The organism is Luteimonas sp. A537 (assembly GCF_054052065.1).
In genome coordinates this window covers 111,366-214,305 of record NZ_JBSVRH010000005.1, presented here as the reverse complement: position 1 = coordinate 214,305, position 102,940 = coordinate 111,366, and the positions used below count along the sequence as shown (strand labels likewise).

The window sequence follows — 102,940 nt, the reverse complement described above, 5'->3', positions numbered from 1 at the left end:
TTTGTCTCTGACTTCTTCCTGGTCATCTGTCTCACCTCGGGTTGCGATATTGAATCGCTTATCCGGGTGTCCGTGAAGCAGGGGCAGGATCAGACTTCTCGCTCAAGTCCCTACGTGCATGGGAAGCCGTCGAAGGATCAAGCCGAAAGTCCATTGAGTGGGTAATGAACCACTTGCACATCTCCGATATCCACTACAACGACAATGAACACCTCGTGGAAGACAAGGTGATCTTGCTCGGTGAAGCGCTGGAGGAGATCTATCGCGCCAAGCTCGCCTTGCAGTTTCCGAGCTCGCTCTGCAAGGTGGAGTTCTACCGGTCCGCTCCAGGCGGCAATATCGAAGACTATGAGATCTCTTTCTGGCAGTTGAAGCATGAACCGGTCAGCGCCTAACAATTCGTCCAGGCCGACGCCGCTTCGCGGCGCGGCTTAACTCAGGCGTTAGGCCTCGCACACACTTCACCGCAACTCGATTTCCACCACCGCAAGAGAAGGAGAACGACATGGCAGGTTGGTTCGAACTGGGTAAGAGCTCGGATGGGCAGTTCCGCTTCGTTCTGAAGGCTGGCAACGCTGAAACCATCCTCACCAGCGAGCTCTATAAGTCCCAAGACTCGGCGAAGAATGGCATTGCATCTGTGCAGTCAAACTCGGCCGACGCATCGCGGTACGAGAAGAAGGAATCGAGTAACGGAAAGTCCTACTTCACGCTTAAGGCTGCCAATCACCAAGTCATCGGAACCAGTCAAATGTATGCTTCGGCGGCTTCACGCGATACAGGCATTGCATCGGTTCAAGCCAGTGGACAAACGCCAACGATCAAGGGCGGCGCCTAACAATGCGTTCAAGCCGAACCCGCTTCGTTACGCGGCCCAGGCGGCAGGTAAAGCTTGCCACCTGGTCCACTCCACTGCGCGGGTCGGCTTAACTTAGCAACTGTCTTGAAGCGTGCCGCTCAAGCCAGTGCCAGGCCCTCGGCCCGAAGCTCGTCGCGGCGCTTGGCATTGATGATTCCGAGCAGCTTCCGCATGCACGCCACCAGAGCCACCTTGCCCAGCTTTCCGCGTGCTCGCAGCTGCTGGTAGTGCGCCTTCATCGTGGGATCCCAACGCACGGCCGAGAGCGTGGCCATGTAGAGCGCAACACGAACGGGGGCACGACCGCCACGGATAGGGCCTTCATCGTCTTCTCGATCGCGGCGAGCTCCCGGGCCAGGGCGGCAATGGTGCGCGCTGCAAGCTTGCGGACCGAAGCAGGCGCCATTGCCGCCTGCTGCCTCTGGGCTTGGAGCAGGACCACCACCTGGCCGCGGCGGCGCAGCCAATCGCGCAGCTCGCGCTGCCATGGCGGCGGCGCGACGTAGGGCCTGAGGCGGTCGGCGAACAGCCGGGCCATGAGCGCCAGCGGGCCATGAGCGCCAGGATACGGGCGTCGATGTCGTCGGTCTTGGCCAGCTCGCCAGTGGCGTTGGCGAAGGCGCGGGCCTGGCGAGGGTTGAACCGGGCAATCCACAGACCGGCATCGCAGCAGGCCTCGAGCAGTGGCTCCTCGTAGCCGCCGGTGGCTTCGACCACGATCCGCGTGGCCCCAGGTGCCCGCAGTCGCTTGACCAGCTTGGCGATGCCCGCCCGATTGTTGGCGAACCGAAGCACGCTCGGCTGCCCATCCACGGCCAGATCCAGGCTGGCCTTGCCCACATCGATCCCTCCTGCTGACATGTTCGTTCTCCGCTACAGTTGATTGGCCGAGAGCATCGCGCCCGAGGCCCACGCTTATCAGTTCGAGGGAAACCTCGATCAACTGTTCGGGCGCAGGGCGCGAGATCCGGCGTGCGGCCCCTGCTGAATTACGGTGGTCTGACACCGAGGCGTTATCGGGCGCGCACGTCGGGCTCTCGGCACCTACGGTAGGGGAAACTCAAGACATAAGGCGTTAGGCTTCTATCAACCCTTCAGGAGCGATGAATGATTCACGACAAATTCAGTGCTGCGCCCGATGTGCATTCTAAAGTCACCCGAGACATCCGCTGGCTTAAGGTTTATGCGGTCATAACAACGCTCGCGCTTGGAGTCGTAGCACTGACCGCCGGCAAGTCTCCGCATAGCCAGGCTGAGTTAACTGTCGAACGAATCAATGTCGTGGACCCTTCGGGTGTGTCCCGCCTGGTGATTTCCAATGCTGAGCGCTTCCCGCTACCTAAGCTAGGCGGGAAAGAATACCCGCGCGCTGTGCAACCCGCAGGCATCGTCCTTTATGACGCCAATGGCAACGAGGTAGGTGGTGTCGCGATTACCGATGCCAAAATGGGCAAAGTGTCAGCACTAGCGTTCGACTATCCAAACTACGATGCAATGGGAATGATTACCCGTGTAAGCCCCGATGGCAAAGAGGCCGTTGCCGGGATTCATATCAACTCCCGCCCGCCTGCGGATTTGGACGTTATCGAAGCTAGCAAGGTCGTTGAGCGTCGCATCGCAATCCACAACAAGAACGAAGATGCCGAAATTCTGCTAGCTGACCCACAGGGCCGCACTCGTATCCAACTGCGGGTGGACCATGACGGTCACGCCAGCATCGAAGTGCTCGATGAAGAAGGCAAGGTCACGTTCAGCACGTCCGGCGGCGCCTAACAATTCGTTCAAGCCGAACTTAACTCAGGCGTTAGGCCCTTCTGGAGATTCTTGTCGCCAACTCGAAGGCCACCTTTCCCGCTCGTTTCTATCCGCTGTTGTTCGTTACAGGCATTGCAAGCTTCCTCGTCCATGAACTCGCGCATTGGGCTACCGGCATCGCGCTCGGACACGAGATGATTGCAACGTTTAATCCGGTTTCACCGAAAGGTGCGGTGAGCCTTGCGGACCAGGTGCTTATCGTGGCTGCCGGTCCCATCCTTACCCTTACCCTAGCCCAAGGCTTAGGTGGGTTCTGGCTAGTAAAACAACGAGGCGCCCAGCTCGGCTTCGCGCTCCTATACATCGCATTTTGGCAAAGCCAAGATGTCATCTGATGATCCGTGCTTCTCTTACGTCCACGGGCTCATCATGCAAGAGCCAGCGTTCACCGACGTATCGGTCGAACGCGGGCCCTAACAATTCATTCAAGCCGACGCCGCTTGGCGGCGCGGCTTAGTTCAGGCGTTAAATCCAGCGGGCTTCCCAACTTCGAGCGCCCGCTGGAACTCCACTTGCCAATGGCTCAATAGGCTCCCTCGCTATATATAAGCTCATAGCTATGGCTGTAGATCTCTACGATGTTTCCGAATGGATCTTCCATATAGATCATGCGGTAGGGTTTCTTGCCCGGATAGTAGTAGCGCGGTTTCTCCATGCGCCGTTTGCCACCAGCGGCCACAATACGCTCGGCGAGCTCTTCAACATCTGGGTCTTGCACGCAGAAGTGGAAGACGCCAGTTTTCCAGTATTCAAAATTGTCTGCCGGGCTTGTTTGATTCTTGAACTGAAACAGCTCCACACCAATCCGGTCACCGGTGGATAGATGGGCGATTCGGAAGCTTCCCCACCCTGCTCCGAACACTTCCGTGCACATCTCTCCGATTGCGCTGTCGTCCTCTTCGATCTCAGTTGGTTCCATGATCAGATACCAGCCCATTACCTCTGTGTAGAACTGGACGGCCTGCTCAAGGTTTGGCACGGAAATGCCGATGTGTGAGAAATTTCTTGGGTAAACGTTGCTCATTGCGTGTCCTCCTCTCCTAACATTGAGAATAGGTTACCGAGCACCTACAATTATGTGAAATTATCACTTGCCATCAGGATGATCATTTTCCGTAATGATAAACACTACCTGGTTACGCAGCTTTTGTGCCCTCGTTGAAATTGGTCATTTCACCCGCACGGCCGAGCGCCTGCATATGACGCAGTCGGGGGTGAGTCAGCATGTGCGCAAGTTGGAAGAGCAACTCGGCACCGAGTTGCTCGTAAGGGAGGGCAAGAAATTCTCGCTCTCGGATGCAGGCGGAAGGCTGTACGCCGAAGCGCAGGACATTCTATTGGCATTGGCGAATCTCGAGCAAAAAGTCGGAGAAGACCCTCCTTATGAAGGAGTGGTTCGGGTGATGTCTCCGGGGAGCGTTGGGCTCAAGCTATACCCACATCTATTGGCGTTGCAGAGCAGGCACCCAAAACTCATTATCGATTATCGCTTTGCACCCAATTCCGACGTAGAGAGAGCAATCGCTGAATCCACCATGGATATCGGATTCATGACGTCGAAATCCGCCCTGCCGGACGTCAGTTGCACTCCTGTCGCGGAAGAGTCGCTATTGTTGGTGACGCCTTCGATGGTCGAAGACCCGGATTGGAAAACCTTGATGGCCCTGGGCTTTATTGACCACCCTGACGGAAGTCATCACGCCAACCTGTTGCTTGGCGCCAACTATCCGGAGTTCCAGCACAGCAACCTGTTTCCTAGAAGGGGATTCTCAAACCAGATCGGATTGATTTTGGAACCGGTCAGTATGGGGATGGGTTTTACAGTGCTACCGGCCTTTGCGGTTGAGGCGTTCAACAAGCCCGAGCAAATAAAAATTCATTGGCTTTCCAATCCGGCAAGTGAAACGCTATACCTTTGCTACCGGCGTCACAGGGCGCTGCAGAAGAGACTGAGAACCGTCATTGTGGAAGCCAGGCAATGGCTCTGAACTCGATCGAGGTTTAACAGATCATTTCAGCGGACAAGCCGTTGAGTTTGGCGTCAGACCCCACAGCGGGCGCGCCCTGGCTGCGGTGCCCTTAGTTCGGGCTACTCTTACATTTCGTTCTGCCCGCCACTCATGGAGAGTCTTACGTGCAAGTCAAACTGTTCTGGGTCCATGCACCTATGCGTGACAAGGGATTTGTAGCACGCGATAGTGCTGGTAACGGCATTGAGTTCGAGACAACCATCAATGCGTGGCTTGGACAAAATTCAAGCGTACACATCCAGCACATCCAGCAATCCGCATGCGGCGGTAGCTTTGGTCCTGCCCTTTGGCTTATTTCTGTCTGGTACACAATCGAAGCTCAGCTTGCAACGCCTGTCCCTGGAAGTGCCGACTGACAAGGGTTCTACGCCCCTGATGGCCGCATATGCCGCTTTCCATCTCGCAACCAGAAGCAAGGAACATCAGGCTTCCGGGCGAGACGGTGAGGCCCGATAAACACCCTCCCCGGCTGAGCCGTCGGGCGTCCATTACCTGGAGACATGCCGATGAACGGACTGGAGCTGAGATCACTGGCGACAAGCGACGGCCAGCTGCGCCTGAGCCTGGAAGACGTCACGACTGGCGCGCCCGGCGCGGACGAGCTGGTGGTGCGGGTGGAGGCTGCGCCCATCAATCCTTCCGACCTTGGCCTGCTGATCGGCCCCGCCGACATGGCGACCGCCAGGGCGGAAGGGACGCCGGAGCGGCCGGTGGTGGTCGCCGACATTCCGCGGGAGCGCCTGGGCGCGATCAAGGATCGACTGGACCGGTCGCTGGCAGTCGGCAACGAAGGCGCCGGCACCGTGGTCGAGGCCGGCGCCAACGTTCGCCACTTTTTGGGCCGCAAGGTCGGCATGCTCGGCGGCGGCATGTACGCGCAGCTGCGCAAGCTGCCTGCGCGCGACTGCATCCTGCTGCCGGAAGGCGCGGACGTGGCGGACGGCGCGTCGATGTTCGTCAACCCGCTGACCGCGCTGGGCTTCACCGAGACCATGAAGGCGGAGGGTCACCGCGCGATCGTGCACACCGCCGCGGCCTCCAACCTCGGCCAGATGCTCAACAGGATCTGCATCAAGGACGGCATCGGACTGGTCAACATCGTGCGCAGCCAGGCGCAGGCCGGGGTGCTGCGCGCGATCGGCGCGCGGCACATCGTCGACAGCACGTCGCCCGATTTCCAGGCGGAACTCACGCAGGCCATCCGCGACACCGGCGCCACCATCGCCTTCGACGCGATCGGCGGCGGCACGCTGGCCGGGCAGATCCTGCAGGCGATGGAAGCCGCGGCAGGTCGCAGCGACGATGCCGCGCCCGCGTACAGCCCCTACGGTTCGAACACACCCAAACAGGTCTACATCTACGGCAGCCTGGACACAGGGCCGACGGTGCTCAACCGCACGTTCGGCTTCACCTGGAACGTGGGTGGCTGGCTGCTGTTTCCGTTCCTGCAGAAGGCGGGGCGCGAGGTCGCGGCGCGGATGCGGCAGCGCGTGGCGGACGAGCTCACCACTACTTTCGCCAGCCGCTACACCCGCACCATCAGCCTGCGCGACGCGTTGCAGCTGGACATCCTTCGCGAGTACGAGCGCAAGGCGACGGGCGGGAAGTACCTGATCGACCCGTCGCGCTGAGCGCGCTCGACGCGGCCGGCCGGCATCGCTGCCAGCCGGCCGCCAGGCTCAGAATTTCAGCCCCACGCGTGCGTAGAAGAACCGCCCCGGCAGGTCGTAGGTGGCGGCGTCATAGCCGTTGAGCGAGCAGCTCAGGCAGATCGGCGGGTCCTCGCCGGTGAGGTTGTTGACGCCCAGGGTCACACGCAGGCCGCGCAACCAGGCTTCGCTGTTCCAGGACGCCTGCAGGTCGTGGTAGGTGGTCGCGTCCAGGTGGTTGATGTCGTTGGCGCTGTCGTCGCAGATGGCGAAGCCGTTGGCGCCGCCGCAGGATTCACGCAGGTCGTCGATGTGGCGCACGTTCCAGGCGATCGCCCACGGTCCCCTGCTCCACTGCGTCGACAGGTTGGCGGTCCAGTCGGGGATGGCGCTGTTGTTCACTTCGACGCCGGGCGCGCGCGGCTCGGCCTGCCCGGACTCGTTCACCAGTTCGTACTCGCCGACGAACGTCGCCTTGGCATCGAAGCGCAGCTGGCCCCATCCCCGCTCGGGCAGCAGCCAGCCCAGGCTCAGGTCCCAGCCGTCGGTGCGGATGGTGCCGAGGTTGTCGAGGATGTCGTCGAAGCGGACGATCTGGCCGCGGTCGCTGCGGTCGTAGGACGCGCACGAGAACGGATCGCTTTCGAACACGCAGCGGTTGAGGATGACCTGCGCGTCCGGCGCCTGGATGGCGTCCTCGATGGTGTGCTTGTAGAAAGTGAGGCCCAGGTCCATGCGCTCCGACCACGACGCGCCGGCCGCGAACGAGGGACTCCAGACCGCGCCCAGGTTCAGGCTGCGGCTGGTCTCGGGCTGCAGGTCGGCGTTGCCCGAAGTCACCACCGAGATCTGCGGATTGGTCTGCACGTAGTCGGCCGGCACGCCCTGTGCCACGCACTCGGGACGCACGGCGTTGGCGGCGCCGGAGCAGGGATCGACCAGGGTGGCGTCGAAGCGCGACAGCGTGCCGTACAGCTCGCCGATCGACGGCGCGCGGAAGCCCTGCGCGAACGAGCCGCGGAGCACGAACTCCTCCGCCAGCTGCCAACGCAGCCCCAGCTTGCCGGTGCTTTCGCCGCCGAAGGTGGAGTAGTCGGAGTAGCGGCCGGCGATGCTCATGTCGAGCGCGCTGCCGCGTTCGGCATTGGCCATCAGCGGCACGGCCAGTTCGAGGTAGACCTCGTTGACGTCGTAGTCGCCCGCGGTCGGGCCGGACGGCACGCCGTTGTATTCGCCGGCCACGGTGATCGGGTCGGGCTGGTAGCGGCCTTCGTACTTGCGGTACTCGTAGCCGGCGGCGAACCCCAGCGAACCGGCCGGGAGTTCGGCCAGCGCACCGGTGATGTTCGCCGAGGCCAGGGTGAGGCTGTTCTCGCTCTCGTCGCGCACCACCGGCTGGATGAAGCCGAGCATCTCCGGCGTGATCGTGCCCACGCCGCCGAACACGTTCAGCGGCACGCAGCCGGCGATCCCGGCACAGGCGGCGGGATCGCCCAGGGCCTCGTTGATGCGGCGCAGGTTGTAGCTGCCGAAGTTGGTCTGCTCGGCGCTGCTCTCGCTGCGCACCACGTTGATGTCCCAGTCCCAGGGGCGCTCGCGCACGCTGAAGCTGCCGTCCAGGCCGGCGGCCACGTACCAGGTCTCGACGTCCTGCTCGTAGCGCCGCGGCCCGCCCTCCACCGGGCGGCGGCCAAGCAGGAACAGGTTGGCGTCGTCGCCCACGGTGCTGAGGTCGAAGCCGAAGGGGTTGTAGGGATTGAGCGCCGAGATCACCAGGCTGCTTTCGCCCCAGTGGTTGTAGATGCCGGCGTCGGTGCCGAGGAAGAACGGCTCCGGCGCGGCCTGGTTGGCCGACTGGCGCTCGTTGTACAGCGCGCGCACGTAGCCGCCGACGTTGTCGTTGAAGGCGAATCGCACCTGGCCGAACACGGTCTTGCGCTCCGACGGTGTCAGCAGCATGTTGTAGGGCGCGAAGTTGAAGCGGTCGCCGGCGGCGAAACAGTGGAAGTCATCGCTGCGCGCGCAGTCCTCGCCGGGCGTGAAGCCGGGATCGGTGGCACCGGTGTTGGGGGTGATGTCGTGCACCAGGCCGGTGTTCGGATCCATGAAGACGAAGCGACCCTGCGGCGTGGCGGAGCTGCCGTTGGACAGGCCGGTGCCGGGCACCGGGATGCTGGCCGGGCCGTACTCCAGCGACGACACCTCTTCCTGCTTGAAGTACGACGCGCCGGCGAACCACTGCACGCGGTCGTTGCCGCCGCCGTAGCCCATATCGGCGCCCCAGGTGTCGCCACCAAGGTCGTCATACGTGCCGTAGTGCAGTTCGATGTCACCGCCCTGCACGTTCCTGCGGGTGATGATGTTGACCACGCCGGCGATGGCGTCGGAGCCGTAGATCGACGAGGCGCCGTCCTCCAGCACTTCGATGCGGTCGACCAGCGCCAGCGGGATGGTGTTGAGGTCGACCGCCGAGCCCACGCCGGAGCCGGACGATTCATTGACCCAGCGGATGCCGTCCACCAGCACCAGCACGCGCTTGGGGCCGAGGTGGCGCAGGTCGACCGTCGCCGCGCCGGCACCGACGCCGCCGCCATCGGGCGGGAAGCCGAAGTTGCCGCTGGAGTTGAACTTGGTGTTGAGCGCCGCACCGCTGGCGGTCAGGTTCTGGACGACATCGGCAACCGATTTGAAGCCGCTGCGGTCGATGTCCTCGCGGCTGAGCACCTGTACCGGGACATGGGTTTCCAGCGCGGACTGCTTGATGCGCGAACCGGTGACGGTGACCGTATCAAGGGTGGTGGCCTCGGGCGCATCCTGCGCGACAGCGGCGAAGGGCGAGGCAAAGGGCAGCGCAGCGCAGACGGCGACTGCGAGCAGGCGACGCGGGGGCATGGCCATGGAGCTCTCCTGGTGGCTGTACGCCGTCCCGTTGCCCCCGTGCCGTCGGCAGCCCAGTTGTAAACAAAATGTAAAACAGCGGCAAGCCCCGGGTTTACCCCAAGGGTGCCCGGCCCTGCAGGATCAGGCTCAGGCCGACCGCCACCAGGAACAGCGCGAACACCCGGCGCAGCGTCGGACCGCTGATGGCATGCGCCAGCCGCGTGCCCAAGGGCGCGGCCAGCACCGAGGTCAGGGCGACACCGATCGCGGCCGGCAGGTAGACGTAGCCGACCGCGCCTTCGGGCAGTCCGCCCGGCGGTGCGTTGAGCGCGTAGCCCAGCGCGCTTCCGATCGCGATGGCCACGCCACAGGCCGACGACGTGCCGACCGCGCGCACCGGGCGCACGCCGCGCCAGACCAGCAGCGGCACGGTCATGCTGCCACCACCGATGCCGACCACCGCCGACAGCGCGCCGATGCCGGTGCCGGCCGCGGTCATCGGCAGGCCGGTGGGCACGATGTCGCGGCCGCTGTCCGCGCGCGCGCCGCTGAAGGCCATCTGCGCGCCGGCAAGCAGGCAGTACCCGGCCACGATCCAGCGCAGCACGATGCCGTCCAGGCCCACCGCGACCTGGCTGCCGAGCACGCCGCCGACTGCCAGCCCCGGCATCATCCAGGCCACGGTCGGCCACAGCACGCTGCCGCGGCGGTGGTGCGACCACGCCGAGGACAGCGCGGTGAACACGATGCTGGCCATCGAACTCGCAAGCGCGGCGTGCATCGCGGTGTCCACCGGCACGCCCTGCAGCGGCAGCAGCCAGGCCAGCGCCGCCACCAGCACCAGGCCGCCGCCGATGCCGAGCAGGCCGGCCAGCACGCCGACCAGGATGCCGAGCAGCGGGAACATCCAGAACCCTTCGATCACGTCGACTCCTTCAACATGGGCGCCCCGCCCATTCGATATAGTCCCCGCATGCCGCAAGGAAAGTTCGCCATCCTACTGTCCGCGGCGTTCGCGCTGTCGGCCCCCATCGCAGCCAAGGCGCAGGCGCTGCCCGACGACGACCTTGCGCGGCGCGCGCTTGCCGCCGCCGAGATCGGCCAGCCGCTGCCGCCGCTGCGCGCCGATCATCCGCTGCAGGGGTGGATCGGCTACGCGCGGCTGCGCCGCGACCTCACCAACCTGACGCCGGCGCAGGCGCTTGATTTCCTGGATCGCCACCGCGGCCAGGCCGTGGCCGACACCTTCCGCGCGGCGTGGTTGGGCGAGCTGGCGCGGCGCAAGGCCTGGGGTCCGTTCCGCGCGGCGTGGGTGCCCGGCACCGGTTCGGCGGCGCTTGCGTGCAGCGAATTTGAAGCGCGGCTGCGAACCGGTGCAGCCGATGCCGCATGGACGGCCGAAGTGCAGCAGCTGTGGCGCCGTGCCGGGCGCTCGCAGCCCGATGCCTGCGACCCGGTGTTCGATGCCCTGGCCGAACGCGGCGGCATGGACGACGGCCTGCGCTGGGCGCGCATCGAGACGGCGATCGCCGAGGGTCAGCCTGGTGTGGTGCGCGCCGCCGCGCGCGGCCTGCCCGCTGACGCGCGCAAGCAGGCGGAGGCCTACGCGGCATACCTGGGCCACGCCGATGCCAGCGCAGTGTCCTGGTCGAAGAACGCGCGCAGTCGCCTGGCGGCTTCACACGGCCTCGCCACGCTGGCACGCTCCAACCCCGACGCCGCCGAGGCATTGCTGCCGCAGGTCGCGCAGGCGCTGCAGTTCACCGACGCCGACCGCAACCGCGTGCTGTACCAGGTCGCGCTGTGGACGGTGGCGTCCTACCACGACGGCGGCGCACGGCGCCTGGCGGCGGTGCCTGAAGCCGCCTATGACGAGCGTCTGCACGAATGGCGCGTGCGCGAAGCGATGGCGCGCTCCGACTGGCCGGCGGCGCTGGCCGCGATCAGGCGCATGGGCGACGCACAGCGCGGCGATTCACGCTGGACGTACTTCGCCGCGCGCCTGCACGAGCTCACCGGCGACCGCGCCGGCGCGCGGCCCCTGTACGCCGCCGCGGCGCGCGATCCCGACTTCCACGGTTTCCTTGCAGCGGACCGCATCGACCAGTCCTACGCGCTGTGCCCGATCGAGCACGGCGGCAGCGCGGCCGAGAAGGCCGCCGTCGCCGCCGATCCGGCGATGCAGCGTTCGATGGCGCTGTTCCGCATCAATCGCGCCGCATGGGCGACCCGGGAGTGGCGCGACGCGCTGTCGCGCTTCAGCGACCGGCAGCGACAGATGGCGGTGGAGATCGCACAGGCCAACGGCTGGTTCGACCGCGGCGTGTTCGGCCTGGTCAACGCCGGCGGCGAGCGCAAGCCCGACGAACTGCGGCTGTACACGCTGCGCTTCCCGTTGCACCACGACCTGCTGATCCGCGGCGAGAGCGCGCGCAACAACCTCGACCCTGCCTGGGTGGCCGCCGAGATCCGCGCCGAAAGCGTGTTCAACCCGCGCGCACGCTCACCGGCCAACGCCCGCGGGCTGATGCAGGTGCTGCCCGAGACCGGCGCCGGCGTAGCGCGTCGGCTCGGCATGCCGTGGGCGGGCGCGGAGTCCCTGTTCGACCCCGCCACCAACGTCCGCATCGGCACCGCCTACCTGCGCGAGATGAAGGACAAATACACCCTGCCCTACGTCGCCATCGCCGCCTACAACGCCGGCCCCACGCCGACCGCACGCTGGCAGGCCGACCGTCCAGGCATGGACGCCGACTTCTGGATCGAGACCATCACCTACAAGGAAACCCGCGACTACGTGGCGCGCGTGCTGGCCTTCAGCGTGATCTACGACTGGCGCCTGGGCGATCGCGCGGTGCCGGTCAGCGATCGCATGCACGGCCGCAGCGGCGCGGTGCGCAAAGCGTTCGCGTGTCCCGCGGCTGTTGTGGGAGCGGCGGCGGCTCCCACAACGGCTTCGGAAAGGTGAGCGGCGGCGTGGAGACGTTCCTTGTTGGCGGGGCGGTGCGGGACCGGCTGCTGGGACTGGCGGCGGGCGACCGGGATTTCGTGGTCGTCGGGAGCACGCCGGAGGCGATGCTCGAAGCGGGCTTCAGGCCGGTAGGCCGCGATTTCCCCGTATTCCTGCACCCCGACACCGGCGAAGAGCACGCCTTGGCGCGCACCGAGCGCAAGTCGGCGCGCGGGCATCGCGGCTTCGTGGTGGATGCGCATCCATCGGTGACGCTGGAGGAGGACCTCGGCCGCCGCGACTTCACCATCAACGCCATCGCCGAGCGCGAAGACGGCCGCCTGACCGATCCATACAACGGTGCGCACGATCTCGAGATCCGCGTGCTGCGCCACGTCGGCCCCGCCTTCGCCGAGGATCCGCTGCGCGTGCTGCGCGCGGCGCGGTTCATGGCGCGCTTCGCGTCGCTGGGCTTCAGCGTGGCCGACGAGACCCAGGCGCTGATGCGCGACATGGTCGCCGGCGGCGAGCTCGCCGAGCTGGTGCCCGAACGCGTCTGGCAGGAGCTGGTGCGCGCGCTGCGCTCGCCCAGGCCCTCGGCCTTCCTGCGCACCCTGCGCGATTGCGGCGCGCTGGCAGCGGTATTGCCCGAGGTCGATGCGCTCTACGGCGTTCCACAGCGCGCGGAGTACCACCCCGAAATCGACACCGGCGTGCACATCGAACTGGTGTGCGACATGGCCGCGCAGCTGGCACCGGGCGACGACGAGGTCGGCTTCGCGGCCCTGGTGCACGACCTCGGCAAGGCGCTGACGCCAGCCGACGAGCTGCCCAGGCACATCCAGCACGAGCAGCGCGGCGTGGCCCCCGTGCGCGCACTGTGCGAGCGGCTGCGGGTGCCGGCGGCGCACCGCGACCTGGGCGTGATCACCTGTCGCGAGCACCTCAACGTGCACCGCCTGGCTGAGCTGCGCGACCAGACCGTGCATGACCTGCTTGCGCGCTGCGACGGCTTCCGCAAGCCGGACCGCATCCGCCGCCTGGCCACGGCCTGCGAGGCCGACAAGCGCGGCCGCGCCGGCCTCGCCGATACGCCCTATCCGCAGGCGCGTGAACTGGTCTCGCTGCGTGACGCCGCCGCCGCGGTGACCGGCGCCGACATCGCCGACCGGGAACTTGAAGGCCCCGCCTTTGGCGCCGCGCTGCGCGAGGCGCGCATCGCTGCGATCGCAGCTGCGCGCACGCTGCGCAGGGGCGACGTCAGCCCCGGGCCCGGGACAGCAGGCGCGCCTCCAGCCTGAGCAGCAGGTCGCGCATCGGCGTCAACCGCGTCGCCAGGCCGGCGATCACGCCCAGGGTATTGGCCAGCGCGTCCCAGCGATCGGCCATGCGGGTTCCGGTCAGCGCACCCTGCCCGTGCTCCAGGCCGATGCCCAGCAGCACCAGCCCCAGGCCCGCGCCCAGCAGCGCCGGCCAGCGTGCGAACAGCTGCACCGCGCTTGCGGCCAGCGCGAAGTAGGCGATGAAGTGGTGCAGCTTGTCGCTGCCCGGCGCGTCCGGCAGGTCGGGCGCGGGCATCAGCGAAAACACCACCACCGCGGCGATCGCAAGGCACCACAGTGCACACCATGCCCACGGGTGGTGGAGCGGCTTGAGCGAGCGCCCCACCCGCGGCCGGTTCACAGGCGGAAGCTCAGGTCACCGGCAAGGAACGCGGCTTCGAACGGCACGCCACGCTCGAAGCCCATGGCCTGGAAGCGCTCGCCCATCGCCGTGGGCAGGGTGAGCTGCTGCACCTGGCGGCGCAGCGCGTAGCGCGCGGTCTCGCTCGCGGCGGCTTCTTCCTGCGCCGCCAGCCGCTGCTCCAGCCCGTTGCCGATCAGGAACATGGCCTGGCTGCTGTACCCGGCGAAGTCGAAGCCGGCGCCGGTGCCCGCCTCGGCCAGCGCGGTGAAATCCACCGACGCGGTGATGTCCTGCAGGCCCACGCGCGCGAACACATCGTCGACCACGTGGTGGCGGTGGAAGGCGCGCAGGGTGCCGCGATCGCGGGTGGCGGCGTAATACTCGCGGCGCGGATGGCCGTAGTCGATGAACAGCATCGCGCCCGCCTGCATCCCGCCCATCACCGCCTGGATCCAGTACGGCAGCTGCGGCAGCAATTCCGAGCGGTAGCCATCCGGGAAAGCGCCTTCGTCGCGCTGGCGCTCAACGTGGCGCACGGCCGCGCCCATCAGCGCATCGGCGGGCACTTCGACGATGGCGAAGCTGCCGTCGGCGGCCACCGACACACCTTCCTCCATCACCTCGCCGCCGCGGATCACGAAGCGCGGGGTGGGCAGCGCATCGATCACCTCGTTGGCGAACAGCACGCCCTGCCAGGGCTCGTCGAAGGGCCGGTCGAGCCATTCCACGCGGGCGCTGAGCGCTTCCGGCAGGCGTGCATGCAGGCGCTCGCGCTGGCGCTCGCGCAGGTCGGCGCTGGGCTCAAGGATGGCGTAGCGCGCCGGCAGCGCGTCGAGCGTCGCGAGATGCCTGAGCGCGGCCTCGGCGAAGGCGCCGCTGCCGCCACCGATCTCGAGGAAGCTGCTGTCCGCGCCCAGCTGGCGCAGCGGGGGTGCGAGCGCCTCAACCACGCATTCGGCGAACAGGCTGCCGAGCTCCGGCGCGGTGACGAAATCGCCGGCGCGGCCGAACTTGGTGCTGCCCGCGCTGTAGTAGCCGAGGCCTGGCGCATACAGCGCCAGCTCCATGAAGCGGGAGAACGGGATCGCGCCGCCGGCATCGGCGATCACGGCATGGATGAGGCCGCGCAGGCGCTCGCTGTGCGCCTGCGCGTCGGGATCAAGCGGGGGAAAGGGCATGGGGGATTCCGGTGCGTAACGCGCGACAGGATACGGAAACCGGCGTCGCGGAACGTTATGGTGTCGTGTCATGAGTACGAAGCCAGTCATGCCGGGAGGCCATCCCGTTGCGCTTGTCACCGGTGCCGCGCGCCGCCTGGGCGCCGCCATAGCGCGCCGCCTGCACGCCGAGGGTTACGACCTGGTGCTGCACTACCGCGACTCCGCCGACGAGGCCTTGGCGTTGGCGGCGCAGCTGGAGTCCGCGCGCACTGGCAGCGTGCTGCCGCTGCGGGCGGAGCTTGCCGAGTTCGACCGGCTGCCGGAGCTGGTGGCGCACAGCGTGGGCCGCTTCGGCCGGTTGGACGCCCTGGTCAACAACGCCTCGGCGTTCGCCCCCGCCCCGTTCGGCAGCATCCACCCGGGGCACTGGGACGCGATGATGGCGGTCAACGCGCGCGCACCGTTCTTCCTCGCCCAGGCGGCGGCGCCGCACCTGCGCGCGGCCGGCGGCGCCATCGTCAACATCTCCGACGTCTATGCGCGCGCGCCGCGCGCCGACCTCGCGGCCTACGTCGCCAGCAAGGGCGCGCTGGAGGCGGCCACCCGCGCCCTGGCCGTCGCGCTGGCGCCGGAGGTGCGGGTGAATGCGGTGGCGCCGGGCGCGATCCTGTGGCCGGACGAAGGCATCGATCCCGAACTGCAGCAGCGGCTGCTGGCGATGACGCCGCTGGGCCGCACCGGCACCCCCGAGGAGATCGCCGGCGCGGTGCTGTGGCTGCTGCGCGACGCCGGCTACACCACTGGAAGCGTGCTGGCGGTGGACGGCGGGCGCGGGCCGTAGGCGAGCGCTGCTGCGCCTCAGTGCTTCGGCGCGAACGCCGTGGCGATGCCGGTGCCGCGGAACGCTTCCGGCACTTCATGCGAGACCGCATAGCGGTACAGCACCGCCGAGTAGATGCCGGTCAGCGCGGCCTGGTACACGCCCAGCATGAGCACGCCCGCCAGGCACACCACGCCGACCACCACCGCCAGCACCATCGACGCCTGCGCGGCCAGCACCACCAGCAGCACCGAGACCAGCACGGCGCCACCGCTCAGCAGGCCGAACGCGGCGCCGATGCCGACCTGGCCGACGGCGTTCTCGCCCCAGGTGCGCTTGAGCAGGGTGACGCTCTGCTTCAGCGCATCGATCGGGCCGACATCGCGGCTGACCAGCACCGGCACCACCAGGAAGGTCGCCAGGGTCCAGGCGAGCCCCAGGCCGCTGCCAACCAGGCGCACGATGAAATTGTTGTCCTTCGCCTTCATCGACTGCAGCAGCACGCCGACGGTGGCGGCGATCGCGGCATAGCCGAAGATCGCACCCAGGCGCGAGCGCGCGGCGGCGAAGCCGTCGGCCAGCGTCGGGTCACCACCGTCCAGGCGGATCATCGCCGCGCCCACCAGCGCGCAGTTGAAGAAGATCATCACGCTGTAGGTGCAGAAGTAGAAGGCGAAGCCCAGCAGGACGCCGCCGACGCTGAGGCCGCTGCTGAACAGGCGCAGCGCCAGCGTCGGCAGCGCGAAGCTCGCCAGCACCAGCAGCGTGGCCAGCGCGGACAGCACCGGGAACAGCATCAGCTCGCGATCCGAGCGCAGCACCGCCGCGCTTGCCTTCACCATCTCCCAGCTGCGCGAGAACTTCTCGAACATGGCCCCACCCTCCGTCTGCGTCCTGCGCCCCGCCACGGCCGATTGGCCGCCTCGTCCAGCACATGTCCCCATGACGGCGCCGGCGCGCGCAGTGTGACCGACCGGGCCCGCTCCGCGTCAGTACCGGTGGTCAGCCGCCGCCCGGGGCAGCATCCGGCACCGGCAGCGCAACCTCCTGCATCGCTACGCCGCGCTCGTCCGACCCGGCCCACAGCTCGGCCAGCGTCCGGCCGCTGGTCGGCTCCACGAGCCCTGGCGCAATCTCCGCCAGCGGCCGCAGCACGAACGCATGCCGCAGCTCGCCGCGCGGCAGGCGCAGGTTGCCGGGACCGCTGCAGACCATGTCGTCGAACAGCACGATGTCGATGTCCAGGGTGCGGTCGCCGTAGCGCGGACCGCTGCGGTCGCGGCCGTGCGCGTCTTCAAGCGCGTGCAGCCAGTCGTTGAGCGCGTGCACGTCGAGGTCGCTGTCGATGACGGCGGCGGCGTTGACGAAGTCCGCGCCCGCGAACCCCACCGCCGGCGTGCGGTAGGCGGCCGACGCGAGGATGTCGCCGAAGCGCTCCCGCAGCGCCGCGAAGGCGATCGCGACGTGGCGTTCGGGATCGACATTGCTGCCGAGGCTGAGGCAGGCGATGGGCATGGGCCGCGCTCCGTGGGGGCGCCCATGATCGCGCACCGGGCGGCCCGCGCGCGAGCGTCGCCGCACCCGCGCGGCGATCCCGCACGGAGCCTCCCGGCGGGGCCGCAGCCCCTCAGCCGGCGGTGGCGGGCGGCCCGTCCTCGCGGAGCAGGCGCACCTCGACCGGCGCATCGCTGTGCGCCTGGAACACGCGCAGCCCGAACTCGGGGAGGATCGCCAGCAGATGGTCGAAGATGTCCGCCTGCACGCCCTCGTACACCGTCCAGCGCACGTCGGCGGTGAAGCAGTAGATCTCCAGCGGCAGGCCGGCTTCGGTGGGTGCCAGCTGGCGCACCATCAGGGTCATGCCCTGGTTCACGCCGGGATGGCTGGACAGGTACTGCTGCACGTAGCTGCGGAAGGTGCCGAGGTTGGTCACGCGGCGGTGGTTCACGGCGTCGCTGCCGTACTCGCCCAGGCCCTGGTTCCACTCGCGCAGTTCGGCTTCCTTGCCGCCCAGATAGTCGCCAAGCAGGCGGAAGCGGCGCAGCCCCACGATCTCGTCGGCGGCGAGGAAGCGCGTGCTGTGCTGGTCCAGGTAGATCGCGCGCTTGATCCGGCGGCCACCTGATTCGGTCATGCCGCGCCAGTTCTTGAACGAGTCGCTGATCAGCTTGCGCGTGGGCACCGTGGTGATGGTCTTGTCCCAGTTCTGCACGGTGACCGTGTGCAGGGCGATGTCGATGACGTCGCCGTCGGCGTTCTGGCTGGGCATCTCGATCCAGTCGCCGATGCGCACGCGGCCGTCGCCGCTGATCTGCAGGCTGGCCGCGAACGACAGGATGGTGTCCTGGAAGATCAACATCAGCACCGCGCTCGCCGCGCCAAGGCCGGTCAGCACGTGCACCAGGTCCACGCCGGCCAGCAGCGCGACCGAGGCCAGCGTCGCCATCACCAGGGCGATGATCTTGGCGACCTGCAGGTAGCCCTTGATCGGTTTGTTGCGCGCGTCCGGGCGGCGCTCGTAGACCTCGTTGGCAACGTCGAGCGCGTGACCGAAGGCCAGCGCCACGGTGAAGATCACGAACACCCGGCACAGGCCGATGATGAAGGCCACCAGCCCGGGGGACAGGTCCGGCACCAGCGCGATGCCGCTGCCGATCACCAGCGCCGGCACCACGTTGGCCAGCCGCGAGACCACGCGCATGCGGCTGATGGAACTGCCGGTATGCCCGGTGAGCGTGGCCACCCGCATCAGCACCTGGCGCAGGCCGCGCAGCAGGATCCGCTTGGTGACGAAGTTGGCCAGCCATGCCACCAGCAGCAGCGCCGCCAGTACCAGCAGGGAATAGGCCCAGGGATAGGGCGCCAGCGCATCGCGCAGGGCTTCGAGTCGGACTTGCATGGGATCTCCGGAGTGGACGGATCAGCCGGCCCGGTGGCGCTCGATGACCACGCCGACCGCGCGCGCGCCGCGCACGGCGCCGGGCTTGCTGAGCTTCAATCGTAGCGACTCGACGTTGAACTCCTGCAACACGATCGCAGCGCAGCGCTCGGCCAGCGTCTCCACCAGGCCGAAATCCGACTGCGAGACGTACTCGACCAGGCGCTTGCTGACCGCCTTGTAGTTGAGCGTGTGGGCGATGTCGTCGCTGGCGGCGGGCACGCGGTTGTCGAAGCGCATCTCGAGGTCGAACACCAGCGTCTGGCGGATGCGACGCTCCCAGTCGTAGATGCCGATCAGCGCCTCGATCTCGAGGCCTTCGATGAAGACATGATCCATGGCGCGCGGTCCGGACGGCGGGCCAGCTTAACGCGGTGGCGCGATCGCCCCGGATGCGCCCGGAGCGAACAGTGTCGCCGGCACCGACGCGACCTCGGGCAGCGTGGCCATGTCCCAGCGCGGCGTGACGTGCACCGCGTCGGACGCGCGCTGCCCGGCTTCCAGGCGCAGCGCGCCGGCGAAGGCGATCATCGCGCCGTTGTCGGTGCACAGCTCGGGCCGCGGGAAACACGCGCGGCCGCCGCGCGCGGCCGCCATCGCCTGCAGGCGCGCACGCAGGCGCCGGTTGGCACCAACGCCGCCGGCCACAACCAAGGTGTCGCAGCCGGCCGCGTCCAGGGCGCGTTCGCACTTGATGGCCAGGGTGTCGACCACCGCGTCCTCGAAGGCGCGGGCGATGTCGGCGCGGGTGGCGTCGGACTGGTCGCTCGCGCGCCAGGCCAGCATCACCTGGGTCTTCAGGCCGCTGAAGCTGAAATCCAGGCCCGGGCGATTGGTCATCGGCCGCGGGAAGGCGTAGCGGCCGGGCGTGCCGGTCTCGGCCAGGGCCGCCAGCTGCGGCCCGCCCGGATACGGCAGCCCCATGAGCTTGGCGGTCTTGTCGAAGGCCTCGCCGGCGGCGTCGTCCAGGGTCTCGCCAAGCAGGCGATAGCGGCCGATCGCGTCCACGGCCACCAGCTGGGTATGGCCGCCCGACACCAGCAGGGCCACGAAGGGCGGCTGCGGCGGATCGGCCTCCATCAGCGGGGCCAGCAGGTGGCCTTCCATGTGGTGCACGGCCACCGCCGGCAGCTCCAGCGCCCAGGCCAGCGCGCGCGCAACGCCGGCGCCGACCAGCAGTGCTCCGACCAGGCCGGGGCCGGCGGTGTAGGCCACGCCGTCGAGATCGCCGACCCCGAGCCCGGCGTCGGCCAGGGTCTGGCGGACCAGGGGCAGCAGCTTGCGCACGTGGTCGCGGCTGGCAAGCTCGGGGACCACCCCGCCGTACTCGGCGTGCAGGGCGATCTGGCTGTAGACGGCGTGCGCGCGCAGGCCGTCGGCACCCGTCCGCGCGGTGTCGTAGACGGCGACGCCGGTTTCGTCGCAGCTGGTTTCGATTCCGAGGACGATCATGTGGACCTGGGCGGACCGGCGCATTTGCGCGGCGCGGGAGACGGGGCTATCATACGCGGCTCGCCGGGGGGAAACCGGCGCACTCCGAACCTAGAGATTCCCAATGCCCAGCGTCAAAGTCCGCGAAAACGAGCCCTTCGAGTTTGCCCTCCGCCGCTTCAAGCGCACCTGCGAAAAGGCCGGCGTGCTGGCCGAGACCCGCAAGCGCGAGTACTACGAAAAGCCGACGCAGGAGCGCAAGCGCAAGGCTGCGGCCGCGGTGAAGCGCCAGGTCCGTCGCACCTCGCGCGACGTCACCAAGCGCCAGCGCATGTACTGATCCGGCCTGCCGGCGCGCCCTGCGCCGCGGTCGTGATCCATCCCTGAAGCCGGCACGCGCAAGCGTCGCCGGCTTCTTGTGTTGATGCAAACGGAGAACCAACGATGAGCCTCAAACAGCGCCTCACCGAAGACATGAAGGCCGCCATGAAAAGCGGCGACAAGGCCAGCCTGGGCGTGATCCGCCTGGTCAACGCCGCGATCAAGCAGCGCGAGGTCGACGAGCGCGTCGAGATCGACGACGCCCAGGTGCTCGCCGCCATGGAAAAGATGGTCAAGCAGCGCAAGGATTCCGTGAGCCAGTTCGAGGCCGCCGACCGCGAGGACCTTGCCGCCATCGAGCGCGCCGAGATCGAGGTCATCCAGCGCTACCTGCCCGAGAAGATGGGCGAAGCCGAAGTCCAGGCCGCCATCGACGCCGCGATCGCCGAGACCGGCGCCGCCGGCCCGGCCGACATGGGCAAGCTGATGGGCGTGCTGAAGCCGAAGCTCGCCGGCCAGGCCGACATGGGCCAGGTGTCCGCGCTGGTCAAGAAGTCCCTCGCCGGCTGATTCGTGGGCTTCTTGCAGGTCCTGCCCTGGCCTCTTGCAGGACCTGCCACTGGCCCCTGGTGGCCCAGCCACTCGACTTTTGTGGGAGCGGCTATAGCCGCTCCCACAGAGACGTTCGAGCGCACCGCCACGGTGCGTGCACAGGATCGGCCGCATCCTGCGCGCCATGGCTGAACTCATCACCGGGCGCCTGAAGGCAAGGTTGGAACGCCTGCAGCAGTCGCTGCCATATGCGATTGCGCAGCGCTTCGTCGAAGTCGACATCCTGACCCACGCCGCCTCGCTGACCTTCTTCGCCCTGCTGTCGCTGGCGCCGCTGCTGGTGCTGCTGCTGTGGCTGACGGCCTCGCTCTACCCCGCCGCCCAGGACGCGCTGCTGGAGCAGGTGCAGGCGATCGCCGGGACGGGCGCGGGCGAGGTCGCCAACACCGTGCTGCGGAACGCCCGCGCCGAGCCGGACGTCGGCTCGCTGGCCGGACTGTGGAGCACGGGGCTGCTGTTTTTCGGCGCCACCGCCGTGTTCGCGCGCCTGCAGGGCACGCTGAACCTGATCTTCCACACCTCCGGCGACAAGGTCCGCGGAGGCCTGCGGGCCTGGCTGCGCAAGCGCGTGTTCTCCTTCGGCGTGGTGCTGGCGCTGGGCTTCCTGCTGCTGGTCTCGGCGGCCCTGACCACGGCGCTGGAGGTGATGTTCGGCGGCTCGCCGACCCTGCCGGTGCTCGGCAATCTGGCGGCGCTGGTGCTGTATGCGCTGGCGTTCGCGCTGATGTACCACTACCTCCCCGACCGCCGAGTGCGCTGGCGCCAGGCGCTGATGGGCGGCCTGCTGACCGCGCTGCTGTTCGTGCTCGGCCGCTGGGCCATCGGCCTGTACATCGCCCAGGCCGCGCCCGGCAGCGCCTACGGCTCGATGGGCACGCTGGTGGTGCTGCTGGTGTGGCTGTACTACGCGGCGATGGTGTTTTTCGTGGGCGCGATGATCACGGCGGTGATCGATGAACGCTGGCGGCTGTCGGACGTGCGTCGGCGCTTGGACGCGCGGACCGCCCGGCGGCAGCGGACCGCCCCGGCCCCGCAAGAGCCGCTATAGCTGCTCCTATCGGGATGTCGAAAAAAGGCTGGGGTTCGGGGGGTTAGGGGCCGGTGTGGGCCTGCGCACGCATGCGATCATGGCCGCAGCCATGGCCCGCCTCTCCGACGCTTTCATCGACGACCTTCTCGCCCGCACGGACATCGTCGAGGTGATCGCCGCGCGCTTGCCGCTGAAACGCCAGGGCCGCGAGTATTCGGCCCGCTGTCCGTTCCACGACGAGCGCTCGCCCTCGTTCACGGTGTCGCCGAACAAACAGTTCTACCACTGCTTCGGTTGCGGGGCGCACGGCACCGCGATCTCGTTCCTGATGAACTTCGATCGGCTCGAGTTCCTCGATGCGATCGACGAACTCGCGAAGCGCGCAGGCATCGAAGTGCCGCGCGAGACGCGGCAGCACAATGAAAACCCGGACACCCGCGACATGTACACGGTGCTCGATGAAGCGGCCCGCTTCTATCGCGGCGCCCTGATGTCAGGGAACGAAGCCCTGGATTACCTCGACGCCCGCGGTGTGGACGCCTCGATCCGCGAGCAGTTCGGCATCGGCTACGCGCCCGGCGGCTTCTCCGCGCTCAAGGACGCGCTCGGCACCGATCCGCGCCGGGTGTCGCTGCTCGAGCGCACCGGCATGCTGTCGAAGAACGACCGCGGCCACGTCTACGACAAGTTCCGCGATCGGGTGATGTTCCCGATCCACGACCGCCGTGGCCGTGCGATCGCCTTCGGCGGCCGCGTGCTGAAGCCGGAGGATTCGCCAAAATACCTCAATTCGCCCGAGACCCCGCTGTTCCACAAGGGCCGCGAACTCTACGGCCTGTGGCAGGTGCGCCAGGCCAACCAGAAGATCGAGCGGCTGATCGTGGTGGAAGGCTATATGGACGTGGTGGCGCTTTTCCAGCACGGCATCACCCAGGCCGTGGCCACCCTTGGCACGGCGACCACGCCCGACCACGCCGAGCTGCTGTTCCGCAACGCGCCGGACGTCTACTTCTGCTTCGACGGCGACGCCGCCGGCCGACGCGCCGCCACGCGCGCGATGGAATCGGTGCTGCCGCGAATGAAGGACGGCCGCCAGGCCTTCTTCCTGTTCCTGCCCGACGGCGAAGACCCCGACACCATCGTCCGCAACGAGGGCGCGCCCGGTTTCGACGCCCGCCTGGCCCAGGCCACGCCGCTGTCGCAGTTCCTGTTCGACAGCCTCGCCGAGGACGGCATCAACCTGGCGACGCTGGACGGCAAGGCGCGCCTGGCCGAGCGCGCCAAGCCGATGCTGGCGCAGCTGCCCGACGGCGCCTTCGCCGACCTGATGCAGCAGCGGCTGACCGAACTCACCGGCGTCGGCGCCCGCGCGGCTGCATCGAACGTGCATGTCCCGGCCGCACGCGCACGCCGGGCGCCCGCCGGCAACGCACCACGCCGAAGCATGGTGCGCGGCGCGATCACCCTGCTGCTGCAGCGTCCGCAGCTGGCGCTGGAGCTGCAGTCGCCGTATCGCTTCGTGGCCCTGCGCCAGCCGGGCATCGAACTGCTGACCGAACTGGTGGCCATCGTCAGCGCGCGCCCGGACATCGGCACCGGCACCCTGCTCGGCCACTTCGAGGGCCGCGAGGAGGCCGGCGCGCTGCAGAAGCTCGCCAGCCTCGACCTGCCCGGCGACGAGGCCGGCTGGCGCCTGGAGTTCCTGGACGCCATCGCCCAGCTCGACCGCCAGACCCTGGGCCAGCGCGTGGACGAACTGCTCGCCAAGCAGCGCGAGGAGGGCCTGGACGCGGCCGACAAGGCCGAACTGCGCGAACTGCTGCAGGCCCGAAACACCTGAATCCCGGAGGCCCTGCCTGCAGAGTCTCAGGGCCTGCCGGAGGCCTGCAGGCCACCCCGCAACCGCGATCGCCGCTATAGCGGCTCCTACAAGGGCGGTCGGGGTCTGATGTGTCATGCGGAAGACAGGGGTTTCCCCCAATGGTGGCCATGGGTACGGCCCCGTATCGTCTTGGAGACGCTTCCGCCGACCGGTGCCTGACGCATGTCGTTCGAAACCCACAGCCTGCTCGCTTCCCTGCCCCCACCGCAGCCTTGGGGCGACGGGCCCGGCAATCTGCTGCGCCCCGACGCCGGCAAGCCGGCGCTGGATCCGGCGCTGCTGGACGCACGGCCCGAAGAGGTCGCTTTCGAGCTCGACCCGCGCAGCGTGGTGACCGGCAACGAACGCTCCGACCAGTGGAATACCCACTACGAGGCCAGCGGCCAGATGACCGTGCACGGCCCCGACGGCGCCGCCACCAATGTACCGGTGCGCTACGAGGTCACTTTGCGAAACGAAGAGGCGACGCCGGCGGCGATGGCATCGGTCAATCCCTTCGATCCCGCGACCATCCCGCTGCGCACCCGGATCGAGGTGCACGGCGCCGACTACGCAGGCACCGCGCTGGAACCCGCCTTCCGCGAGCTCGCCGCGGCCAACGACCTGGCCTCCATCGACGACCTGCGCCTGTCGCTTGAAATGACCGAAAAGAAGGGCCTGCGGGTGATGACCGGCTCGGAGCAGCTGTTCGACGCCCCGCGCGACGGCGGCCCCGGCTCCCCCGCGCTGGAGCGCGAGGACTTCACCCGCCACACCACCATGCTGTCCGACCCGGCCGGCGCCGACCTTGCGCAGTACACCCGCATGCTGCTGACCGGCCAGGTGCCCGACGGCACCGTGACCGTGAGCGAGGACGTCGAGCCCGGCGAGGTGCGCGGCACCGTAGCCGAAGCAGGCTCCGGCGAAGTCAACGACATCACCTGGACGCTCGACGCCGAAGGCCGCCCCACCGGCGCCGAAGCCGTGCTGACCTGGGAACCCTCGAGCCGCGGCCGCGACTCCGACCGCATCGAGGGCAATGCGCAGAGCGGATTCCGCACCGACAACGACATGAAGGGCAGCGGCGACGACGTTGGCCACCTGATGGCTTATCGCTTCGCGCAGGGACATGGCGAGGTCAACATGTTCCCGCAGTTCAGCAACTTCAACCAGGGCGCCTACGCCAGGATGGAGCAGGAGTGGAGCGACTGGCTCGGCGCGGGCATGGACGTGCGGATCGACATCGACCTGGTGCGCAAGGACGCCGCCCGCCCCGACGAAGTGCATGTCGACTACGAAGTGATCGATCCGGTGACCGGCAGCGTCGTCTACGACCCCTCGCTGCTCGCCTTCGGCAACAGCGACGGCCAGTCCTTCGACGCCATCGCCTCCAACCGCATGCCCGACATGATCGACAGGGCCGCCGCCTGACGGCAGACTGCCCCGCATGCACGCAGGCCCCGCGCTGGACCGCAATGAACTGATCGCCCGCATCGGCAAGCTGCTGGTGGCGGACCCGGCCGTGTCCGATGGCGAATGGCAGGGTTATGCGCTGATCGTCCGCTATGGCGACGGCGCCCTCGCCCGCCGCATGACCGGCTTCCGCTACGCCGCCGACGGCGGTTACGCCGCCGCCACGCCGGACGACGGCACGCTGGGTCCGACCCTCGACGATCTTCGCCAAGCCACCCGCCTGCCCGGCAAGGAACCCTGGGATGCCTGCGTCCTGCGCCTGTGGCGCGACAGCGGGCGCATGGCCGTCGAGTTTGACTACGACACGCCGGAACAGTGGGACATCACGCCGGCCACGCTGGCCGAAGTCGCGGCGCGGGCGCGGCCGGGCGAGTGAAGGCGAAGAGCTTTTTTGCCACGGATTTGCGCGGATAAGCGCGGATAGAGCAAAAGCCTTCGTATTTGCAGGAGCAGCTATAGCTGCGAAGACGATTCGCCGGAACTCAGACTCCAGGAGCATCTTCAGCGATGGGACCGCGTAATCCGCGGCAATCCGCGGCTGAAAGGCGCCTTTTCCTGGACCCGGGGAAGATCAGGTCGCAGCTATAGCTGCTCCTACAAGGGCTGCTGCATCGTCTGGGCATCCACGGCCAAAAATGCTTTTGCCCTATCCGCGCTTATCCGCGCAAATCCGTGGCAAAAAAGCTCTTCCCGCGCCCTGTCACGCAGCACCGGCCTACCCCACCCGCCGCAGCTCAAGCAGCGGCCCCGGCTGCAGGAACGGCAGCAGCCAGTGGTCGATGAGCAGGAACGCGAACAGCGCCATCAGGTAAACCACCGAGTAGTTGAACACCCGCATGGCGAAGAACTCGTCCGGCGGGTCCATCAGCCGCCACGCGTACCACAGGAACACCAGGCCCAGGACCAGCGCCCCGCCCAGGTAGAACAGGCCGCTCATGCCCGCCACCCAGGGCAGCACCGTCACCGCCACCAGCAGCACCGTGTACAGCAGGATCTGCCAGCGCGTGTACTGCACGCCGTGGGTCACCGGCAGCATCGGCACCAGCGCGCGCGCGTAGTCCTCGCGGCGGAAGATCGCCAGCGCCCAGAAATGCGGCGGCGTCCATACGAAGATGATCAGCACCAGCAGCAGCGCGTGCGCCCAGTCCCATTCGTTCTGCATGCCGGTGACCGCCGACCAGCCCAGCAGCGGCGGCGCGGCGCCGGCGATGCCGCCGATGACGATGTTCTGCGGCGTGGCGCGCTTCAGGTAGCCGGTGTAGACGATCGCGTAGCCGATCAGCGAGGCGAAGGTCAGGAGCGCGGTGATCACGTTCACCAGCGCCACCAGCAGCGTCATCGACAGCGCGCCCAGGAACACCGCGAACGCCAGCACCTGCGCCGGCGCCAGGCTGCCGGTGGCCAGCGGGCGGTTGGCGGTGCGCACCATCACTTTGTCGATGCGCTGGTCGATGAGGTGGTTGATCGCCGCGGCCGATGCGGCGGCCAGCCAGATGCCGATGAAGCCGGCCACCGACTCCCGCAGCGGCGGCAGCCCGGGCACCGCCATGAACATGCCCACAAACGCGGTGAACACGATCAGCGCCACTACCCGCGGCTTGGTCAACTGCCAGTACTGGCCGAACTTCGCAGCCATCTCAGTCCACCCCGCGCAGGCGCGCCAGCAACGAAACCAGCACGAACACCAGCAGCGCCGCGCCACCGTTGTGCATCACCGCCACCGGCAGGGGCAGCGACAGCTTGACGTTGAGGATGCCCAGGGTGACCTGGGCCACGGTCAGCAGCGCCAGCAGCGTACCCCAGCCGCGCAGGCCCGGCGTTCGCAGCATGCGCACCGCGGCCCACAGCAGCACGGCCGCGGCCACCACCGCGCCCAGGCGGTGCGCGACATGGATGGCGATCCGCGCGACGCCATCGAGCACGCCGCCCTCGTAGTCCACGCCGATGCCGCGCCAGAGCACGAAGCCTTCGCTGAAATCGGTGGGCGGGAGCCACATGCCGGCGCACTGCGGGAAGTTCGCGATCGACCAGCCGCCGGCCCCGCAGGACAGCGCGGCGTAGTTGGCGCTGACCCAGCCACCCAGCGCGACCTGCACGCCCAGCACCGCCAGCGCGCCCCACAGCAGGCAGCGCAGCCGGCCGGCATAGGCCAGCACGATCGGCCGGTTGAGGGCACGCCAGGCCATCCAGGTAAGCAATGAGAAGGTCAACAGCCCGCCCAGCAGGTGGCCCATCACCACCACCGGCTTCAGCAGCCAGGTCACCGTCCACATGCCGAGCAGGGCCTGGAAGATGATCACCGCCAGCGTCAGCGAGGCCTCGCGCGCGAGGTCGCCGCCGCGCCAGCGCAGCGCGGCCGCGAGCAGGATGGCTTCACCCGCCACCGCGAGCACCGAGGCCGCCACGTGCGCGCCCGACATGTACACCGGGATCGCCACCGCCACCACGCCCGCGGCCACCAGCACCTGGGTGATGCCGTGCGGGCGCCGGCGCGCGGCCAGCAGCGCCATCGCCAGCACCAGCAGGCCCAGGATCGCCGCAGCGTGGCGGTGCACCTGTTCGCGCCAGGCCTTGTGGTCCTCGAACTCGCGGATGCTGCTGGCGGCGTGGTCGGCGACGTGCTCCGCCGCCTGCGGCCAGGTGGCGCGGCCGTAGCAGGTCGGCCAGTCCGGGCAGCTCAGGCCGGCGTGCGACAGGCGCACGAAGGCGCCGAACACGATCACCCCCAGCGCCAGCGCCACCGCCAGCCAGGCGATCCGGTGGAAGTGCCGGTGGATGTGGCGGGATCCGTGGTGCGTGGCGTTGCCGTTGGTCATCACTTCAGCTTGAGCAGGCGCGCCAGGTCCGTGCGCAGGTGGCCGGGATCGGAGCCCGGCGCGTAGCGCAGGATGACGAAGCCGTGGGGGTCGACAACATACACCGGCACGCCCTGCGCGCCGCCTGCATCAAGTCCGGGGAGCTCCGCGTTGAACGCGGGCACCGGCTCGATGACGTGCCAGACCCGGTTCTGCAGCGCGCCCTCGGGCGGCGCGCCGACCCAGAGGATGTGCACATGGTCGGCATTGTGGCCGAACAGGCGCCAGACCTTGTCCAGGTCCTGTGACAGGGCCACGCAGGCCGTCGTGCAGTCCGCGGGCGGCGCGACCACGATCCGCCAGGTGCGCTCGACCGGGTTCCAGTGGTATTCGCCGCCGTCGACCAGCCGCGGCACCACCTCGCGCAGATCGCCGGGCGGCTGCAGCAGCTCGCCGTGGTTCTTCATGCCTGCCGGGCGCCAGCCGGAGAAGCGCAGCGCGCCGGCCACCAGCGCGCTGCCGAAGAATACCGCCACGATCAGCAGCAGCAGCGTGCGGTTGCGGTTGCGCTGGCGCGGGGTCACCGGCGGTCGGGGCGTGGGGTCGGTCATTTGCGGGGCCTGCGGAAGGTGAGGACCACGGCGGTGGCGAGCACCGCGATGGCAAGCGCGAACCACTGCACGGCGTAGCCGAGGTGGCGTTCGGGCGGCAAGGTGTTGGGCAGCACGTCGAGGTCGCGGGCGTAGCCAAGCTCGATCCCTGGATCGAGCTTCAGGACCCGCGGCGCAAGCCCGGGCTGGTGCAGCGGCGCCGCCAGCGCGGCCGGGTCCAACCCGATCGCGAGCAGGGTGCCGTCGGCCTGCGCGGCGAAGCCGGCGGGCCCGATGCCGTGCGAGGGCGGCGGCGCCAGCAGCCCGGCCAGCATCTGGCCACCGACCGGGCGCGCCACCTGCGGCAGCGTGCGGTCGCCGGGCAGCGGCAGCCAGCCCAGCTCCACCAGCAGCGGATCGCTCCCCGCCTCCGGCACGAACACGCGGTAGGCGCGCACGCCGGCGCGGCCGCCGCGCTGCTGGTTGTCGAGCAGTACCGCGGGCACCTCGGCGAAATGGCCGGGGCCGGCGACCCAGTCGTATCCGCGCACGCGCGCGGGATCGGCAGCCGCCGACAGCGCCAGCGGCGCGCGCGCGGCCACGGTCGCCGCCACGGCGTCCAGCATCGCCTGCTTCTGGTGCTGGCGGCCGAGTTGCCACTGGCCCAGTGCGCAGAAGCCCGCGATGGCCAGCAGCGCCAGCGCCCAGCCGAAGGACAGAGTCGCATTGCGGCTCATCGCGTCGCCCACCCCAAGTGCGATACTGCGGGGATCGCACCGGCCCGCTGGAGGCCACGCATGAGTGATTCGCTGAAAACCCTGCTCATCATCGGATTCCTGATCCTGATCGTATGGAACCTGGGCGCCGGCCTGTACTACATGCTGGTCGACAAGGGCACCACCAAGCGCACCGTGAACGCACTCACCAAGCGCATCGCGCTGTCCGTGGCGCTGATCCTGATCGTGCTCCTGTCGATCTGGATGGGGTGGATCACGCCCCACGGCATCCAGGGCTGAGCCAGGCCGACCGGGTGGCGCCGTCCCGCGGCGTCGATCCGGTCCGGCGGCGCAGACACGAAGGCCGGCAATCGCCGGCCTTCGTCATTCCATGACGGCCGCCCTGGCGGGCGCGCGCCTCAGACCACGTAGACGAACAGGAACAGCGCCAGCCAGACCACGTCGACGAAGTGCCAGTACCAGGCCACGGCCTCGAAGGCGAAGTGGTTGTCCTTGGTGAAATGGCCCTTGAGGCAGCGGAACCAGATGATCGCCAGCATGATCGTGCCGAGCGTCACGTGCGCGCCGTGGAAGCCGGTGAGCATGAAGAAGGTCGAGCCGTAGATGCCCGAACCCATGGTCAGGTTGAGGTCGCGGTAGGCGTGGATGTATTCCTCGACCTGGAAGAACAGGAAGGTGCAGCCGAGCAGCACCGTCAGTCCCAGGAAGACCAGCAGCTGGCGGCGGTTGTCGGCCTTCAGCGCGTGGTGGGCGATGGTCAGGGTCACGCCCGACGTCAACAGGATGAGCGTGTTGAGCAGCGGCAGGCCCCAGGCCGGGATGGTCTGGAAGGTGCCGCCGATCGCGCCCGGGCCGGCCGACGGCCAGGCCGCGCTGTAGCCTTCCCACAGCAGGGCATTGGTCATCACGCCATCGCCGGCGCCGCCAAGCCACGGCAGCGACAGCGCGCGCGCGTAGAACAGCGCGCCGAAGAACGCGGCGAAGAACATCACCTCGGAGAAGATGAACCACACCATGCCCATCCGGAACGAGCCGTCGACCTGGCGGTTGTGGTAACCGGAGACCGACTCGAGGATCACGTCGGCGAACCACTTGAACAGGATCAGGATCAGGCCGGCCGCGCCGACGAAGAACACGGTCCTGCCCCAGGAGACCTCGTTGAACCAGCTCGCGAGCCCGAAGAAAAGGACGAACAGCGCCACCGATGCGAACAGCGGCCACTTGCTGTCGTGCGGGACGAAATAGACGTTCGGGTCTTGGTGGTTGGCTTGGGCCTGTGCCATGTCGGTATCCGTTGTTGCTGGGTCAAGGTGCCGCGTGCGGCACGGTCGTCGCTGCCGCGGCGGCGACGGTGGCCTGCTCGCGTTCGGTCAGGACGTCGTTCTTGTAGAAAGTGTAGGACAGGGTGATGGTCTTGACGTCGTCGGGCAGCGAGGGGTCGATGATGAAACGCACCGGCATGTCGCGCGTCTCGCCCGCGGTCAGCGTCTGCGCGGTGAAGCAGAAGCACTCGGTCTTGGCGAAATAGCCCGACGCGCGCGCCGGTGCCACCGAAGGCGTGGCCGTGCCGACGATCGAACGCTCGCTGTCGTTGTGCGCGAAATAGGTGGTCTCGTACTGCTGGCCCACCTGCACCTGCATGCGCGCCTGGTTGGGCCGGAACGACCACGGCAGCGAGGAGTTCACGCCGCCGTCGAATTCCACCGTGACCATGCGCGCCTCGGCCGCGGCACCGGCGGCGGCCGCGGTGCCGGCATCAGCCGCGGTGTTGTCGAGGCGGATGCCGAAGACCTTCTCGCAGGCGATCCGGTACAGCGGCACCAGCGAGAACGTGAACGCGAACGCGACGCCAGCGGCCAGCACCATCTTGCCGATGCCGGCGGTATTGGAGCGCTTGCCGGTCATGACGCCAGGACTCCGGAAAGGATGAATGCGATGTAGATCGCCAGCGCGACCGCGCCCAGCACGAGCGCCATGCGCAGCGCGCGCCGCCGCTGTTCGGCGACGCGTGCGGGATCGCGGTTGTCAGGCGCGGCGGGCATCGTTGACGGGCTCGATCTCGCCGCCTTCCGGATCCAGGTCGCCATGGGCGAGGTCGCCCGGGCCGATCACCGGCGGCGTGGTGAAGGTGTGGTGCGGCGCCGGCGACGGCACGGTCCACTCCAGGCCACGTGCGCCTTCCCACGGACGCTGCGGCGCAACGGCACCCTTCTTCAGCGAGTGGAACAGGATGCCGAACATCATGAAGGGCGTGACGAACATGCCGAACGCACCGATCGAGCTGATCAGGTTCCAGTCGGCGAACACCACGTTGTAGTCCGGGATGCGGCGCGGCATGCCGGCCAGGCCCAGGAAGTGCTGGGGGAAGAACAGCAGGTTGACGAACACCATCGTCCACCAGAAGTGGAACTTGCCCCAGGCCTCGTTGTACATGCGGCCGGTCCACTTCGGCCACCAGTAGTAGACCGCGCCGATCAGCGCCAGCACGGAGCCCGTGACCAGCACGTAGTGGAAGTGGGCGACTACGAAATACGTATCGTGGTACTGGAAGTCGGCCGGGACGATCGCGAGCATCAGGCCCGAGAAGCCGCCGATCGAGAACAGGATCACGAAGGCGATCGAGAACAGCATCGGTGTCTCGAAGGTAAGCGAACCCTTCCACATGGTGCTGACCCAGTTGAAGATCTTCACGCCCGTGGGCACCGAGATCAGCATGGTCGCGTACATGAAGTAGATCTCGCCGCCCAGCGGCATGCCGGACGCGAACATGTGGTGCGCCCACACGATGAAGCTCAGGAAAGCGATCGCGGCGGTCGCGTACACCATGGCCTGGTAGCCGAACAGCGGCTTGCGGCTGAAGGTCGGGATGATCTCCGAGACCACGCCGAAGGCCGGCAGGATCATGATGTAGACCTCCGGGTGCCCGAAGAACCAGAAGATGTGCTGGTACATCACCGGGTCGCCGCCGCCGGCGGCATTGAAGAAGCTGGTGCCGAAGAACTTGTCGGTCAGCAGCATCGTCACCGCACCGGCGAGCACCGGCATGACTGCGATCAGCAGGAATGCGGTGATCAGCCAGGTCCACGGGAAGATCGGCATCTTCAGCAGGTCGACGCCCGGCGCGCGCATGTTGAGCACGGTGGCGATGACGTTGATCGCGCCCATGATCGAGCTGATGCCCATCATGTGGATGGCGAAGATGGCGAAGGCCATGCTGGAGCCGCCCTGCAGCGACAGCGGCGGGTACATGGTCCAGCCGCCGGCCGGTGCGCCGCCCGGCAGGAACAGGGTCATCAGCAGCATCGTGAAGGCGAACGGAAGGATCCAGAACGACCAGTTGTTCATGCGCGGCAGCGCCATGTCGGGCGCGCCGATCTGCAGCGGGATCAGCCAGTTGGCCAGGCCCACGAAGGCCGGCATCACGCCGCCGAAGATCATCACCAGCGCGTGCATCGACGTCATCTGGTTGAAGAAGTGCGGGTCGACGTGCTGCAGCCCCGGCACCGCCAGCTCGAGGCGGATGACCACGCTCATCGCCGCGCCGATGATGAACATCATGAAGCTGAAGAGCAGGTACAGCGTGCCGATGTCCTTGTGGTTCGTGGAGAAGAACCAGCGCTGGACGAAGCCCTGCTTGTGGCCCTCGTCGTGGTGGTGTTCGGCGGTTGCGGTATGCGTGGACATGACTGTCGGCCTTTCGTGTTCGGTCAGCCGGCGCTGGAAGCGTCGGCGGGGGCGGGTGCCTGCGGGGCGGTGGGCTCCTCGCCCTGCAGCACGTCTTCGACCATATCGGGGTCGACCGAGCTCGGGGCATTGCCCTCACCGCCCTGCGGCACCGCCGACGGCTCGCTCGGCACGCCTGCGCCGGACTGCTTCATCGACGCGAGCCAGCTTGCGTACTCGTCCTTCGGCAGCGCACGGACCACGATCGGCATGAAGCCGTGGTCCTTGCCGCAGAGCTCGGCGCACTGGCCGCGGTACACGCCGGGCTCGTGGATCTGGGTCCAGGCCTCGTTGACGATGCCCGGCACCGCGTCCTGCTTCCAGCCCAGCGCCGGCACCCACCAGGAGTGGATGACGTCGTCTGCGGTGATCACGAAGCGGACCTTGGTGTCCACCGGCAGCACCAGCTCGTTGTCGACGTCGAGCAGGTAGTGGGGATTGGCGGCAAGGTCCGGGCGCTCGCCGCTCTGGCGGATGCGGTCGCTCTCGCGGTCGAGGCGGCTGGTGATGGAGACGTCCTCGCCGAGGTAGTCGTACTTCCACATCCACTGGTAGCCGGTGACCTTGACGGTCATCGCCGAGTCGCGGGTGTCGTACATCGCGATCAGCTTGGCGGTGGCCGGCCAGGCCATGATCACCAGCAGGATCACGGGAATCACGGTCCAGACCACTTCGGCCTTGAGGTTGTGGCTCCACTTGGCGGCCACCGCGCCCTTGGACTTGCGGAAGGCGAACATCGCGTACGCCATCGCGCCGAACACGACCACGCTGATCGCCACGCAGATCCACAGCACCAGCATGTGCGCCTCGTAGGCGTTCTGCGACGAGGAGGTGACCCCGCGCCCCATGTTCAGCTGCCATCGCGTCGGGTCGGCCGCCTGCGCCAATGCCGCTGCCGGTGCCGCGGCAACGGCCGCCAGAATCCACCGCAAGAATCGCGCCTGCCTCATGCGTGCAACCCCAATGTCGTCGGTGGCGGCCGGCTGGCCGCCTGTTGGAACGGTTGTTCGGAAGGCCCCCCGGCCGGCATGACGCTCCGGCAAGTGGACCGGCCACACCCCAGTGGGGGCGCCTGATCGTCGTGATGTTAGCCGCCGCGCTGCCTGACCGGCAAGCGCGGCGGCTTCGCAGGTGCCCTGCGGGCGCGCTTCTGGCCCGCCCCGACGGCTAGAATTCGAGTTCCCTCCCCGCGCATGACCCCAGTGAACGATTTCCTCCCGGTTGCCCCGCCTCCGCCGTCCGATCCGCTGCGCGCCAACATCACCCGCCACTGGCTGGCGGACGAGGCGACGCGGGTCCGCGCCCTGCTCGAAGAGGCCCGCCAGCCGCCCGGGGACGCGGCCGCGATCGCCGCCACCGCCGCGGATCTGGTCCGCCGCGTGCGCCTGCGCGCGCCCGACCAGGGCGTGGTCGAATCCTTCATGCGCCAGTACGACCTGGGCAGCGAGGAGGGCGTGCTGCTGATGTGCGTAGCCGAAGCCCTGCTCCGCATCCCGGATGGCGAGACCACCGACCGCCTGATCCGCGACAAGCTGGGCGACGCCGACTGGAAGCGCCACGTCGGCCAATCGGATTCGGTGCTGGTCAACGCCTCCACCTGGGGCCTGATGCTGACCGGCCACCTGGTCGACCTGGCCGACGGCACCAGGCGCGACGTGCACGGCGCCTTCAAGCGCCTGGTCGGCCGCGCGGGCGAGCCGGTGATCCGCCTGGCCGTGCGCCAGGCGATGAAGATCATGGGCCACCAGTTCGTGATGGGGCGGACGATCGGCGAGGCGCTGTCGCGCGCACGCAAGGGCCGCAATGCGCACTACCTCTATTCATTCGACATGCTGGGCGAGGCCGCGCTGACCCGGCACGACGCCGACCGCTACCTCGAGGCCTACCGCGCCGCGATCGATGCCATCGGGCGCGACGCCGGGCGCGACGCCGGCCGCCCCGCCGACGCCATCGTCGCGCCCTCGATCTCGGTCAAGCTGTCGGCCCTGCATCCGCGCTATGAACACGCCAAGCACGCGCGCGTGCTGGCCGAACTCGCGCCGCGCCTGCTGGAGCTGGCGCAGCGCGCAAAGCAGCACGGCATCGGCCTGACCGTCGATGCCGAGGAGGCCGACCGCCTGGAGCTGTCGCTGGACGTGATCGAGGCCGCCTGGCTGGATCCTTCGCTCGAGGGCTGGAACGGCTTCGGCATCGTCGTCCAGGCCTACCAGAAGCGCGCGCCGTTCGTGATCGACTGGATCGCGGGCCTCGCCAGCCGCGGCGGGCGCCAGGTCCCCGTGCGCCTGGTCAAGGGCGCCTACTGGGACGCCGAGGTCAAGCGCGCCCAGGTCGAGGGCTTCCCCGGCTACCCCGTATTCACGCGCAAGCCCAACACCGACGTCAGCTACCTCGCCAATGCCCGCCGCCTGCTCGACGCCGGCGCGGCGGTGTACCCGATGTTCGCCACCCACAACGCGCAGACCATCGCCGCCGTGCACCGGCTGGCGGCCGGGCGGCCGTTCGAGTTCCAGAAGCTGCACGGCATGGGCGACGATCTCTACGACGAGGTGATCCCGGCCGACCGCCTGGGCGTGCCCTGCCGCGTGTACGCGCCGGTGGGCAGCCACGAAGAGCTGCTGCCCTACCTGGTGCGGCGCCTGCTCGAAAACGGCGCCAACTCCAGCTTCGTCAACCGCATCACCGACACCGACGTGCCGATCGTCGACCTGGTCCGCGACCCGGTCGACGTCGTGGCCGCATTCGACAGCATCCCGCATCCGCGCATCCCGCTCCCGGCCGACATGCTTCGCAGCCAGGGCACCGACAGGACCAATTCCATGGGCATCAACCTCGCCAACGACGACGACCTGCGCAGCCTGGCCGCGGCGATGGCCGCCGAACCCGGCAACTGGCAGGCCACGCCGCTGGTCCCGGGGGCCGCCAGCGCCGGCGACTGGATCGACGTCACCAGCCCCGCCGACCGCCGTCGCACCGTCGGCCGCTGGCAGCCCGCCGACGCCGCCACGGTCGAGCGCGCGATGGTCAACGCGGTCGCCGCGCAGCCTGCCTGGGACGCGACGCCGGTGGCCAGCCGCGCCGCCCTGCTCGAGCACGCCGCCGACCTGCTGGAGCAGCGGATGCCGCGCTTCATGGCGCTGTGCACGCTGGAGGCCGGCAAGACCATCCCCGACGGCGTGGCCGAAGTGCGCGAGGCGGTCGACTTCCTGCGCTATTACGCCGGCCAGGCGCGCAGCATGTCCGCGCCGGAGATCCTGCCCGGCCCGACCGGCGAGACGAACACCCTGCAGTTGGCCGGGCGCGGCGTGTTCGCCTGCATCTCGCCGTGGAATTTCCCGCTGGCGATCTTCATCGGCCAGGTCGCCGCGGCCCTGGTGACCGGCAACACCGTGCTGGCCAAGCCCGCCGAGCAGACCAGCCTGGTCGGCTTCGAGGCGGTGAAGCTGCTGCACGAGGCCGGCGTGCCGGACGCCGTGCTGCAGTTCGTGCCCGGCGACGGCGCAAGCGTCGGCGCGGCGCTCACCGGCGACGCGCGCATCGCCGGCGTGGTGTTCACCGGCTCCAACGGCACCGCGCTTGCGATCAACCGCGCGCTGGCCGCGCGCGACGGCGCGATCGGCACCCTGATCGCCGAGACCGGCGGCCAGAACGCGCTGATCGCCGACTCCTCGGCGCTGCCCGAGCAGCTGATCAAGGACGTGATGGCCTCGGCCTTCACCTCCGCCGGCCAGCGCTGCTCGGCCGCGCGCGTGCTGTTCGTGCAGGACGACATCGCCGACAAGGTCATCACCATGCTCGCCGGCGCCATGGCCGAGCTCAAGGTCGGCGATCCCGACGACCTGTCGACCGACGTCGGTCCGGTGATCGATGCCGACGCGCTGGGCATGCTCGACCGCCACGCCGCGCGCATGCAGGACGAGGCGCGGCTGATCGCGATCGCTGCGATGGGCGACGACACCGCGCACGGTACCTTCTTCGCCCCGCGCGCCTGGGAGCTCAAGTCGCTGTCGCAGCTGGACCGCGAGAACTTCGGTCCCGCGCTGCACGTGATCCGCTGGAAGGCCGGCCAGCTCGACCAGGTGATCGATGCCATCAACACCACCGGCTATGGCCTGACGCTTGGCATCCACTCGCGCATCGACGACACCGTGGAGCTGATCGCCGCGCGCGCGCGGGTCGGCAACGTCTACGTCAACCGCAACCAGGTCGGCGCGGTGGTCGGCGTGCAGCCCTTCGGCGGCCAGCGCCTGTCCGGCACCGGGCCCAAGGCCGGCGGCCCCCACTACCTGCCGCGCTTCACCACCGAGAAGGTCGTCACCATCAACACCACTGCGGCTGGCGGCAATGCCTCGCTGCTGACGCTTGGCGACTGACGACGAGCGCCCAGCACGGCGAATGTCCGGCTGCCATCCGGCAGCTCGTATACCCCATGCTCATCCACGGGTATCGAAGGACAGATCCTATGCACATCGCCAGACCCCTGCTCACCACTGCCGCCGTTGCATTGCTGGTGCTGTCGGCCACGCCAGCGTCGGCACAGTCCGCGTACCTGGACCAGATGTCCACGGGTCCAGGAACCTGCCAGGCGGCATTGCCCGCCTTCGAGGGCCAGGTCCGCAAACGGCCACTGGCGCTGCAGAACGAAGGCACCGCGTCCGCCTTCGTGACCTGCGCGCCGCCGCAGTTCACAGGCCTCGCCGACGGCGACTACGGCCTGGACGTCACGTTCATCAACAACGGCAGCTCGGCGGCCACCGTGAGCTGCACCGGCGTGTCCATCGGCCAGATCCCCACGATCTACGTATCCAAGGCGATCAGCGTTCCGTCCGGTGCGACGAGAATCCTCAACTGGAAAGACACTGACGGAAGCAGCAAGTGGGTGACGAGCTGCAACCTGCCGCCGGGGACCGGAATCGGCACCGTCCAATCCTATGGGGTGTCCATCTAGTGAATCCAGGAACGGGAGGACGATCCATCATGCGAACTGCATTCACCAGCATTCTCCTCACTGGCGCGCTGGCGCTGGCCCTCCCGGCCAGTGCCGGCAGCCTCACCCAGTCGCTGCAGGTCAACGGCAGCGGCGCCTGCCAGGCCGCGCTGCCCAATTACGAGGGGCAGATCCGCAAGCGCCCGCTGGCTATCCAGAACGAAGGCACGTCACTGGCGTTCGTCACCTGCTCGCCGACAAGCGTGCAGTTCAGAGACATGCATGCCTTTGGCCAGAGCGTCTATCTGGCCAATGATTCCGCGGTCGATGTCACCGTCAGCTGTACGGGCGTGATGGGCGGCGGTGCCGGCAACGACCCGCCCGAATATTCGACGAAATCGGTCACCTTGCCGGCCGGCACCGTCGCGGGGATTTCCTGGTCGACCGCCGACTTGCCCGACTATGCGCCCAGAAGCGGCACCCCATTCAACACCAGCTGCACGCTGGCGCCTGGCGTGGGCGTGCGCACGCTGTACGTTCACCAGCTCATGAGCTGAAACGAAAGAAGCCCCGCTTGCGCGGGGCTTCCTCGTCGTCCAACTGCAGGCTTGGCGCCTGCCGTCAGAAGCGGTACTGCGCCGACACGCCGAACAGGTTGGCGTCGCCGTCGTAGGGACCGGTGATGGTGCTGCCGCCGCTCGCGAAGTCGATCTTGGGATCCTTCGGCTTCAGGTGGGTGAAGGCAAAGCTCACGTCCATCGCGTCGCTGACGTTCCAGGTGGCGCCGATCGAGTACCAGCGGCGATCGTCGTCGGGCAGGCGCGGGGTGCGGTGCTCGAGGCTGGTCGGGGTCTCGTCATACGCAACGCCGCCGCGCAGGGTCCAGGACTCGTTGAGCTTGTATTCCGCGCCAAGCGACATGAACGCGGTGTCTTCCCAGCCGAAGGGCTCGACCGAATCCGGATCGCCGTTGTCGAAGTTGACGCGCACTTCGCGCAGCGACGACCAGCCGGTTTCGGTCCAGTTGGCCATCATCGCGAAGCGGTCGGTGAAGTCGTAGCGCGCCACGACCGCGAAGGTCGACGGCGTCGTCAGCTTGGCACCGACGCCGCCGTTGTTGAACAGCTGCGCGGTCATCGGGTTGCTGTTGAACACTGCGCGCACATCGCCGGGCACGGCCCATTCCGCGGTGCCGCGAAGTTCGTAGTCGATCTCGGACTGGTAGCTGACGCCGATCGCGAGGCGATCGGTCGGGCGCAGGTTGAAGCCGACCAGCCAGCCGAAGCCGGTGTCGTCGCCCTCGATCTCGGCGTGGCCGTCGCGGGCCTGGGGCAGCGCGAACGGCAGCGGGCGGGTGGCCGGGTTGGAGAACAGCAGGGTGCCGAAGTCGACGGCCTTGGACAGGGTCACGTCGGCCTTGGAGTACACCGCGCCCACGCCGACCGACAGGTGGTCGTTGAGATCCAGCGCCGCCGACAGAGTCAGGTTCACGATCTGCATGTCGGAGGTGTCGGCGAAGTAACGGCCCTGCCAGTCGGGGTCGTACTCGGTCTTCAGGCCGAACGGGGCACTGACCATGGCGCCCAGCGCCAGGCCGTTGTCGAGCTTGTGGATCACCGAGAACGCGGGGATCGGGGTGACGTCACCGGCTTCGCCGCCGTCGCCGCCGTTGAGCGGGCGGCCGAGCGCGTCGGTGCCGCTGCCTTCGAAGCGGTAGCTCAGGTCGATGACCGAAAGATCGGCCTGGACCGTGGTGCCCTCGAAGCGGGTCATCGTGGCCGGGTTGTTGACCACGACCGATGCGTCGCCTTCATTGACGCCGGAGCCGGCGAACGCGGCGCCGAGGCCCTTGACGCTGTTTTCCTTGAGCTGGAAACCGGACGCGTGGACGGGGGCGAGGGCCAGTGCGCCGAGGATGCCGAGCGCGAGGGCCGAAGCCTGCAGAGTGGGGGAGATACGCATTGAAAAACTCCTGACAGAGGGCTTGCGGATATTGGTGTGGCGCGCACTATACCGTGGCGGATGGTCATGCACAGCTGCCCCGCGTCACGCCTGCCGCCGGTTATCTTTGTGAACCCGCCCCTGCCCGGCCCGCAACGCATGTTCGTCTCGATCCCGACGCGTTCCCGCCCCGCGATGCGCTGGGCAACCCCCTTGCTGTGTGCAACGTTGTGGGTGGTCTACCTGTGGGCCAGCACCCGCCCGGAAGCCGTGGAACAGGCGCTGATGGTGCGCTGGGGCGCGCTGACCGGCGCGCTGGGGCCGGGCGACCTGCTGGTGTCCTGGGCCGACGGCGAGCGCGGCGTGCGGCTGCTGACCGCGCTGTTCGTGCACGCCGACTGGGCCCACCTGCTCGGCAACCTGGTGTTCCTGCTGATCTTCGGGCTGCCCGCGGAACGGGTGATGGGGCCATGGCGGCTGCTGGCCCTGTTCCTTGTCGGCGGCGCGCTGGCCAACCTCGCGACCGTGCTGGTCATCGACACGCCCGACCGCCTGGTGATCGGGGCCAGCGGCGCGGTGTCGGCGCTGATCGGCACCTACCTGGCGCTGTTCCCGCGCGCGCACCTGGGCGTGGTGCTGCCGCTGGGCCTGTTCCTCGAGTTCGTGCGCGCGCCGGCGCCGCTGCTGATCGGGATCTGGGCGCTGCTGCAGGTGGTGTTCGCCTACATCGGTCCGGCGTTCGGCGCCGTGGCCTGGTCGGCGCACGTCGCGGGCTTCGCGTTCGGCGTCGTCTTCGCCCTGTTCTCGCGGCGCGCCATCGCGCGCCGCCTGCGCCGGCAGAAGGGTTACTGAGCCACCGGCGGCGGCACGCAGTCGTCGCCCTCGGCCAGGCGGCGCAGCGCGGCCATCGCCTGCACCACCGGCTCGTCGCCGTCGAGCACCTGGCCCGCGCGGCTGCCCTCCTCGCCTTCGGCGACCAGGTGCCCGGGCAGCGTGATTTCGCCGAAACCGGCAACCGGTGCGCCCTTGACGTCGAGCACCAGGTCGGGCTCGATGCCGCGGGCCTGGATGGAGGTGCCGTTGGGGGTGAAGTAGCGCGCCGTGGTCAGCTTGACCGCATCGCCGTTGTCCAGCGGCATCACCGTCTGCACCGAACCCTTGCCGAAGCTGCGGCTGCCGACGATGCAGGCGCGGTTGTTGTCGCGCAGCGCACCGGCCAGCACCTCCGAGGCGCTGGCCGAACCGGCGTCCACCAGTACGACCACCGGACGCCCGCGCATGCGCTCGCCGGGGGTCGCGCTGAAGGCCGTGTCGCCCACCTGGATGCGGCCGCGGGTGCTGACGATGCCGCCGCTCTCCAGCAGGTCGTCGGCGATCTGTACGGCCGAGGTCAGCAGGCCACCGGGGTTGCTGCGCAGGTCGACCAGCAGCCCGCGAAGGCCGTCACCGCCGGCCTTGGCCTGGAGTCCGTCCAGGGTATCGGCGAAGTCGCTGGCGGTATCGGCCTGGAAGCCGGCGATGCGGATATAACCGAAGCCGGGCTCGCGCATGCTGCCGCGCACGCTGGGCGTGCGGATGACCGCGCGCGCGACGCGCAGCTCCAGCGGCTCGGCTTCGCCCTCGCGGACGATGGTGACGCCGACCTCGGTGCCCGGTGGCCCGCGCAACGGTCCGCTTCCTTCGTGGCTGGTGGGCGTCAGCTCCTCGCCATCCACGGCCACGATCATGTCGCCGGAGCGGATGCCCGCGCGCTGTGCCGGACTGTCGTCCATCGGCGAGATCACGCGGATGCGGCCGTCGGGCAGCTGCATGACCTCCACGCCGATGCCCTCGTAGGCGCCAGTGGTGCCTTCCTCGAAGGCCTCGGCGTCGCTGCGCTGGAGGTAGGCGCTGTGCGGGTCGAGGTCGAGCAGCAGGCCGCGGATCGCCGCCTGCATCAGCTCGCGGTCCTCGACCTCGTCGACATAGCCGGCGCGCACGGCGTTGAACACCAGCACGAAGCGGCTGATCTCTTCCAGCGGGATCGCGCTGGCGGGATCCCCGTCGAGGGGTGGCTCTGCAGCGGCGATGTCGGCATCGGCATCGGCATCGGCGTCGGCGTCGGCGTCGGCATCGGCGTCGGCGTCGGCGTCGGCGTCTCCATCCTGCTCTGGCTGGCCCGCCTGCTTTTGCGGCCCGGCCTGCCCTTGCGGTTCCGCCTGCGCGGGCTGCGCGGGCTCAACCGCCTCCGGCGCGGCGCCAGATTCGGCGGGCGGCGCGGCGGGCACGGCGGGCGCGTCCTGGGCGATGGCGGGCAGCGCCAACAGGCTGGCGAGGGCGAGCGTCAACAGGCTGGCGCGCATGCGGGACTCCGGGAGGGAACGGGAATTGGACCGCGCATCCGCGCGCGGGTTCAGTCGATTATGCCGCCGGCGCGGCGCGGGCCCCGTCAGCGCTTCTGCAGCCAGGTGCGGGGATCGACGGGCTTGCCCTCCCGGCGCAGCTCGAAATACAGGGCCGCGCGGCCCTGGCCGCCGGACGTGCCGACGGTGGACACCGCATCGCCGCGGCGGACGCGGTCGCCGGGGTTCTTGAGCAGGCTGTCGTTGTGCGCGTACAGGCTCATGTAGCCGTTGCCGTGATCGACGATCAGGATCAGGCCGTAGCCGGTCATCCATTCCGCGAACACCACGGTGCCCTCGGCCACCGCGGTGACCGGGGTGCCGGCGGCGGCGGCGACCAGCACGCCGTCGCTGCGGCGGCCGTCGGGCATGCGCGCGCCATAGCCGGCCAGCAGGCTGCCGCTGAGGGGCCAGGACAGGCCGCCGACCTGGACCGCGGCGGTGCGGGCGACCGCGACCTTTGGCGCATCGGGCACGGGATTGCGTCCGGCCCCGGCGCCCGCGCCGGGCTTGTCGCCATCGCGCGCCGCGGTGGCTGCGGCGGCGCGGCGCGCGGCTTCGGCCTTGCGCTCGGCTTCGGCCTTGCGCGCCGCCTCGCGCAGGCGCGCGAGCAGGCGTTCGAGCGACTTCGCATCGGCGCCCAGGGCCTTCTCGCGCTCGCTGCGGTCCCTGTAGCTGGCATCGAGCCCGGCCACCGCCTTGGCGCGCTCGGCACGCTCGCGCTCCAGCGCCTCGGATTGCGCGCGCTGGCGCTCGCTGGTGGCGACCAGGGCCGCCCGTTCGGCGGCGATCGCCTGCTCCATCTCCTCGAGCCCGGCGAGCTCGGCTGACAGCTCGGTGATCCGCGCGCTGCGGCCGCGCTGCAGATAGCCGTGATAGGCCAGGCTGCGATTGGCGCCCGCGGCATCATCCTGTGCCAACAGCAGCTTCAGGGGCGTGGTCCCGCCCACGGTGTAGGCCGCGCGCAGCAGCCCGGCAAGCTCCTTGCGCTGCGTCGAAAGGCCTTCCGCGAGGGCGTCACGCTGCGTCTCCAGATCCGCAAGCGCCTGCTGCTGCCGCGCCAGCGCCGCCCCGGTGGCGGCAAGTTCCCGGGCATTGCGGGCTACCCGCTCATCGGCGTCGCGAAGCTCACGGCTGGCCTTGCCGCGGTCGCCTTCGATGCGGCGGCGCTCGCGTCCGACTTCGTTGAGTTCGCGCTTGACCTTGTCCAGCCGGCGCTGCGCGTCACGGCTGTCCTGGGCCGATGCCGGCCCGGCGGGAAATGCCAGCAACACCAGCAACGCCGACAGCATCAGCAGCAGCGGCACGGATCCGGCCAGCAGCGGCCGCGCCGGAACGCGCCGGTGCAGGCAGTCGCGGCGCGGCGGCGTGGCCGGCGCGAGGTTCACGCCAGCAGGCTGCAACCGGTCATCTCCACCGGCTTCGCGACGCCCAGCAGGTCGAGCATCGTCGGCGCAAGGTCGCGCAGCGCACCACCCGTGCGCAGGGTCGCATCGCCGCGCCCACCGACATAGATGAGATCCACCGGACCAACGGTGTGCGACGTGTGCGGCTCGCCTGTCACCGGGTCGCGCATCATTTCGACGTTGCCATGGTCGGCGGTGACCAGCAGCTCGCCGCCCTGCGCGGCGACCGCCGCGGCGACCTCGCCAAGTGCCCGGTCCACGGCCTCCACGGCCTTGATCGCGGCCTGCAGGTCGCCGGTGTGGCCGACCATGTCGGGGTTGGCGAAGTTGCAGACCACGGCGTCGAAGCGGCCGGAGGCGATCGCGGCCACCAGCTTTTCCGTTACCTCGGGGCAGCTCATTTCCGGCTGCAGGTCATAGGTGGCAACCTTCGGGCTCGGCACCAGGATGCGCTCCTCGCCGTCGAACGGGGTCTCGCGGCCACCGTTGAAGAAGAAGGTGACGTGGGCGTACTTCTCGGTCTCGGCGATGCGCAGCTGGGCCAGGCCATTGGCACCCAGCACTTCGCCCAGGGTGTTGCGCAGGTCGTCGGGCGCGAACGCCAGCGCCACCGGCAGGGTGGCGTCGTACTCGGTCAGGCAGGTGAAGCTGGCCAGCACCGGCCGCCGCGCGGCGAATCCATCGAATGCCGGGGCCACGAACGCCGCGGCCAGCTGGCGCGCGCGATCGGCGCGGAAGTTCATGAACACCATCGCGTCGCCGTCGCGCATCGGTTCGGCGCCGGCGATCACCGTCGGCAGCACGAACTCGTCGTTCTCGCCGCGGGCGTAGGCGGCGTCAAGCGCGGCCATGGCATCGGGCGCGACGTGCTCCGCCCGCGCCTCGACGATGGCGTCCCAGGCCAGGCGCACGCGCTCCCAGCGCTGGTCGCGGTCCATGGCGTAGTAGCGCCCGCTGACGCTGGCGATGCGCGCGTTGCCGTGCAGCGCGCAGGCATCGGCCAGCGCGCGCAGGCTGGGCGCGGCCGAGCGCGGCGGCATGTCGCGGCCGTCGGTGAACGCATGCACGGCGACGCGCGCCACGCCCTCGCGCCTGGCCAGCGCGAGCATCGCCAGCACGTGCGCCTCGTGGCTGTGCACGCCACCGGGCGAGAGCAGGCCCATGACGTGCAGGGTGCCGCCCGACGCGTTCACCGCGGCGCAGGCCGCGCGCAGGCCGTCATTGGCGAAGAAACTGCCGTCGGCGATCGCGGCATCGACCCGGGTCAGGTCCTGGTAGACCACGCGCCCGGCGCCGATGTTCATGTGCCCGACCTCGGAATTGCCCATCTGCCCGTCGGGCAGGCCGACGTGGGTGCCTTCGGTATGCACCAGTGTGGTCGGGTGCGCGGCGAACAGGCGCCGCCAGTTGGGGAGGTCGGCGAGCGCCAGCGCGTTGTCGCGGGGATCGTCGCGATGGCCCCAGCCGTCGAGGATCAGCAGCACGACCGGCTTCGGCCGGCGGACGGAATCGGGCTCAGGCACGACGTTCGACCCTGTGACGTTGGACGCATGCATTGTAGCGCCGGCCGGCGCAGACTCGGGCCATGAACATCCGTCAAGCTCCCCGATTCGCCCTCGTTTTCATCGCCGCGCTCGCGGCCGGCTCCGCGCTGGCCGCGGAAGACATCAACCGCGTCAACGGCGCGATCACCGCCAGCGCCGGCACCGGGCACGGCCAGCTGGAAACCGTCAACGGCAGCATCACCCTGGACGATGGCGCCCGCACCGGCGACGCCAACACGGTGAACGGCGCCATCCGCGCCGGCAACGACATCGCCAGCGGCGGACTGTCCACGGTCAACGGCGGCATCCGCGTGGGCGAACGCGCGCGCATCGGCGGCAGCGTGGAGACCGTCAACGGCGGCGTGTTCATCGGCCGCGGCGGCGAGGTCGAGGGCGACGTCGAGACCGTCAACGGCGCCATCGGCCTGGTCGCGACGGTCGTGGCCGGCGACGTCGGCACCAGCAGCGGCAACGTGACCATCGGCACCGGTTCGCACGTGCGCGGACGCCTGCACGTCGACAAGCCCAGCGCCAACTGGATGCCGATCCGCATCAGCACCCGCCGCCAGCGGATCATCATCGGGCCCGGCGCCGTGGTCGACGGCCCGCTGGAGTTCGAACGCGAGGTCACGCTGTACGTGCACGACAGCGCCCGCGTCGGCGAAATCAGCGGCGCCACGCCGGTGCCCTACTCGACGGCGACCGCGCCGCCTCGCACCAGCGACTGAAGCCCGCGCCCCCGCAGGGCGCCGAACGCATAGAATCGGGGATTCCATTTCTGCAGGACCCGACGAATGCGACCGACCCACCTTGTGCTCAGCCTCGCCGTGGCCACGGCCCTGGCCGCGTGCGGCAACGGCGAACCCGCCACCGCCGCCCCCACCGGCGACGCGCCGGCCGCGGAAGCGTCCACGCACGACTTCAGCCCCGACCTGAGCAAGGACGACTTCGCCGAGATGGTGAAGACGCTGTCCTCCGATGAATTCCAGGGCCGCGCACCCGGCTCGCCCGGTGGCGAGATGACCGTCGAATACATCAAGGCGCAGTACGAGCGCATCGGGCTGGAACCCGGCGGCGACGACGGCAGCTTCTTCCAGACCGTGCCGATGGTCGAGACCACCGCCGACGAATCGACCGTGCTGCACATGGAGGTCGCCGGCGAGCCCCGCGAGCTCGCGTTCGGCACCGACATGGTGATCGGCACCCGCACCGGCGAGGCCGAGGTCAAGGTCGCCGACAGCGACCTGGTGTTCGTCGGCTACGGCGTGGACGCGCCGGAGCTCGGCTGGAACGACTATGCCGGCATCGACGTCACCGGCAAGACCGTGGTCATCCTGGTCAACGACCCCGGCTTCCATGCCAAGGACGACTCGCTGTTCGAAGGCGAGCGCATGACCTATTACGGCCGCTGGACCTACAAATTCGAAGAGGCCGCGCGCAAGGGCGCCGCCGCCGCGCTGATCATCCACGACACCGCGGGCGCGTCCTACGGCTGGGACGTGGTCAAGAATTCGTGGTCCGGCCCGCAGTTCGACCTGCGCGCATCCGACGATCCGGAGCCGCGCCTGCCGGCCCAGGGCTGGCTGAGCGCCGAGGCCGCGACGAAGCTCTTCGCCGACGTCGGCCAGGACCTGGAGGCGCTGTACACCGCGGCCAACCAGCGCGGCTTCAGCGCGGTCCCGCTGGACGCGCGCGTGTCCTTCGACCTCGCCAGCACCACCCGCGAGAGCTCGTCGCGCAACGTCATTGGCGTGCTTCGCGGCAGCGAAGCGCCCGACGAGGCAATCGTCTACATGGGCCACTGGGACCACCTGGGCACGCACGAGGGCGAGGGCGACACGATCTACAACGGCGCCATCGACAACGCGACCGGCATCGCCGGCATCATCGAGATCGCCGAAAAGTTCAAAGCCGACGGCCAGCCGAAGCGCTCGATCGCATTCGTGGCCGTGACCCTGGAGGAGTCCGGCCTACTCGGCTCCAAGTACCAGGTCGCGCACCCCGTGTTCCCGCTGCAGGACACCGTGGCCGTGGTCAACCTCGACGCGATGAGCGTCGCCGGTCCGTCGCGTGACATGGTCGTGGTCGGCAAGGGCAACTCCGAGCTCGAGGACGTACTGAAGACCTTCACCGATGGCCAGGACCGTGAAATCGTGTCCGAAGGCAACCCGGCCGGCGGCTTCTTCTTCCGCTCCGATCACTTCAACTACGCCAAGGCCGGCGTGCCGGCGCTGTACGCCAAGGGCGGCGACGACCTGCTCGACGGCGGCAAGGACGCGGGCGCGGAACATGCGCGCCACTACACCGAGGTCGCGTACCACAAGCCTGCCGACGAGTTCGACCCGGCATGGAACCTCGACGGCGTGATCCAGGACCTGGAAGTGCTGTACGGCGTGGGTCGTACCCTGGCTGACGACGGCAGCTGGCCGAACTGGTACGAAGGCAACGCCTTCAAGGCCGCGCGCGACGCGATGCGTACCGGCGCGCAGTAAGCCTTGACGACCCGTGGCCGGGAACGGCTGCATGGGACGGCGCCGCAAGGCGCCGTCCCATTTCCGGCATCCGGGAAGCGCCCCTCAGCTGCCGATTTCTTCGTTGTAATACTGGTAAAGGTAGTGAATGACCGCGCCCCGCGGGAGCGCACAGCTGACCTGTGGCCAATAGAGCTGGTCTAAGCCCATTTGACTGGTCGGGAAATGGACGAAGGTCCCGTCGCCGGGATTGAGCGTGTGCGAGACCGGGGCGTATGTATTGTTCGACCCCATGGCATGGCCGTGCACGAAGGTGCAGTTAACCGTCACCGCCTCTGCGCCGGTGTTGCCCATGTACAGCGACGCCTGGCTCATGGTGCGGCCGTATCCACCATCCCAGCCTTCCCAGGCGCAGGTGACGAACGCAGGGGCGGCCCCTTCGTTGCCGATTCCGAGGGGGCGGGCGCGCAGCGTCCCGGCGAATGCGGGCAGTGCGCCCTGGCAGGCCCGGGAACCGCTCTCCTGGCTCATACGCGCGCTCGTGCCGGCGTGCGCATTTGGTGTGGCGATCGCTGCGGCCAACATTGCGATGGATAGTATCGAGAGCGGGGCTTTCATGTTCTTCCTCTGGATTCGACGACGGACGTCGTACGAGCACAATGCAGTAACGGCTTTTCCATCCGAAAGCGGCCAAGTCCCGATCAGCCGGTGATGAGCCGCACCCGCGCAAAGTTCCGCTTGCCGACCTGCAGCACGCCTTCGAAGCCGGGCGCGAACGTGGTGCCCGCATCATCGACCACCGTGCCGTCCACCTTCACCGCGCGCTCCTTCAACTTGCGATTGGCCTCCGAATTCGACGGCGTGATCCCGGCCGCGGTCAGCAGTGCGGCGATGCGCAGGCCCTCCGCCGGCACCGTCACGTCCTGCAGCGGAAGCAGCGAAGTGTCGCCCTGCCCCGTCACCGCCGCGTGCCAGCCTGCGATCGCGGTTTCCGCCGCTGCGGCATCGTGGAAGCGCGTGGCCAGCTCGCGCGCCAGGCGCAGCTTCACCTCGCGCGGATTCAGCGCACCGGAGGCCACGCCCGCCTTCAGCGCCGTCGCCTCGTCGATGCCGATGTCGAAGCTCAGCAATTCGATCCAGTCCCACATGAGGTCGTCGCCGATCTTCATGGTCTTGTTGATGAAGTCGATCGCCGGATCGGTGACCCCGATGTAGTTGCCCAGCGACTTGGACATCTTGTTGACGCCGTCCAGGCCCACCAGCAGCGGCATCGTCAACACCACCTGCGGCTTCTGGCCGTAGTGCTCCTGCAGGCCGCGGCCCATCAGCAGGTTGAACTTCTGGTCGGTGCCACCGAGCTCGACGTCGGCCTCGAGCGCCACCGAGTCGTAGCCCTGCACCAGCGGATAGAGGAATTCGTGGATCGCGATCGACTGCTGCGCGGCATAGCGCTTGGCGAAGTCGTCGCGCTCGAGCATGCGCGCCACGGTGTGCTGGCCAGCCAGGCGGATCATGTCGGCGGCAGCCATCTTGCCGAACCATTCGGAGTTGAAGCGGACCTCGGTGCGCTCGTGGTCGAGCACCCTGAACACCTGGTCCTCGTAGGTCTTCGCATTGGCCAGCACGTCCTCGCGGGTCAGCGGCCTGCGGGTGGCGCTCTTGCCGGAAGGGTCGCCGATCATCCCGGTGAAGTCGCCGATCAGGAACACCACCGTATGCCCCAGGTCCTGGACCTGGCGCATCTTGTTGAGCAACACGGTGTGGCCGATATGCAGGTCGGGGGCGGTCGGGTCAAATCCGGCCTTGACCCGCAGGGGGCGGCCGGAGGCGAGTCGGGCCTCGAGTTCCTCGCGCTTGAGGATCTCGTCGGTGCCGCGGGCGATCAGTTCGATGGCGCCGGGGTCGACCGCGTGCGCGGATGGGACGTGCGGCTGGCTGGCGTGTTCGTGGGAGTTCTGTGACAAGGCTCGGGTCCGGCTGGGCGTCGTTCCGGCATGGAAATGTGACGCGGGTTCAAGTGGTTGTTAACTGGAAGTTAAATTATTACCAAGAAGAAACTCCAGCCGCGTCAATCGTTTGACGCGTGATCTTCGCGTGATTATGGTGGCCCGGTGACGCGCCCGTCACGCACGGGCCCGGGGGTCCGATCCACATATGACCACGCCCGAATCGCATCAATCCGACGCGCAGCGCAGCGAGCGCGTCCGCCTCGAAAACCTGCGCGAACTCGAGCGCCAGGCCACCACCAGCAGCCACCAGGCTGAAGCCTCCGCCGAAACCACCGGCAACCGCCGCTGGTCGCGGCGGCAGTGGGCCCATGCCAGCCTGATCGCCACCGCAGGTGCCCTGCTGCTGGCCATCGTGCCCGGTTTCAATACCGCCGTCGACGTACCCCACAGCGCGCGCCTGACCACGCTGTCGCTGTCGCTGCCGGCGCTTCCCGTGCAGCCGGAGCCGGAAGCGGCGGCCGCGAACTGGATGCCGGTGACGGTGGAAAAGGGCCAGACCCTCGGCGCCATCTTCGACGAACTGGGCATCCCGGCCAGCACCATGCACGCGCTTCTCGAGCAGCCCGGCGCGCGCGATGCCCTGACCCGGCTGCGTCCCGGCGTGCAGCTCGGCTTCGCCTTCAACCCGGCCCCGGAGAATGGTGGCCGCGGCAGCCTGCACGCGTTGCGCTACGACCGCGGCGAAGCCGAGCGCGTCGAGCTCGCGCTGGACGCCGGCAAGGTCGTCGAAACCGTCATCGAGCGCCCCATCGAGGTCCGCACCTCCGTGGTCAGCGGCAAGGTCGGCCGCTCACTGTTCCACTCCGCCCGCAAGCTCGGGCTGTCGGGTTCCAGCATCAACATGCTGACCGACGAGATCTTCCAGTACGACATCGATTTCAACACCGACGTCACCCAGAACGACCGCTTCAGCGTGGTCGTCGAGCAGGTCTACCGCGAGGGCGAACTGCTGCGTACGGGCAAGGTCCTGGCCGCTGTGTTCACCGCCAAGAACAAGCCGTTCACCGCGTTCCGCTTCGAGCAGGACGGCAAGACCGAGTACTACAACGCCGAAGGCCGGCCGCTGAAGAAGAGCTTCATCCGCATGCCGATCCAGTACGCGCGCCTGAGCTCGCGCTTCGGCTCGCGCAGGCACCCGGTGAGCGGCAACGTCCGCCAACACAAGGGCGTGGACTACGCCGCGCGCACCGGCACGCCGATCATGGCCGCCGGCGACGCGCGGGTGCAGTTCAAGGGCTGGCGTGGCGGCTATGGCAACACCGTGATCCTCGACCACGGTCGCGGCTACACCACGCTGTACGCGCACATGTCCGGCTTTGGCAACATCCGCCAGGGGCAGCGCGTCAGCCAGGGCACGGTGATCGGTCGCGTCGGCACCACCGGCCTGTCCACCGGCCCGCACCTGCACTACGAGTTCCGCATCAACGGCGTGCACCGCAACCCGCTGCAGCACACCATGCCCGAGCCCGAGCCGCTGAAGGGCGTCGCGCTGGCCGCCTTCCACGCCCAGACCGGGCCGGCGCTGGCGCGCATCCGCACCGTCGAAGACATCATCTACGCCCAGGTACCGGATGCCGCCGATGGCACCCGCGTGGCCAAGGCGAGGCGCGACGCGCCGTCCGGCCGCGGACAGGGCTGATCGCCGCGCCGCCTACGCGGCGTCACAGGGGGCTTCACGCATGGCAGGCCGGCAGGGCTTTCTCGGACTGATCTCGGGCACCAGCGCAGACGGCATCGACGCCGCGCTGGTCGACTTCGAAGACGACGCCGCCACTACGCGCCCGACCCTGCGCTTCGCGCGCACCTACGCCTGGGACCCCGTCCTGCGCGAACGGCTGGTGGCGCTCGGCCAGGAAGACGCGCTGCTGTCGCTGGACGCGGTGGGCGAGCTCGACGTCGCCATTGGGCGCGCCTTCGCCGCCGCCGCACTGCGCGCGCTGGCCGACTCGGGCGCCCAACCGGCGACCGTCACCGCAATCGGTTCGCACGGACAGACGCTGCGCCATCGCCCGCACGGCGCCCTGCCCTTCAGCCTGCAGCTCGGCTGCGCGGCGACCATCGCCGAGCGCACCGGCATCACCACCGTGGCCGACTTCCGCCGTCGCGACGTGGCCGCGGGTGGCCACGGCGCGCCGCTGGTCCCGGCGCTGCACGCGGCGCTGCTGCACGATCCCGCCGAATCGCGCGCGGTGCTCAACCTTGGCGGCATCGCCAACTTCACCCTGCTGCCCGGCGAAGGCCCGGTGCGCGGCTTCGACACCGGTCCGGCCAACGGCCTGATGGACGCCTGGTGCCTGCGCCACCGCGGCAAGGCCTTCGACGTCGGCGGCGCGTTCGCCGCCGAGGGCCGGGTCGACGCCGCGCTGCTGGCACGCCTCCTGGACGAACCCTGGTTCGCCCTGCCGCCGCCGAAGTCCACCGGGCGCGACACGTTCCACCTCGGCTGGGTGGAATCGCGGCTCGCGGGCACGGAATCACCGGCCGACGTCCAGGCCACCCTGCTCGCCCTGACCGCGCGCACCGTGGCCGACGCCCTGCGCGCGACCCAGCCCTCCACCACGCGCGTGATCGCCTGCGGCGGCGGCGTGCACAATCCGCGCCTGACCCAGGCGCTGGCAGCGGAGATGCCGGGCATCGCGGTCGAATCCAGCGCCGCGCACGGACTGGATCCCGATGCGATCGAAGCCATGGCCTTCGCCTGGCTGGCGCGCGAGACCCTGGCCGGACGCCCGGGCAACCTCGCCAGCGTCACCGGCGCCGCCGGCCCACGCATCCTCGGCGCCATCCACCCGGTCTGATCGGGCTCCAATCGGGCTCCAATCGGGCTCCAATCGGGCTCCAATCGGGCTCCGGCCGGAGATCCCGGTCGCAGCTGTAGCTGCTCCTACTGGGGGAGCTGGCCGATCAGCGAGAAATCGCCGTCGGGCACGCCTTCCAGGGCCGCGATCGCGGCCTGGAGCACGTCGGCCTCGGAGCTGTCGAAGCTGAGCTTGCCGTCGCCTTCGGCCGCGTACAGGCCGCGCTCCAGCAGCTGCAGCAGCGCGTGCGACAGCGCCCAGCCGCGGCGGTCGGCGACGCGCTTGATGCGTTCCAGCAGCACCTCGTCGATGTCCTTGAGCACGATGTCGGTCATGGCCCGCGTCCAGTAGTCGCCATCGGTCACGGCAACGCGCCATAGATACGACGACGCGGCCGGATGGGCAAGGCCCGGCCCGCGTTCACGCCGCGTCCTCCGCGACCCCGCCCGCCTCGTCGCCCAGCCGCAGCCGCGGCTTCAGCCAGAAGAACAGCAGCACCGCCGGCACCGCCACCACCGCGGTGATCAGGAAATAGGTGGCATAGCCGCCGGCGCTGGTCTCGACGATGGCGCCCGAGAAAAAGCCCAGCACCTTGCCCGGCAGCATGATCAGCGACGAGAACAGCGCGTATTGCGTGGCGGTGTAGCGCTGGTTCACCAGCGCCGACAGGTAGGCGACCGCGGCGGTGCCAAGGAAGCCCTGGGCCAGGTTCTCGCCCGAGATCACCAGGGTCAGCAGGCCGATGTCGCCGTTGGCACCTATCAGCGCCAGGTACAGCAGGTTGCTGGCGGCGCCGAGGATGATCGCCACCAGCAGCGGCCAGTGGATGCCCCAGCGCGCGACGGCCACGCCGCCGAGGAAGGCGCCGGCGATCCCGACCCAGATGCCGTAGACCTTGGTCACCGCGGCGATCTCGGTCTTGCTGAAGCCCTGGTCGAGGTAGAACGGGCCGATGATGCCGCCGACGATCGCCTGGTCGGAGATCTTGATCGACAGGATGAACAACAGCACCACCAGGCCGATGCCGCTGCCGAAGCGGCGGAAGAAGTCGGCGAAGGGCTCGACCACGCCCTCGCGCAGGCCGGCCGCCCAGCCCTTGGTGCGCACGCGCACCACGTCGGGTTCGGCCGCCAGGAGGCAGGCCACCATCGGCACCAGCATGCAGGCCGCCATCACCCGGTACACGCTCGCCCACGCGGCGTGGTCGGCGAGCACCAGCGCCAGCGCACCGGACACGATCAGCGCGATCCGGTAGCCCAGCGAATAGGTCGCCACAAGCGCGCCCTGCTCGGAGGCGGGTGCGATCTCGACGCGATAGGCGTCCACCGCGATGTCGAGCGTGGCGCCGGAAAAGGCCACGAACAGCGTCAGCGCCACGAACACCGCCAGCCGCTCGGGCGTCAGCATCGACATCGCCAGCAGCCCGCCCATCACGCAGGCCATCGCCAACAGCAGCCAACCGCGGCGCTGCCCGAAGCGGCCGAGCAGCGGCAGCCGCCAGCGATCGACCAGCGGCGCCCAGACGAACTTGAACGAATACGCCAGGCCGGCGCTGGCGATCATGGTGATCTCGCGCAGCTCCAGCCCGCCGTCGCGGAGCCAGTAGGCCAGCGTGCCGGCGACCAGCAGGAAGGGCAGCCCCGACGCAAAGCCGAAGAAGAACATGGTCCGCGCCGAAGGCTGCGCGAACGCGCGCCAGGCCGACGGCGTCGGCGGCGTCGCTCCGTCCGCGGCCGTGCTCACTCGCGGTAGTCCACGACCAGCGGCGCATGGTCGGAGAAGCGCGGCTCGCCGTGCACCGCGCAGGCCTCGACCCGCTTCGCCAGCGCCGGGGTCGCGAACTGGTAGTCGATGCGCCAGCCGACGTTCTTGGCGCGTGCGGCGCCGCGGTTGCTCCACCAGGTGTATTCGTCCGCCGCGTCGGGCCGCAGCATGCGCAGGGCGTCGCCCCAGCCATGCGCCGGCGCCTCGCCCAGCCCGTCGCCGCAGCCGTCGGCGATCATCGTGTTCAGCCAGGCGCGCTCCGGCGGCAGGCAGCCCGAATTCTTCTGGTTTCCGGTCCAGTTCCGGATGTCGTTGCGCGAGCGCACGATGTTCCAGTCGCCGCACAGCACGTAGTCGCGGCCGCTGGCCAGCCACTGGTCGAGGATCGGCCGCAGCCAGTCCATGACCTCGAACTTGAAGCCCTGGCGCAGCTCTCCGGACGAGCCCGACGGGATGTAGAACGACACCACGCTCAGGTTGCCGAAGCGCGCCTCGATGTAGCGGCCTTCATCGTCGAACGGCGCCCAGCCGAGCGCGGTGCGCACCTCGTCGGGCTCGCGGCGGCTGTAGATCGCCACGCCGCTGTAGCCCTTCTTCGTGCTCGCGTCCTTGAACCAGGCCTTGTAGCCGTCGGGAAGGAAGTCGGGGTGGAGGCCGTTGCCGTCGGCGGCCAGGAGCTGGTGCTCCTGGGCCTTGGTTTCCTGCACGCAGAGGATGTCCGCATCCTGGGCGCGAAACCAGTCGAAGAACCCCTTGCTGGCGGCCGAGCGGATGCCGTTGGCATTGAAGCTGATGATGCGCATGGCGTGAAGGTTAACGCACCGCCGGCACGGCCGCCGGCAGCGCGCAGGCACGCGCGTTACATCGCGACCGGTTACATCGCGACCGGCTTGGGCGTATCCGGCGTGCTCGGCGGCAGGACCGGGTACTCCACCACCGGCTGGCGCCCGGTCAGCGTGCGCAGGAAGGCGGCGATGGCGCCGGACTCCTCCTCGTCGAGCTCGCGGCCCAGCTGCGCCGTGCCCATGATCGCCACCGCCTGCTCCAGGTTCCAGACCTGGCCGCTGTGGAAATAGGGCGCGGTCAGCTCGACGTTGCGCAGCGGCGAGGCGCGGAACACGTATTCGTCGGTCGCGGTATTGGTGACCGTGAACCGGCCCTTGTCGCCCTCGGGCAGGATCTCCGCGCCCGGGCGCTCGATCACGCCAAAGGGGAAGTAGGTCTGGCCGCCGAAGTTGCGGCCGTTGTGGCAGGACGCGCAGCCGCTGTTGACGAACAGCTCCAGGCCACGGCGCTCGGTGGCGTCGATCGCGCTGTCGTCGCCCAGGACCCAGCGATCGAAGCGTGCGTCCGGCGTCACCAGGGTGGCCTCGAACGCCTCCAGCGCCAGCGCCATGTTGTCGAAGCTCACCGGGCGCTCGCCGGGGAAGGCTTCGCCGAACCGATCCACGTATTCGGGAATGCTCTGCAGGGTCCGGACCACGAGCTCGGGCGTGCTGTTCATCTCCACGCTCGCCTGCACCGGCCCCTTGGCCTGTTCGGCCAGGTCCGCGGCGCGGCCGTCCCAGAACTGGGCGGCGTTGAACACGGCGTTGAGCATGGTCGGCGAATTGCGCGGGCCCTTCTGCCAGCCGTGCCCGATCGAGACCGGCACGTTGTCGGCGCCGCCGGTGCCAAGGCTGTGGCAGGTATTGCAGGTGATCAGGTGGCTCTGTGAAAGCCGCGGCTCGAACCACAGCATGCGGCCCAGCTCGACCTGCCCGGCGACCAGCGGCTTGCCGCGGAGTTCGTCGACGCTGGCCGGGATGGTGCCGAACATGGCGGCGGCCATGGCCCGCAGCGGATCGCCATCGGCATCGGCCACCGCCGGCTCCGCCGCGTTCGCGGTCTCAGCCGTGCCCGGCACGCCGCCCGCCGCCGCCGCGCCGGCAGGTTCGGCCGCGGTTCCGGCCGGGGCCGCGGCATCAGCGGCGGCCACGTCGGCCGTGGCGGCTCCGGCCACGCCCGCATCCACCCCGTCGCCACCGGTCTGTCCGCATCCCGTGGCCACCACCAGCGCCATGGCAACCGACACTGCAAGCTTCGTCCGAACGTGCATCACGCGTCTCCGCATCCAGGCCATCATCACGGTCAACCATAGGTCAACGACCGCGGAGGGGCGTTGACGGAGGTCAACCCCGGCGGGTTGCTAACATGGCCACCCCGCCGCGGCCGCCTGCACACGCCATGTCCGATCACCGCTCCCGGTTCCTGCAGCTGGCACTGGCGGCCGAAGCGCTGCGCTTCGGCGAGTTCACGCTGAAGTCCGGCCGCACCAGTCCCTACTTTTTCAACGCCGGCCGCTTCGCCTCCGGTGCAACGCTGGCGGCGCTCGCGGCCTGCTATGCCGACGCCATCGACGCCACCGGCCTCGATTTCGACCTGTTGTTCGGCCCCGCCTACAAGGGCATTCCGCTGGCGACCGCGCTGGCCTGCGAATACGCACGCCGCGGCCGCGACCTGCCGCTGGCCTACAACCGCAAGGAAGCCAAGGCGCATGGCGAAGGCGGCAACCTGGTCGGCGCGCCGCTGGCCGGCCGCCGCGTGCTGGTGGTCGATGACGTGCTCACCGCGGGCACGGCCGTGCGCGAGGCGCTGGCGCTGATCCGCGACGGCGGCGGCACGCCCGCCGGCGTTGCGATCGCGCTCGACCGCGAGGAAGTGCTGGACGGCGATTCCGCCGACCGCCGCTCGGCCGCGGCGCTGGTAGCCGCGAACGAGGGCGTGCCGGTGGTGGCGATCGCCAGCCTCGGCGACCTGCTTGCGTTCACCGGCGAAAACGCGACACTGTCGGACGAGCGCGAGCGCCTGTTCGCCTACCGCACGCGCTATGGCAGCGCGGCGGGCTGACGCGGCCGACCGGGGGGACGGACACCATGAAGACCATGAACTGGATAGCCGGCATCGCGCTGGCCACGCTGCCGCTGGCGGCCGTGGCGCAAAAGGCGCCCGCCAACAAGAAGCTCTACTGCTGGGACGAAGGCGGGGTCCAGGTCTGCGGCGACACCGTGCCGGCCAGCGCCCTGGATCGCGCCCGCACCGAGATCAGCGCCGCAAGCGGCAACCGCACCGGGGAAGTGCCGCGTGCACTGACCGGCGATGAGCGCACCGCCGCCGCCGCCGACGCCCGCGCCGCCGCCGAGGCCGAGATGGCCGAAGCCGAACGCCACCGCCGCGACCTGGCCATGGTCGAGTCCTATGCCACCGAGAACGACCTGCGCCGCGCCTATAGCGAACGCATCCTGCTGGTGGATGAGTCGCTGAAGACCTCCGAGCTCAGCATCGCCAACCTGCGCCAGAGCCTGCTGTCGCTGCTGCGCCAGGCGGCGGAGCGCGAGCTGCTGGAACAACCGGTGGGCAAGGCCCTGGCCGATGGTGTCCGGTCACAGCACGGCGACCTGCTGCGGCAACAGGCGATCATGGAGCGGCAGCTGGTCGATCGCGCATCGCTGGGGAGCGACCTGGACGGTGCCCTCGAACGCTACCGCGCGATGAAGGGCGGCTAGCAAGGCTGCCCCTGGCACCTGTGTCGCCGCCCCTGCACCTGTGGGAGCGGCCATGGCCGCGATCGCCGCCATGGCGGCGCCCCAACTGACGACAGGCTAGAAGGGCAACGGCAGCTCCGGGTCGATCGCGAGCAGCTGCTCCCTGAACTCGCCGCGGATCCGATCCAGCGCCTCTTCGCTGTCGGCGTCGAAGCGCAGCACCAGCACCGGCGTGGTGTTGGAGGCGCGGACCAGGCCCCAACCATCGGGGAAATCCACGCGCAGGCCGTCGATGGTCGACGGACGCGCGCCGCCCTCGAACTTCGCCTGTGCCACGAAGCGCTCGACGAAGGCATGCGGGTTGCCGCCGGGGGCATCGACCTTGATCTCCGGGGTGGCGATGCCGGCCGGCAGCGCCGACAGCACCTCGCCGGGCGACTCCGTGCGCGAGGCCAGGATCTCGAGCAGGCGCGCGGCAGCGTAGATGCCGTCGTCGAAGCCATACCAGCGCTCGCCGAAGAAGAAGTGTCCGCTCATCTCGCCGGCCAGCTCCGCTTCGGTCTCGCGCATCTTCGCCTTGATCAGCGAGTGCCCGGTCTTCCACATCAGGGGACTGCCGCCGTGGCGCAGGATGTGGCCCTGCAGGCGGCCGGTGCACTTCACGTCGTACACGATCACCGCGCCCGGGTTGCGCTCCAGCACGTCGGCGGAAAACAGCATCAGCAGGCGGTCGGCGAAGATGTTCTCGCCGTTCTTCGTGACCACGCCCAGGCGATCGCCGTCGCCGTCGAAGGCGATGCCCAGGTCGGCGTCGAAGCGCTCCACCATGTTGACCAGGTCGACCAGGTTGTCCGGGTCGCTCGGGTCCGGATGATGGTTGGGGAAGGTGCCGTCGATCTCGCAGAACAAGGGTTCGACCGTGGCGCCGATGGCTTCGAGCACGCGCGGGCCGATCTCGCCGGCGACGCCGTTGCCGGCGTCCACCACCACCTTCAGCGGGCGGTCGATCTGGACGTCGGAGGCGATGCGTTCGACGTAGTCATCGGCGATATCGCGCTCGGTGACGCCGCCGGGCGCGGGCGCGGTGTGCAGCCGGTCCTCGGCGATGCGCGCGTACAGGTCGGTGACCGCGTCACCGGCCAGCGTCTCGCCGCCGACCACGATCTTGAAGCCGTTGTAGTCGGGCGGGTTGTGGCTGCCGGTCACCGACACGCAGCAGCCGGTGCGCAGGTGATAGGCGCCGAAGTACACCACCGGCGTCGGCACCATGCCGATGTCGATGACGTCGCGACCGGCCTTGCGCAGGCCCGCGGTGAGCCCGGCGACCATGTCGGGACCGGACAGGCGGCCGTCGCGGCCGATCACGATGTCCTTCAGCCCCTGCTCGTGCATCAGCGAGCCGATGGCATGCCCGATCAGTTCGGCGACGCCGACGTCCAGCGTCTGGCCGACGATGCCTCGGATGTCGTAGGCGCGGAAGATGCCGGGGTCGATCGCCACCGCCGCCGACGCCGTTTCACGCACCGGCGCTGCCGGAACGGCACTGCCATCGGCAATCGGCCCCAGCTCGAGCGCCTGTTCGAGCGTGGGTGCATCGCCCGCGTCTTCATCCTCCGGCCTGCCAAGCAGCGAAGGCAGCCGTGCGAGCAGGTAGCCGAGCAGCAGCAGCACGCCGGCGACCACGAACGACGGCGCCGCGGCCAGGCCGAACAGCGCCTGCGGGCGCGCCGGCAGGCCGGCGGCGACGCGGATCCCGCTGCCGGCGACCGGCACCGCCATGCGTTCCGCGGATTCGGCGTATTTGGCGTCGCCGCGCTCGGCAAGCGTGAAGCCGCCCTGGCGGAGCGCGAGGTAGGTCGAGCCCGGCACGTCCACGGCGGCGAGGCTGGCGCTCGCGCGGACCAGCGGCAGGCGCACGTAGGCCACGCCCACCGGCTCGCCGTCCACCCGCGCAGACCCGGCCAGGGCCAGCATCGGCGCGCCACCGTCGCGCACCACCCACAGCACCGGCTTGCCCTCGGCGATCGCGGCTTCGGCCACGAGGATCCGGCCGTAGCCGGCATCGGCGATCGCCTCGTAGGCATCGGCCAATGTGATGTCCTGGATCACGGCGTGGTCGAGGTTCGGCCAGTCGCGGCCAAGGGCCTCGGCCGCCGCGGCGAAGTCGCCGGCCGCCAGCGCATCGCGCACGGGCAGCGAAGCCAGGCGTTCCTCGAGGCGCTCGAGTTCGGTTTGCAGCGAGCGCGCGACCGACTGCGCCAAGGCGTCGCGGTTGACGGCAAGCGAGTCGCGGCGCGCCTGGTCCTGCATCTGTCGCCAGCCCGTCCACGCCAGCCACAGCGCCAGCACCACCACGAGCCCGGCCAATAGCAGCAGCAAGGGCCGCGCCTGCGCCACGGCTTGCCGGGCCTTGTTGGAAACCTTGAGATCCATGCCTGTGTCGCCCCCTTTCAGCGCGTGCCCGTATGGCCAAATCCACCCGTGCCCCGCGCGCTCTGTTCAAAAGTATCCACCACCCGCAGCCCCGCGCGCACCACCGGCACCAGCACCAGCTGCGCGATGCGGTCACCGGGCTGCACCAAATAGGCCTCGCGCGAGCGGTTCCAGAGGCTGACCATCAGCGGTCCCTGGTAGTCGGCGTCGATCAGGCCGGTGCCGTTGCCCAGCACCAGGCCATGGCGATGGCCGAGGCCCGAACGCGGCAGCACCATCGCGCACAAGCCGGGATCGCCGATGTGGATGGCGATGCCGCTGGGCACCAGCGCGGTGTCGCCGCCGGCGAGTTCGAGCGGCGCGTCGATCGCCGCGCGCAGGTCCATCCCCGCGCTGCCTTCGGTGGCGTGCGCCGGCAGCGGCCATTCAGCGCCGATGCGCGGGTCAAGGATCTTCAGGTCCAGGGTGTGCTGCATGGCGTGATGCGTCCTTGTAAGCGCCGTGGCGCGCGGAGTGTGCGGATTCAGGCCAGGCGCGCGGCGACGATGTCGAGCAGCGCGTCGGCGAGTCCGGTCTTGGGCGCCGGGCCGAGCACCTGCACGCCGTCGGCGCTGAAGACGTGGAGGGTGTTGTCATCCGACTCGAAGCCGCTGCCGGCGACGCCGACGCGGTTGGCGGCGATCAGGTCCACGCGCTTTCGTTGCAGCTTGCCGCGGGCATTGTCTTCAAGGTCGCCGGTCTCGGCCGCGAAGCCGACAACCAGCCGCGGGCGCAGCGCGTGCGACGCGACGTCGGCAAGGATGTCGGCGGTGCGCACCAGCGTCAGCACCAGGCCGTCTTCACCGGGCTGCTTCTTGATCTTGCCTTCGGCCACGGCGGCCGGAGTGAAGTCAGCGACCGCGGCGGCGGCGATGTAGATGTCGGCCGGCAGCGCGGCGAGCACGGCGTCGTGCATCTGCGCGGCCGAGCGCACGTCGATACGCGTCACGCCTCCGGGCGTGGCCAGCGCGACCGGGCCGGCCACCAGCACCACGTCCGCGCCGCGGCGCGCTGCCGCGGCGGCGATCGCGAAGCCGGTCTTGCCGCTGCTGCGGTTGCCGATGAAGCGCACCGGGTCGATGTCCTCGTAGGTCGGCCCCGCGCTGACCACCACGCGCAGGCCGGCGAGCGGGTTTCGACTCATGCCTTCGTGGCCGCCAGCGCAGCGACGATGTCGAGCGGTTCGGCCATACGCCCGGGGCCGGACTCGCCCTCGGCAAGCGGGCCATCGACCGGGTCCATTACCATGGCGCCGCGCTCGCGCAGCAGGGCCATGTTGGCCACCGTGGCCGGGTGCAGCCACATGCGGTGGTTCATCGCCGGCGCCAGGGCCAGCGGCGCGGTGGTGGCCAGGCACAGAGTGGTGACGAGGTTGTCGGCGAGTCCGTGCGCGAGCTTGGCCAGCGTATTGGCCGTGGCTGGCGCCACCAGCACGCGCGTGGCCCAGCGCGCAAGTTCGATATGGCCCATCGCGGCTTCGGCTGCCGGGTCCCACAGCGACGTGCGAACGGCCTCGCCGGAAAGCGCCTGGAAGGTGGTGGCGCCAACGAAGTGCGTAGCGCTTTCAGTCATCGCCACCCGCACCTGCGCACCTGCGTCCTGCAGGCGGCGCACCAGGTCGGCGGACTTGTACGCGGCGATGCCGCCGCACACGCACAGCAGGATGCGCTCGCCTTCAAGCTGGCTGTCGACCTTGGCCATGGGCGTTCGGAGTGTCCTGACCCGGGAACGGTCGGACAGCTTACCCGAACCCCCGTGGCGCGCCGGCGGCGGCGCGAGGCCGTATCGCGTGCAATGGATCCACGTCGGCAGCCGGTGCAGGCCCCCCGCTCCACCAGCCATGCGGCCCACCCCTGTCGCGATGCGCCGGCGGCCGACGACCACCCTCCCTGGAGCAACGCCCATGCACATCCGCGACTGGCCCAGCGGCGAACGCCCGCGCGAGAAGCTCCTTGCACGCGGCGCCGCGGTGCTTTCGGACGCAGAGCTGCTGGCACTGTTCCTGGGGTCCGGCGTGCGTGGCCTGGATGCCGTCGCCACTGCACGCAGGCTGCTCGCCGGGCACGGCCCACTGCGGCGCCTGCTGGACCTCCCGGGCCCGGAACTGGTCAAGCTGCCCGGCCTGGGCCCCGCCAGCGCCTGCCAGCTCGCCGCCGCGCTGGAGCTTGCCAGCCGCCACATGGCCGCTGGGCTGGAGCGCGGCGAGGCGCTGACCGATCCGCATGCCGCGGGCCGCTACTTCGCCCGGCGCCTGCGCGGGTATCCCAGCGAGGTCTTCGCCGCCCTGTTCCTCGACACCCGGCATCGCGCACTGGCGTTCGAAGAGCTGTTCCGCGGCACCGTGGACGGCGCCGAAGTGCATCCGCGCGAAGTGGTGCGCCGGGCGCTGGGCCACAACGCGGCCGCGGTCATCGTCGGCCACAACCACCCCAGCGGCAGCAGCGAACCCAGCGCCGCCGACCGCGCGGTCACCGCCCAGCTCAAGCAGGCCCTGCGCCTGGTCGACGTGCGCCTGCTGGATCATTTCGTGATCGGCGACGGCGCGCCGGTCTCGCTGGCGGCCCGGGGCTGGGTCTAGGCGCTTCAGCCGCGGGCCTGCCGGCGCGGGCCCCTCGCGTACAATGTAAGGCCGTACGTTCCCGCTGCGAATCCCAGTGAAATCCACGCTCAAGGCCCTGGTTGAACAGGGCATCGCCACCCTTCGCGACCAGGGCACCCTGCCCGCCGACCTGGCCACGCCCGACTTCGTGATCGAGCGGCCCAAGGACCGCGCGCACGGCGACTTCTCCAGCAACGCCGCGATGCTGCTGGCCAAGCCCGCGCGCAGCAACCCGCGCGCGATCGCGCAGGCGCTGGCCGAAGCCATCCCCACTGGCGGCGACATCGCCGCGGTCGAGATCGCCGGCCCCGGCTTCCTGAACTTCCGGCTGTCCCCCGGCGCCTGGCAGCGCCAGCTGCGCGAAGTCCATGTGCAGGGAGCCGCCTACGGTCGCAATGCCAGCGGCGCGGGCCGCGTGGCGGGCGTTGAGTACGTCTCCGCCAACCCCACCGGCCCGCTGCACGTCGGCCATGGCCGCGCGGCGGTGATCGGCGACTGCATCGCACGCGTGCTCGATGCCAACGGCTGGAGCGTGAAGCGCGAGTACTACTACAACGACGCCGGCGTGCAGATCGAGAACCTGGCGCATTCCGTGCAGGCCCGCGCCAGGGGCATCCGCCCCGACGACGCCGGCTGGCCCGAAGCCGGTTACCGCGGCGACTACATCGCCGACGTCGCGCGCGCGTTCCTGGACGGCGCCAGCGTCGACGTCGAGGGCCAGGTGGTCAGCGGCAACGGCGATGCCGACGACTTCGACGCCATCCGCCGCTTCGCCGTGGCCTGGCTGCGCAAGGAGCAGCACGGCGACCTGGCCGCGTTCGGCGTCGACTTCGACGTGTACTTCCTCGAGTCGTCGCTGTACGCCGACGGCAAGGTCGAGGAGACCGTGGCCGCACTGGTCGCCGCCGGCCACACGTACGAGGAAGGCGGCGCACTGTGGCTGCGCAGCACCACCTTCGGTGACGACAAGGACCGCGTGATGCGCAAGTCCGACGGCAGCTACACCTACTTCGTGCCCGACGTCGCCTACCACCTCGGCAAGTGGCAGCGCGGCTATGAGCGCGCCATCACCGAGCTCGGCGCCGACCACCATGGGTCGCTGGCGCGGGTGAAGGCCGGCCTGCAGGCGCTCGACGCCGGCATCCCGCAGGGCTATCCCGAATACGTGCTGCACCAGATGGTCACGGTGATGCGCGGCGGCGAGGAAGTGAAGCTCTCCAAGCGCGCCGGCAGCTACCTGACCCTGCGCGACCTGATCGACGAGGCCGGCCGCGACGCCACCCGCTGGTTCCTGGTGGCGCGCAAGCCCGACTCGCAGCTGGTGTTCGACATCGACCTGGCGCGCAGCCAGTCGCTCGACAACCCGGTGTACTACGTGCAGCTCTCGCACGCGCGCATCTGCGGCCTGATGCGGCAGGTGGACGAGCGCGGCCTGGCCTTCGACCTCGACAACGGGCTGGCGCAGCCGCTGGATCTCGACAGCCCCGCCACGCTCGAGCTGGTCACCTCGATCAGCCGCTGGCCGGAGCTCCTGGCCGCGGCCGGGCAGCTGCTTGAGCCGCACCTGGTGGCGCAGTACCTGCTTGAGCTGGCACAGGCGTTCCAGTCGTATTACAACGACCACCAGTTCCTGGTGGATGACAAGGACGTCCGCGACGCCCGCCTGGCGCTCGCGCTCGCGACCCGCCAAGTGCTGGCGAACGGACTCGACGTATTGGGCGTGCAGGCCCCGGAGGCGATGTAAGTGGCAGTCAAGCGCGGCAAGTCCCAGGCCCGTCGCAACAGCGGCAGCAGCGCACCGCTGCCCGGCTGGGCGTGGATGGTCATCGGCATCCTGCTCACGGTGGTCGTGGTGCTGGTGGCGCCGCGGCTGCTGAAGTCGGACGGCGAATCGAGCTTCTTCCGCCCGACCCCGAATCCGGACGCGCGACCCGCCGTGGCCAGTCCCGAGGCCGGCGACAGCGTCGCCGAGGATGCGCCCGCGCGGCCGCGACCGGCTGCCGACGCCGCCGACGAGTCCGCGGCGCCCGAGACCCGCTACGAGTTCTACGACCTGCTTCCGGGCCAGGAAGTGGCCATGACCGACGCCGAACTCGCCGCCAGCGCGCGCGCGGAACAGGCGCGCCAGGACGAACTGCTCGCCCGCGAGCGGGCGGCCCGGCAGCAGGAGCGCAGCGCGGACGCCGCGGACCTTGCCGATGCCGCCACGCCCAGTCCGGCGCCATCGGCAGCGCAGGTTCCGGCGGCCACGGCGCGCCCGCCTGCCGCGGCGGGCGCGCCGGCCGCCGACGGCGCCCGCTACATCCTCCAGGCCGGCTCCTTTGCCAGCAACAGCGACGCCGAGGCGCTCAAGGCGCGCATCGCGATGCTCGGGCTGGTGGCCCGCGTAGAGACCGCCGAGATCGACGGCCGCGCCATGCACCGCGTGCGCATGGGGCCTTATGGCACCGCGTCGGAGCTGGCCGAAGCCAAGCAGAAGCTCGGCAACGGCGGCCTCGAGGCCTTGGCGATCCGCGCGCGCTGACCATGAAGGCCCTGCTTGTCACCGGCGCCACCGCCGGCTTCGGCGCCGCGATCGTCGAGCGCTTCGTGTCCTCTGGCTGGCGCGCCGTCGCCACCGGCCGTCGCCAGGAGCGCCTCGACGCCCTGGCCGAACGCCTCGGCCGCGACCGCGTCCACACCGCCTGCTTCGACATCCGCGACGCCGACGCCATGGCCGCCGCGATGGATGCGATCCCCGACGGCTTCCGCAACCTCGACCTGCTGGTCAACAACGCCGGCCTCGCGCTCGGCACCGCGCCCGCGCAGGCCAGCGACCTGGCGCAGTGGCGGCAGATGATCGACACCAACGTCACCGCCCTGGTCGCCATCACCCACCGGCTGCTGCCGACGCTCATCGAGCGCCGCGGCGCCATCGTCAACATCGGCTCGATCGCGGGCGTGTATCCGTACCCGGGCGGCAACGTCTACGGCGCGACCAAGGCCTTCGTCGACCAGTTCTCGCTCAACCTGCGCTCGGACCTGCACGGCACCGGCGTGCGCGTGAGCGTGCTGGAACCGGGGCTGGCGGAGACCGAGTTCACCCTGGTGCGCACCGGCGGCGACCAGTCGGCATCCGACGCGCTGTACGCCGGCACCGCGCCGATCACCGCAGCCGACATCGCCGAGTCCACCTGGTGGATCGCCAACCTGCCGCCGCACCTCAACATCAACCGCCTGGAAGTGATGCCGGTGAGCCAGTCGCTGGCCGGGCTGCAGATCCACCGGGATCCGCACGCGTGAGCCCGCGCCGGCCATGGCCGGGATACGCGGAACGCCGCCGCGGCGCGGGCACCACGGAGCGCACGCCGTGAACGCGTGGCTGGCGATGCTCGCGATCGTCGCCATCGGCGCGGTGTTGCCGCTGCAGGGACTGGTCAACGCGCGCCTGGCCACGGCGCTGCACGGGCCGGTGATGGCGGCCTTCGTCTCGTTCCTGGTCGGCAGCGTGGTGCTGGGCAGCTGGCTGCTGGCGTCGCGCACGCCCTGGGGCGCGGCGCCCGATGCGCGCTTCCCGGCATGGATCTGGATCGGCGGCGTGCTCGGCGCGGTCTACGTCGCGGTGTTCACCCTGCTGATCCCGCGCGTGGGCGCGGCGGCGGCGATCTGCCTGGCGGTATTCGGCCAGGTGGTGGCCTCGCTGCTGCTGGACCACTTCGGCGTGCTGCAGGCGCAACGGCCGGCGGACTGGCCGCGGATCGCCGGCGCCGTGCTGGTGTTGCTGGGCGTACTGCTGGTGGCGGCGCCGTGGAAGGCGCCGGCCTGAGACCGCTTACCCGGGTCCGCGTCATTCCAGCGGGGCGTCGTCCAGATAGGTGTAGCCGGTCAGGCCGGCCTCAAGCGCTTCGCGCAGGCTCGCCGACTCGGCGGCCGGCAGTTGCGCGGCAGCGACCTTGGCGTCGTACTCCGCGCGAAGCTCGTCCAGAGCGTAGCCCACGTAGTCGAGCATCACGTCGGTGGTGTCGCCGCGGCGCTGCCGGGCGATGGCATAGCCCTCGCCGTCGGCCTTGACCGCGATGACGTCGGTGTCGCCGAACAGGTTGTGGATGTCGCCCAGGATCTCCTGGTAGGCGCCGACCAGGAAAAAGCCGAGGCGGTAGTTCTCGCCCGGGCGCAGCGGATGCAGCGGCATCGAGCTGTCGAGGTCCTCGTTCTGGACGTAGGTGTCGATCTTGCCGTCGGAGTCGCAGGTCAGGTCGGCGATGGTGCCGCGGCGCGTGGGCGCCTCGTCCAGGCGTTCGATGGGCACGATCGGGAACACCTGGTCGATGGCCCAGACGTCGGGCATCGATTCGAACACGCTGAAGTTGACGAAGTACTTGTCGACCAGGCGCTCGTTGAGCTCGTCGAGCAGCGGTCGGTGGCTCTTCTCGTCATAGGTCAGGCGCGCCTTGACCGCGTGCGCGATGGCGTAGAACAGGTCGTCGATGCGCGCGCGGTGCACGAGGTCAAGCTGGCCGAGCGCGTACAGGCTCAGGCCTTCGGCGTGGTGGTGCTGGGCCTCGTGGAACAGCTCCACCGCCGGGCGCGACTCGAGCTCGGCGTGGATCTCGCGCAGGTGGCGGATCACCGCAGGCTCGTCATCGTGCATATCCGGAACGCGGCCCTCCGGCGCGGCCTCGACTTCGGACACGTTGGCCACCAGCACGGCGTGGTGCGCGGTCATCGCGCGGCCGCACTCGGTCACGATGCGCGGCTGGCGCAGGCCGGCGGCGACGCAGGCGTCGGCCAGCGGCTGCACGATGTTCGACGCGTACTGCGCCATGCCGTAGTTGACCGAGTTGTAGCTGCGCGAACGCGTGCCCTCGTAGTCGATGCCCAGGCCGCCGCCGACGTCGACGTAATCGATGTCCGCGCCCAGCTGCGACAGCTCGACGAAGTAGCGCGTGGCCTCGCGCATGCCGCGCGCGATGTCGCGCACGTTGGAGATCTGCGAACCCATGTGGAAGTGCAGCAGCTTCAGCGCGCCGCCCATGCCCGCGTCGCGCAGCGACTTCCACAGGTCCAGCAGCTGCCGCGGGCTGAGGCCGAACTTGGCCTTGTCGCCGCCGGAGTTCTGCCACTTGCCCGCACCCAGCGTCGCCAGGCGCATGCGCACGCCGAGCACCGGCGCCACGCCCAGCGCCTTCGATTCCTCCATGACCAGGCGCAGCTCGGAGGGCTTTTCGACCACGATGAAGACGTTCATGCCGAGCTTGCGCCCGATCAGCGCCAGGCGGATGTATTCGCGGTCCTTGTATCCGTTGCAGACCACCAGGCCACCCGGCCGCGACAGCGCCAGCACCGCCATCAGCTCCGGCTTGCTGCCGGCTTCCAGGCCGAAGCCTTCACCGGCATGCGATGCCAGGGTGCCGGCAACGCCCTGGTGCTGGTTGACCTTGATCGGATAGACCGCGGTGTAGCCGCCTTCGTAGTCCCAGTCGGCCTGCGCCTGCGCGAACGCCGCCTGCAGCGCGCCCAGGCGGTCGCCGAGCACGTCGGGGAAGCGCACCAGCATCGGCAGGTTGGCGCCCTGCTCGAGCGCGCGATCGACCACCTCCGGCAGCGCGATCGCCGGCCCGCCGGCGCCGCGCGGGCGGACCACGACGCGGCCGGCGTCGTCGACGTCGAAATAGCCCGAGGACCAGTGCGGGATCGAGTAGGTCTTGCGGGCCTGGTCGATGGACCATGCGGTCATGTGCGCAATCCGGAGCCGTGGGGTGAGGCGCGCATTCTAGCCTTCGCACGGCCATGGCCCGTGACCGGCACGCCTGCATGCACGATCGGCCACGGGCGGTCCGCTACAATCCGCGGCCTTCGCCCCTGCTACATGGACGCCCCCCGATGACCGCCCCCAACTGGCTCTACGAGAACTTCGACCCTTCCGGCTCCGCCATCGGCTACCGCATCACCGGCAAGCTCGACGAGGTGCAGTCGCCGTTCCAGAAGATCGAGATCTTCGCGTCGACCGACTGGGGCAACGTCATGCTGATCGACGGCGCGATGATGGTGACCACGCGCGACAACTTCCTCTACCACGAGATGATGTCGCACCCGGCGCTGTTCACCCATCCGGCCCCGAAGAACGTCGTGGTCATCGGCGGCGGCGACTGCGGCACCCTGCGCGAGGTGCTGCGTCACCCGGGCGTGGAGCGCGCGGTGCAGTGCGACATCGACGAGCAGGTCACGCGCATGGCGGAGAAGTATTTCCCCGAGCTGTGCGAGTCCAACGGCGACCCGCGCGCCGAGATCCTGTTCGACGACGGCATCGCGTACATGGCCAACTGCGCGCCGGGCAGCCTGGACGTTGTGATCGTGGACGCCACCGATCCGGTCGGCCCGGCCACCGGCCTGTTCAACCAGGCTTTCTTCGACAGCTGCTTCCGCGCGCTGAAGGACGACGGCATCCTGGTGCAGCAGTCGGAATCGCCGCTGGTGCTGCTGGACCTGATCAAGGACATCCGCGCCGAAATGGGCAAGGCCGGCTTCGACAGCTTCCAGACCCTGCCCTTTCCGCAGCCCTGCTATCCCACCGGCTGGTGGAGCTGCACGCTGGCGCGCAAGGGCGGTCGCGGGTTTGACTTCCGCGGAGACGATGCGCGCGCGAAGTCATTCGCGACGAAGTACTACAGCGCCGACATCCACAAGGCGGCGCAGGTGCTGCCGCCGTTCGTGGCGGAAGCACTGGATTCCTGATCAACAATTGGCCGACGACGCATCGCGGGCTTCCGAATAGGCAAGCTCGACTTCCTCCCGGACTGCAGGCGCCAGCTCATGCAGCGGCAGGCACGACCCGCATCGTGACAGCGCGTGCGGTACGCCGTGCACGCTGGCGATCGAATAGTCACCGCGGCAGGTCCTGAACCGGACTGCGAATGCCTTGAGTGCCGGCAGAGTGCCGTCGGTGCGCGCAGCTCTCAGGACAAACTCGGAGCAGCTGGTGTCAAACAGGCACTTCCTGCGCAACCGGCTTCTCAACCATCGGCGATACAGGTGAATCCCCGAAACGATCAATGTTCTCCCGATCGCGTCAATGGCAGCCAAGCGCGATGCCGAGGCGCTCGTAGTTGCGTTCGGTGTCATCGTTGCCACCCGCAGTGACGTTGCCTGCGCCAATCGTTACGCGCGGCATCTGCATGTCTTTCATGTGGATGTGCACCTTGTAGTGCGTGCCACCCATGCAACCGTGCCGGCCCGAGGTCTCGTAACTGGTTCTCGTGACGTTGGCGATCTGGTACTCGCGCCCGCGGTAAGTGAAGAAGCCCTGGTCCTGGTAGACATCGACCCCCTTCCAGGAAAAGGTTGCAGCGCTACCGCTGCTGTTGCTGCTGGCCACGGCAGGCACGCCGCCCTTGGCAGCCCCCTCGCCCACCCTGCGATAGACCAGCCATGCCGGAATTACCGCGAGCAATCCCGCAAACAACCCCATGCCCCATAAGCCCACAAACCTGAACACGATACTGATCAGGACCCAGGCAACGAAAAATACAAAAACAGCCGCAATGAGTCGCATCATCCGCCCCCCCGGAAGTGTTCTGAAAGCTTAGCTTCGATACCTCGAAGTGCGCAACGGTGCTGCAGCCGCCACTTACAGCGCGTCCGCGTCCAGTTCGCCGGTGCGGATGCGCACCGCGCGTTCGAGGTTGTAGACGAAAACCTTGCCGTCGCCGATCTTGCCGGTCGAGGCGGCCTTGAGGATGGCCTCGGTGACCAGCTCCGCCTGGTCGTCGGTGACCGCGACCTCGAGCTTGATCTTGGGCAGGAAGTCGATCACGTACTCGGCGCCGCGATAGAGCTCGGTGTGACCCTTCTGGCGGCCGAAACCCTTCACCTCGGTCACGGTGATTCCGGCCACGCCGGCTTCCGACAGCGCTTCGCGCACGTCGTCGAGCTTGAACGGCTTGATGATCGCCATGATCATCTTCATCACGCGGCCTCCGCTTGCAGAGCGCTCAGGATACCGCGGCCCGGGCGCTGGACGGGCTTTTCCCACATGCCGGCACGCGCCCGGCCGATGGCATCGGGCCCACGCCCGGGCCAGACTGCTGCCAACTCCGGAAGGACATCCCCATGATCGACCTCGGCCATATCGACGACCTTGCCCGCCGCCTCAGCAGCCTGGTGCCCCCGGGCCTGCGCGAGGGCCGCGAGGAACTGCAGGAGAACTTCAAATCCGTGCTCCAGGCCGGGCTTTCGCGCCTGGACCTGGTGACCCGCGAGGAGTTCGACGTCCAGCGCGCGGTTCTGCTGCGCACGCGCGAGAAGCTGGAAGCACTGGAAGTACAGGTGGCGCAGCTGGAGGCCCGGCTGGCCGCCGGCGGTGCGGCGCAGTCCATGCCGCCCGCGCCGCAGCAACCGCACTAGGGCCTCCGCCATGCCGGGGCTTGCGATCGTGCACGGCCGTGCACGTGCCGGCGTGCGCGCGCCGGAAGTCACGGTCGAGGTCTACATGAGCGGCGGCCTGCCGCGGATGTCGATGGTCGGGCTGCCCGAAGCCGCGGTGCGCGAGTCCAAGGATCGCGTGCGCGCCGCGATCCGCTGCGCGCAGTTCGAGTTCCCGCCGCGGGTCACGACGGTCAACCTGGCCCCGGCCGACCTGCCCAAGGGGGGCGGCCGCTTCGACCTGCCGATCGCGCTCGGAATCCTCGCCGCCAGCGGACAGCTGCCACGTACCGCACTGGCCGGCCACGAGTTCCTGGGCGAGCTGGGCCTCACCGGCGAGCTGCGCGCGGTCGACGGCGTGCTGCCGGCCGCCCTGGCCTGCGGCGAGGCGGGCCGCGTGCTGGTGGTGCCGGCTGCGAACGGCGCCGAAGCCGCCCTGGCGCGCGGCGTCGACGTACGCGTTGCGCGCACGCTGTCGGAGGTCTGCGCGCACCTGGCAGGACAGCGGTCGCTGCCAAAGGCCGAGGCTGGACCGGCCGCCACGGGGCCGGCTGCGGGCATCCCCGACCTTGCCGACGTGCGCGGCCAGCTCCGCGCGCGCCGCGCGCTCGAGATCGCCGCGGCCGGCGGGCACCACCTGCTGTTGACCGGCAGCCCCGGCTGCGGCAAGACCCTGCTCGCGTCCCGGCTGGCCGGCATCCTTCCCGAAGCCAGCGAAGCCGAAGCGCTGGAGACCGCGGCCATCGCCTCGGTCAGCGGCCGCGGCATCGATCCGGCACGCTGGCTGCAGCGTCCGTTCCGCGCTCCGCACCACACCGCAAGCGCGGTCGCCCTGGCCGGCGGCGGCAGTGAGCCGCGCCCGGGGGAGATCTCGCTGGCCCACAACGGCATCCTGTTCCTCGACGAACTCCCCGAGTGGAGCCGCCACGCGCTGGAAGTGCTGCGCCAGCCGCTGGAATCCGGCACGGTCACCGTTTCCCGCGCAGCGCGGCAGAGCGAGTTCCCCGCGCGCTTCCAGCTCGTCGCCGCGATGAACCCATGTCCCTGCGGCTGGGCCGGCGATGCCTCCGGCCGCTGCCAATGCGGCGTCGACGCGGTGCAACGCTATCGCATGCGGGTATCGGGGCCGCTGCTCGACCGCATCGACCTGCACGTCGACGTGCCGCGCGTATCGTCCGCCGAGCTCCGGCCGGACGCGCCGCCCGGTGAATCCAGCGCCGCCGTGCGCGAGCGCGTAGTCGCCGCCCGCACCGTGCAGCTCGAGCGCGCCGGCGTACTCAATGCCCACCTGGACCAGTCTGGTACCGCTACGCACTGTCGCCTGGCCCCCGACGACCAGGCCCTGCTCGAGCGCGCGATCGACAGCCTGCAGCTCTCCGCCCGGGCCATGCACCGGATCCTGCGGGTGGCGCGCACGATTGCGGATCTTGCGGGCAGCGAACCCATCGGCAGCGCGCATCTTGCCGAAGCGCTGGGTTATCGGGGCATCGATCCCCGGGGACAGCCGCTGGCAGCCTGATACGGGGTGGACCTGTTTGCGGTAAGTCCCTATTGGGACTATAATCCATGCCGAGTCCCTTGGAGGACACGCGACATGAACCATCCCCGCATCACCGAAGCCCTCGACCGCCGCGACCTGGCCGCGCCCGCGCTTCGCGCCTTCTTCAACATCACCGCCCGCTGGGGCCTGGGCAACGAACAGGAACGCCTGCTCCTGGGCAGCCCCGGCCGCTCCACGTTCTACCGCTGGAAGCGCGACTTCTCCGGCCAGCTTCCGCACGACGTGCTGGAGCGCATCAGCTACGTGCTGGGCATCTATAAAGCGCTGCACATCCTCTTCAGCAGCGACCGCCAGGCCGATGAGTGGATCAGCCGCGGCAATACTGCGCCGCTGTTCGGCGGCCGCTCCGCGCTGGAGCGCATGCTCGGCGGCCAGGTCGCGGACCTGTTCATCGTGCGCCAGTACCTCGACGCCCAACGGGGTTGGGTCTGATGCAGGTGCCGGCCACCGCCCGGGTACGCATCCGGCCGGCCTACCGGGTGGTGTCCAGCCGCTTCCCACCGGTGGGCGTGTTCGACGCCGTCGCCGAGCCCGCCGACATCCCCGCGCTGATCGAGCTGGAGTCGATGACCAACCCGCGCATTCGCGAGGAACTGGGCGCGATCGAACTGGTGCCGCCGAAGCGGCGCATCGCCGGTCCCGGCACCACGCCGATCATGGCCTCGTTTACCCACCTCAATCCGGAGGGTTCGCGCTTCACCCCGGGCTGGTTCGGCGTCTACTACTGCGCGCGCGAACAGCAGACCGCGGTGGCCGAAACCGTGTTCCACAAGGCGCGCTTCCTCGCCGCCACCCGCGAACCCGCCTGCGTGCTCGACATGCGCTGCTACCTGGGCGACGTCGACGGCCGCTTCCACGACATCCGCCGCGGCCATCCGGAACTGCACGACCCCGACAGCTACGTGGCCAGCCAACGCTTCGCCGTGGAATTGCGGGAAGGCGGCAGCAACGGCATCGTCTATGACAGCGTGCGCGCCCCGGGCGGGACCTGCCTGGCAGCCTTCTATCCGGACATGTTGAAGCCGGTGCGGCAGGGACCGCACCTGCAGTACCACTGGGACGGCGCAAAGATCTCGCACGTCACCGAAGCAAGAATGGTCCCGTTCTGACACACCTCTTCATCCAGAACGCGCTTGCTTCTCCTCGAGCCCTTTGAAGCACCTGATACGCTCGGCGCTCTCAGAACAGGCAGGGAGCGCCTGGCATGTACCGACCCTTGCTCACGGCTGCAGTGCTCGGACTGGCCGCTGGTCCCGTACAGGCAGCGACCCCATGGTCGCACTGCGTGGCCGAAGCCGAGGATTCAGCAGGTCGCCACTATTACTTCTTCCTTGACGGTGGCGCGCGGATAGATCGGGTGAGGTGGGTCAGGAACGGCGGCTGCTGCAACCGGCCGGAGGTCACCGATTACAACCTGCATGTGCCACGCCAGTCCGGAGCGATCCAGGTGCGCCACCTGACCGGGGAAAGGCAGGACATCCTGCAGCTGGCGACAGGCGAGGATGCCGCTCTGACCTTGGAGCGCGAGTACGTGGTGACCCTTCCAGTGCGCGGGCCGGATCCGGTGAAACCGACGGTCGCCTTGGACCGACAGCAATCGAGCGACCTGTATAACCTCGTTGCCATTCTTGCCCGGGAAAGACCGGAGCGCCCGCCAGAAGGCTGCCAATCCATGGAACGGGAAATGGAACCCTAGCCCGTCGGTGCTGCCAGGAGTTTTGCCAGCGAATTCGGCGAACAGCTTGCTGATGCTTGTTCGGGCTCCTGCCCCCGCCTTGCGGGGGCAGGGGCCGGTCTTGATGGCGGCCGGGTCAGGCGACGGCCGCCTGGAACTGCTCTTCCTCCGTCGACCCAGTCAGCGCCGTCGTCGAGGACTGCCCCTGCTGGATCGCCTGCGTCACCGCGTCGAAGTAACCCGTACCCACCTCGCGCTGGTGCTTCACCGCGGTGAAGCCCTTGTCGGCCGCCGCGAACTCCGCCTCCTGCAGCTCCACGAACGCGCTCATCTGCTTGCGCGCATACCCGTGGGCCAGGTTGAACATCGAGTAGTTCAGCGCGTGGAAGCCGGCGAGCGTGATGAACTGGAATCTGTAGCCATAGCCCGCGATCTCGTCCTGGAATTTCGCGATCGTCGCGTCGTCCAGGTTCTTCTTCCAGTTGAAGCTTGGCGAGCAGTTGTAGGCCAGCATCTTGCCGGGATACTTCTCGTGGATGGCTTCGGCAAACGCGCGCGCGAAGCCGAGGTCGGGCTTGCCGGTCTCGCACCACACGAGGTCCGCGTAGGGCGCGTAGGCCAGGCCGCGGCTGATCGCCTGGTCGAGGCCGTTGCGGGTCTTGTAGAAGCCTTCGACGGTGCGCTCGCCGGTGGTGAACGGACGATCATTGTCGTCGACGTCGCTGGTCAGCAGGTCGGCCGCCTCGGCATCGGTGCGCGCGACGATCAGGGTCGGCACGCCGCAGACATCGGCGGCCAGACGCGCGGCGTTGAGCTTCTCCACCGCTTCGCGCGTTGGCACCAGCACCTTGCCACCCATGTGGCCGCACTTCTTGGCGCTGGCCAGCTGGTCTTCGAAATGCACGCCGGCGGCGCCGGCCTCGATCATCGCCTTCATCAGCTCGAAGGCGTTGAGCACGCCGCCGAAACCGGCCTCGGCATCAGCCACGATCGGCTGCAGGAAGTCGATGGAGTCATCGCCCTCGGCGTGGTGTAGCTGGTCGGCGCGCAGCAGCGCGTTGTTGATCCGCTTGACCACCGAGGGTACGGAGTCGGCGGGGTACAGCGACTGGTCGGGATACATCTGGCCGGCGAGGTTGGCGTCGGCCGCGACCTGCCAGCCGGACAGGTAGATCGCCTTCAGGCCGGCCTTGACCTGCTGCATGGCCTGGTTGCCGGTGAGCGCGCCCAGCGCGTTGACATAGTCGCGCTCGTGCAGCGAAGTCCAGAGCTTCCCGGCGCCGAGGCGGGCGAGCGAATGCTCGACGTGCACGGTGCCGCGCAGGCGCACCACGTCCTCGGCGGTGTAGTTGCGGGTGATGCCGGCCCATCGCGGGCTGGTGGTCCATTCCTGGTTGATCTGTTCGGCGGTCTGCAGCGTCGTGCTCATGTGGGGAGTCCTCCGGTGAACCTGTCTTCAGTGAGGGGCGGCCGAAGCCGCGGTAAAAAGCCTTCTGTGGGAGCGGCTTCCTATGAGAGTTGCTTCCTGTGGGAGCGGCCATGGCCGCGAATGATCTTGTCGGGAACTCGGTCGCGGCTATAGCCGCTCCTACAGAGGTGACTGGTGATGGCCTTGTCGGGAATCTGATCGCGGCTATAGCCGCTCCCACAGGGTGGTGATTGGTTCTTGCTGCGACCCGGCGTCATGCGAGGCGTTCGTACGCCGGGATGGTCAGGAATTCCTCCAGCTCCGCGCTGCGCGTCAGCGCTTCCAGCATCGCGATGGCCTCGACAACGCGGTCGGCACCCGGCATCGGCCCCTGTGCAGCCAGGCGCGAGGGCAGGTTCAGCAGCGCGCGCTCGAACAGGCAATCGTCGATCTCGGTGCCGTCGTCCAGGCACAGCGGTTCGCCGCCGCGGTCGGTGGCATGCAGCCACTGCCAGAGCTGGGCGCGGGCAATCTCGGCGGTGGCGGCATCCTCCATCAGCCAGTTGATCGGCACGCAGCCGGTGCCGTCGAGCCAGGCGGCCAGGTAGCGCACGCAGACTTCGACGTTGCCCTCGAAGCCGGCGCGGGTGATGGTGCCGCGCGAGGGTTCGATCAGGACATTGCGATCGGCGACGACGTCGTTGCGCGCCACGGCGTGCTGGTTCGGCCCCGGCATCGCCGCGTCGAAGATGTCCTTCGCGATCGGCACCAGCGCCGGATGCGCGACCCAGGTGCCGTCGTGCCCAGCCGCGGCTTCGCGCTCCTTGTCCGCGCGCACGCGCGCCAGCGCGGCCTCGTTCGCCTCCGGGTCGCCGGAAATCGGGATCTGCGCCGCCATGCCGCCCATCGCGTGCGCGCCGCGGCGGTGGCAGGTGCGCACCAGCAGCTCGGAATACGCCTTCAGGAAAGGCTGGGTCATGCCCACCTGGCCACGCTCGGGAAGCACACGGTCACGGTGCGCGCGAAAGGTCTTGATGTACGAAAAGATGTAGTCCCAGCGTCCGCAGTTGAGGCCGGCGATGCGGCCGCGCAGGGCGTGCAGGATCTCGTCCATCTCGAACACCGCCGGCAGCGTCTCGACCAGCACGGTGACCTTGATGCAGCCCTCGGGCAGGCCCAGCACCTGCTCGATGTGCGCCAGCACGTCGCTCCACAGTGCGGCCTCTTCCATCGACTGCAGCTTGGGCAGGTAGAGGTACGGCCCGCGATCCTTCGCCACCAGCGCGGCGCCGTTGTCGAGGCAAAAGAGCCCCGCGTCGAACAGGCTGGCGCTGATGCGCGCACCATCCACCAGCAGGTGCTTCTCGGTCAGGTGCCAGCCGCGCGGGCGCACGATCAGCACGGCGCGCCCGGCCTCGGGCTTCATCCGGTAGGACTTGCCATTGGCGGCGTCGAAGGCCAGCGTCCCGGCCACCGCCTCGCGCAGCGAACGCTGCCCGGCCAACAGGGCGTCCCAGGTCGGCGCGGTCGAGTCCTCGAAATCGGCCATGTAGCAGCTGGCGCCGGAATTGAGCGCGTTGATGACCATCTTCGGATCCACCGGGCCGGTGATCTCGACGCGGCGGTCGAGCAGCGCCACCGGCAGCGGTGCCACCCGCCAGTCGCCCTCGCGGATGGCGCGGGTGTCGGCGCGGAAGTCCGGCAGGCCGCCATCGTCGAAGAAAGCCTGGCGCTCGCGGCGGGCCGCGAGCAAGGCCTGGCGACGTGCTTCGAAGCGCTGGTGCAGGCCGGCCAGGAAGGCCAGGGCGCGGTCGTCGAGCAGGTCGGTCGCGTCCGCCGCGCCGGGCGCGAGCCGGGCGTCGGCGACGGTGAGATGGGGGGCTGCGGACATGTCGGCTCCGGCGAGGGGGTCGGGCAGCCACCATCCCCCGCAAGGGAACTATTTGACAAAACAGATATGACAATGCAATTGATAAGTTCTGCTTATACCAAAGGATTGGCGCGGTCTTGGAACCCGTTCGCACCCCCCGTTTCGCCTACAAGGGCGACCGCCTGAAGCCGCTGCGGGCCTTCTGCCAGGTCGCACGGCTGGGTTCGGTCTCGCGCGCGGCCGAGGCCCTGTACGTCAGCCAGCCCGCGGTCAGCCAGCAGCTGCAGGCCCTCGAACGCGAAATGGGCACCCCGCTGCTGGAGCGCAACGGTCGCCGCCTGCTGCCGACGCCGGCGGGCGAGGCGCTGTACGAACTGGCGCGGCCGCTGGTGGAAGGCATCGACGCCCTGCCCGCGGCCTTTCGCCACGCGCTGGCGGGCATGGATGCGGGCGAGCTGGAAATCGCCGCCAACAGCTCGACCATCCTCTACCTGCTGCCGCGGATCGTCGGCGCCTTCCGCGAGCAGCACCCCGAGGTCCGCCTGCGCCTGCACAACACCATCAGCGCCGACGGCACCGACCTGCTGCGCGCAGACACCGTGGAGCTTGTGGTCGGCTCGATGCTCGACGTGCCCGCCGACCTCAGCTACGTGCCGGTGTATTCATTCCAGCCGATGCTGATCACCCCGCGCGACCACCCGCTGGCGCGCACGCCGCGGCTGACGCTCGAGGACATCTCCAAGCACGGCCTGATCCTGCCGCCGCAGCGCCAGGTGACCTGGCGCCTGGTGGACCTGGTGTTCCAGCAGGCGCGGGTGCCCTACACGGTGTCGCTGGAGGTCGGCGGCTGGGAAGTGATCAAGCAGTACGTGGCGATGGGCCTGGGCATCTCGATCGTGAGCTCGATCTGCCTGGACGACGCCGACGCCGGGCACCTCGCCATCCGGCCGCTCGACGCCTGGTTCCCGGCGCGCAGCTACGGCGTGCTGGTGCGCAAGGGCAAGGTGCTGTCGCCGCAGGCGCGCGCCTTCATGGACCTGATCAGGCCCGACCTGTTCGTGCGCCGCAGCCGCGAGGACAGCGGGCACTCCGAACGCTGAGCGCAGGGCACGCACCGCGCGACCGCGGGCTCAGGCCGCCTCTTCGACCTTGCGCCCGATGGACGCGACCTTGCCCGCGGCGCCCACGGCCGATGGTTGCCGGGACACGCGGTCGAGTTCGGCGGCGACCGTCTCCTTCTGGCGGTCGGGGCACTGCGTGCTCGGGCACAGCGCCTGCATGTAGTCGGCGTCGAAGCACAGGCGTTCGACCAGGAAATCCACGAAGGCACGCACCTTGGGCGAAGTGACGTGCCCTCTCGGGAACACCGCGTTGAAATCCAGGTCCCGGCCGGTCCAGCCGGCCAGCACGCGCTGCACCATGCCCTGCTCGGCATAGGCCTTCACGGTGACGTCGCTGGCCAGCATCAGGCCCTCGCCGCAGAGCAGCGCGCCCTTGAGCGCCGCCGGATCGCTGGCGACCAGGATCGGGTCGATGCGGTAGTCCGTGCGCTTCGCACCGTCGCCGAGCGCCCAGTAGTAGTTGCCGTTGCGGCGCGACTTCTGCATGCCCAGGGTGCGGTGGTGCTGCAGGTCGTCGGGATGCAGCGGCTCGCCGTGGCGCTCGATGTAGGACGGGCTTGCGTAGACCTGCGTGCGGAACACCGCCAGCCGGCGCGCGACCAGGTTGGAGTCGGGCAGGCTGCCGATGCGCAGCGCGAGGTCGACCTCGCCTTCGATCAGGTCGACCTGTTCGTTGCTCAGCGACAGCTCCACCCGCACCTCGGGATACTGCGCGTGGAACTGGCCCAGCAGCGGCGCGATCCATGCGATCCCCGACGAATACGGCGCGCTGACGCGCAGCCAGCCGCGCGGGCCATCCTGCAGCTGGCCGACCGCGCTTTCCGCTTCCTCGAGCCCGCGGGCGATGCGCTGGCAATGCTCGAAATAGACGCTGCCGGCCTCGGACAGGCCGAGCTTGCGCGTGGTCCGGTGGAGCAGCTGCGCGCCCAGGCGTGCCTCGAGTTCCTGCACCTTGCGACTGACCGTGGTCTTGGGCAGGTGCAGGGCCTTGGCCGCGGCGATGAAGCTGCCGAGCTCGACCACCTTGACGAAGATCAGCGTGTCGTTGAGATCGTGACTCATGCGGCGCCTCCGGGGCTGGACGCTGGATTGGACCAGCTGGGGGACAATTATTCCCCGATTTGCCGGCTAATCAAGTGCCGCCCCGGCGCCTATCGTATCCGTCATCTTCCTGATGGCCGATTCCAATGTCCCGCTCCGCACGCCGCAGCCTGCTCCGCAACGCGCTGGCCACGCTGATCGCATTCGACCTGGTGGCCTCGACATCTTTCATTGCATATCAATGGCTTGGAGCCTCCATGAGCCTGGCCTGGGGGATCGCAATGGCGCTTGCATTCCCTGTATTCGCACTGTCCTGGTCGGCGGCCGATGCCGTGCTGGTGATGGCCGACCGCCACGCCGGCATCCCGGATACGGGAGAGCAAATCCCGCGAACGGGACAATGCTGGTCCGCCTGATCGTCCCGAAAGCCGCCGCCTCCCCCATTCAAGGACACCTCCCGCCATGAACACCCGCAAGCTCATCATCCATTCCGGCATCCGCCTGTCCATGGTCGCGATCGGCCTGGCCGTGGCGATCGCGCTGGCCACCCCGGGCTGCAGCAGCGACGCCGCAGCCAATCCCGAAGCCCCGCAGGCGCCCGAAGTCGGCGTCGCCACCGTCGTGTCCACGCCCATGCACCAGTGGGACGAGTTCAGCGGTCGCGTCGCCGCGATCGAGTCGGTCGAACTCCGGCCGCGCGTCAGCGGCTACGTGCAGCGCGTCGCCTACCGGGAAGGCAGCGAAGTGGCCAAGGGCGACCTGCTGTTCGTGATCGACCAGCGCCCCTACCGCGCCGCGCTGGACCAGGCGCAGGCCCAGCTGGAGCGCGCCCGCGCCGAAGCCGGCCTGGCGCGCAGCCAGCACCAGCGCGCGAAGTCGCTGATCGAAGCCCGCGCGATCTCGCGCGAAGAGTTCGAGACCCGGCGCGCCGCGACCGCCGAAGGGCAGGCCGGCGTGCACGCCGCCGAAGCCGCGGTGGCCGCGGCGCGCCTGGACCTGCAGTTCACCGAGGTGCGCGCACCGGTCGCCGGCCGCGCCGGCCGCGCCCTGGTCACCGCCGGCAACCTGGCCCAGGCCGACGCGACGCTGCTGACCACGGTGGTCTCGCAGGATCCGGTGCACGTCCACTTCGAGGCCGACGAACGCGCCTTCCTGCGCTACCAGGCGCTGGCACGCAGCGGCGAGCGCGACGCCACCAGCAATCCGGTGCGCATCGGCCTGGCCGATGAAGCCGGCCACCCGCATGCCGGCATCGTCGACTTCATCGACAACCAGGTCGACAGCAGCACCGGCACCGTGCGCGCGCGCGCCGTCGTGCCCAATCCCGACCGCGCGTTCACCCCGGGGCTGTTCGCCCGCGTGCAACTGCAGGGCAGCGGCGAGTTCGACGCCCTGCTGGTCGACGACAAGGCGGTGCTCACCGACCAGGACCGCAAGTACGTCTACGTGCTGGGCGATGGCAACACGGCCGAGCGCCGCGACATCGAGCTTGGCCGCATGGCCAACGGCCTGCGCGTGGTGCAGTCGGGACTCGAGCCCGGCGACCAGGTGATCGTGAACGGCGTGCAGCGGGTCTTCTTCCCCGGCATGCCGGTGGCGCCGACCGCGGTCGCGATGGCGCCTGCGGACACCGCTGACGCCGTCGCCGCCGTGATGCCCGCGCCAACGCCCTGACTCCCCGCCGGCCGCCGGCCTCGTTCGCCACCGCTCCGCCCATGCGGGGCCCCGACCCACGCGGCCTGCGCCGCGAAGGACGACCCATGGACTTCTCCAGGTTCTTCATCGACCGCCCGATCTTCGCCGCGGTGCTGTCGATCGTGATCTTCGCCGCCGGCCTGATCTCGATCCCGCTGCTGCCGATCGGCGAATACCCCGAAGTCGTGCCGCCGTCGGTGGTCGTACGCACGGTGTATCCCGGCGCCAACCCCAAGGTGATCGCCGAGACCGTGTCCACGCCGCTCGAGGAAGCGATCAACGGCGTCGAGGACATGATGTACCTCAAGTCCGTCGCCGGCTCCGACGGCGTGCTGCAGATGACGGTCACCTTCAAACCGGGCACCGATCCCGACGACGCCACGGTGCGCGTGCAGAACCGGGTCAGCCAGGCGCTGGCGCGGCTTCCCGAAGACGTCCGACGACAGGGCGTGACCACGCAGAAACAATCACCCGTGTTCCTGATGGTGGTGCACCTGACCTCGCCCGAAGGCACCTACGACACCCTGTACCTGCGCAACTACGCGCGCCTGCACGTCAAGGACGCGCTGGCGCGCCTGTCCGGCATCGGCGACGCCCAGGTCTTAGGCGGCGGCGACTATGCGATGCGCGCCTGGCTGGACCCGGACCGGATCGCTGCGCGCGGGCTGACGGCAGGCGACGTGCTGCAGGCGATGCGCGAACAGAACGTGCAGGTCTCCGCCGGCCAGATCGGCGCCGAGCCCATGCCCGACAGCGACTTCCTCACCCTGATCAACGCCCGCGGGCGGCTGGAGACCGAGCAGGAGTTCGGCGACATCGTGCTCAAGGCCGGCAGCGACGGCGAGATCGTCCGCCTGTCCGACGTCGCGCGCGTCGAACTGGGAGCGGGCGACTACACGCTGCGCGCGCAGCTAGACGGCGACAACGCGGTCGGCATCGGCATCTTCCAGGCGCCCGGCGCCAATGCGCTGGAGATCCGCGACGCGGTCATCGCGACCATGGACGAGGTCTCGCAGCGCTTCCCCGAAGGCGTCGAGTACGAAGCCGTGTACGACACCACGGTCTTCGTCCGCGACTCGATCAAGGCCGTGGTCGTCACCCTGCTCGAGGCGGTGCTGCTGGTGGTGCTGGTGGTGATCCTGTTCCTGCAGACCTGGCGGGCTTCGATCATTCCCCTGCTCGCGGTGCCGGTGTCGATCGTCGGCACCTTCGCCGCGCTGTACCTGCTTGGCTTCTCGATCAACACGCTCACCCTGTTCGGGCTGGTGCTGTCGATCGGCATCGTGGTCGACGACGCGATCGTGGTGGTGGAAAACGTCGAGCGAAACATCGAGGAAGGCCTGACGCCGCTCGAAGCCGCGCACCAGGCCATGCGCGAAGTCTCCGGACCGATCGTCGCGATCGCCCTGGTGCTGTGCGCGGTGTTCGTGCCGATGGCCTTCCTGTCGGGCGTGACCGGCCAGTTCTACAAGCAGTTCGCGGTCACGATCGCGATCTCCACGGTCATCTCGGCGATCAACTCGCTGACCCTGTCGCCGGCGCTGGCCGCGCGCCTGCTGAAGCCGCACGGCGCCCCGAAGGACGCGCCCACGCGGCTCATCAACCGCCTGTTTGGATGGGTGTTCCGTCCGTTCAACCGCTTCTTCGGCACCAGCTCGGAGAAGTACCAGGGCGCGGTGTCGCGGGCGCTTGGCCGGCGCGGCATGGTGTTCGCGGTCTATGCCGTGCTGCTGCTTGGCACCGGGCTGATGTTCCAGGCGGTGCCGGCGGGCTTCATCCCGGTGCAGGACAAGCAGTACCTGATCGCCGGCGTGAAGCTGCCCGAGGGCGCGTCGATCTCGCGCACCGACGAACTGCTGCGCAAGGTCGGCGAGATCGCGATGGACACCGAGGGCGTGGCGCACACGATCGCGTTCCCCGGCCTCAACGCCGTGCAGTTCACCAATACGCCCAATACCGGCGTGGTGTTCCTGACCCTGGATCCGTTCGCGGACCGGGCGCGCACGGCGCTCGAGATCAATGCCGAAATCAACGAAAGGATCGCCGCACTGCAGGAAGGACTCACCTTCTCGGTGATGCCGCCGCCGATCCTCGGCCTGGGCAACGGCGCCGGCTACCAGCTCTTCATCGAGGACCGCGCCAATCTCGGCTACGGCGCGCTGCAGGACGCCACCGCGGCCATGCAGGGCGCGCTGATGCAGGCGCCGGGCATGGGCTTCGCCAACACCACCTACCAGGCCAACGTGCCGCAGCTCGACGCCGAGGTGGACCGGGTCAAGGCCAAGGCGCAGGGCGTGCCGCTGACCGGGCTATTCGACACCCTGCAGACCTATCTCGGCTCGGCCTACGTCAACGACTTCAACCGCTTCGGTCGGACCTGGCAGGTGATCGCCCAAGCCGACGCGCCGTTCCGCGACAGCGTCGAGGACATCGCCAGCCTGCGCACCCGCAACGACCGCGGCGAGATGGTGCCGATCGGCTCCATGGTCAACGTCAGCCAGACCTACGGCCCCGACCCGGTGCTGCGCTACAACGGCTACCCCGCCGCCGACCTCGCCGGCGACGTCGACCCGCGGGTGATGTCGTCGGCCGAAGGCATGGCCAAGGTCGCCGAGCTGGCCGCCGACATCCTGCCCAACGGCATGGCCATCGAGTGGACCGATCTCAGCTTCCAGCAGGCCACCCAGGGCAATGCGGCGATGGTGGTGTTTCCGGTGGCGATCCTGCTGGCGTTCCTGGTGCTGGCGGCGCTGTACGAGAGCTGGACGCTGCCGCTGGCGGTGATCCTGATCGTGCCGATGTGCATGCTGTCGGCGCTCCTGGGCGTCTGGCTGACCGGCGGCGACAACAACATCTTCGTGCAGGTCGGGCTGGTGGTGCTGATGGGCCTGGCGTGCAAGAACGCGATCCTGATCGTGGAGTTCGCGCGCGAGCTCGAGCTGCAGGGCAAGGGCATCGTGGAATCCGCGCTGGAAGCCAGCCGCCTGCGCCTGCGCCCGATCGTCATGACCTCGATCGCCTTCATCGCCGGCACCGTCCCGCTGGTGCTGTCGTCGGGCGCGGGCGCGGAAGTGCGCTCGGCCACCGGCATCACCGTCTTCGCGGGCATGGTCGGCGTGACCGTGTTCGGACTGTTCCTGACGCCGGTGTTCTATGTCGCGCTGCGCACGCTGGTCACGCGCACGGCGACGCAGGCCGGTCCGGCCGGCAACGTGGACGCGGAGGTGTCCCGTGCCTGAGCGCAACCTGGCGATTCCTTCGCTTGAAGACATCCGCCGCATCCTCGGCAACGACACCCCGGCCGGCCCGGCGCCGGCCGCGCCCGACCGCGCCGCGCCCAAGCCCGCCGACCCCATGGAGAACGACGATGACTGACTTCCGTACCGCCGGGCGGCCGGCGTTTGCCTCCACCCTGCTCGCGCTTGCGCTGGCCGCCTGCAGCGTGGGGCCGGACTACGTGCGTCCACGGCTGCCGACGCCCGAGGCATTCCACGGCGCTGTTGCCGCGGGCAGCGCGACCACGGATGCCTCGGGCGCGGCAGCGGCCGATGCGGATGCACCGGCACCGGCGCCAGCGTCGACGCCGCCAATCACCGCCGACGAGCGCTTCTGGCGCGACTTCGGCGACCCGCTGCTGGTACAGCTTGTCGAAGACGCGCTGTCCGCCAACCACGACCTGCGCATCGCCTTCGCCCGCTATGACCGCGCCAACGCGCTGCTGCGCGGCGCAAGGCTGGACCACCTGCCCATGGTGACCGCCAACGCCGAAGCCGCCACGACGCGTGCAAGCGCCGCGCAGGCGCCCGGCCAGCCGCGATCCGCGCGCGACGCCGACAGCTACAGCGCGGGCATCGCCGCGGCCTGGGAAATCGACCTGTTCGGACGCATCCGCCGTGGCATCGAGGCCGGGCGCGCCGACGCGCTCGCCGGCTACGCCGACATGCAGGCCGTCCAGGTGGCGATCGCCGGCGAGACGGCCCACGCCTACCTCGAACTGCGCGGCGCGCAGGAGCGGCTGCGCGTGGCCCGCGGCAACGCCGGCAACCAGCGCGACACCTTCGAGCTGGTGGAGGCACGCTTCGACAGCGGCCGCGACAGCGAGTTCGACACCGCCCGCGCGCGGGCCCAGCTCGAGACCACGCGCGCCCGCATCCCCGCGCTCGAGGCGCAGGTGGCCTTCGCCATCCACCGCCTGGGCGTGCTGACCGGGCGCACGCCCGATGCGCTGGTGGAGGTGCTTGGCGAAGCCGCGCCCCTGCCGGCGCTGCCCGCGGTGATCGACCCGGGCACGCCCGGCGAGCTGCTGCGCCGCCGCCCCGACGTGGCCGCGGCCGAAGCCCGGCTGCACGCGGCGACCGCACGCATCGGCGTCGCCACCGCCGAGCTGTTCCCGCGCTTCACCCTGGGCGGCCTGCTCGGCAGCCAGGCGGCGGACGCGGGCGCGCTGTTCGAACGCGACAGCGGCACGCGCTTCGTCGCGCTTGGCATCGACTGGTCGTTCCTCGACGTCGGTCGGGTGCGCGCGCGCATCGCCGCCGCCGACGCCGATGCCGCCGGCGAACTCGCGCGCTACCAGCAGGCGGTGCTGCTGGCGCTGGAGGACACCGAGAACGCGCTGGTGCGCCTGGACCGCGCGCGCGTGGAGGACGCGCACCTGGAGCGCGCCGCGCACAACAGCGCACGCGCCGCCGAGCTCGCCCGCATCCGCTTCGACGCCGGTGCCATCGGCCTGCTCGAGGTGCTGGACGCCGAACGCACCCGCCTGCAGGCCGAAGACGCCTTCGCGGCCGCGCGCACGCGCAGTGCCACCGGCGCCGTGGGCCTGTATCGCGCGCTGGCCGGCGGCTGGCCGCACCCGCTCGCGCTGGCCGTGGACAAGGCACCGCAACCGCGTTGACGCGGCGCGCCCCGGCATGCCGTGTGGTGCGGCACATGGCAGCACCGATGGCGTACGGTTGCGCCTACGCCCGAACGTTGGAACCCGCGCATGCGCCACCTGCCCCTCGCCATCCTGTCCGCCTGCCTGGTCGCACCGGTCGCCGCCGCTGAAACGCCCACCGCACCACCAGCCACCCAGGCCCTGCTGCACGACATCGGCACCGCACCGTCGGCCGCGCGCATCGAGGCCGACATCCGCACGCTGGTGTCGTTCGGCACCCGCCACACGCTGTCGGACACGACGTCGGACACCGGCGGCATCGGCGCGGCAAGGCGCTGGATCCACGCCGAGTTCGAGCGCATCTCCGCCCAGTGCGGCGGGTGCCTTGAAGTGATCGACGTTGCGGGCACGGTCTCCGGCGAAGACCGCATCCCCGAGGCCACCGAGGTGGTGAGCGTGCTTGCGATCCAGCGCGGCACCAGCGATCCCGGCCGCTACGTAATCATGAGCGGCGACATCGACTCGCGCGTGTCCGACGTGATGGACGCGACGTCCGACTCGCCCGGCGCCAACGACAACGCGTCCGGCGTCGCCGGCACGCTGGAGGCGGCGCGGGTCCTGTCGAAGCACCGCTTTCACGGCAGCATCGTCTACGCCGCGCTCTCCGGCGAGGAGCAGGGCCTGTTCGGCGGCAAGATCGTCGCCGAAAAGGCACGCGATGAAGGCTGGCGCATCGAGGCCGTGCTCAACAACGACATGATCGGCAACATCGCCGGCATCAACGGCGTGATCGACAACGGCACCGCGCGCGTGTTCGCCGAGGGCACCCGCGTGACCGAAACGCCGGCCGAGGCGCGGCAGCGCCGCTTCACCGGCGGCGAGGTCGATTCGCCCTCGCGCAACCTGGCCCGCTACATCGACCGCATGGCCGACCTCTACGTGCCGGGGCTCGACGTGATGGTGGTCTATCGCTTGGACCGCTTCGGGCGCGGCGGGCACCACCGTCCGTTCAACGACCTCGGCTACCCCGCGGTGCGGGTGATGGAGACCAACGAGGACTACACCCGCCAGCACCAGGACCTGCGCACCGAAGACGGCATCGCCTACGGCGACGTGATCGAAGGCGTGGACTTCGACTACGCCGCCAGGCTCACCGCGCTCAACGCCGTGAGCCTGGCCGGCATGGCTTCGGCACCGCCGCCGCCCGCGGACGTGACCATCGAAGGCGCGGTCACCGCCGACACCACGCTGCAGTGGACGCGCGCGCCGGCGGCGCTGGCGCCCGACCTGGCCGGCTACCGGCTGCACTGGCGGCGGACCACCGAGCCGCAGTGGACGCACAGCGTGTACGTCGGCGACGTGGACCGGCACACGTTGAAGAACGTGGTGATCGACAACTGGTTCTTCGGCGTGTCAGCGGTCGCGAGAGACGGCGCGGAAAGCCCGGTGGTATTCCCGGGCGCGGCGGGCAGCTTCGGCGGCTACGGGACGCCGTAGCCGAGGCATCGAGCTCGTCGCTGCCGCCGTGCCGGGAGCTCAGCCCGTACCGCGGTTACGCCCCTGCCAAGGCCGGTACCACGCGCGCACGCGCGCCATTTCCGTGGCGTCGTCGTCGACAACGCGGAACGGCGTGCCGATGCCGATCACCTTGTCCGGATAATGGAAATACACCGGCAGCACCGGCACGTCGGCGGCGCGGGCAATCTTGAGGAAGCCGCTCCGCCAGTGCTCGACCGGCTTGCGCGTGCCCTCCGGCGCCAGTCCGAACCAGAAGCGGTCGTGCGCGCGGAACATGGCCGCGACCTGCTCCACCACGCCCGCCGAACGATTGCGATCGACCGCGATCACGCCGAGCTTGCGCAAGAGCGGCGCCAGTGGCCACCAGAACAGCTCGCGCTTGCCGAGGAGCTTGATGTCCAGGCCCAGGCCGAGCTTCACGGCAAAGCCCCAGACACCGTCCCAGTTGGACGAATGCGGGGCGGCGATCAGCACCACGCGCGGCTCGTCGGGGAACTCGCCGCTCACCCGCCAGCCGCCGGCGCGCAGGATGCTTCGGCCGAGCCAGCGGGTGAAGCGGTTGGGTTCGACCCGCGGCACCTGCGGTGGCAGGGACGGCAGGATGTCGTGTTCCGCTTCGCTCATGCGCCTCCGTGCCCTCAGTCCCAGCCCTTCCCCGTGCGGCCGCGCTTGATCGTACTACGCTCGCGCTTGGCGTCCAGGCGACGGACCTTGGATGCGCGACTGGGCCGGGTGGGCACGCGCGCCTTGGGCGCCTTGCGGCCCGATTCAATGAACGCCGCCAGCCGCTCGCGCGCATCCTGGCGGTTGCGGTCCTGGGTGCGGAAGCGTTGCGCGTTGAGCACCAGCACGCCGTCGTCGGTCAGCCGGCGGTCGCGCTTTGCCAGCAAGCGCTCGCGCACGGCTTCGGGCAGTGACGGCGAGTTGGCGACGTCGAAGCGCAGCTCGACCGCGGTCGCGACCTTGTTGACGTTCTGTCCGCCGGGACCCGAGGCGCGCACGAAGCGTTCGACGATCTCGGCGCCCGGGATTTCGATGGCGGATGGCGTGGTGGTCATGGGCGTCCGGAATCGATGGCCAGCGCGACGGTCAGGGCGGTCCCGCTTCGGCAGCCGGCGCGGCGTCCGCCGGCTGCGCGAAGAATGCCAGCGCGCGTGCGAACTCCGCATCAGGCGGCGCCACGGCGTGCACGCGTTGCGCCGGGTCCCGTGGATGCGGGAACGAAAGCTGCTCTGCGTGCAGCAGCATGCGATGGATGCCGAGCATGCGGAAGCTGCGGTTGTGGCGGCCGTCGCCGTGGCTGGTGTCGCCGATCAGATGGTGCGACAGATGCTTGAGGTGCCGGCGGATCTGGCGGAAGCGCCCGGTCTGTGGCCAGGCGCGCAGCAGCGCGTAGCGCGAGGTCTCAAAACCGGCGGACGGGATTGGAAGCTCGGCGGTGGCGAGACGCTGGAAGCGGGTCACGGCCGGCTTCTTCTGCGGCTTGCCGGGGCCGCCGTCGAGCGGATGGTCGACGGTGAACGCCTCCTCCGCGGGCCAGCCGCGACAGACCGCGAGATAGCCCTTGTCGACCTCGCCGGCCATCAGCGACTTGCCCAGCACCGAGGCGGTTTCGCGATCGAAGGCCAGCAGCAGGCAGCCGCTGGTGGCGCGGTCGAGGCGGTGGACGAGGAAGATCGGCCTGCCGAATTGCTCGCGCAGGCGGTCGGCGGCGAAGTCGCTCTCGCCCCGCGCGAGCTTGCTGTCGTGGACCATGAGCCCCGCGGGCTTGTCGACCACGGCGAAGCGCTCTTCAAGATGCAGCACCGGCATCGCTGCGGGAGCGGCGGCCGCTGTGGGAGCAGCCGTCGGGCCGCTCCCACAAGAGCTGCTGTTACCACCGGAGTTCATGGCCGCGGGCGGGCGGCGATGATCGCCCACAGGCCGCCGATGCCGGCGATCCATGCAGCCACCGGCACCGTCCACAAACGCGGGCCACCGGCATCAAGGCCGTACAGCACCGCCGCCACCACCAGCAGGCCCACGCCCAGGATCGCCGCCACCGTGCGCCGCTGCATCGCGCGCATCACCTGCACCAGTTCGGCCAGCTCGGTCGAGTGCATGCCCAGCTGGTGCCGGCCCTCCACCTGCTGGCTCAGCCAGGCGTGCAGCAGCCGCGGCATCTCCGGCGCCCGGGTCACCAGTTCCGGCAGCCGCTTGCGGAACTCGCCCGCCAGCCGCTTCGGGCTGTAGCGCTCGGCCAGGATCCGCTCCAGCACCGGCCGCGCCACCGCCCAGATGTCGATTTCCGGATCCAGGTGACGGCTCACGCCTTCGACGTTGAGCAGCGTCTTCTGCAGCAGGATCAACTGCGGCTGCAGGGTCAGCTGGTAGCGCTGCGCGGTACGGAACAGCTTCAGCAGCACTTCGCCCAGCGAGAACTCCGACAGCGGACGCGTGAAGTACGGCTCGCACACGCCGCGCACCGCGGCTTCGAGCTCGTCCAGCCGCAGGTGCGACGGCATCCACCCGGCCTGCACGTGCAGCTCGGCGATGCGGCGATAGTCCTTGTTGAAGATCGCCATGAAATTTTCGGCGAGGTAGTACTGGTCGTCGCCGGACAGCTGGCCGACGATGCCGAAATCCAGCGCGATGAAGCGCGGATCAAGGCGCCGCGACGGGTCGTTGTCGACCCAGATGTTGCCGGCGTGCGCATCGGCGTGGAAGAAGTTGTCGCGGAACACCTGGGTGTAGAACACGCGCACCGCCTTGGCGGCGAGCAGCTTCCGGTCCATGCCCGCGGCTTCGATGGCGGCGACGTCGTCGCTGGGGATGCCGTGCACGCGCTCCAGCGTCAGCACGCCTTCGCTGCTGTGCGACCACACCGGCGCGGGCACGTACAGGTCGGGTGACCCCGTCCAGAAGCGGCGCAGCACCGAGGCATTGGCGCCTTCGCGCTGCAGGTCGAGCTCGGCGGCAAGCGTGCCCGCGACTTCGGCCACCACTTCGCGCGGGCGGATCTTGTCGGCGCTTGGATGCGTACGCTCGACGAAGCCGGCGATGCGCTCGAGCAGGCGGATGTCGGCGGCGATGCGCGCACCGATGCCGGGACGCAGCACCTTCACCACGACCTCGGCGCCGGGCACGCCGTCCACCGCCGGCAGCTGCGCGGCGTGCACCTGCGCCACCGAGGCCGACGCCAGCGGCACGATGTCGAAACGGGCGAAGGCTTCGGCCACCGGGCGCTCCAGTTCGCGCTCGACGATGGTCCGTGCCTGTTCGCCGTCGAAGGGCGCCACCTGGTCCTGCAGCAGCACCAGCTCGTCGGCGACGTCGGCCGGCACCAGGTCGCGGCGGGTCGACAGCACCTGCCCGAACTTGACGAAGATCGGTCCCAGCTCCTGCAGCGCCAGGCGCACCCGGGCGCCGCGCGGCAGGTCGGTGATCTCGCGCGAGGCGCGCGGCACGAATGGCCGCAGCAGCCACAGCCAGCGTTCCGCCGGCGTGCCTTCGAACAGCGTGTGCAGGCGATAGCGAAGCAGGACGCGCCCGATCTTCAGCGCATGCAGGGCCGAACTCACCGCGCGGCCCCGGCGGCCGGTGCCATGCGCGCCACGCGTGCCGCGATGCGCTCGACGTCGTCACGGAGCGTGTCGACGTCGTCATGGAAGGCATCGAGCTCATGGCGGCCGACGACGTCGCGCGACTCTTCCACCACGTACTCGGCGGCGGTGGCGGCGAGGCCTTCGCCGGCGCGGCGCGCACCCTTCAGCGCCGCCGCCAAGCCCTTGGCCACCTGCACGCCGATCACCTCGCCGAAGGCGGCGACGAAGGGCCGCTGCCAGTCGGGGTCGAAGCGCGAGGCCAGCCGCTGCAGCGCGCGCGCCAGCTCGGCGTCGCCTTCGATGCGCAGCCGGCCGCTGGGGGTGGCGTGCTCATCGCCCCCGCCAAGCATGCCCTGCAGTTGGCCAAGCAGGCCGCCAAGCGTGGTGCGCACCGACAGGTCGGGGCTGGCGTCGCCCGCCACCGGCCCCACGCGCAGCGCTTCGCCATCCACGCGCACCGACATCGCCAGCGGCGGCGAGGCCAGGTGCAGGGCGACGTGGCGCCCGTCCAGCCGGGCAAGCGCCTGGCGGGTGTCGTCATCGAGTGCGAGCGCGCGGTTGAGCGCGGATTCCAGCGCGCGGCCGGCCAGCGGCTTGAAGCCGGGGAGCGAAAAAGGGGATCGGGCCATGGCCGGCATTGTAGCGGCCGGGCCCACGCCACCGGTGCGCAGGCTGCGCTGCCGGCGGCCCACCGGTGCGCCGCACAGCCGCGGCGCACCGGTGGCGCGGGTCAGACCCGCTTGCCGCGGAAGAACGAGATCGCAGCCAGCACCAGGAACACGACGAACAGGATCCAGGCGATGTTGCTGGCGGCACCCGCGATACCGCTGAAGCCCAGCACGGCGGCGATCAGGGCGATGACCAGGAAGATGACGGCGTAACTCAGCATGGCGGTTCTCCAGTCCGTCGGAGCGCCGACGGCTGGCGACATCCTTGCCGGCCACGGGTCGTCAGGAGGTGATGGCTCCGCGCTGCGAGATGGCCAGCCGCTCAAGGCCTTCGGCGATCGATACCCGGGGCACGTAGCCGAAGTCGCGGGTGGCCGGCGCCATGTCATACCAGTGCGTGGTGCTGAGCTGTTCGGCCAGAAAACGGGTCATCGGCGGCTCCGAGCGCAGGCGCAGCAGCGGCCACGCGGTCTCGCAGGCGGCACCGATCGCATAGGCGACACCGAAGGGGAGCGTGCCCTCGACTTCGGGCGCACCGACCGCGCGCAACAGCGCGTTGACGATCTCGCGCATGGGCATCGGTTCGCCGTTGCTGATGAAGTAGGCACGACCGGCGCAGGCCGCCCCCGGGCCCAAATGATCGAGCGCATCGAAGTGTGCCTGCGCGGCGTTGTCGATGTAGGTGGTATCGATGCAATTCATGCCGCCGCCGACCAGGCGCAGGCGGCCGGCGCGGGCGCGTTCGGCCAGGCGCGGGACCAGCTGGTTGTCACCCGGCCCCCAGATCAACCGCGGGCGCAGCGCGACGGTGGCCAGGGATTCGTCGTTGGCGGCAAGCACCACCTTCTCGGCGATCAGCTTGGTCGCGGCGTACGGCGCCTTGAGGTCGTCGCCATAGGGCACGGTGTCGGCGGTGCCGCCCTCGACCGGGTGCGTGGCGCGATGGGTCACGCTGGGCGACGAGGTGTAGACCAGCTTCGGCACGAAGTGCTCGCGGCAGCCGGCCAGCACGTGGCCGGTGCCCATCACGTTGGCGCGGTGGTAGCTGTCGAAGCTGCCCCAGGCACCGGCCTTGGCGGCATTGTGCAGCACCGCGTCCATGCCCGCGCACGCGGCAATGACCGCATCGCGGTCGGCAAGGTCGCCGCGCAGCTGGCGCACGCCGAGTGCGTCGAGCTCCGGGTAGTGGCCGCGGTTGAAGCTCGTGACTTCGTGTCCGCGTTCGACCAGGCCACGGCACAGCGCCTGGCCAAGGAATCCGCCGCCGCCAGTCACCAGTACCCGCACTTCAGTGCTCCCTCGCGTCAATCAGGCGTCACCGCCGCTTCGAAGACCCTGCCGCGGCGCAGCTCGCGTGCGGCCCAGACGGCCAGTTTTTCGCGGCCGATTTTCGCATTGTGGCGGATGTCGACGGGAAACGCAGGGTGGAAGGTGAAGGCATCCACGTGCGCGGTGTGCACGAAACCTTCGCCGAGGTGGCGCAGCTCGTCGGCGATGCGTGCGCGTCCGGCCTTGTCGATACCGGGCTGCAACTCGACGCAGAGCAGCGGACGCTGGGCACCGCGTTCGCCGATCCCGACCAGCGCCGTGCGGCGGACGTCGGGGTGCGTGTCGAAGACCGGTTCGATCTGTTCGGTGCACAGGGTGCGCTGCGCGGTGACCACGCGCTGCGACTTGCGGCCACAGAACCAGAGGCGGCCCTCGGCGTCGAAATAGCCGAGGTCGCCCATGCGGTGGACGATGCGGGACGTCTCCGCGGGGTTCGCGGGAAAGTTGCCGCCCTCGCGGATTTTCGCCAGCGCGGTCTGCGCGTCGCGGTTGAAATAGGTGTCGGTTGCCGTGGGTCCGGCAACGGTGATTTCACCCACCTGGCCAGGCTTCACCAGCAGCGCGTCGGACCATTCGGGAATGGCCTCGTCGCTGACGCGGATGATGCGGACCTCATTCGGCGCCACCGGGCGGCCGACGCAGGTGCCGGCGCCGGTTTCAGTGCGCTCACGCAGGGTCACCAGTTCGCGGCCTTCGATCACCGCCACCGGCAGGCATTCGGTGGCGCCATAGGGCGTCCAGAACTGGGCGTCGTCGGGCAACAGCGCGCGCATCTTCGCCACAACCTCGCTGGGCACGGGGGCGCCGGCCGAGGTCACGCGAGTCACCGTGGGCAGCGGCTTGCCATGTTCTGCCAGCACCCGCATCAGCGCCGGCGAGCCGAACAGCTGGGTCACGCCAAAGCGCTCGATGGCCGCATGCAGCTTGCGCGGATCGGCCTTCGCCGGCCGCGTCGGGTCCATGTCCGGGATGATCGAAGTCAGGCCCAGCGCCGGATCGAACAGCGCGAACGGCGGGAAGGTCGGGAAGTCCACGCCACCGGGCGACACGCCAAGCATCCCGCCCAGCATGTCGATCTGGGCCACGAAGTGACGGTGGCGATAGACCACGCCCTTGGGCACGCCGGTGGAGCCGCTGGTGAACAGGATCGCCGCGACGTCATCGGGCGCGGTGTCGGCCAGCTGCGGGCCCGCGTCGGCGCCGCTGCGCTCGACCTCGGCCAGGGTCACGTCCGCGAACCGCGGCCGCGCGCCGGTGGTCACCCGCACCCGCGCCGACTTCGCCCAGCCCAGCAGCACGCGCGCGAACATCGCCAGCGGGACGCCGACGAAGGCCTCGGCCTGGACCTCGCCCAGGCACTGCTTCAGCGCCCGCTTGTCGATGCCCGGATCCACCAGCACCGGCACCGCGCCGGCCTTGAACAGCGCGTACATCAGCAGGAAGAACTCCGGCGTCGGCCGCACCATCACCACCGTGCGCGTGCCGCGGCCGATGCCGCGTGCGGCAAGGCCCGCGGCGATGGCGTCACTGCGCGCGTCGAGCTGGGCGTAGGTCAGCGAGGTGGCATAGCGGCCGTCACGGCCCGGGGCGCGCATCGCCACCCGGTCGGGCAGCTCGCGAGCCAGCCGCGGCAGCGCGGCGGCGATGTTGCAGGAGCCAGTCATGGCCCGATTATCGCCCGGACCCGCGCGGGGCACATGCACGTCGGCGCGTCGGCGATCCTGCAGGCTCCGCCTTCGCGGGATCATCGCGCTCCCGGCCCGGGCCGCCTGGCAGCCCGTTGGCCCCGTGCGCACCAATGGTCGACAATCGCCGGCCCCGCGGCCGGGCCGCGCGTCCCGGAGACCCGATCATGTCGCTGCTCGAACGCCTCAAGGCCACCGCTGCCGATGACTGGAACGCCTACATCGACCACGCCTTCGTGCGCGGCCTGGGCGACGGCAGCCTGCCGCGGGCGGCATTCCGCAACTACCTGGTGCAGGACTACCTGTTCCTGATCCAGTTCGCCCGCGCCCACGCCCTGGCCGCGTACAAGAGCCGCAGCCTGGCCGACATGCAGGCGGCCCGCGGCGGGCTGGCGGCGATCCTGGACGAGATGGGCCTGCACCTGCGCGTGTGCGAGCGCTGGGGCCTGTCGGCCGCCGATGTCGAAGCCACCGAAGAGCAGCAGGCGACCGTGGCCTACACCCGCTTCGTGCTCGACGTGGGCATGTCCGGCGACCTGCTCGACCTGCAGGTGGCGCTGATCCCCTGCACGCTCGGCTACGCCGAGATCGGCCGCCGGCTCACGCCCGAAGGCATCGATGCCGTTGCCGCCGACCATCCCTACCGCGACTGGATCGCCGAATACTCCGGCAACGCCTTTCAGCAGGCCGGCGCCGCCGCGCACGCGTGGCTGGACGACCTCGGCCGACGCTACGCCAGCGAGAACCGCTACGACGAACTTGTCGCCATCTTCCGCAAGGCCTCGCGCCTGGAAGCGGAATTCTGGCAGCAGGGGCTGGATGCGGCGGGCACCGGACCTTGATCCCGGGCGCCGCCATGGTTCCTGCAGGAGCAGCTCCAGTTGGAGCAGCTCTTGTGGGAGCAGCTATAGCTGCGAAAGCAACCCCGCCGAAATCCTCACCCCAACGCCGTATCGCGCGGATGTGTGCCGGACCAGCATAGGCGAGCCCGCGCTCCGAAACCCCTTGCGCGGCGCACGGCCTGGCCGCGCTGACGCCGGCGGACTGGATCTGGCGCGAAGCCGCGGCCAACGACCGCGACGGCAATCCCGACGGCAGCGACCACCCCAACGACCGCGGCACCCCGCCGCCCGCACTGCCCCCGCCGATCGCAGCCTGATCAGTGTGGGTTGCGGTCCAGGAAGTCGCGGATCGCAGGCACCAGCACTTCGTGTTTGTCTTCCAGCACGTAATGGCCGGCATCATCGAAGGCCATCGTCTCGGCACCCGGCAGCTCGGCCTGGAAGCGCTCGAGGAAATGGCGGTCGAACACGAAGTCCTTCAGCCCCCAGCCGATGAAGACCGGCAGGCCGGCGTACTCGTGCAGGTGCCGGCCCGACTCCTCCAGCAGCGGCCAGGCCCGGTCCTTCGGCGACAGCGGGATGTCCTGCATGAAGCGGATGGTGGAAATGCGGTTCTTCCAGCTGTCGTAGGGCGCGACATAGGCGCGGCGCACGTCGGCGGGCATCTTCCGCTCCACGCCCAGCCAGGACGCACCGGAAGAAAACGCGTTGAACCCGCGGATCACCATTTCGCCGACGTTATAGTCGCGGCCCAGCGCGATCTGCCAGGGCATGGCCTTGGCATCCGGCATCGGGAAGGCGGCGGTGTTGAGGATCACCAGCCGCTTCACCTGTGCCTGGTGCGACAGCGCCCAGCCGAAGCCGATCATCCCGCCCCAATCGTGCACCGCCAGCGTCACCGGGCCGTCGATACCGAGGTGTTCAAGCAGCGTGGACAGGTCTTCGACCCGCGATTGCAGGGTGTAGTCGTAGCGCGGTATCGCATTCGGCGCGTCGTCGGGCTTGTCGGACAGCCCCATGCCGACGTGGTCGGGCACGATGCAGCGATAACCCTTGCCGGAAGCGGGATCCGACAACCCCGCCACCAGCGTGCGCCAGTAATAGCTCCACGACGGATTGCCGTGGACCATGACCACGACCTCGCCGTCGCGCGGGCCCTCGTCGAGATAGGACATCTCGATGCCGGGGCGAACCTGGAAGCGATGGGGAGTAGTGGGATAACCCGGGAGATGCATGGTGGCGCCATGGCGGACAACAGCCGCCATTGTAGGACGCGGGTGCCTGCGCCGGCCCAAGGCACCGGCTCGCGGGCAGGAACGCTCCGCCGCGCGGCGACACGATTACCATGCAGGCCTCGCCTCCTTCCGCCTAAACGCCATGTCCAGCCCGATCTCCGCCCCGCCCTACCTCGACGAAGCACGCATCGAACAGCTCGCCGACCTGCTGGACCGGCGCGCCGTCCCGTTCAAGGGATTCAACCTGGAGGCGCTGGACGGCTTCCTGAGCGCGCTGGCGGTGTCGCCCTCGGCGGTGCCGCTGGAGGAATGGCAGCCCGTGGTCTGGGGCGGCAAGCCGCCGACCTGGGACAGCGCCGAGGAAGCGCTCCAGGTGCAGCAGCTGCTGCTCGGCCACCTGAACATGTGCACCGCCCGCGTGCGCTACGACGACGGCGACCTGCCGGACCACCTCGCTCCGCTGATGTGGCTACCCGAGGACCCGGAGCTGACCGGCGAGGACGCGCTGCAGGAAGACGAGCTCGACGTCGGCGCCGACTGGTCCCAGGGCTTCTTCTCCGCGGTGATGCTGCGCGAGGCCGAGTGGGACCAGTGGCTGGATGACAACGACTGGATCGAGGACATCTTCGACGCCCTCGACCGGCTGGCCAGCGGCGAAGCCATCAATCCGGAAGATCCCACCACCGAGCCGATGCCGGTCGACTACCGCGAGCGGCTGGGGATCGTCATCAACCTGCCCGGGATGCTGGCCGACCTCAACCACCACCGGGTGGAAGCGCTGACCCCGCGCACGCCGATCCGCCGCGATGAAGGACCTGGTCGCAACGACCCCTGCCCCTGCGGCAGCGGGAAAAAGCACAAGAAGTGCTGCGGAGTGCATTGAGCCCGACACTCTTTACTCCGCCAGGCTCGTCCGCTCTTCGCGGAGCCGGCGGATCCGCCGCAGCATCTGCCAACTGCGCAGGGCCATGTACGCCAAGGACAGCCCGCCAGCGACCAGGCCGCCGATCAAGCCATCGACCGCCAGCGAGTAACCATCAGCCGGGATAAGCGCCCACGCCAAGGACAGAATCAGCACTCCAATCCCGGCGCCGGCACAGTGGGCGGCAATCACGAACTGCGCCCGGCGGATTTCGGCATCGATCAATCCCACCAGCCCACCATCGGGTGCGCCAAAAAGCCGGTAGCGATGACGCAGCATCAAATGGATGCCCTGGCTGAGCACCAGCACCGCGGCTATGGCGGCCAACCAGTCGCGCAGATCGATGGCGCGAGTCCACGCAAAGGCAATGACACCCAGCGCAGACAGCAGGCCGAACACTTCGCCAAGCAGGCCAACCCGCTTCCAGCGCACATGACGGCGCAGGCGCCGTTGCAGCAGGGCCGGATCGCCCACCTCCATTCCATCCCATTGGGCCGCCAGCACATCCCATTCCTGGTTGCTCATGTGTCTGCCTCCAGCGTTGTACGCAGATGCTGCCGCGCTCGTGACAGGCGCTGATCCACGGTGTTGGCGGGCATGCCGAGGATGTCGGCGATCTCCCGGTTGTTGAATCCTTCCAGCACCAGCAATACGCACTCGCGCTGTCCGACGGGCAAGCCCCGCACCGCCTGCAACAGCTGCTGTCGGCGCTGCGACTGCCCGGCAAGTTCATCCGGGCGCAGGTCGTGACTCTCGAAGTTTTCGTCGATAGCGTCACCGTCGAAGCGGTTGGGTCGTTTACGTACGTGATCCAGCGCGACGAACTGCGCGGTGCGCGCGATGAACGCCTTCAATGCGCCGTCACCGCGATAGGCCGGCAGTGCCTTCCACACCGCCACCGACATCTCCTGGGCGAGGTCGTCGCGGGCGGCCGTGGTGCGCGTGTAGCCCGAAGCGATGCGGAACAGCATCCCCCCGTGCTCGCGCAGGACTGCGGCGATATCAGGCAATCGAGGCAACGCTCACGATTCCTGTTTCAGGTCGAAAACATCACGGTAGGCGCCATAGCCGACACACAAACCTGCCGGAAGAAGCACCAGCAGCATCACCGGCACCCACAGCAGACTGCCCATCAGCACCGCCGATCCCAACGTGTAGAGAGCGATCGGCCGCCAGTAGTGCACGAGCAGGCGCGCATTCTCCACGAATGCCGGCCGCAAGCTCAAACCGTCAAGAAGCATGCGTGGAACAACAAAGAACAGCAGAAGCATCGGGAGCAAGCCTGACGTCAGGATGCCGGCGAGTTCTGCACGGGAATAGGCAATGCCGGCAATGTCCCCGGTCGCAAATGCCACGGCCTGCTCCTGATTGCCGACGATGGCCGCCACCAGAACCTGAAAGCCGAAGACAGCCAGGCTCACCAATGCGATCACGGCCACTTTGTTCCAGCGCAGCCCGACTTTCCGGGCAGCCATGCCTGGCCCGAACAACGCATCACGCACCTTGTGATCGAGCATCAGCAGGACCCAGGCTCCAACGATTGGAGTCAGGATCTTTGACACGACCACGCCCATCCCGGGAGCCAACTGGATCAGTCCTTCGGCCACGATGGGTACCAGCGCCAGAAGAGAAATCCTTACCGGCGCCAGCCGGAATATCCGCCAGCCCCGCATGCACCACACACCTGCCCGGCCCCATTCCATCCCCGAGTGCACCCGACCGATCGCCTGGTCCTGTCCGCCTGTCATCTGCATGCCCGCCCCTCCCGAAGTTCGTGTATCAACTGAAGACGAACCCTCGGCAGAAAACCTGACAGGCAATGTTCGAGGCGCCTGCGCGGGACTGACCGGATCGCTGCTGGCCGCAGTGGCCGGAAAAAGCTAGGGCGAGGTCCACTCCCGGTCGTCCCCGGCGACGTACCGGCCGGTACCTTCCTGCACTGCCCAGGCACGCCACGGATTGAACACGTCCACCCCCGTTGGCGCGAAGTCGGCCTCGTTGCGCGTCACCACGGTCAAACCGTGGGCCAGCGCCGTGGCGGCCAGCAGCGCGTCGCGCTCCGGTTGCGGATCCGGCACGTGCAGACGGGCGCAGCGCAGCGCCACCTGCCCATCCACGGGCAGCACCCGCCCCTCGAATTCCGGGACCAGCGTCTCGTCCAGCCATGTCCGCAGCACGGCACCCTGCCGGGGATCGCGTCGCTCCATCCGCGACACGCCGATCTCCAGTTCCAAGCCCGCGAAGTAGTCGGTGGCCTGGTCGAAGGCGGCATCCAGGTCGACGCCCGCGCTCTTGTGCTCGGCCAGCATCACGCCGGGCCAGAACAGGTCGATGCGGCCCTGGGCGGTGCCGGTAAAGCGCTTCGCCTTCTGCTCGTACACGGCCACGCTGCGGCGCTTCTTGCCGAACACGTGAAAGAAGTCGTTCCAGAAGCTCTGCGCCTCGGCGCGCTCGGAGGTTTCGCCGTCCCACTCGCGGGCGAAGGCACGCGCGCGGTCGCGGATCTCGTTGAGGCTCAGCGGCATGTGCACGTGCTCCTGTTGTCGGCCCTGATCTTCCGCAGTCCGGTGCTGCTCACAGCGGCTGCGCTCCTTCGCTGAGGATGTCGAGATACCGGGTGTAGGCGAACACGCGATGCCGCTGCTGCCCAGTCACTTCGTTCACGATCTCGAGTTCTTCCAGCGCGCGCACCGCCGCGCGGATAGTGGGTGGGCTGAGCGGGAGCTCAGGGGCCACGCGCGGCACGGTCAGTATTACGCGGCGCGCAAACTGGTCGAACACCAGGCCGATGTTGCCGGCACGCTTCCCCAGCGCTGCGATGCGGGCGCGATCGCTTGCCAGCAGGGCCAGCAGGCGCTGCGCGGTGTCGACCGCCTGCTGCGCGGTTTCGGCCACGCCGTCGAGGAAGAAGCCCAGCCAGCCCTCCCAGTCGCCGCGCACGCGCACGCCGTTGAGGCGCTCGTAGTAGTCGGCGCGATGGCGCTTGAAGTACAGGCTGAGGTACAGACTGGGATCGCGCAGCACCCCTTCGTCGCAAAGGATCAGCACGATCAGCAGGCGACCGAGGCGGCCGTTGCCATCACCGAAGGGATGGATGGTCTCGAACTGCACGTGCGCGAGTGCGGCTTTCACCAGCGGCGGGATCCGGCCTGACGGCTCATGCAGGAAGCGCTCGAGCGCAGCCAGTGCGTCCGGCAGGGCCTCCGGTGGCGGCGGCACGAAATGGGCCAGTGCCGGCGACGGACCACCGACCCACACCTGTCCCTTGCGGAACTCTCCGGGTTGCCTGGTGGCACCACGCCCGCCGCGCAGCAGCAGCGCATGCATCTCGCGGATCAGGCGCAGGGAGAGCGGGAAGTCGTCTTCGCGAAGGCGGCGCAGGCCGTGCTTGAGCGCGGCCACGTAGTTGGAGACCTCCTCCACGTCGTCGATGGGCACGCCTGGCGCGGCGTCAACCTCGAACAGCAGCAGGTCGGACAGGGAGGACTGGGTGCCCTCGATCTGCGAAGACAGCAGCGCTTCCTTGCGCACGTACTGGTACAGGAACAGCTCCGGGTCCGGCAGCATCAGGGTGATGCCGTCCAGACGCCCAAGCGCCTGGTCGGCGCGCTCCTTGCGCGCAACCAGATCCCCTGCGGCAAAGTCGAGCGGCGGCTCCGGCGGCAGTGGATCGGGGATGAAGGCCTGATAACGGCTGCCGGCCAAGGAGCCGGAGACGTAGTGGCCTGTGACCCTGGTGGCCATGGTCAGCTTTCCTTGTGGGCACCCGCGGCGGGGTCAAGGAAAATTAAATACCACTTTTTTTCGTTATTTGCCAGAAGTGCCTGGGAAAGAAACATTCTTTGCAAAATGGGGCCCACAACACGCGCGGCTGCCGAAGATCAGCAGGACGCCGTTGAAATCCGGGATGCGGAGGTGGCGGGTGGTCGAGCAGGCACCTGCCCGCCGTCAGTCGCCGCGTGCACCCTCCCAGTCGAAGCCGGTCATCGCGGCCAACTGCGCTGGCTCGAGCACTTCAACATACTGGCGGCCACCGATGACCCAGGTCGGGTAGCCGGTCACGCCGGCAATGGCGCATTCGGAGGCCACGCCGCCGTTGGGGCCGTTGGGCGAACACTCCACGTACGGCAGCTGCGCTGCCGCGCCGCTGAACTTGCGCTTCTGCTGGGTGCACGTGGGGCACCAATAGGCGCCGTAGAACTTCGCACCGGACTGTTCCAGATGCGCAGCAAGTGCATGCAGGCGCGGACCGCCGCGGCGCTCCAGCAGACCGGACGAGGAAACGTGCAAGGCCGCCACCACCGCAAGCGCGAT

At 69.3% G+C, this 102,940-nt stretch carries 100 protein-coding genes and 2 pseudogenes (1 of these 102 running past the window's edge); 46 read left to right on the top strand and 56 right to left on the bottom strand.

Annotated features, from left to right (window positions below):
* Positions 1–164 precede the first annotated feature (164 nt).
* Positions 165–395, top strand: coding sequence for a hypothetical protein (locus tag ACW7GZ_RS14215; protein WP_457009822.1), 231 nt, complete (start codon positions 165–167; stop codon positions 393–395).
* A 110-nt stretch (positions 396–505) separates the two neighbouring features.
* A complete protein-coding gene (locus tag ACW7GZ_RS14210; RefSeq protein WP_457009820.1) occupies positions 506–838 on the top strand; it encodes a YegP family protein in 333 nt (110 codons plus the stop codon).
* A gap of 119 nt (positions 839–957) precedes the next feature.
* On the opposite strand, the pseudogene ACW7GZ_RS14205 reads toward ACW7GZ_RS14210, so the two are convergent.
* Together ACW7GZ_RS14205 and ACW7GZ_RS14200 are read right to left on the bottom strand one after the other, a co-directional pair.
* Positions 958–1,173 (bottom strand): annotated as a pseudogene (locus ACW7GZ_RS14205) (IS110-like element ISCARN26 family transposase); the annotation flags it as partial.
* A gap of 7 nt (positions 1,174–1,180) precedes the next feature.
* On the bottom strand, positions 1,181–1,720 hold the full coding sequence (locus ACW7GZ_RS14200; RefSeq protein WP_457009818.1) for an IS110 family transposase: 540 nt from the start codon (positions 1,718–1,720) through the stop codon (positions 1,181–1,183).
* 246 nt (positions 1,721–1,966) lie between these two features.
* Between ACW7GZ_RS14200 and ACW7GZ_RS14195 the strand changes: the two genes are divergently transcribed.
* Positions 1,967–2,632 carry a hypothetical protein gene (locus ACW7GZ_RS14195; RefSeq protein WP_457005083.1) on the top strand — a complete coding sequence of 222 codons (666 nt, stop codon included), beginning with the start codon at positions 1,967–1,969 and terminating at the stop codon, positions 2,630–2,632.
* 565 nt (positions 2,633–3,197) lie between these two features.
* On the opposite strand, the gene ACW7GZ_RS14190 is transcribed toward ACW7GZ_RS14195, so the two are convergent.
* Positions 3,198–3,698: a lactoylglutathione lyase family protein gene (locus tag ACW7GZ_RS14190; protein WP_457005081.1), complete on the bottom strand. Its 501-nt coding sequence runs from the start codon at positions 3,696–3,698 to the stop codon at positions 3,198–3,200.
* A gap of 94 nt (positions 3,699–3,792) precedes the next feature.
* Between ACW7GZ_RS14190 and ACW7GZ_RS14185 the strand changes: the two genes are divergently transcribed.
* The 3 genes from ACW7GZ_RS14185 to ACW7GZ_RS14175 all read left to right on the top strand — a co-directional run bounded on the left by ACW7GZ_RS14185 (position 3,793) and on the right by ACW7GZ_RS14175 (position 6,335).
* The gene (locus ACW7GZ_RS14185; RefSeq protein ID WP_457005079.1) at positions 3,793–4,662 is read left to right on the top strand and encodes a LysR family transcriptional regulator; all 870 of its coding nucleotides are present in this window, start codon (positions 3,793–3,795) and stop codon (positions 4,660–4,662) included.
* Positions 4,663–4,808: 146 nt separating this feature from the next.
* On the top strand, positions 4,809–5,060 hold the full coding sequence (locus tag ACW7GZ_RS14180) for a hypothetical protein (RefSeq protein ID WP_457005077.1): 252 nt from the start codon (positions 4,809–4,811) through the stop codon (positions 5,058–5,060).
* 150 nt (positions 5,061–5,210) lie between these two features.
* Positions 5,211–6,335 (top strand): zinc-binding dehydrogenase, encoded by a 1,125-nt coding sequence (locus ACW7GZ_RS14175; protein ID WP_457005075.1) that lies wholly within the window; start codon positions 5,211–5,213, stop codon positions 6,333–6,335.
* Between the two features lie 48 nt (positions 6,336–6,383).
* Here the strand turns inward: ACW7GZ_RS14175 and ACW7GZ_RS14170 are convergent, their stop codons facing one another.
* Positions 6,384–9,245, bottom strand: a complete 2,862-nt coding sequence (locus tag ACW7GZ_RS14170) for a TonB-dependent receptor plug domain-containing protein (protein WP_457005115.1) — start codon at positions 9,243–9,245, stop codon at positions 6,384–6,386.
* Between the two features lie 100 nt (positions 9,246–9,345).
* Complete coding sequence (locus ACW7GZ_RS14165; protein WP_457009816.1) at positions 9,346–10,158, bottom strand: sulfite exporter TauE/SafE family protein; 813 nt, start codon at positions 10,156–10,158, stop codon at positions 9,346–9,348.
* Between the two features lie 48 nt (positions 10,159–10,206).
* On the opposite strand from ACW7GZ_RS14165, the gene ACW7GZ_RS14160 reads away from it, so the two are divergent.
* Both ACW7GZ_RS14160 and ACW7GZ_RS14155 read left to right on the top strand, forming a co-directional pair.
* Positions 10,207–12,201 carry a transglycosylase SLT domain-containing protein gene (locus tag ACW7GZ_RS14160; RefSeq protein WP_457009814.1) on the top strand — a complete coding sequence of 665 codons (1,995 nt, stop codon included), beginning with the start codon at positions 10,207–10,209 and terminating at the stop codon, positions 12,199–12,201.
* A gap of 8 nt (positions 12,202–12,209) precedes the next feature.
* Positions 12,210–13,484 carry a multifunctional CCA addition/repair protein gene (locus ACW7GZ_RS14155; RefSeq protein WP_457009812.1) on the top strand — a complete coding sequence of 425 codons (1,275 nt, stop codon included), beginning with the start codon at positions 12,210–12,212 and terminating at the stop codon, positions 13,482–13,484.
* On the opposite strand, the gene ACW7GZ_RS14150 is transcribed toward ACW7GZ_RS14155, so the two are convergent.
* Complete coding sequence (locus ACW7GZ_RS14150) at positions 13,444–13,866, bottom strand: VanZ family protein (RefSeq protein ID WP_457009810.1); 423 nt, start codon at positions 13,864–13,866, stop codon at positions 13,444–13,446. The genes ACW7GZ_RS14155 and ACW7GZ_RS14150 overlap by 41 nt on opposite strands.
* Positions 13,863–15,047: a class I SAM-dependent methyltransferase gene (locus tag ACW7GZ_RS14145; RefSeq protein ID WP_457005068.1), complete on the bottom strand. Its 1,185-nt coding sequence runs from the start codon at positions 15,045–15,047 to the stop codon at positions 13,863–13,865. Before ACW7GZ_RS14145 ends, ACW7GZ_RS14150 begins: the two co-directional genes overlap by 4 nt.
* Positions 15,048–15,117: 70 nt before the next feature.
* On the opposite strand from ACW7GZ_RS14145, the gene ACW7GZ_RS14140 reads away from it, so the two are divergent.
* The gene (locus tag ACW7GZ_RS14140) at positions 15,118–15,870 is read left to right on the top strand and encodes a pteridine reductase (RefSeq protein WP_457005066.1); all 753 of its coding nucleotides are present in this window, start codon (positions 15,118–15,120) and stop codon (positions 15,868–15,870) included.
* A 17-nt stretch (positions 15,871–15,887) separates the two neighbouring features.
* Here ACW7GZ_RS14140 and ACW7GZ_RS14135 read toward each other — a convergent pair whose 3' ends face one another.
* From ACW7GZ_RS14135 to tsaD, 5 genes are all read right to left on the bottom strand, one after another.
* Positions 15,888–16,721, bottom strand: coding sequence for a DUF6159 family protein (locus tag ACW7GZ_RS14135; protein ID WP_457005065.1), 834 nt, complete (start codon positions 16,719–16,721; stop codon positions 15,888–15,890).
* Positions 16,722–16,851: 130 nt separating this feature from the next.
* Positions 16,852–17,364, bottom strand: coding sequence for a 2-amino-4-hydroxy-6-hydroxymethyldihydropteridine diphosphokinase (gene folK, locus ACW7GZ_RS14130; RefSeq protein ID WP_457005064.1), 513 nt, complete (start codon positions 17,362–17,364; stop codon positions 16,852–16,854).
* 112 nt (positions 17,365–17,476) lie between these two features.
* Positions 17,477–18,748 (bottom strand): mechanosensitive ion channel family protein, encoded by a 1,272-nt coding sequence (locus tag ACW7GZ_RS14125; protein ID WP_457009808.1) that lies wholly within the window; start codon positions 18,746–18,748, stop codon positions 17,477–17,479.
* Between the two features lie 21 nt (positions 18,749–18,769).
* Entirely contained in the window at positions 18,770–19,126 is a 357-nt protein-coding gene (folB, locus tag ACW7GZ_RS14120; protein ID WP_457005060.1) for a dihydroneopterin aldolase, read from the bottom strand.
* A 27-nt stretch (positions 19,127–19,153) separates the two neighbouring features.
* Positions 19,154–20,239, bottom strand: a complete 1,086-nt coding sequence (gene tsaD, locus ACW7GZ_RS14115) for a tRNA (adenosine(37)-N6)-threonylcarbamoyltransferase complex transferase subunit TsaD (protein ID WP_457009806.1) — start codon at positions 20,237–20,239, stop codon at positions 19,154–19,156.
* 103 nt (positions 20,240–20,342) lie between these two features.
* Between tsaD and rpsU the strand changes: the two genes are divergently transcribed.
* The 6 genes from rpsU to ACW7GZ_RS14085 all read left to right on the top strand — a co-directional run bounded on the left by rpsU (position 20,343) and on the right by ACW7GZ_RS14085 (position 25,891).
* Positions 20,343–20,558, top strand: a complete 216-nt coding sequence (rpsU, locus tag ACW7GZ_RS14110; protein WP_343254595.1) for a 30S ribosomal protein S21 — start codon at positions 20,343–20,345, stop codon at positions 20,556–20,558.
* 104 nt (positions 20,559–20,662) lie between these two features.
* The gene (locus tag ACW7GZ_RS14105) at positions 20,663–21,109 is read left to right on the top strand and encodes a GatB/YqeY domain-containing protein (protein WP_457005056.1); all 447 of its coding nucleotides are present in this window, start codon (positions 20,663–20,665) and stop codon (positions 21,107–21,109) included.
* Positions 21,110–21,275: 166 nt separating this feature from the next.
* Positions 21,276–22,199 carry a YihY/virulence factor BrkB family protein gene (locus tag ACW7GZ_RS14100; protein ID WP_457009804.1) on the top strand — a complete coding sequence of 308 codons (924 nt, stop codon included), beginning with the start codon at positions 21,276–21,278 and terminating at the stop codon, positions 22,197–22,199.
* Positions 22,200–22,290: 91 nt separating this feature from the next.
* Complete coding sequence (gene dnaG, locus ACW7GZ_RS14095; protein ID WP_457009835.1) at positions 22,291–24,021, top strand: DNA primase; 1,731 nt, start codon at positions 22,291–22,293, stop codon at positions 24,019–24,021.
* Between the two features lie 204 nt (positions 24,022–24,225).
* A complete protein-coding gene (locus tag ACW7GZ_RS14090) occupies positions 24,226–25,473 on the top strand; it encodes a DNA/RNA non-specific endonuclease (RefSeq protein WP_457009802.1) in 1,248 nt (415 codons plus the stop codon).
* A gap of 16 nt (positions 25,474–25,489) precedes the next feature.
* Positions 25,490–25,891: a hypothetical protein gene (locus ACW7GZ_RS14085; protein ID WP_457009800.1), complete on the top strand. Its 402-nt coding sequence runs from the start codon at positions 25,490–25,492 to the stop codon at positions 25,889–25,891.
* A 339-nt stretch (positions 25,892–26,230) separates the two neighbouring features.
* Here ACW7GZ_RS14085 and cyoE read toward each other — a convergent pair whose 3' ends face one another.
* The 4 genes from cyoE to ACW7GZ_RS14065 are packed head-to-tail and all read right to left on the bottom strand — an operon-like array spanning position 26,231 to position 29,637.
* On the bottom strand, positions 26,231–27,151 hold the full coding sequence (gene cyoE / locus ACW7GZ_RS14080; RefSeq protein WP_457009798.1) for a heme o synthase: 921 nt from the start codon (positions 27,149–27,151) through the stop codon (positions 26,231–26,233).
* Position 27,152: 1 nt separating this feature from the next.
* Positions 27,153–28,331: a COX15/CtaA family protein gene (locus tag ACW7GZ_RS14075; RefSeq protein WP_457009796.1), complete on the bottom strand. Its 1,179-nt coding sequence runs from the start codon at positions 28,329–28,331 to the stop codon at positions 27,153–27,155.
* Positions 28,331–28,921 carry a hypothetical protein gene (locus tag ACW7GZ_RS14070; protein ID WP_457009794.1) on the bottom strand — a complete coding sequence of 197 codons (591 nt, stop codon included), beginning with the start codon at positions 28,919–28,921 and terminating at the stop codon, positions 28,331–28,333. Before ACW7GZ_RS14070 ends, ACW7GZ_RS14075 begins: the two co-directional genes overlap by 1 nt.
* Positions 28,918–29,637, bottom strand: a complete 720-nt coding sequence (locus tag ACW7GZ_RS14065) for an SURF1 family protein (RefSeq protein ID WP_457005043.1) — start codon at positions 29,635–29,637, stop codon at positions 28,918–28,920. Before ACW7GZ_RS14065 ends, ACW7GZ_RS14070 begins: the two co-directional genes overlap by 4 nt.
* Before the next feature lie 60 nt (positions 29,638–29,697).
* On the opposite strand from ACW7GZ_RS14065, the gene ACW7GZ_RS14060 reads away from it, so the two are divergent.
* Complete coding sequence (locus tag ACW7GZ_RS14060; RefSeq protein WP_343254606.1) at positions 29,698–29,916, top strand: twin transmembrane helix small protein; 219 nt, start codon at positions 29,698–29,700, stop codon at positions 29,914–29,916.
* A gap of 119 nt (positions 29,917–30,035) precedes the next feature.
* On the opposite strand, the gene ACW7GZ_RS14055 is transcribed toward ACW7GZ_RS14060, so the two are convergent.
* Genes ACW7GZ_RS14055 through coxB form a run of 5 tightly spaced genes read right to left on the bottom strand, consistent with a single transcriptional unit; the run spans position 30,036 to position 34,310 of the window.
* The gene (locus tag ACW7GZ_RS14055; RefSeq protein WP_457005041.1) at positions 30,036–30,920 is read right to left on the bottom strand and encodes a cytochrome c oxidase subunit 3; all 885 of its coding nucleotides are present in this window, start codon (positions 30,918–30,920) and stop codon (positions 30,036–30,038) included.
* A gap of 22 nt (positions 30,921–30,942) precedes the next feature.
* Positions 30,943–31,542 (bottom strand): cytochrome c oxidase assembly protein, encoded by a 600-nt coding sequence (locus ACW7GZ_RS14050; protein WP_457005039.1) that lies wholly within the window; start codon positions 31,540–31,542, stop codon positions 30,943–30,945.
* On the bottom strand, positions 31,539–31,679 hold the full coding sequence (locus tag ACW7GZ_RS14045; RefSeq protein ID WP_457005037.1) for a hypothetical protein: 141 nt from the start codon (positions 31,677–31,679) through the stop codon (positions 31,539–31,541). Before ACW7GZ_RS14045 ends, ACW7GZ_RS14050 begins: the two co-directional genes overlap by 4 nt.
* The gene (gene ctaD / locus ACW7GZ_RS14040; RefSeq protein ID WP_457009792.1) at positions 31,663–33,321 is read right to left on the bottom strand and encodes a cytochrome c oxidase subunit I; all 1,659 of its coding nucleotides are present in this window, start codon (positions 33,319–33,321) and stop codon (positions 31,663–31,665) included. Before ctaD ends, ACW7GZ_RS14045 begins: the two co-directional genes overlap by 17 nt.
* Positions 33,322–33,344: 23 nt before the next feature.
* On the bottom strand, positions 33,345–34,310 hold the full coding sequence (gene coxB / locus ACW7GZ_RS14035) for a cytochrome c oxidase subunit II (protein ID WP_457009790.1): 966 nt from the start codon (positions 34,308–34,310) through the stop codon (positions 33,345–33,347).
* Between the two features lie 243 nt (positions 34,311–34,553).
* On the opposite strand from coxB, the gene putA reads away from it, so the two are divergent.
* The 3 genes from putA to ACW7GZ_RS14020 all read left to right on the top strand — a co-directional run bounded on the left by putA (position 34,554) and on the right by ACW7GZ_RS14020 (position 38,841).
* A complete protein-coding gene (putA, locus tag ACW7GZ_RS14030; RefSeq protein ID WP_457009788.1) occupies positions 34,554–37,730 on the top strand; it encodes a bifunctional proline dehydrogenase/L-glutamate gamma-semialdehyde dehydrogenase PutA in 3,177 nt (1,058 codons plus the stop codon).
* Between the two features lie 89 nt (positions 37,731–37,819).
* A complete protein-coding gene (locus ACW7GZ_RS14025) occupies positions 37,820–38,305 on the top strand; it encodes a hypothetical protein (protein ID WP_457005030.1) in 486 nt (161 codons plus the stop codon).
* A 29-nt stretch (positions 38,306–38,334) separates the two neighbouring features.
* Positions 38,335–38,841, top strand: coding sequence for a hypothetical protein (locus tag ACW7GZ_RS14020; RefSeq protein ID WP_457005028.1), 507 nt, complete (start codon positions 38,335–38,337; stop codon positions 38,839–38,841).
* Positions 38,842–38,905: 64 nt separating this feature from the next.
* On the opposite strand, the gene ACW7GZ_RS14015 is transcribed toward ACW7GZ_RS14020, so the two are convergent.
* Positions 38,906–40,246 carry an OmpP1/FadL family transporter gene (locus ACW7GZ_RS14015; protein WP_457005027.1) on the bottom strand — a complete coding sequence of 447 codons (1,341 nt, stop codon included), beginning with the start codon at positions 40,244–40,246 and terminating at the stop codon, positions 38,906–38,908.
* A gap of 138 nt (positions 40,247–40,384) precedes the next feature.
* Between ACW7GZ_RS14015 and ACW7GZ_RS14010 the strand changes: the two genes are divergently transcribed.
* Positions 40,385–41,077, top strand: a complete 693-nt coding sequence (locus ACW7GZ_RS14010) for a rhomboid family intramembrane serine protease (protein WP_457005109.1) — start codon at positions 40,385–40,387, stop codon at positions 41,075–41,077.
* Here ACW7GZ_RS14010 and ACW7GZ_RS14005 read toward each other — a convergent pair.
* The 3 genes from ACW7GZ_RS14005 to gpmI form a co-directional block, all read right to left on the bottom strand.
* Complete coding sequence (locus tag ACW7GZ_RS14005; protein WP_457009786.1) at positions 41,071–42,567, bottom strand: S41 family peptidase; 1,497 nt, start codon at positions 42,565–42,567, stop codon at positions 41,071–41,073. The two genes, ACW7GZ_RS14010 and ACW7GZ_RS14005, sit on opposite strands and share 7 nt — an antisense overlap.
* 86 nt (positions 42,568–42,653) lie before the next feature.
* Complete coding sequence (locus ACW7GZ_RS14000; RefSeq protein ID WP_457005107.1) at positions 42,654–43,898, bottom strand: murein hydrolase activator EnvC family protein; 1,245 nt, start codon at positions 43,896–43,898, stop codon at positions 42,654–42,656.
* 92 nt (positions 43,899–43,990) lie between these two features.
* A complete protein-coding gene (gpmI, locus tag ACW7GZ_RS13995; RefSeq protein ID WP_457005023.1) occupies positions 43,991–45,535 on the bottom strand; it encodes a 2,3-bisphosphoglycerate-independent phosphoglycerate mutase in 1,545 nt (514 codons plus the stop codon).
* 62 nt (positions 45,536–45,597) lie between these two features.
* On the opposite strand from gpmI, the gene ACW7GZ_RS13990 reads away from it, so the two are divergent.
* Both ACW7GZ_RS13990 and ACW7GZ_RS13985 read left to right on the top strand, forming a co-directional pair.
* Positions 45,598–46,284, top strand: coding sequence for a hypothetical protein (locus tag ACW7GZ_RS13990; RefSeq protein WP_457005022.1), 687 nt, complete (start codon positions 45,598–45,600; stop codon positions 46,282–46,284).
* A 66-nt stretch (positions 46,285–46,350) separates the two neighbouring features.
* Positions 46,351–48,048 (top strand): M28 family metallopeptidase, encoded by a 1,698-nt coding sequence (locus ACW7GZ_RS13985; protein WP_457009784.1) that lies wholly within the window; start codon positions 46,351–46,353, stop codon positions 48,046–48,048.
* Positions 48,049–48,132: 84 nt separating this feature from the next.
* Here ACW7GZ_RS13985 and ACW7GZ_RS13980 read toward each other — a convergent pair whose 3' ends face one another.
* Both ACW7GZ_RS13980 and tyrS read right to left on the bottom strand, forming a co-directional pair.
* Positions 48,133–48,645, bottom strand: a complete 513-nt coding sequence (locus ACW7GZ_RS13980; protein ID WP_457005018.1) for a hypothetical protein — start codon at positions 48,643–48,645, stop codon at positions 48,133–48,135.
* 83 nt (positions 48,646–48,728) lie between these two features.
* On the bottom strand, positions 48,729–49,919 hold the full coding sequence (tyrS, locus tag ACW7GZ_RS13975; RefSeq protein WP_457009834.1) for a tyrosine--tRNA ligase: 1,191 nt from the start codon (positions 49,917–49,919) through the stop codon (positions 48,729–48,731).
* Between the two features lie 262 nt (positions 49,920–50,181).
* On the opposite strand from tyrS, the gene ACW7GZ_RS13970 reads away from it, so the two are divergent.
* Positions 50,182–51,675, top strand: coding sequence for a M23 family metallopeptidase (locus tag ACW7GZ_RS13970; RefSeq protein WP_457005017.1), 1,494 nt, complete (start codon positions 50,182–50,184; stop codon positions 51,673–51,675).
* Positions 51,676–51,715: 40 nt separating this feature from the next.
* Positions 51,716–52,834, top strand: coding sequence for an anhydro-N-acetylmuramic acid kinase (locus ACW7GZ_RS13965; RefSeq protein WP_457009782.1), 1,119 nt, complete (start codon positions 51,716–51,718; stop codon positions 52,832–52,834).
* Positions 52,835–52,920: 86 nt separating this feature from the next.
* On the opposite strand, the gene ACW7GZ_RS13960 is transcribed toward ACW7GZ_RS13965, so the two are convergent.
* The 4 genes from ACW7GZ_RS13960 to ACW7GZ_RS13945 all read right to left on the bottom strand — a co-directional run bounded on the left by ACW7GZ_RS13960 (position 52,921) and on the right by ACW7GZ_RS13945 (position 56,696).
* Positions 52,921–53,199 carry a hypothetical protein gene (locus ACW7GZ_RS13960; RefSeq protein ID WP_457005013.1) on the bottom strand — a complete coding sequence of 93 codons (279 nt, stop codon included), beginning with the start codon at positions 53,197–53,199 and terminating at the stop codon, positions 52,921–52,923.
* Positions 53,200–53,254: 55 nt separating this feature from the next.
* Positions 53,255–54,577: an AmpG family muropeptide MFS transporter gene (locus tag ACW7GZ_RS13955; RefSeq protein ID WP_457005012.1), complete on the bottom strand. Its 1,323-nt coding sequence runs from the start codon at positions 54,575–54,577 to the stop codon at positions 53,255–53,257.
* On the bottom strand, positions 54,574–55,401 hold the full coding sequence (locus ACW7GZ_RS13950; RefSeq protein ID WP_457005011.1) for an exodeoxyribonuclease III: 828 nt from the start codon (positions 55,399–55,401) through the stop codon (positions 54,574–54,576). Before ACW7GZ_RS13950 ends, ACW7GZ_RS13955 begins: the two co-directional genes overlap by 4 nt.
* Before the next feature lie 71 nt (positions 55,402–55,472).
* Positions 55,473–56,696 carry a cytochrome-c peroxidase gene (locus ACW7GZ_RS13945; RefSeq protein ID WP_457009780.1) on the bottom strand — a complete coding sequence of 408 codons (1,224 nt, stop codon included), beginning with the start codon at positions 56,694–56,696 and terminating at the stop codon, positions 55,473–55,475.
* A gap of 128 nt (positions 56,697–56,824) precedes the next feature.
* Between ACW7GZ_RS13945 and pyrE the strand changes: the two genes are divergently transcribed.
* Both pyrE and ACW7GZ_RS13935 read left to right on the top strand, forming a co-directional pair.
* Positions 56,825–57,487 carry an orotate phosphoribosyltransferase gene (gene pyrE / locus ACW7GZ_RS13940; RefSeq protein WP_457005008.1) on the top strand — a complete coding sequence of 221 codons (663 nt, stop codon included), beginning with the start codon at positions 56,825–56,827 and terminating at the stop codon, positions 57,485–57,487.
* Between the two features lie 26 nt (positions 57,488–57,513).
* Positions 57,514–58,143, top strand: a complete 630-nt coding sequence (locus tag ACW7GZ_RS13935) for a hypothetical protein (RefSeq protein WP_457005006.1) — start codon at positions 57,514–57,516, stop codon at positions 58,141–58,143.
* A 96-nt stretch (positions 58,144–58,239) separates the two neighbouring features.
* Here ACW7GZ_RS13935 and ACW7GZ_RS13930 read toward each other — a convergent pair whose 3' ends face one another.
* From ACW7GZ_RS13930 to coaBC, 3 genes and pseudogenes are all read right to left on the bottom strand, one after another.
* A complete protein-coding gene (locus ACW7GZ_RS13930) occupies positions 58,240–60,555 on the bottom strand; it encodes a phosphomannomutase/phosphoglucomutase (RefSeq protein WP_457009778.1) in 2,316 nt (771 codons plus the stop codon).
* A 17-nt stretch (positions 60,556–60,572) separates the two neighbouring features.
* Positions 60,573–61,031: a dUTP diphosphatase gene (gene dut, locus ACW7GZ_RS13925; RefSeq protein WP_457005002.1), complete on the bottom strand. Its 459-nt coding sequence runs from the start codon at positions 61,029–61,031 to the stop codon at positions 60,573–60,575.
* A 47-nt stretch (positions 61,032–61,078) separates the two neighbouring features.
* Positions 61,079–62,295, bottom strand: a pseudogene (gene coaBC, locus ACW7GZ_RS13920) (bifunctional phosphopantothenoylcysteine decarboxylase/phosphopantothenate--cysteine ligase CoaBC).
* Positions 62,296–62,497: 202 nt separating this feature from the next.
* Between coaBC and radC the strand changes: the two are divergent.
* The 5 genes from radC to ACW7GZ_RS13895 all read left to right on the top strand — a co-directional run bounded on the left by radC (position 62,498) and on the right by ACW7GZ_RS13895 (position 66,998).
* A complete protein-coding gene (gene radC / locus ACW7GZ_RS13915) occupies positions 62,498–63,172 on the top strand; it encodes a RadC family protein (RefSeq protein ID WP_457005001.1) in 675 nt (224 codons plus the stop codon).
* Positions 63,173–63,248: 76 nt separating this feature from the next.
* Positions 63,249–64,937 (top strand): arginine--tRNA ligase, encoded by a 1,689-nt coding sequence (argS, locus tag ACW7GZ_RS13910; protein WP_457004999.1) that lies wholly within the window; start codon positions 63,249–63,251, stop codon positions 64,935–64,937.
* Positions 64,938–65,717 (top strand): SPOR domain-containing protein, encoded by a 780-nt coding sequence (locus ACW7GZ_RS13905; protein WP_457004998.1) that lies wholly within the window; start codon positions 64,938–64,940, stop codon positions 65,715–65,717.
* Positions 65,718–65,719: 2 nt separating this feature from the next.
* Complete coding sequence (locus ACW7GZ_RS13900; RefSeq protein WP_457004996.1) at positions 65,720–66,475, top strand: SDR family NAD(P)-dependent oxidoreductase; 756 nt, start codon at positions 65,720–65,722, stop codon at positions 66,473–66,475.
* A gap of 67 nt (positions 66,476–66,542) precedes the next feature.
* Positions 66,543–66,998 (top strand): DMT family transporter, encoded by a 456-nt coding sequence (locus ACW7GZ_RS13895; RefSeq protein ID WP_457004994.1) that lies wholly within the window; start codon positions 66,543–66,545, stop codon positions 66,996–66,998.
* A gap of 21 nt (positions 66,999–67,019) precedes the next feature.
* Here the strand turns inward: ACW7GZ_RS13895 and speA are convergent, their stop codons facing one another.
* Entirely contained in the window at positions 67,020–68,909 is a 1,890-nt protein-coding gene (gene speA / locus ACW7GZ_RS13890; protein WP_457004992.1) for an arginine decarboxylase, read from the bottom strand.
* Between the two features lie 146 nt (positions 68,910–69,055).
* Between speA and speE the strand changes: the two genes are divergently transcribed.
* Complete coding sequence (speE, locus tag ACW7GZ_RS13885; protein WP_457009776.1) at positions 69,056–69,907, top strand: polyamine aminopropyltransferase; 852 nt, start codon at positions 69,056–69,058, stop codon at positions 69,905–69,907.
* Here the strand turns inward: speE and yidD are convergent, their stop codons facing one another.
* The 3 genes from yidD to ACW7GZ_RS13870 all read right to left on the bottom strand — a co-directional run bounded on the left by yidD (position 69,908) and on the right by ACW7GZ_RS13870 (position 71,138).
* Positions 69,908–70,294, bottom strand: coding sequence for a membrane protein insertion efficiency factor YidD (gene yidD / locus ACW7GZ_RS13880; RefSeq protein ID WP_457009774.1), 387 nt, complete (start codon positions 70,292–70,294; stop codon positions 69,908–69,910).
* Positions 70,242–70,727 (bottom strand): hypothetical protein, encoded by a 486-nt coding sequence (locus tag ACW7GZ_RS13875; protein ID WP_457009772.1) that lies wholly within the window; start codon positions 70,725–70,727, stop codon positions 70,242–70,244. Before ACW7GZ_RS13875 ends, yidD begins: the two co-directional genes overlap by 53 nt.
* A gap of 72 nt (positions 70,728–70,799) precedes the next feature.
* Positions 70,800–71,138 (bottom strand): P-II family nitrogen regulator, encoded by a 339-nt coding sequence (locus ACW7GZ_RS13870; RefSeq protein ID WP_343254637.1) that lies wholly within the window; start codon positions 71,136–71,138, stop codon positions 70,800–70,802.
* Between the two features lie 143 nt (positions 71,139–71,281).
* Between ACW7GZ_RS13870 and ubiK the strand changes: the two genes are divergently transcribed.
* The 5 genes from ubiK to ACW7GZ_RS13845 all read left to right on the top strand — a co-directional run bounded on the left by ubiK (position 71,282) and on the right by ACW7GZ_RS13845 (position 74,850).
* Entirely contained in the window at positions 71,282–71,575 is a 294-nt protein-coding gene (gene ubiK, locus ACW7GZ_RS13865; RefSeq protein WP_457004988.1) for a ubiquinone biosynthesis accessory factor UbiK, read from the top strand.
* A gap of 10 nt (positions 71,576–71,585) precedes the next feature.
* On the top strand, positions 71,586–73,112 hold the full coding sequence (locus tag ACW7GZ_RS13860; RefSeq protein ID WP_457009770.1) for a YifB family Mg chelatase-like AAA ATPase: 1,527 nt from the start codon (positions 71,586–71,588) through the stop codon (positions 73,110–73,112).
* Positions 73,113–73,187: 75 nt separating this feature from the next.
* Positions 73,188–73,586 carry an MbcA/ParS/Xre antitoxin family protein gene (locus tag ACW7GZ_RS13855; RefSeq protein WP_457009768.1) on the top strand — a complete coding sequence of 133 codons (399 nt, stop codon included), beginning with the start codon at positions 73,188–73,190 and terminating at the stop codon, positions 73,584–73,586.
* Complete coding sequence (locus tag ACW7GZ_RS13850; protein ID WP_457004982.1) at positions 73,586–74,263, top strand: RES family NAD+ phosphorylase; 678 nt, start codon at positions 73,586–73,588, stop codon at positions 74,261–74,263. Before ACW7GZ_RS13855 ends, ACW7GZ_RS13850 begins: the two co-directional genes overlap by 1 nt.
* 176 nt (positions 74,264–74,439) lie before the next feature.
* Entirely contained in the window at positions 74,440–74,850 is a 411-nt protein-coding gene (locus ACW7GZ_RS13845) for a hypothetical protein (RefSeq protein WP_457004980.1), read from the top strand.
* Positions 74,851–74,965: 115 nt separating this feature from the next.
* Here ACW7GZ_RS13845 and aceA read toward each other — a convergent pair whose 3' ends face one another.
* Both aceA and aceB read right to left on the bottom strand, forming a co-directional pair.
* A complete protein-coding gene (gene aceA / locus ACW7GZ_RS13840; RefSeq protein WP_457004978.1) occupies positions 74,966–76,258 on the bottom strand; it encodes an isocitrate lyase in 1,293 nt (430 codons plus the stop codon).
* A gap of 253 nt (positions 76,259–76,511) precedes the next feature.
* Positions 76,512–78,128 carry a malate synthase A gene (aceB, locus tag ACW7GZ_RS13835; RefSeq protein ID WP_457009766.1) on the bottom strand — a complete coding sequence of 539 codons (1,617 nt, stop codon included), beginning with the start codon at positions 78,126–78,128 and terminating at the stop codon, positions 76,512–76,514.
* Positions 78,129–78,244: 116 nt separating this feature from the next.
* On the opposite strand from aceB, the gene ACW7GZ_RS13830 reads away from it, so the two are divergent.
* Entirely contained in the window at positions 78,245–79,207 is a 963-nt protein-coding gene (locus tag ACW7GZ_RS13830) for a LysR family transcriptional regulator (RefSeq protein WP_457004975.1), read from the top strand.
* 30 nt (positions 79,208–79,237) lie between these two features.
* On the opposite strand, the gene ACW7GZ_RS13825 is transcribed toward ACW7GZ_RS13830, so the two are convergent.
* Positions 79,238–80,290 carry a LysR substrate-binding domain-containing protein gene (locus ACW7GZ_RS13825; RefSeq protein WP_457009764.1) on the bottom strand — a complete coding sequence of 351 codons (1,053 nt, stop codon included), beginning with the start codon at positions 80,288–80,290 and terminating at the stop codon, positions 79,238–79,240.
* Positions 80,291–80,415: 125 nt separating this feature from the next.
* Between ACW7GZ_RS13825 and ACW7GZ_RS13820 the strand changes: the two genes are divergently transcribed.
* The 6 genes from ACW7GZ_RS13820 to ACW7GZ_RS13795 all read left to right on the top strand — a co-directional run bounded on the left by ACW7GZ_RS13820 (position 80,416) and on the right by ACW7GZ_RS13795 (position 88,340).
* Complete coding sequence (locus ACW7GZ_RS13820) at positions 80,416–80,685, top strand: hypothetical protein (RefSeq protein ID WP_457009763.1); 270 nt, start codon at positions 80,416–80,418, stop codon at positions 80,683–80,685.
* Positions 80,686–80,731: 46 nt separating this feature from the next.
* On the top strand, positions 80,732–81,943 hold the full coding sequence (locus ACW7GZ_RS13815) for an efflux RND transporter periplasmic adaptor subunit (protein WP_457009761.1): 1,212 nt from the start codon (positions 80,732–80,734) through the stop codon (positions 81,941–81,943).
* Between the two features lie 86 nt (positions 81,944–82,029).
* Positions 82,030–85,203 (top strand): efflux RND transporter permease subunit, encoded by a 3,174-nt coding sequence (locus ACW7GZ_RS13810; RefSeq protein WP_457009759.1) that lies wholly within the window; start codon positions 82,030–82,032, stop codon positions 85,201–85,203.
* Entirely contained in the window at positions 85,196–85,339 is a 144-nt protein-coding gene (locus ACW7GZ_RS13805) for a hypothetical protein (protein ID WP_457004965.1), read from the top strand. Before ACW7GZ_RS13810 ends, ACW7GZ_RS13805 begins: the two co-directional genes overlap by 8 nt.
* Positions 85,332–86,861, top strand: a complete 1,530-nt coding sequence (locus ACW7GZ_RS13800; RefSeq protein ID WP_457009757.1) for an efflux transporter outer membrane subunit — start codon at positions 85,332–85,334, stop codon at positions 86,859–86,861. The genes ACW7GZ_RS13805 and ACW7GZ_RS13800 overlap by 8 nt, the downstream gene beginning before the upstream one ends.
* Before the next feature lie 90 nt (positions 86,862–86,951).
* The gene (locus tag ACW7GZ_RS13795) at positions 86,952–88,340 is read left to right on the top strand and encodes a M28 family metallopeptidase (RefSeq protein WP_457009755.1); all 1,389 of its coding nucleotides are present in this window, start codon (positions 86,952–86,954) and stop codon (positions 88,338–88,340) included.
* 39 nt (positions 88,341–88,379) lie between these two features.
* Here the strand turns inward: ACW7GZ_RS13795 and ACW7GZ_RS13790 are convergent, their stop codons facing one another.
* The 8 genes from ACW7GZ_RS13790 to oleC form a co-directional block, all read right to left on the bottom strand.
* Entirely contained in the window at positions 88,380–88,985 is a 606-nt protein-coding gene (locus ACW7GZ_RS13790) for a lysophospholipid acyltransferase family protein (protein WP_457009753.1), read from the bottom strand.
* A 14-nt stretch (positions 88,986–88,999) separates the two neighbouring features.
* Positions 89,000–89,419: an alternative ribosome rescue aminoacyl-tRNA hydrolase ArfB gene (gene arfB, locus ACW7GZ_RS13785; protein ID WP_457009751.1), complete on the bottom strand. Its 420-nt coding sequence runs from the start codon at positions 89,417–89,419 to the stop codon at positions 89,000–89,002.
* A gap of 31 nt (positions 89,420–89,450) precedes the next feature.
* On the bottom strand, positions 89,451–90,305 hold the full coding sequence (locus ACW7GZ_RS13780) for a pseudouridine synthase (protein WP_457009749.1): 855 nt from the start codon (positions 90,303–90,305) through the stop codon (positions 89,451–89,453).
* Complete coding sequence (gene ubiB, locus ACW7GZ_RS13775; RefSeq protein ID WP_457009747.1) at positions 90,248–91,921, bottom strand: ubiquinone biosynthesis regulatory protein kinase UbiB; 1,674 nt, start codon at positions 91,919–91,921, stop codon at positions 90,248–90,250. Before ubiB ends, ACW7GZ_RS13780 begins: the two co-directional genes overlap by 58 nt.
* Entirely contained in the window at positions 91,918–92,574 is a 657-nt protein-coding gene (locus ACW7GZ_RS13770) for a ubiquinone biosynthesis accessory factor UbiJ (RefSeq protein ID WP_457004951.1), read from the bottom strand. Before ACW7GZ_RS13770 ends, ubiB begins: the two co-directional genes overlap by 4 nt.
* A 101-nt stretch (positions 92,575–92,675) precedes the next feature.
* Positions 92,676–92,834, bottom strand: a complete 159-nt coding sequence (locus tag ACW7GZ_RS13765; protein WP_343254651.1) for a DUF1328 domain-containing protein — start codon at positions 92,832–92,834, stop codon at positions 92,676–92,678.
* Between the two features lie 61 nt (positions 92,835–92,895).
* The gene (gene oleD, locus ACW7GZ_RS13760) at positions 92,896–93,900 is read right to left on the bottom strand and encodes a 2-alkyl-3-oxoalkanoate reductase (protein ID WP_457004949.1); all 1,005 of its coding nucleotides are present in this window, start codon (positions 93,898–93,900) and stop codon (positions 92,896–92,898) included.
* 17 nt (positions 93,901–93,917) lie between these two features.
* The gene (gene oleC, locus ACW7GZ_RS13755) at positions 93,918–95,606 is read right to left on the bottom strand and encodes an olefin beta-lactone synthetase (RefSeq protein ID WP_457009745.1); all 1,689 of its coding nucleotides are present in this window, start codon (positions 95,604–95,606) and stop codon (positions 93,918–93,920) included.
* 188 nt (positions 95,607–95,794) lie between these two features.
* Between oleC and ACW7GZ_RS13750 the strand changes: the two genes are divergently transcribed.
* Complete coding sequence (locus tag ACW7GZ_RS13750) at positions 95,795–96,469, top strand: TenA family protein (RefSeq protein ID WP_457009743.1); 675 nt, start codon at positions 95,795–95,797, stop codon at positions 96,467–96,469.
* A gap of 317 nt (positions 96,470–96,786) precedes the next feature.
* Here the strand turns inward: ACW7GZ_RS13750 and ACW7GZ_RS13745 are convergent, their stop codons facing one another.
* Positions 96,787–97,704: an alpha/beta fold hydrolase gene (locus ACW7GZ_RS13745; RefSeq protein WP_457009741.1), complete on the bottom strand. Its 918-nt coding sequence runs from the start codon at positions 97,702–97,704 to the stop codon at positions 96,787–96,789.
* Between the two features lie 142 nt (positions 97,705–97,846).
* Between ACW7GZ_RS13745 and ACW7GZ_RS13740 the strand changes: the two genes are divergently transcribed.
* On the top strand, positions 97,847–98,587 hold the full coding sequence (locus ACW7GZ_RS13740; protein WP_457009739.1) for a UPF0149 family protein: 741 nt from the start codon (positions 97,847–97,849) through the stop codon (positions 98,585–98,587).
* Positions 98,588–98,599: 12 nt separating this feature from the next.
* Here ACW7GZ_RS13740 and ACW7GZ_RS13735 read toward each other — a convergent pair whose 3' ends face one another.
* The 6 genes from ACW7GZ_RS13735 to ACW7GZ_RS13710 form a co-directional block, all read right to left on the bottom strand.
* Positions 98,600–99,151, bottom strand: a complete 552-nt coding sequence (locus ACW7GZ_RS13735; RefSeq protein WP_457004938.1) for a hypothetical protein — start codon at positions 99,149–99,151, stop codon at positions 98,600–98,602.
* Entirely contained in the window at positions 99,148–99,636 is a 489-nt protein-coding gene (locus ACW7GZ_RS13730; protein ID WP_457009737.1) for an RNA polymerase sigma factor, read from the bottom strand. Before ACW7GZ_RS13730 ends, ACW7GZ_RS13735 begins: the two co-directional genes overlap by 4 nt.
* Positions 99,637–99,648: 12 nt before the next feature.
* On the bottom strand, positions 99,649–100,380 hold the full coding sequence (locus ACW7GZ_RS13725; RefSeq protein WP_457009735.1) for a hypothetical protein: 732 nt from the start codon (positions 100,378–100,380) through the stop codon (positions 99,649–99,651).
* A 126-nt stretch (positions 100,381–100,506) separates the two neighbouring features.
* The gene (locus ACW7GZ_RS13720; protein WP_457009733.1) at positions 100,507–101,151 is read right to left on the bottom strand and encodes a type IIL restriction-modification enzyme MmeI; all 645 of its coding nucleotides are present in this window, start codon (positions 101,149–101,151) and stop codon (positions 100,507–100,509) included.
* 49 nt (positions 101,152–101,200) lie between these two features.
* The gene (locus ACW7GZ_RS13715) at positions 101,201–102,370 is read right to left on the bottom strand and encodes a Fic family protein (protein ID WP_457009731.1); all 1,170 of its coding nucleotides are present in this window, start codon (positions 102,368–102,370) and stop codon (positions 101,201–101,203) included.
* 204 nt (positions 102,371–102,574) lie between these two features.
* Positions 102,575–102,940, bottom strand: partial view of a vitamin K epoxide reductase family protein gene (locus ACW7GZ_RS13710; protein ID WP_457009729.1) — the final stretch only. 543 nt of this gene lie beyond the right edge of the window; 366 of the gene's 909 nt are visible here — the last part of the coding sequence; the start codon falls outside the window, past its right edge; the stop codon is at positions 102,575–102,577.

Excerpts from the sequence above, each read along its gene's own strand:
- ACW7GZ_RS14215 (WP_457009822.1), top strand. The coding sequence starts at position 165 with ATGAACCACTTGCACATCTCCGATATCCACTACAACGACAATGAACAC.
- ACW7GZ_RS14210 (WP_457009820.1), top strand. The coding sequence starts at position 506 with ATGGCAGGTTGGTTCGAACTGGGTAAGAGCTCGGATGGGCAGTTCCGC.
- ACW7GZ_RS14200 (WP_457009818.1), bottom strand. The coding sequence starts at position 1,720 with ATGTCAGCAGGAGGGATCGATGTGGGCAAGGCCAGCCTGGATCTGGCC.
- ACW7GZ_RS14195 (WP_457005083.1), top strand. The coding sequence starts at position 1,967 with ATGATTCACGACAAATTCAGTGCTGCGCCCGATGTGCATTCTAAAGTC.
- ACW7GZ_RS14190 (WP_457005081.1), bottom strand. The coding sequence starts at position 3,698 with ATGAGCAACGTTTACCCAAGAAATTTCTCACACATCGGCATTTCCGTG.
- ACW7GZ_RS14185 (WP_457005079.1), top strand. The coding sequence starts at position 3,793 with ATGATAAACACTACCTGGTTACGCAGCTTTTGTGCCCTCGTTGAAATT.
- ACW7GZ_RS14175 (WP_457005075.1), top strand. The coding sequence starts at position 5,211 with ATGAACGGACTGGAGCTGAGATCACTGGCGACAAGCGACGGCCAGCTG.
- ACW7GZ_RS14170 (WP_457005115.1), bottom strand. The coding sequence starts at position 9,245 with ATGCCCCCGCGTCGCCTGCTCGCAGTCGCCGTCTGCGCTGCGCTGCCC.
- ACW7GZ_RS14160 (WP_457009814.1), top strand. The coding sequence starts at position 10,207 with ATGCCGCAAGGAAAGTTCGCCATCCTACTGTCCGCGGCGTTCGCGCTG.
- ACW7GZ_RS14145 (WP_457005068.1), bottom strand. The coding sequence starts at position 15,047 with ATGCCCTTTCCCCCGCTTGATCCCGACGCGCAGGCGCACAGCGAGCGC.
- ACW7GZ_RS14140 (WP_457005066.1), top strand. The coding sequence starts at position 15,118 with ATGAGTACGAAGCCAGTCATGCCGGGAGGCCATCCCGTTGCGCTTGTC.
- ACW7GZ_RS14135 (WP_457005065.1), bottom strand. The coding sequence starts at position 16,721 with ATGTTCGAGAAGTTCTCGCGCAGCTGGGAGATGGTGAAGGCAAGCGCG.
- folK (WP_457005064.1), bottom strand. The coding sequence starts at position 17,364 with ATGCCCATCGCCTGCCTCAGCCTCGGCAGCAATGTCGATCCCGAACGC.
- ACW7GZ_RS14125 (WP_457009808.1), bottom strand. The coding sequence starts at position 18,748 with ATGCAAGTCCGACTCGAAGCCCTGCGCGATGCGCTGGCGCCCTATCCC.
- folB (WP_457005060.1), bottom strand. The coding sequence starts at position 19,126 with ATGGATCATGTCTTCATCGAAGGCCTCGAGATCGAGGCGCTGATCGGC.
- tsaD (WP_457009806.1), bottom strand. The coding sequence starts at position 20,239 with ATGATCGTCCTCGGAATCGAAACCAGCTGCGACGAAACCGGCGTCGCC.
- rpsU (WP_343254595.1), top strand. The coding sequence starts at position 20,343 with ATGCCCAGCGTCAAAGTCCGCGAAAACGAGCCCTTCGAGTTTGCCCTC.
- ACW7GZ_RS14105 (WP_457005056.1), top strand. The coding sequence starts at position 20,663 with ATGAGCCTCAAACAGCGCCTCACCGAAGACATGAAGGCCGCCATGAAA.
- ACW7GZ_RS14100 (WP_457009804.1), top strand. The coding sequence starts at position 21,276 with ATGGCTGAACTCATCACCGGGCGCCTGAAGGCAAGGTTGGAACGCCTG.
- dnaG (WP_457009835.1), top strand. The coding sequence starts at position 22,291 with ATGGCCCGCCTCTCCGACGCTTTCATCGACGACCTTCTCGCCCGCACG.
- ACW7GZ_RS14090 (WP_457009802.1), top strand. The coding sequence starts at position 24,226 with ATGTCGTTCGAAACCCACAGCCTGCTCGCTTCCCTGCCCCCACCGCAG.
- ACW7GZ_RS14085 (WP_457009800.1), top strand. The coding sequence starts at position 25,490 with ATGCACGCAGGCCCCGCGCTGGACCGCAATGAACTGATCGCCCGCATC.
- cyoE (WP_457009798.1), bottom strand. The coding sequence starts at position 27,151 with ATGGCTGCGAAGTTCGGCCAGTACTGGCAGTTGACCAAGCCGCGGGTA.
- ACW7GZ_RS14075 (WP_457009796.1), bottom strand. The coding sequence starts at position 28,331 with ATGACCAACGGCAACGCCACGCACCACGGATCCCGCCACATCCACCGG.
- ACW7GZ_RS14070 (WP_457009794.1), bottom strand. The coding sequence starts at position 28,921 with ATGACCGACCCCACGCCCCGACCGCCGGTGACCCCGCGCCAGCGCAAC.
- ACW7GZ_RS14065 (WP_457005043.1), bottom strand. The coding sequence starts at position 29,637 with ATGAGCCGCAATGCGACTCTGTCCTTCGGCTGGGCGCTGGCGCTGCTG.
- ACW7GZ_RS14060 (WP_343254606.1), top strand. The coding sequence starts at position 29,698 with ATGAGTGATTCGCTGAAAACCCTGCTCATCATCGGATTCCTGATCCTG.
- ACW7GZ_RS14055 (WP_457005041.1), bottom strand. The coding sequence starts at position 30,920 with ATGGCACAGGCCCAAGCCAACCACCAAGACCCGAACGTCTATTTCGTC.
- ACW7GZ_RS14050 (WP_457005039.1), bottom strand. The coding sequence starts at position 31,542 with ATGACCGGCAAGCGCTCCAATACCGCCGGCATCGGCAAGATGGTGCTG.
- ACW7GZ_RS14045 (WP_457005037.1), bottom strand. The coding sequence starts at position 31,679 with ATGCCCGCCGCGCCTGACAACCGCGATCCCGCACGCGTCGCCGAACAG.
- ctaD (WP_457009792.1), bottom strand. The coding sequence starts at position 33,321 with ATGTCCACGCATACCGCAACCGCCGAACACCACCACGACGAGGGCCAC.
- coxB (WP_457009790.1), bottom strand. The coding sequence starts at position 34,310 with ATGAGGCAGGCGCGATTCTTGCGGTGGATTCTGGCGGCCGTTGCCGCG.
- putA (WP_457009788.1), top strand. The coding sequence starts at position 34,554 with ATGACCCCAGTGAACGATTTCCTCCCGGTTGCCCCGCCTCCGCCGTCC.
- ACW7GZ_RS14025 (WP_457005030.1), top strand. The coding sequence starts at position 37,820 with ATGCACATCGCCAGACCCCTGCTCACCACTGCCGCCGTTGCATTGCTG.
- ACW7GZ_RS14020 (WP_457005028.1), top strand. The coding sequence starts at position 38,335 with ATGCGAACTGCATTCACCAGCATTCTCCTCACTGGCGCGCTGGCGCTG.
- ACW7GZ_RS14015 (WP_457005027.1), bottom strand. The coding sequence starts at position 40,246 with ATGCGTATCTCCCCCACTCTGCAGGCTTCGGCCCTCGCGCTCGGCATC.
- ACW7GZ_RS14010 (WP_457005109.1), top strand. The coding sequence starts at position 40,385 with ATGTTCGTCTCGATCCCGACGCGTTCCCGCCCCGCGATGCGCTGGGCA.
- ACW7GZ_RS14005 (WP_457009786.1), bottom strand. The coding sequence starts at position 42,567 with ATGCGCGCCAGCCTGTTGACGCTCGCCCTCGCCAGCCTGTTGGCGCTG.
- ACW7GZ_RS14000 (WP_457005107.1), bottom strand. The coding sequence starts at position 43,898 with ATGCTGTCGGCGTTGCTGGTGTTGCTGGCATTTCCCGCCGGGCCGGCA.
- ACW7GZ_RS13990 (WP_457005022.1), top strand. The coding sequence starts at position 45,598 with ATGAACATCCGTCAAGCTCCCCGATTCGCCCTCGTTTTCATCGCCGCG.
- ACW7GZ_RS13985 (WP_457009784.1), top strand. The coding sequence starts at position 46,351 with ATGCGACCGACCCACCTTGTGCTCAGCCTCGCCGTGGCCACGGCCCTG.
- ACW7GZ_RS13980 (WP_457005018.1), bottom strand. The coding sequence starts at position 48,645 with ATGAAAGCCCCGCTCTCGATACTATCCATCGCAATGTTGGCCGCAGCG.
- ACW7GZ_RS13970 (WP_457005017.1), top strand. The coding sequence starts at position 50,182 with ATGACCACGCCCGAATCGCATCAATCCGACGCGCAGCGCAGCGAGCGC.
- ACW7GZ_RS13965 (WP_457009782.1), top strand. The coding sequence starts at position 51,716 with ATGGCAGGCCGGCAGGGCTTTCTCGGACTGATCTCGGGCACCAGCGCA.
- ACW7GZ_RS13950 (WP_457005011.1), bottom strand. The coding sequence starts at position 55,401 with ATGCGCATCATCAGCTTCAATGCCAACGGCATCCGCTCGGCCGCCAGC.
- ACW7GZ_RS13945 (WP_457009780.1), bottom strand. The coding sequence starts at position 56,696 with ATGCACGTTCGGACGAAGCTTGCAGTGTCGGTTGCCATGGCGCTGGTG.
- pyrE (WP_457005008.1), top strand. The coding sequence starts at position 56,825 with ATGTCCGATCACCGCTCCCGGTTCCTGCAGCTGGCACTGGCGGCCGAA.
- ACW7GZ_RS13935 (WP_457005006.1), top strand. The coding sequence starts at position 57,514 with ATGAAGACCATGAACTGGATAGCCGGCATCGCGCTGGCCACGCTGCCG.
- ACW7GZ_RS13930 (WP_457009778.1), bottom strand. The coding sequence starts at position 60,555 with ATGGATCTCAAGGTTTCCAACAAGGCCCGGCAAGCCGTGGCGCAGGCG.
- dut (WP_457005002.1), bottom strand. The coding sequence starts at position 61,031 with ATGCAGCACACCCTGGACCTGAAGATCCTTGACCCGCGCATCGGCGCT.
- radC (WP_457005001.1), top strand. The coding sequence starts at position 62,498 with ATGCACATCCGCGACTGGCCCAGCGGCGAACGCCCGCGCGAGAAGCTC.
- ACW7GZ_RS13900 (WP_457004996.1), top strand. The coding sequence starts at position 65,720 with ATGAAGGCCCTGCTTGTCACCGGCGCCACCGCCGGCTTCGGCGCCGCG.
- speA (WP_457004992.1), bottom strand. The coding sequence starts at position 68,909 with ATGACCGCATGGTCCATCGACCAGGCCCGCAAGACCTACTCGATCCCG.
- speE (WP_457009776.1), top strand. The coding sequence starts at position 69,056 with ATGACCGCCCCCAACTGGCTCTACGAGAACTTCGACCCTTCCGGCTCC.
- yidD (WP_457009774.1), bottom strand. The coding sequence starts at position 70,294 with ATGACACCGAACGCAACTACGAGCGCCTCGGCATCGCGCTTGGCTGCC.
- ACW7GZ_RS13875 (WP_457009772.1), bottom strand. The coding sequence starts at position 70,727 with ATGATGCGACTCATTGCGGCTGTTTTTGTATTTTTCGTTGCCTGGGTC.
- ACW7GZ_RS13870 (WP_343254637.1), bottom strand. The coding sequence starts at position 71,138 with ATGAAGATGATCATGGCGATCATCAAGCCGTTCAAGCTCGACGACGTG.
- ubiK (WP_457004988.1), top strand. The coding sequence starts at position 71,282 with ATGATCGACCTCGGCCATATCGACGACCTTGCCCGCCGCCTCAGCAGC.
- ACW7GZ_RS13860 (WP_457009770.1), top strand. The coding sequence starts at position 71,586 with ATGCCGGGGCTTGCGATCGTGCACGGCCGTGCACGTGCCGGCGTGCGC.
- ACW7GZ_RS13855 (WP_457009768.1), top strand. The coding sequence starts at position 73,188 with ATGAACCATCCCCGCATCACCGAAGCCCTCGACCGCCGCGACCTGGCC.
- ACW7GZ_RS13850 (WP_457004982.1), top strand. The coding sequence starts at position 73,586 with ATGCAGGTGCCGGCCACCGCCCGGGTACGCATCCGGCCGGCCTACCGG.
- aceA (WP_457004978.1), bottom strand. The coding sequence starts at position 76,258 with ATGAGCACGACGCTGCAGACCGCCGAACAGATCAACCAGGAATGGACC.
- aceB (WP_457009766.1), bottom strand. The coding sequence starts at position 78,128 with ATGTCCGCAGCCCCCCATCTCACCGTCGCCGACGCCCGGCTCGCGCCC.
- ACW7GZ_RS13825 (WP_457009764.1), bottom strand. The coding sequence starts at position 80,290 with ATGAGTCACGATCTCAACGACACGCTGATCTTCGTCAAGGTGGTCGAG.
- ACW7GZ_RS13820 (WP_457009763.1), top strand. The coding sequence starts at position 80,416 with ATGTCCCGCTCCGCACGCCGCAGCCTGCTCCGCAACGCGCTGGCCACG.
- ACW7GZ_RS13815 (WP_457009761.1), top strand. The coding sequence starts at position 80,732 with ATGAACACCCGCAAGCTCATCATCCATTCCGGCATCCGCCTGTCCATG.
- ACW7GZ_RS13810 (WP_457009759.1), top strand. The coding sequence starts at position 82,030 with ATGGACTTCTCCAGGTTCTTCATCGACCGCCCGATCTTCGCCGCGGTG.
- ACW7GZ_RS13800 (WP_457009757.1), top strand. The coding sequence starts at position 85,332 with ATGACTGACTTCCGTACCGCCGGGCGGCCGGCGTTTGCCTCCACCCTG.
- ACW7GZ_RS13795 (WP_457009755.1), top strand. The coding sequence starts at position 86,952 with ATGCGCCACCTGCCCCTCGCCATCCTGTCCGCCTGCCTGGTCGCACCG.
- ACW7GZ_RS13790 (WP_457009753.1), bottom strand. The coding sequence starts at position 88,985 with ATGAGCGAAGCGGAACACGACATCCTGCCGTCCCTGCCACCGCAGGTG.
- arfB (WP_457009751.1), bottom strand. The coding sequence starts at position 89,419 with ATGACCACCACGCCATCCGCCATCGAAATCCCGGGCGCCGAGATCGTC.
- ACW7GZ_RS13780 (WP_457009749.1), bottom strand. The coding sequence starts at position 90,305 with ATGGATCGCCGGCATCGGCGGCCTGTGGGCGATCATCGCCGCCCGCCC.
- ACW7GZ_RS13770 (WP_457004951.1), bottom strand. The coding sequence starts at position 92,574 with ATGGCCCGATCCCCTTTTTCGCTCCCCGGCTTCAAGCCGCTGGCCGGC.
- ACW7GZ_RS13765 (WP_343254651.1), bottom strand. The coding sequence starts at position 92,834 with ATGCTGAGTTACGCCGTCATCTTCCTGGTCATCGCCCTGATCGCCGCC.
- oleC (WP_457009745.1), bottom strand. The coding sequence starts at position 95,606 with ATGACTGGCTCCTGCAACATCGCCGCCGCGCTGCCGCGGCTGGCTCGC.
- ACW7GZ_RS13750 (WP_457009743.1), top strand. The coding sequence starts at position 95,795 with ATGTCGCTGCTCGAACGCCTCAAGGCCACCGCTGCCGATGACTGGAAC.
- ACW7GZ_RS13745 (WP_457009741.1), bottom strand. The coding sequence starts at position 97,704 with ATGCATCTCCCGGGTTATCCCACTACTCCCCATCGCTTCCAGGTTCGC.
- ACW7GZ_RS13740 (WP_457009739.1), top strand. The coding sequence starts at position 97,847 with ATGTCCAGCCCGATCTCCGCCCCGCCCTACCTCGACGAAGCACGCATC.
- ACW7GZ_RS13735 (WP_457004938.1), bottom strand. The coding sequence starts at position 99,151 with ATGAGCAACCAGGAATGGGATGTGCTGGCGGCCCAATGGGATGGAATG.
- ACW7GZ_RS13725 (WP_457009735.1), bottom strand. The coding sequence starts at position 100,380 with ATGCAGATGACAGGCGGACAGGACCAGGCGATCGGTCGGGTGCACTCG.
- ACW7GZ_RS13720 (WP_457009733.1), bottom strand. The coding sequence starts at position 101,151 with ATGCCGCTGAGCCTCAACGAGATCCGCGACCGCGCGCGTGCCTTCGCC.
- ACW7GZ_RS13715 (WP_457009731.1), bottom strand. The coding sequence starts at position 102,370 with ATGGCCACCAGGGTCACAGGCCACTACGTCTCCGGCTCCTTGGCCGGC.